Origin of the sequence: Azospirillum sp. TSH100 (assembly GCF_004923295.1) — a bacterium.
GTDB lineage: Bacteria > Pseudomonadota > Alphaproteobacteria > Azospirillales > Azospirillaceae > Azospirillum.
The window spans coordinates 216,087-329,912 of the sequence record NZ_CP039636.1 but is presented as its reverse complement, the minus strand read 5'-3'; the positions used below and the strand labels follow the sequence as shown (position 1 = coordinate 329,912).

99 protein-coding genes (2 of these 99 running past the window's edge) are annotated in these 113,826 nt (G+C 68.9%); 56 read left to right on the top strand and 43 right to left on the bottom strand.

All coding sequences use genetic code 11. The features are described from left to right. A protein-coding gene (locus tag E6C72_RS19260; protein ID WP_109443068.1) for a sorbosone dehydrogenase family protein crosses the window boundary here: on the bottom strand, positions 1-983 show its 5' portion. Its footprint begins 379 nt before the window's first position; only the first 983 of its 1,362 coding nucleotides appear in the window; its start codon is at positions 981-983; the stop codon falls past the left edge of the window. A gap of 97 nt (positions 984-1,080) precedes the next feature. Beyond that, positions 1,081-3,243, bottom strand: coding sequence for a glycosyltransferase family 41 protein (locus tag E6C72_RS19255; protein ID WP_247875948.1), 2,163 nt, complete (start codon positions 3,241-3,243; stop codon positions 1,081-1,083). A 152-nt stretch (positions 3,244-3,395) separates the two neighbouring features. On the opposite strand from E6C72_RS19255, the gene lptF reads away from it, so the two are divergent. The 6 genes from lptF to E6C72_RS19225 all read left to right on the top strand — a co-directional run bounded on the left by lptF (position 3,396) and on the right by E6C72_RS19225 (position 9,270). Beyond that, a complete protein-coding gene (gene lptF / locus E6C72_RS19250) occupies positions 3,396-4,559 on the top strand; it encodes an LPS export ABC transporter permease LptF (RefSeq protein ID WP_247875947.1) in 1,164 nt (387 codons plus the stop codon). Further along, on the top strand, positions 4,556-5,566 hold the full coding sequence (locus E6C72_RS19245) for a glycosyltransferase family 9 protein (RefSeq protein WP_109443066.1): 1,011 nt from the start codon (positions 4,556-4,558) through the stop codon (positions 5,564-5,566). The genes lptF and E6C72_RS19245 overlap by 4 nt, the downstream gene beginning before the upstream one ends. Positions 5,567-5,653: 87 nt before the next feature. Beyond that, positions 5,654-6,205, top strand: coding sequence for a flagellar biosynthesis regulator FlaF (locus E6C72_RS19240; RefSeq protein WP_109443065.1), 552 nt, complete (start codon positions 5,654-5,656; stop codon positions 6,203-6,205). A gap of 354 nt (positions 6,206-6,559) precedes the next feature. Next, entirely contained in the window at positions 6,560-7,453 is an 894-nt protein-coding gene (locus E6C72_RS19235; RefSeq protein ID WP_109443064.1) for a MarR family winged helix-turn-helix transcriptional regulator, read from the top strand. 284 nt (positions 7,454-7,737) lie between these two features. Continuing rightward, positions 7,738-8,712 carry a c-type cytochrome gene (locus tag E6C72_RS19230; RefSeq protein WP_109443063.1) on the top strand — a complete coding sequence of 325 codons (975 nt, stop codon included), beginning with the start codon at positions 7,738-7,740 and terminating at the stop codon, positions 8,710-8,712. 69 nt (positions 8,713-8,781) lie between these two features. Further along, the gene (locus E6C72_RS19225; protein ID WP_109443062.1) at positions 8,782-9,270 is read left to right on the top strand and encodes a lipocalin-like domain-containing protein; all 489 of its coding nucleotides are present in this window, start codon (positions 8,782-8,784) and stop codon (positions 9,268-9,270) included. Between the two features lie 36 nt (positions 9,271-9,306). Here E6C72_RS19225 and E6C72_RS19220 read toward each other — a convergent pair whose 3' ends face one another. Then, a complete protein-coding gene (locus E6C72_RS19220) occupies positions 9,307-11,352 on the bottom strand; it encodes an NAD(+) synthase (protein WP_109443061.1) in 2,046 nt (681 codons plus the stop codon). Positions 11,353-11,710: 358 nt separating this feature from the next. Between E6C72_RS19220 and E6C72_RS19215 the strand changes: the two genes are divergently transcribed. The 4 genes from E6C72_RS19215 (at position 11,711) to E6C72_RS19200 (ending at position 19,288) form a co-directional block, all read left to right on the top strand. Then, the gene (locus tag E6C72_RS19215; RefSeq protein WP_247875946.1) at positions 11,711-14,746 is read left to right on the top strand and encodes a chemotaxis protein CheB; all 3,036 of its coding nucleotides are present in this window, start codon (positions 11,711-11,713) and stop codon (positions 14,744-14,746) included. Further along, positions 14,743-17,391, top strand: a complete 2,649-nt coding sequence (locus E6C72_RS19210; RefSeq protein WP_109443060.1) for a PAS domain S-box protein — start codon at positions 14,743-14,745, stop codon at positions 17,389-17,391. The genes E6C72_RS19215 and E6C72_RS19210 overlap by 4 nt, the downstream gene beginning before the upstream one ends. Positions 17,392-17,532: 141 nt before the next feature. Beyond that, positions 17,533-18,852, top strand: coding sequence for a sensor histidine kinase (locus E6C72_RS19205; RefSeq protein ID WP_109443059.1), 1,320 nt, complete (start codon positions 17,533-17,535; stop codon positions 18,850-18,852). A 37-nt stretch (positions 18,853-18,889) separates the two neighbouring features. Beyond that, positions 18,890-19,288 (top strand): response regulator, encoded by a 399-nt coding sequence (locus E6C72_RS19200; protein ID WP_109443058.1) that lies wholly within the window; start codon positions 18,890-18,892, stop codon positions 19,286-19,288. A 10-nt stretch (positions 19,289-19,298) separates the two neighbouring features. Here E6C72_RS19200 and E6C72_RS19195 read toward each other — a convergent pair whose 3' ends face one another. The 3 genes from E6C72_RS19195 to E6C72_RS19185 are packed head-to-tail and all read right to left on the bottom strand — an operon-like array spanning position 19,299 to position 21,407. Then, complete coding sequence (locus E6C72_RS19195) at positions 19,299-20,012, bottom strand: nitroreductase (RefSeq protein ID WP_247875945.1); 714 nt, start codon at positions 20,010-20,012, stop codon at positions 19,299-19,301. Then, positions 20,002-20,499, bottom strand: a complete 498-nt coding sequence (locus E6C72_RS19190; protein WP_109443057.1) for an OsmC family protein — start codon at positions 20,497-20,499, stop codon at positions 20,002-20,004. The genes E6C72_RS19195 and E6C72_RS19190 overlap by 11 nt, the downstream gene beginning before the upstream one ends. 14 nt (positions 20,500-20,513) lie before the next feature. Beyond that, positions 20,514-21,407 carry an AEC family transporter gene (locus tag E6C72_RS19185; RefSeq protein WP_109443056.1) on the bottom strand — a complete coding sequence of 298 codons (894 nt, stop codon included), beginning with the start codon at positions 21,405-21,407 and terminating at the stop codon, positions 20,514-20,516. Between the two features lie 382 nt (positions 21,408-21,789). Here E6C72_RS19185 and bcsA point away from each other — a divergent pair, with 382 nt between their 5' ends. From bcsA to bcsN, 5 genes are read left to right on the top strand one after another with little or no spacing between them, the layout of a single operon-like run. Further along, positions 21,790-24,075, top strand: coding sequence for a UDP-forming cellulose synthase catalytic subunit (bcsA, locus tag E6C72_RS19180; protein WP_109443055.1), 2,286 nt, complete (start codon positions 21,790-21,792; stop codon positions 24,073-24,075). A 5-nt stretch (positions 24,076-24,080) separates the two neighbouring features. Then, positions 24,081-26,657: a cellulose biosynthesis cyclic di-GMP-binding regulatory protein BcsB gene (locus E6C72_RS19175; protein ID WP_109443077.1), complete on the top strand. Its 2,577-nt coding sequence runs from the start codon at positions 24,081-24,083 to the stop codon at positions 26,655-26,657. Next, a complete protein-coding gene (locus E6C72_RS19170; protein ID WP_109443054.1) occupies positions 26,654-27,712 on the top strand; it encodes a glycosyl hydrolase family 8 in 1,059 nt (352 codons plus the stop codon). Before E6C72_RS19175 ends, E6C72_RS19170 begins: the two co-directional genes overlap by 4 nt. Further along, the gene (locus E6C72_RS19165; protein ID WP_109443053.1) at positions 27,709-29,559 is read left to right on the top strand and encodes a hypothetical protein; all 1,851 of its coding nucleotides are present in this window, start codon (positions 27,709-27,711) and stop codon (positions 29,557-29,559) included. Before E6C72_RS19170 ends, E6C72_RS19165 begins: the two co-directional genes overlap by 4 nt. Before the next feature lie 10 nt (positions 29,560-29,569). Next, positions 29,570-30,238: a cellulose biosynthesis protein BcsN gene (gene bcsN / locus E6C72_RS19160; RefSeq protein WP_247875944.1), complete on the top strand. Its 669-nt coding sequence runs from the start codon at positions 29,570-29,572 to the stop codon at positions 30,236-30,238. Between the two features lie 15 nt (positions 30,239-30,253). Here bcsN and E6C72_RS19155 read toward each other — a convergent pair whose 3' ends face one another. The 3 genes from E6C72_RS19155 to E6C72_RS19145 all read right to left on the bottom strand — a co-directional run bounded on the left by E6C72_RS19155 (position 30,254) and on the right by E6C72_RS19145 (position 36,581). Further along, positions 30,254-33,730: an indolepyruvate ferredoxin oxidoreductase family protein gene (locus E6C72_RS19155; protein WP_247875943.1), complete on the bottom strand. Its 3,477-nt coding sequence runs from the start codon at positions 33,728-33,730 to the stop codon at positions 30,254-30,256. A 173-nt stretch (positions 33,731-33,903) separates the two neighbouring features. Further along, positions 33,904-35,541 (bottom strand): GMC family oxidoreductase, encoded by a 1,638-nt coding sequence (locus tag E6C72_RS19150; protein WP_109443050.1) that lies wholly within the window; start codon positions 35,539-35,541, stop codon positions 33,904-33,906. A 122-nt stretch (positions 35,542-35,663) separates the two neighbouring features. Beyond that, on the bottom strand, positions 35,664-36,581 hold the full coding sequence (locus tag E6C72_RS19145; protein ID WP_109443049.1) for a LysR family transcriptional regulator: 918 nt from the start codon (positions 36,579-36,581) through the stop codon (positions 35,664-35,666). A gap of 137 nt (positions 36,582-36,718) precedes the next feature. Here E6C72_RS19145 and E6C72_RS19140 point away from each other — a divergent pair, with 137 nt between their 5' ends. Both E6C72_RS19140 and E6C72_RS19135 read left to right on the top strand, forming a co-directional pair. Continuing rightward, on the top strand, positions 36,719-37,363 hold the full coding sequence (locus E6C72_RS19140; RefSeq protein WP_109443048.1) for a DsbA family protein: 645 nt from the start codon (positions 36,719-36,721) through the stop codon (positions 37,361-37,363). A gap of 41 nt (positions 37,364-37,404) precedes the next feature. Then, positions 37,405-38,319: an MBL fold metallo-hydrolase gene (locus E6C72_RS19135; protein WP_247875942.1), complete on the top strand. Its 915-nt coding sequence runs from the start codon at positions 37,405-37,407 to the stop codon at positions 38,317-38,319. A 19-nt stretch (positions 38,320-38,338) separates the two neighbouring features. On the opposite strand, the gene E6C72_RS19130 is transcribed toward E6C72_RS19135, so the two are convergent. From E6C72_RS19130 to E6C72_RS19120, 3 genes are all read right to left on the bottom strand, one after another. After that, a complete protein-coding gene (locus E6C72_RS19130; RefSeq protein ID WP_109443047.1) occupies positions 38,339-39,220 on the bottom strand; it encodes a DMT family transporter in 882 nt (293 codons plus the stop codon). Positions 39,221-39,244: 24 nt separating this feature from the next. Continuing rightward, positions 39,245-41,761 (bottom strand): cation:proton antiporter, encoded by a 2,517-nt coding sequence (locus E6C72_RS19125; RefSeq protein WP_109443046.1) that lies wholly within the window; start codon positions 41,759-41,761, stop codon positions 39,245-39,247. Between the two features lie 183 nt (positions 41,762-41,944). Continuing rightward, a complete protein-coding gene (locus tag E6C72_RS19120) occupies positions 41,945-42,859 on the bottom strand; it encodes a LysR substrate-binding domain-containing protein (protein ID WP_109443045.1) in 915 nt (304 codons plus the stop codon). 223 nt (positions 42,860-43,082) lie between these two features. Here E6C72_RS19120 and E6C72_RS19115 point away from each other — a divergent pair, with 223 nt between their 5' ends. Further along, positions 43,083-44,018 (top strand): hypothetical protein, encoded by a 936-nt coding sequence (locus tag E6C72_RS19115; protein ID WP_109443044.1) that lies wholly within the window; start codon positions 43,083-43,085, stop codon positions 44,016-44,018. Here the strand turns inward: E6C72_RS19115 and E6C72_RS19110 are convergent. After that, positions 43,982-44,713 carry a carbonic anhydrase gene (locus E6C72_RS19110; protein WP_109443043.1) on the bottom strand — a complete coding sequence of 244 codons (732 nt, stop codon included), beginning with the start codon at positions 44,711-44,713 and terminating at the stop codon, positions 43,982-43,984. The two genes, E6C72_RS19115 and E6C72_RS19110, sit on opposite strands and share 37 nt — an antisense overlap. Before the next feature lie 329 nt (positions 44,714-45,042). Between E6C72_RS19110 and clpB the strand changes: the two genes are divergently transcribed. From clpB to E6C72_RS19080, 6 genes are all read left to right on the top strand, one after another. After that, complete coding sequence (gene clpB, locus E6C72_RS19105) at positions 45,043-47,727, top strand: ATP-dependent chaperone ClpB (RefSeq protein WP_109443042.1); 2,685 nt, start codon at positions 45,043-45,045, stop codon at positions 47,725-47,727. Between the two features lie 125 nt (positions 47,728-47,852). Then, a complete protein-coding gene (locus E6C72_RS19100; protein ID WP_109443041.1) occupies positions 47,853-48,647 on the top strand; it encodes an SDR family oxidoreductase in 795 nt (264 codons plus the stop codon). Between the two features lie 23 nt (positions 48,648-48,670). Then, positions 48,671-50,035 (top strand): aminodeoxychorismate synthase component I, encoded by a 1,365-nt coding sequence (pabB, locus tag E6C72_RS19095; RefSeq protein WP_109443040.1) that lies wholly within the window; start codon positions 48,671-48,673, stop codon positions 50,033-50,035. Continuing rightward, complete coding sequence (locus tag E6C72_RS19090) at positions 50,032-50,838, top strand: aminotransferase class IV (RefSeq protein ID WP_109443039.1); 807 nt, start codon at positions 50,032-50,034, stop codon at positions 50,836-50,838. Before pabB ends, E6C72_RS19090 begins: the two co-directional genes overlap by 4 nt. A 21-nt stretch (positions 50,839-50,859) precedes the next feature. Then, a complete protein-coding gene (locus E6C72_RS19085; protein ID WP_109443038.1) occupies positions 50,860-51,303 on the top strand; it encodes an effector binding domain-containing protein in 444 nt (147 codons plus the stop codon). A gap of 147 nt (positions 51,304-51,450) precedes the next feature. Further along, complete coding sequence (locus E6C72_RS19080; protein WP_109443037.1) at positions 51,451-51,843, top strand: hypothetical protein; 393 nt, start codon at positions 51,451-51,453, stop codon at positions 51,841-51,843. Between the two features lie 41 nt (positions 51,844-51,884). Here the strand turns inward: E6C72_RS19080 and E6C72_RS19075 are convergent, their stop codons facing one another. Further along, positions 51,885-52,829: a LysR family transcriptional regulator gene (locus tag E6C72_RS19075; RefSeq protein WP_109443075.1), complete on the bottom strand. Its 945-nt coding sequence runs from the start codon at positions 52,827-52,829 to the stop codon at positions 51,885-51,887. A gap of 157 nt (positions 52,830-52,986) precedes the next feature. On the opposite strand from E6C72_RS19075, the gene wrbA reads away from it, so the two are divergent. The 3 genes from wrbA (at position 52,987) to E6C72_RS19060 (ending at position 55,006) form a co-directional block, all read left to right on the top strand. Beyond that, complete coding sequence (wrbA, locus tag E6C72_RS19070) at positions 52,987-53,589, top strand: NAD(P)H:quinone oxidoreductase (RefSeq protein ID WP_109443036.1); 603 nt, start codon at positions 52,987-52,989, stop codon at positions 53,587-53,589. A gap of 33 nt (positions 53,590-53,622) precedes the next feature. Beyond that, positions 53,623-54,582, top strand: coding sequence for a glutathione S-transferase family protein (locus E6C72_RS19065; protein ID WP_109443035.1), 960 nt, complete (start codon positions 53,623-53,625; stop codon positions 54,580-54,582). A 67-nt stretch (positions 54,583-54,649) separates the two neighbouring features. Beyond that, the gene (locus tag E6C72_RS19060; protein ID WP_109443034.1) at positions 54,650-55,006 is read left to right on the top strand and encodes a hypothetical protein; all 357 of its coding nucleotides are present in this window, start codon (positions 54,650-54,652) and stop codon (positions 55,004-55,006) included. Positions 55,007-55,019: 13 nt separating this feature from the next. Here E6C72_RS19060 and E6C72_RS19055 read toward each other — a convergent pair whose 3' ends face one another. Continuing rightward, the gene (locus E6C72_RS19055) at positions 55,020-55,394 is read right to left on the bottom strand and encodes a hypothetical protein (protein ID WP_109443033.1); all 375 of its coding nucleotides are present in this window, start codon (positions 55,392-55,394) and stop codon (positions 55,020-55,022) included. A gap of 265 nt (positions 55,395-55,659) precedes the next feature. Between E6C72_RS19055 and E6C72_RS19050 the strand changes: the two genes are divergently transcribed. Continuing rightward, complete coding sequence (locus E6C72_RS19050) at positions 55,660-57,654, top strand: PP2C family protein-serine/threonine phosphatase (RefSeq protein ID WP_109443032.1); 1,995 nt, start codon at positions 55,660-55,662, stop codon at positions 57,652-57,654. Between the two features lie 24 nt (positions 57,655-57,678). Here E6C72_RS19050 and E6C72_RS19045 read toward each other — a convergent pair whose 3' ends face one another. Beyond that, a complete protein-coding gene (locus E6C72_RS19045; protein ID WP_109443031.1) occupies positions 57,679-58,809 on the bottom strand; it encodes a DNA topoisomerase IB in 1,131 nt (376 codons plus the stop codon). 128 nt (positions 58,810-58,937) lie between these two features. Between E6C72_RS19045 and E6C72_RS19040 the strand changes: the two genes are divergently transcribed. After that, complete coding sequence (locus E6C72_RS19040) at positions 58,938-59,288, top strand: hypothetical protein (protein WP_109443030.1); 351 nt, start codon at positions 58,938-58,940, stop codon at positions 59,286-59,288. Positions 59,289-59,302: 14 nt separating this feature from the next. Here E6C72_RS19040 and hemF read toward each other — a convergent pair whose 3' ends face one another. Both hemF and E6C72_RS19030 read right to left on the bottom strand, forming a co-directional pair. After that, the gene (hemF, locus tag E6C72_RS19035) at positions 59,303-60,181 is read right to left on the bottom strand and encodes an oxygen-dependent coproporphyrinogen oxidase (protein ID WP_109443029.1); all 879 of its coding nucleotides are present in this window, start codon (positions 60,179-60,181) and stop codon (positions 59,303-59,305) included. Between the two features lie 24 nt (positions 60,182-60,205). Then, positions 60,206-60,652: a tRNA (cytidine(34)-2'-O)-methyltransferase gene (locus E6C72_RS19030; protein ID WP_199228867.1), complete on the bottom strand. Its 447-nt coding sequence runs from the start codon at positions 60,650-60,652 to the stop codon at positions 60,206-60,208. A gap of 271 nt (positions 60,653-60,923) precedes the next feature. Here E6C72_RS19030 and petA point away from each other — a divergent pair, with 271 nt between their 5' ends. The 4 genes from petA (at position 60,924) to E6C72_RS19010 (ending at position 64,218) form a co-directional block, all read left to right on the top strand. After that, positions 60,924-61,493 (top strand): ubiquinol-cytochrome c reductase iron-sulfur subunit, encoded by a 570-nt coding sequence (gene petA, locus E6C72_RS19025; protein ID WP_109443027.1) that lies wholly within the window; start codon positions 60,924-60,926, stop codon positions 61,491-61,493. Between the two features lie 30 nt (positions 61,494-61,523). After that, the gene (locus E6C72_RS19020) at positions 61,524-62,792 is read left to right on the top strand and encodes a cytochrome b N-terminal domain-containing protein (RefSeq protein ID WP_109443026.1); all 1,269 of its coding nucleotides are present in this window, start codon (positions 61,524-61,526) and stop codon (positions 62,790-62,792) included. Continuing rightward, entirely contained in the window at positions 62,792-63,553 is a 762-nt protein-coding gene (locus tag E6C72_RS19015; RefSeq protein WP_109443025.1) for a cytochrome c1, read from the top strand. The genes E6C72_RS19020 and E6C72_RS19015 overlap by 1 nt, the downstream gene beginning before the upstream one ends. A gap of 113 nt (positions 63,554-63,666) precedes the next feature. Next, on the top strand, positions 63,667-64,218 hold the full coding sequence (locus tag E6C72_RS19010) for a DUF924 family protein (RefSeq protein ID WP_109443024.1): 552 nt from the start codon (positions 63,667-63,669) through the stop codon (positions 64,216-64,218). Positions 64,219-64,222: 4 nt separating this feature from the next. Here E6C72_RS19010 and E6C72_RS19005 read toward each other — a convergent pair whose 3' ends face one another. Next, positions 64,223-65,101, bottom strand: coding sequence for a response regulator (locus tag E6C72_RS19005; protein ID WP_109443023.1), 879 nt, complete (start codon positions 65,099-65,101; stop codon positions 64,223-64,225). Positions 65,102-65,235: 134 nt separating this feature from the next. Beyond that, entirely contained in the window at positions 65,236-66,684 is a 1,449-nt protein-coding gene (locus E6C72_RS19000) for a short-chain fatty acyl-CoA regulator family protein (RefSeq protein WP_109443022.1), read from the bottom strand. 231 nt (positions 66,685-66,915) lie between these two features. Between E6C72_RS19000 and E6C72_RS18995 the strand changes: the two genes are divergently transcribed. From E6C72_RS18995 to xdhC, 12 genes are all read left to right on the top strand, one after another. Continuing rightward, positions 66,916-68,448, top strand: a complete 1,533-nt coding sequence (locus E6C72_RS18995) for an acyl-CoA carboxylase subunit beta (protein ID WP_109443021.1) — start codon at positions 66,916-66,918, stop codon at positions 68,446-68,448. A gap of 11 nt (positions 68,449-68,459) precedes the next feature. Next, positions 68,460-70,460 carry an acetyl/propionyl/methylcrotonyl-CoA carboxylase subunit alpha gene (locus tag E6C72_RS18990; RefSeq protein ID WP_109443020.1) on the top strand — a complete coding sequence of 667 codons (2,001 nt, stop codon included), beginning with the start codon at positions 68,460-68,462 and terminating at the stop codon, positions 70,458-70,460. A 156-nt stretch (positions 70,461-70,616) separates the two neighbouring features. Beyond that, complete coding sequence (gene scpA, locus E6C72_RS18985) at positions 70,617-72,770, top strand: methylmalonyl-CoA mutase (RefSeq protein WP_109443019.1); 2,154 nt, start codon at positions 70,617-70,619, stop codon at positions 72,768-72,770. A 65-nt stretch (positions 72,771-72,835) separates the two neighbouring features. Then, a complete protein-coding gene (locus E6C72_RS18980; RefSeq protein WP_109443018.1) occupies positions 72,836-72,949 on the top strand; it encodes a type II toxin-antitoxin system CcdA family antitoxin in 114 nt (37 codons plus the stop codon). Positions 72,950-73,088: 139 nt separating this feature from the next. After that, entirely contained in the window at positions 73,089-73,781 is a 693-nt protein-coding gene (locus E6C72_RS18975) for a DUF2161 domain-containing phosphodiesterase (RefSeq protein WP_109443017.1), read from the top strand. Positions 73,782-73,847: 66 nt separating this feature from the next. Further along, a complete protein-coding gene (locus E6C72_RS18970; protein WP_169055243.1) occupies positions 73,848-74,474 on the top strand; it encodes a MarC family protein in 627 nt (208 codons plus the stop codon). A gap of 180 nt (positions 74,475-74,654) precedes the next feature. Then, the gene (locus E6C72_RS18965; protein ID WP_109443015.1) at positions 74,655-76,052 is read left to right on the top strand and encodes a cytochrome ubiquinol oxidase subunit I; all 1,398 of its coding nucleotides are present in this window, start codon (positions 74,655-74,657) and stop codon (positions 76,050-76,052) included. Between the two features lie 5 nt (positions 76,053-76,057). Then, on the top strand, positions 76,058-77,077 hold the full coding sequence (gene cydB, locus E6C72_RS18960) for a cytochrome d ubiquinol oxidase subunit II (protein ID WP_109443014.1): 1,020 nt from the start codon (positions 76,058-76,060) through the stop codon (positions 77,075-77,077). A 56-nt stretch (positions 77,078-77,133) separates the two neighbouring features. Beyond that, on the top strand, positions 77,134-77,805 hold the full coding sequence (locus E6C72_RS18955) for a hypothetical protein (RefSeq protein ID WP_109443013.1): 672 nt from the start codon (positions 77,134-77,136) through the stop codon (positions 77,803-77,805). Between the two features lie 583 nt (positions 77,806-78,388). Next, complete coding sequence (gene xdhA / locus E6C72_RS18950) at positions 78,389-79,873, top strand: xanthine dehydrogenase small subunit (protein ID WP_109443012.1); 1,485 nt, start codon at positions 78,389-78,391, stop codon at positions 79,871-79,873. Further along, complete coding sequence (xdhB, locus tag E6C72_RS18945; protein WP_371298447.1) at positions 79,866-82,244, top strand: xanthine dehydrogenase molybdopterin binding subunit; 2,379 nt, start codon at positions 79,866-79,868, stop codon at positions 82,242-82,244. The genes xdhA and xdhB overlap by 8 nt, the downstream gene beginning before the upstream one ends. Continuing rightward, positions 82,241-83,098, top strand: a complete 858-nt coding sequence (gene xdhC, locus E6C72_RS18940; RefSeq protein WP_109443010.1) for a xanthine dehydrogenase accessory protein XdhC — start codon at positions 82,241-82,243, stop codon at positions 83,096-83,098. The genes xdhB and xdhC overlap by 4 nt, the downstream gene beginning before the upstream one ends. Here xdhC and E6C72_RS18935 read toward each other — a convergent pair. The 11 genes from E6C72_RS18935 to E6C72_RS18885 form a co-directional block, all read right to left on the bottom strand. Further along, positions 83,049-83,888, bottom strand: a complete 840-nt coding sequence (locus E6C72_RS18935) for a FoF1 ATP synthase subunit gamma (RefSeq protein WP_109443009.1) — start codon at positions 83,886-83,888, stop codon at positions 83,049-83,051. The genes xdhC and E6C72_RS18935 overlap by 50 nt on opposite strands. Further along, positions 83,885-85,429, bottom strand: a complete 1,545-nt coding sequence (locus E6C72_RS18930) for a F0F1 ATP synthase subunit alpha (RefSeq protein WP_109443008.1) — start codon at positions 85,427-85,429, stop codon at positions 83,885-83,887. Before E6C72_RS18930 ends, E6C72_RS18935 begins: the two co-directional genes overlap by 4 nt. Continuing rightward, complete coding sequence (locus E6C72_RS18925; RefSeq protein WP_109443007.1) at positions 85,377-86,165, bottom strand: hypothetical protein; 789 nt, start codon at positions 86,163-86,165, stop codon at positions 85,377-85,379. Before E6C72_RS18925 ends, E6C72_RS18930 begins: the two co-directional genes overlap by 53 nt. A 23-nt stretch (positions 86,166-86,188) precedes the next feature. Then, positions 86,189-86,428, bottom strand: coding sequence for a F0F1 ATP synthase subunit C (locus E6C72_RS18920; protein WP_012977203.1), 240 nt, complete (start codon positions 86,426-86,428; stop codon positions 86,189-86,191). Between the two features lie 5 nt (positions 86,429-86,433). Further along, positions 86,434-87,108 carry a F0F1 ATP synthase subunit A gene (locus tag E6C72_RS18915; RefSeq protein ID WP_109443006.1) on the bottom strand — a complete coding sequence of 225 codons (675 nt, stop codon included), beginning with the start codon at positions 87,106-87,108 and terminating at the stop codon, positions 86,434-86,436. Beyond that, on the bottom strand, positions 87,105-87,404 hold the full coding sequence (locus tag E6C72_RS18910; protein ID WP_109443005.1) for an ATP synthase subunit I: 300 nt from the start codon (positions 87,402-87,404) through the stop codon (positions 87,105-87,107). Before E6C72_RS18910 ends, E6C72_RS18915 begins: the two co-directional genes overlap by 4 nt. 1 nt (position 87,405) lies before the next feature. After that, positions 87,406-87,684 (bottom strand): AtpZ/AtpI family protein, encoded by a 279-nt coding sequence (locus E6C72_RS18905; RefSeq protein WP_109443004.1) that lies wholly within the window; start codon positions 87,682-87,684, stop codon positions 87,406-87,408. Further along, a complete protein-coding gene (locus E6C72_RS18900) occupies positions 87,681-88,139 on the bottom strand; it encodes a F0F1 ATP synthase subunit epsilon (RefSeq protein ID WP_109443003.1) in 459 nt (152 codons plus the stop codon). The genes E6C72_RS18905 and E6C72_RS18900 overlap by 4 nt, the downstream gene beginning before the upstream one ends. After that, positions 88,136-89,593, bottom strand: coding sequence for a F0F1 ATP synthase subunit beta (gene atpD / locus E6C72_RS18895; protein ID WP_371298446.1), 1,458 nt, complete (start codon positions 89,591-89,593; stop codon positions 88,136-88,138). Before atpD ends, E6C72_RS18900 begins: the two co-directional genes overlap by 4 nt. Before the next feature lie 245 nt (positions 89,594-89,838). After that, a complete protein-coding gene (locus E6C72_RS18890) occupies positions 89,839-90,411 on the bottom strand; it encodes an isoprenylcysteine carboxyl methyltransferase family protein (protein ID WP_109443001.1) in 573 nt (190 codons plus the stop codon). Then, positions 90,408-91,529, bottom strand: coding sequence for a type III polyketide synthase (locus E6C72_RS18885; RefSeq protein ID WP_247875940.1), 1,122 nt, complete (start codon positions 91,527-91,529; stop codon positions 90,408-90,410). The genes E6C72_RS18890 and E6C72_RS18885 overlap by 4 nt, the downstream gene beginning before the upstream one ends. Positions 91,530-91,668: 139 nt before the next feature. Here E6C72_RS18885 and E6C72_RS18880 point away from each other — a divergent pair, with 139 nt between their 5' ends. The 3 genes from E6C72_RS18880 to E6C72_RS18870 all read left to right on the top strand — a co-directional run bounded on the left by E6C72_RS18880 (position 91,669) and on the right by E6C72_RS18870 (position 93,742). After that, positions 91,669-92,214, top strand: coding sequence for a tetratricopeptide repeat protein (locus tag E6C72_RS18880; RefSeq protein WP_109443000.1), 546 nt, complete (start codon positions 91,669-91,671; stop codon positions 92,212-92,214). Between the two features lie 176 nt (positions 92,215-92,390). Continuing rightward, on the top strand, positions 92,391-92,912 hold the full coding sequence (locus tag E6C72_RS18875) for an RNA polymerase sigma factor (RefSeq protein ID WP_109443073.1): 522 nt from the start codon (positions 92,391-92,393) through the stop codon (positions 92,910-92,912). Continuing rightward, positions 92,909-93,742 carry an anti-sigma factor gene (locus E6C72_RS18870; protein ID WP_109442999.1) on the top strand — a complete coding sequence of 278 codons (834 nt, stop codon included), beginning with the start codon at positions 92,909-92,911 and terminating at the stop codon, positions 93,740-93,742. Before E6C72_RS18875 ends, E6C72_RS18870 begins: the two co-directional genes overlap by 4 nt. A 76-nt stretch (positions 93,743-93,818) precedes the next feature. Here E6C72_RS18870 and E6C72_RS18865 read toward each other — a convergent pair whose 3' ends face one another. Together E6C72_RS18865 and E6C72_RS18860 are read right to left on the bottom strand one after the other, a co-directional pair. Then, a complete protein-coding gene (locus E6C72_RS18865; protein WP_109442998.1) occupies positions 93,819-95,315 on the bottom strand; it encodes an aldehyde dehydrogenase family protein in 1,497 nt (498 codons plus the stop codon). A 38-nt stretch (positions 95,316-95,353) separates the two neighbouring features. Then, positions 95,354-97,012 carry a thiamine pyrophosphate-binding protein gene (locus E6C72_RS18860; RefSeq protein WP_109442997.1) on the bottom strand — a complete coding sequence of 553 codons (1,659 nt, stop codon included), beginning with the start codon at positions 97,010-97,012 and terminating at the stop codon, positions 95,354-95,356. Positions 97,013-97,126: 114 nt separating this feature from the next. Here E6C72_RS18860 and gcvA point away from each other — a divergent pair, with 114 nt between their 5' ends. Continuing rightward, on the top strand, positions 97,127-98,032 hold the full coding sequence (gene gcvA / locus E6C72_RS18855) for a transcriptional regulator GcvA (protein ID WP_109442996.1): 906 nt from the start codon (positions 97,127-97,129) through the stop codon (positions 98,030-98,032). A gap of 1 nt (position 98,033) precedes the next feature. Here gcvA and E6C72_RS18850 read toward each other — a convergent pair whose 3' ends face one another. From E6C72_RS18850 to E6C72_RS18805, 9 genes are all read right to left on the bottom strand, one after another. Beyond that, positions 98,034-99,806 (bottom strand): ABC transporter ATP-binding protein/permease, encoded by a 1,773-nt coding sequence (locus E6C72_RS18850; RefSeq protein WP_109442995.1) that lies wholly within the window; start codon positions 99,804-99,806, stop codon positions 98,034-98,036. A gap of 78 nt (positions 99,807-99,884) precedes the next feature. Beyond that, entirely contained in the window at positions 99,885-100,856 is a 972-nt protein-coding gene (locus tag E6C72_RS18845) for a DMT family transporter (protein WP_109443072.1), read from the bottom strand. 174 nt (positions 100,857-101,030) lie between these two features. Beyond that, a complete protein-coding gene (locus tag E6C72_RS18840) occupies positions 101,031-101,282 on the bottom strand; it encodes an amidase family protein (protein ID WP_158280211.1) in 252 nt (83 codons plus the stop codon). 326 nt (positions 101,283-101,608) lie between these two features. Then, on the bottom strand, positions 101,609-102,382 hold the full coding sequence (locus E6C72_RS18835; RefSeq protein WP_109442993.1) for an HNH endonuclease family protein: 774 nt from the start codon (positions 102,380-102,382) through the stop codon (positions 101,609-101,611). A gap of 90 nt (positions 102,383-102,472) precedes the next feature. Next, positions 102,473-103,417, bottom strand: a complete 945-nt coding sequence (locus tag E6C72_RS18830; protein WP_109442992.1) for an SDR family NAD(P)-dependent oxidoreductase — start codon at positions 103,415-103,417, stop codon at positions 102,473-102,475. A gap of 497 nt (positions 103,418-103,914) precedes the next feature. After that, a complete protein-coding gene (locus E6C72_RS18825) occupies positions 103,915-105,102 on the bottom strand; it encodes a phosphoserine transaminase (protein WP_109442991.1) in 1,188 nt (395 codons plus the stop codon). A gap of 113 nt (positions 105,103-105,215) precedes the next feature. Continuing rightward, positions 105,216-105,683 (bottom strand): hypothetical protein, encoded by a 468-nt coding sequence (locus tag E6C72_RS18820; RefSeq protein WP_247875939.1) that lies wholly within the window; start codon positions 105,681-105,683, stop codon positions 105,216-105,218. Positions 105,684-105,817: 134 nt separating this feature from the next. Next, positions 105,818-106,162, bottom strand: coding sequence for a hypothetical protein (locus E6C72_RS18815; RefSeq protein ID WP_247875938.1), 345 nt, complete (start codon positions 106,160-106,162; stop codon positions 105,818-105,820). 437 nt (positions 106,163-106,599) lie between these two features. Beyond that, on the bottom strand, positions 106,600-107,367 hold the full coding sequence (locus E6C72_RS18805; RefSeq protein WP_109442988.1) for a glycosyltransferase family 2 protein: 768 nt from the start codon (positions 107,365-107,367) through the stop codon (positions 106,600-106,602). Between the two features lie 113 nt (positions 107,368-107,480). Between E6C72_RS18805 and E6C72_RS18800 the strand changes: the two genes are divergently transcribed. Continuing rightward, positions 107,481-107,852: a DUF423 domain-containing protein gene (locus E6C72_RS18800; RefSeq protein ID WP_247875937.1), complete on the top strand. Its 372-nt coding sequence runs from the start codon at positions 107,481-107,483 to the stop codon at positions 107,850-107,852. Between the two features lie 26 nt (positions 107,853-107,878). On the opposite strand, the gene E6C72_RS18795 is transcribed toward E6C72_RS18800, so the two are convergent. Next, positions 107,879-108,268, bottom strand: a complete 390-nt coding sequence (locus tag E6C72_RS18795) for a helix-turn-helix transcriptional regulator (RefSeq protein WP_109442986.1) — start codon at positions 108,266-108,268, stop codon at positions 107,879-107,881. Positions 108,269-108,603: 335 nt separating this feature from the next. Between E6C72_RS18795 and E6C72_RS18785 the strand changes: the two genes are divergently transcribed. The 6 genes from E6C72_RS18785 to E6C72_RS18760 form a co-directional block, all read left to right on the top strand. Next, a complete protein-coding gene (locus tag E6C72_RS18785) occupies positions 108,604-108,831 on the top strand; it encodes a sulfurtransferase TusA family protein (RefSeq protein WP_109442985.1) in 228 nt (75 codons plus the stop codon). Between the two features lie 200 nt (positions 108,832-109,031). Next, positions 109,032-109,961: a histone deacetylase family protein gene (locus E6C72_RS18780; protein WP_042688856.1), complete on the top strand. Its 930-nt coding sequence runs from the start codon at positions 109,032-109,034 to the stop codon at positions 109,959-109,961. A 175-nt stretch (positions 109,962-110,136) separates the two neighbouring features. Beyond that, a complete protein-coding gene (locus E6C72_RS18775) occupies positions 110,137-110,430 on the top strand; it encodes an exodeoxyribonuclease VII small subunit (protein ID WP_247882161.1) in 294 nt (97 codons plus the stop codon). Between the two features lies 1 nt (position 110,431). Further along, complete coding sequence (locus E6C72_RS18770; RefSeq protein ID WP_109442984.1) at positions 110,432-111,334, top strand: polyprenyl synthetase family protein; 903 nt, start codon at positions 110,432-110,434, stop codon at positions 111,332-111,334. Positions 111,335-111,359: 25 nt separating this feature from the next. Next, positions 111,360-113,273, top strand: coding sequence for a 1-deoxy-D-xylulose-5-phosphate synthase (dxs, locus tag E6C72_RS18765; RefSeq protein ID WP_109442983.1), 1,914 nt, complete (start codon positions 111,360-111,362; stop codon positions 113,271-113,273). Between the two features lie 187 nt (positions 113,274-113,460). Next, positions 113,461-113,826 carry the start of a sensor histidine kinase gene (locus tag E6C72_RS18760; RefSeq protein WP_247875936.1) on the top strand. It continues 666 nt past the right edge of the window, so only the first 366 of its 1,032 coding nucleotides appear in the window; it begins with the start codon at positions 113,461-113,463; its stop codon lies beyond the right edge, outside the window.

Here is a 113,826-nt window from a genome sequence, read left to right as displayed (position 1 = left end):
ACGAGGTCGGGGCGCTGCGGCTCCACCCGCTGGTCGACATGCTGGCCGTAATAGCTGTAGGGCCAGCCGTAGAAGCCGCCATCCTTCACCGAGGTCATGTAGTCGGGGACGAGGTCGCTGCCGATCTCGTCCCGCTCGTTGACGGCGGTCCACAGGGCGCCGGTGGTGGGTGCCCAATCCATGCCGTTCGGGTTGCGCAGGCCCGACGCGAAGACGCGGTGGGCGCCGGTCTTCAGGTCGATCTCCCAGATGGCGGCGCGGTCCTGCTCCGCCTCGATCCCGTTCTCGCCGACATTGCTGTTGGAGCCGACGGTGGCGTAGAGCTTGGAGCTGTCGCGGCTGGCGATGATGTTCTTGGTCCAATGGTGGTTGATCGGCCCGCCCGGCAGGTCGACGACCTTTTCCGGCTTGGCGGCGATCCGGGTGTCGCCCGGCTTGTAGGGGACCTTCACCACCGCGTCGGTGTCGGCGATGTAGAGATCGCCGCCGACCAGCGCCATGCCGAAGGGGGAGTTCAGCCCCTCGAGAAACGGCTCGCGGACGTCGGCCTTGCCGTCGCCGTCGCTGTCGCGCAGCAGGGTGATGCGGTTTGCGCTGGGCGTCTTGGCGCCGGCCTTGCCCATCACCAGCCCCATGACCCAGCCCTTGATTCCCTTGCCGTCCTCCGGCTTGGGGGGGGCGTTGGTCTCCGCCACCAGGATGTCGCCGTTCGGCAGGGCCAGCATCCAGCGCGGATGGTCCAGGCCGGTGGCGAAGGCGGTGACGCTCAATCCTTGCGCGGCGGTAGGCTGCGCGCCCTGCGGCCAGCCGATGGCGTCGGCGATGTTGACCGTCGGGATCAGCGAGGATTTCGGCGCCGGCAGGGTCGGGTTGGGGCCGGTGCCGGCCGACACCGGCAGGGACGCCTGATCGCCGCAGCCGGCGAGCGACAGGACGGCGACAGTCGCCGAAAGCATGAGGGCGAACCGTGTGGTGCTGTGCATGCGCCGAAATCCCGCGTCTGTGGGCGTGGAGGGAGTACCCACGCTCAACGCCGGCACGTTCCGGTTGGTTCCGTTGCGGGAGTTTCCGTTGATGGGGTCAGGGCGTGGGCAGCAGCGTCCGCAGTTCCGCCGCCAGGGCCCCAGCCAGCGTCTCGCCATCGCACAGCGGCCCGGCGGCCATGCGGGGCCGCAGGGTCCGGCGCAGCTCCGCCAGCCGTTGCGGGTCGGCGGCCCAGCCGACCGCGCGCTCGACATAATCCGCCGGATCGGCGGCGATGCAGCCCTCCACCCCCGCCACGGTCAGGAAGGCCAGCGAATGGCGGCTGGAGAAGGTCTCCCCCGGCAGGGTGACGACCGGCACCCCCATCCACAGCGTCTCCAGCGTCGTCGTGCTGCCGGAGAAGGGGAAGGGGTCGAGCGCCACATCGACCGAGGCGCACCAGCGCATATGGTCCAGGCTGCTTGTCGCACCGACCATGGTCACCCGGTCCGGTGCGATGCCGGCGGCGGCCAGCCGGCCGCGCCACAGGGCGGCGGTGGCCGGGCAGGACAGCGCCTTGGTCTTCATCAGCAGGCGTGACCCCGGCACCCGGCCCAGGATCGCCGCCCAGGCCGCCAGCACCCCGTCGTTCAGCTTGGTCAGGATGTTGAAGCTGCCGAAGGTCACCGGCTTGCCCGACAGCGAGGGCGGCGGCGTCAGCGGCAGTTCCTCGACGTCCGGCGGATCGTAGGCGATGAAGGCGTCGGGCATGCGCAGCACCCGTTCGGAATAGAAGCGTTCCATTCCGTCCGGCACATGGTGGCGGTCGGCGACCAGCGCATCCATCGCCGCCAGCCCGGTGGTGGCCATATAGCCCGACCATGCCACCTGCACCGGCGCCGGCTTGCGCGCGAAGACGCCGGGACGGCCGCGGGCATTGTGGCCGGCAAGGTCGATCAGGATGTCCGGCCGGTCCTGGCGGATCCGGGAGGCGACCTCCGCATCCGTCAGGCCGGCGACCGGGATCCAGTGTGCCGCCGCCTTGCGGAAGCGGTCGGTCACGTCGTCGGCTTCGGTCTGGTTGGCGTAGAGCAGCAGGCGGATGTCCTGTCCCGGCAGCGACTCCACCGTGCGGATGGCGAACAGGCCGGCGGGATGGCGGCGGAAATCGCCGGACAGGATGGCGACGGTCAGCGGTCCCTTCCTTGACCCGGCCTTTCCGGGCTTCACCCAGCGCCCGCGGTGCGGCGTGCCGTGGACGCGGTCCCAGTCGCGATGGGCCTCCAGCACCGCTTCCGCCGTCCCCCCCGGCCGGAACAGCAGCAGATAGGCGAGGTTGGAGCGCACGTCGGCCAGCGACGGGTCAAGCGCCAGCGCTCGCCGGTCCCCGGTCTCCGCCGCGTCGAGCAGTCCCTGGCCCTGCCGCACCAGAGCGAGGTTCGCGTGCGCCTCCGCCAGTGCCGGGTTCCAGGCCAGCGCCGCCCCGTAGGCGTCGGCGGCGGCCCCCAGCCGGTCGGCGCGCTGGCGCACCTCGCCCAGCCGCAGCAGACAGTCGGCCAGATCCGGCCGGGCGGTGACGGCATGGCGGGCCGCAAGCTCCGCGCTGTCGCGGTCGCCCAGCGCCAGCCGGGCCGCCGCGAGGTTGGACAGTGCCGGGGCGTGGTCAGGGCGCAGCGCCAGCGCGCGGGCCAGATCCGCCGCCGCCTCGCGCGGGCGGTCCAGCGCCAGCAGCAGGGCGCCGCGGTTGGCATGCGCCTCGACGAAGGTCGCATCGTCGGCCACGGCGGCGCGATAGGCGTCGTCGGCCTCCGCCCTCCGGCCGAGTGCCGCCAGCACGTTGCCCAGGTTGAAGCGGGCGCGGGCATAGCCGGGGCGCCGTGCCGCCGCCTGCCGGAAGGCGGTCGCCGCCTCTTCCAGCCGGCCGAGCGCCTCCAGCGCGTTGCCCAGATTGTAGAGCGCCTGGGCGAAGTCCGGCCGCAGCCGCACCGCCTGCCGGTGGGAGGCGACGGCCTCCTCCAGTTTTCCCAGCGCTTTCAGCGCGCTGCCGAGATTGTCGTGATAATCGGCGACCCGGTGGTTGTGCTGGATGGCGCCGCGGATCAGGCTGACGGCGCGGTCGGGCTGGCCGGATTGCAGATGGACGACCCCCAGCAGATGGGCGGCGTCGGCATGGCCGGGCAGGGCGTCCAGCACGGCATGGTAGAGCGCCGCCGCCTCGCCGAGCCGGCCGGCCTGATGATGCGCCACCGCGGCAGCCATCGCTTCCTGGATCGTCGCCATGACGACCGTCATACCGGCTGGCGGGTGCGGGCGCCAGCGCTTTCCCCTGCCGATAAGGCACCCCTTGTCCGCGCCGAGCGGTTTTCAACACTTGACCCGGCGGGCCGGGGCGGTCAGCTTGCCGGCCTTATACAGCCTTCGGCCGATCCCCCATGAACCGACTGCAACGGTACCTGTTCCGCAACCTGCTGATCGCCACGCTCTATTCGACGGCCGGACTGACGCTGACCATCTGGCTCAGCCAGTCGCTGCGCCTGATCGAGATCGTGGTCAGCGCCGGCGCGCCGATGGGCATGTTCCTGTGGCTGCTGCTGCTGACCGTGCCGACCTTCCTCGGCATCGTGCTGCCGCTGGCGCTGGTCGGGGCCATCCTGTTCACCTACAACAAGATGGCGACCGACAGCGAACTGGTGGTGATGCGCGCGGCGGGGGTCGGGCCCTTCTCGCTGTCGACGCCGGCGCTGGTTATGGCGGTGGGGGTGATGGCCGTCGTCTTCGTCCTGAACGTCTGGATCACCCCGGCGGCCCACCGCGAACTGGTGCGGATGGAATACACCGTGCGCAGCGACTATTCGCAGCTGTTCCTGCGCGAGGGCGTGTTCAACGAGGTCGGCGACCGTTTCAGCGTCTTCCTGCGCGACCGCGACGCCGACGGCAACCTGCACAAGGTGCTGATCCATGACGGCCGCCAGCCGGACAAGCCGGTGACGATCATGGGCGACCGCGCGGTGATGCAGACCGGGCCGGATGGCACCCGCTTCGTCGTCTATGACGGCAACCGGCAGGAGCTGGACCGCAAGACCAACCGGCTGTCGCAGCTCTTCTTCGAGCGCTATGCCGTCGACCTGAAGGCGGTGGCGCCCCAGGCGGCCGACCGCTGGCCCGATGCCCGCGAACGGACGACGGCGGAACTGATGGACGGCAACGTCCCGGCCCAGGACGACCGCATGCGCCGTGGCCTGATCGCCGAGCTGCACCACCGCTTCTCCTCGCCGCTGCTGGCCCTGACCTATGCGCTGGTGGCGCTGTCGGCCCTGCTGTCGGGCGAGTTCAACCGGCGCGGCCAGTCCTCCCGCGTCACCATCGCCGTGCTTCTGGTGATGGGGTTGCAGGCGGGGGCGCTGGGGCTGACCAGCCTCGCCGGCAAGGCCACGATGTTCGTGCCGCTGATGTACGCCATGCCCCTGCTGGCACTGCTGCCGCCGCTGTGGGTGATGTCGCGCGGCCTCAGCCTGCGGCCGGGACGCCGGCAGGGCACGCCCGATGTCGACCCGGCTGTTGGCCCCGGTGCCGGCCCGGCCGGGTCGGTGTCATGAGCCGCATCCTCTTCATCACCTCCAACCGCCTGGGCGACGCGGTGCTGTCGACCGGGCTGCTCGGCCACCTGACCGAAGCCTATCCGGGGGCGCGGCTGACCATCGCCTGCGGGCCGCTGCCGGCGCCGCTGTTCCGTGCCGTTCCGGGGCTGGAGCGGCTGATCCCGCTGGCGAAGCGCTCCTATGCCCGGCACTGGCTGCGGCTGTGGCTGGACTGCGTCGGCACGCGCTGGGACCTGGTGGTGGATCTGCGCAACTCGGCGGTCGGGCGGCTGGTTCCCGCCCGGCACCGCGTCTTCCACGCCAAGGCCGCCCGCCCGATGCACAAGGTGGAGGAGAATGCCGCCGTGCTCGCCCTGTCGCCGCCGCCGGCCCCACGGCTGTGGATCGACGCGGAGGCGAAACGGCAGGCCGACGCGCTGATCCCCGCCGGAACCGGCGTCTTCCTCGCCATCGGCCCCACGGCAAACTGGCTGGGCAAGGAATGGCCGGCGGAGCGTTTCGCCCGGCTGGCCCTGCGCCTGACCGGAGACGGCGGGCCGCTGGCCGGCGCCCGGGTGGCGGTGCTGGCCGCCGGGCCGGAGCGGGAGCGGGCGCGGCCTGTGTTGGAGGCGCTGGGGACACGCGCCATCGACCTGACCGGCCGGACCGACCCGATGGCCGCCGCCGCCTGCCTGGAGCGGGCGGCGCTCTATGTCGGCAACGACAGCGGGCTGATGCACATCGCGGCGGCGGCGGGCGTGCCGACGGTGGGGCTGTTCGGTCCGGGCTATCCCGGCATCTATGGCCCCTGGGGGCCGCGTGGGCGTGTGGTGACGAGCCGGGTCCCCCAGCCGGAGCTGCTGGCCCGCGTCGCCGCCGACCCGAACGCCCGCGATCTGATGGACGGCATCGACGAGGAGCGGGTGGCGGAGGTGGCCATGGATGTCCTGTCCGAAGCGCATAGGACTTGTGACCAGTTTGCGTCAGGGTCTTCCGCAACTGCCGAACTACCCCCGTTGCGTTGACAAAGCCTGTCGGATAACCGACACTTCCGCGACGAAGAAAAGGGGCAGGTCCGCCCCGACGGATGGGTTTTCCCCCGAGGGTTTGGAATGAAGCCGACTCCCACCTACGCCAACAAGCCGACCTCGGACAATCCGCGCGACGTCGAGGCTTGGGCCCTGGCGGAAGCGGCGCGTCGTATGATCGCCGCCGGCCATGCCAAGGATGAAAAGGCCTTCCGCGAGGCTCTTCAGTTGAACCAACGCCTGTGGACGATCTTTCAGGCGGCGATCACCGAAGAGGATTGCGGCCACCCGCCGGAAGTCCGGACGAACATCGCCGCCCTGTCGCTGCTGGTCGACCGCGAGACGACCAACCGTCTGATCGACCTGGATTTCGACAAGATCGACACGCTGGTCAACATCAACCGCAACGTCGCCAGCGGCCTGACCGCACAGGGCCAGTTCATCGCCGCCCAGCAGGCGACCCAGCCGCATCCGGGCACGCCGCAGACGGCCGCTCCCCAGGCCCAGGCTGCTCCGGCCGCCGCCCCGGCGCCGGGTCAGCCGCCGGCCGGCATGCGTCCGGCCGCGCCGCCACGCCCGATGACCAGCCCGGACGCCGCTCCGGTCAACCGCGAGTCCCTGCGCATTTCGATCTGAGCCGTATTGGGACCGACAGAAGAGAGGCCGGCGCTCCGATGGGGCGCCGGCTTTTTTTTGACGGCGGCATACCGGTGACCGGTCTCGATCCTTCCCGGCCGAGCTGGAAGGCCGTGTAGAACCAAAGACGCGTCCTAACGGAAAAGCATCCGTCCATTTTGGTGTTGGGGAAGTTTTCAGTACCACCAGAATGCGTCAATCAAATTCTGCTGCAAGAGCGGTGATTGCAATTCCTTTCCATGACTTGGCCTGACAGGCGATATCCGTTCGTTTGGCGATGCGGATCTGTCATCTTGATCCGCCTGGACAGGCCACGACAAAGCGGTGCGCTGTCGTAATCTGGAGGGAGGGGCCATGCCGCACGATGCCGATTTTGCTTCGTTGCCGCGTTTGCCTGTTTCGGTTGAGGAGATCGCCGGCCATCCTCGCTATCTTCAGGCACGGAAACTGTATTCGGAGAGCTTTCTCGCGTTGTTCGACCGCAACCCGTTTCTCATACGGTTGTTGACTGACACAAGCCGGTACCTTCTGTTTACGGTCTCGGTCATCCTTGACGCCAACCACGATATCGAACGGCGGGAGACGTGGTTCACGGTGGGCCGTCTCAAGGAGCGGATGGCGGTGTTCGGAATGACCAGCCCCCGCCATGTCGATCATCTCATCGAGCGCATGTGTGCCGTTGGATTTGTCGAGACCGCCCATCCGCCGGGCGATCGCCGCGTGACTCTGCTGCGGCTCACCGACAGGATGCTGGCCCATGATCGCGAGTGGCTGGCCACTGACTACGTCATCCTCGATGCACTGCGTCCCGAGAACGGCTATGGCCGGGTCAGAAACCGCGACCCGTTCCTTCATGCCGCGATCCGGCGCCAGTCGCTCGCCCTGCTGCCCGAGGGAGCGCGCCTGCTTTCCGCTCAGACGGATTTCCTGCTGTTCTTCAGCCGGCCGGGTGGCCTGATGGTCCTCGAGGCCCTGTTCGAGGCGGCGCTGTCGTCAGCCGACGGCTGGCAAAGCCCCTTTGCCTTTGGGGATGTCGCCGACCGGTTCGGTCTGTCCCGCTCCCATGTCCGCAGTGTGGTGCAGGCCGCCGAAGCCGCCGGTTTCATCAAGCTTCATGGCCGCGGCGGCCGGTTGGTGGAGATCCTGCCACCCCTGTGGCGCAGCGATGCCGTCGGTCACGGTGTGGGCGCCAGACTTCGCGACATCGCCTTTCTCCGTGCATCGGTCGAGCTTGCCCCTGCTGAGTGACGGCCTCCGGCGGTCACGACCCCTCCGGCTGCTCCGGTTCCCTCATCCCGTCCCGTCGAATAGACGCAAACTTCGACAAATGCCGGCGTCGGCCCCCGGCTATGATTCGTCCGCTGCGGTCTGACAACGGCGGTCGCGTTCCCTGAAAGGGGAGCGGCTGACCGGGCGTGCAACCGCCGCCGATCGATGTGAGCGGAGACCTGTGGCGGACATCCGGGGGCGGTCCCGAACCTCCGATCCGGAACAGGGGAGACCGGTCCGTCCCACGTTAGAGTTTGGAGCCAATGATGCAGTCTCCCATCCGCGCGGCTCGCACCGTGATGTTCGCCGCCCTTTGCCTTGCCGCGACGGCTGCCGGAGCCGACGAGGCTCCTCCGGTTTGGGCCTATCCGATCGCCCCGCAGGATTATGTGCCTCCCAAGGACGATGGCACGGTTCGCCAGGTGCCGGGCAGCATCCGCGGCTATACCCTGACCGAGATCCGCGATCTTTTCGTTGCCCGTGACTGGTTCCCGCAGGCTCACCCCCCGATGCCGCCGGTGGTTGCCGAAGGGCGTAAGCCGAATCTGCGGCCCTGTGGCGTCTGTCATCGGCCCGAGGGGGTCGGCGGGCCGGAGAATGCGAGCCTCGCCGGCCTGCCGGCGGCCTATATGCTGCGCCAGATCGACGACTTCCGCAGTGGGGCGCGCTCCACCGGAGTGAAGGAGCGTGCGCACGTGTTCCGCATGATCACCGGTCTGAAGGAATTGACCGACGACGAGATCAGGCAGGCGGTGGCGTATTATGCGTCGCAGCCGCTTCCGGCCCGCATCAGGGTCGTCGAAACCGACAGCGTTCCCGCCAGCTATGTCCCATCCTGGTATTACACGCCCAGGAAGGGTGGTGGTTCGGAGCCGCTGGCCGGCCGCATCATCGAGATGCCCGATGACGAGGAGAATTTCATCAATCGGGACTCCCGCGTGACGTTCACCGCCTATGTGCCGGTCGGCAGCCTCGCACTCGGCGGGACGATCGCCAGGGAGGGGAGCCCCGACCGCATCGTCGCCTGTATCGCCTGCCACGGGGAACGCCTTGAAGGCGTCGCCGACATCCCGCCGCTGGCCGGCCGCTCGCCCTCCTACATCGTCCGCCAGCTCTACGAGTTCAAGCACGGCCTGAGGGGTGGATCGATGGCGGAGCCGATGAAGGAGAACGCCGCGCGGATGACCGTCCCGGAGATGGTCGCGCTGGCCGCATATGCGGCATCGCTGACGCCGTGAACTTCAGGCCGGGCGCGCTCCGCGCCCGCCTCCCGAAAGACCCGCCTCCCGAAAGAAAGGTCCCTTTCCATGAAGAAGAAGCTTGCCGCCGCCATCGTCGGGCTCGTCACCTGCGCCAGCTGCATTGCCTGGGCCGGCGAGACGATCCGTGCCGGACTTGTCGGCACCTGGAAGCTTGTGGTCGTCTACGACCAGTTCACCGACGGGACGAAGCGGGAGACCTGGGGGCCCGCGCCGCAGGGGCTCCTGGTCTTCACGCCGGAAGGCATGTTCAGCGCCATCATCGTCGCCGGGGATCGCGCCGCCAGACCGAACACCGTACCGACGGATCCCGTCGGTCCGGCGATCGCCTATTTCGGATCCTTCAGCGTAGACGAGGCCGCGGGCACCTTCGCCACCAAGGTGTCGCAATCCACCTTTCCCCCCTGGCAGGGGGTGACCCAGATGCGCAAGGTCGAAGAACTGGGGGCCGACCGTCTGAAGGTCGTTGCATCGCCGATCACCGACCCGAGCGGCCGCCAGTATGTGCCGCATCTGGAGTTCGAGCGCGTGAGGTGAGAAGGCCCGGATGCATCCGTCACCGGGCCGCTGTCCTCACTCCGCCGGCACCTCGCGCTCCAGCTCCTCCAGCCAGATGCGGGCGTTGCCGTCGGACGGCGCCCGCCAGTCGCCGCGGGGCGACAGCGAGCCGCCGGCGGTCACCTTCGGGCCGTTCGGCATGGCGGAGCGCTTGAACTGGCTGAAGCCGAAGAATCGGCGCAGGAACACGCGCAGCCAGTCGCGGATCTCGGCCGGGCTGTAGGCGCGGCGCTTCTCCAGCGGATAGCCTTCCGGCCAGTCGCCCTTGGCGGCATCGGCCCAGGCATGGCGGGCCAGAAAGGCGATCTTCGACGGGCGGAAGCCGTAGCGCAGCACGTAGAACAGGGTGAAGTCCTGCAAGTCGTAGGGTCCGACCACGGATTCGGAGCTTTGCAGCGCCTTGTCGGAACCGGCCGGCACCAGTTCCGGCGAGATCTCCGTCTTCAGGATGGCGTCCAGCGTCTCCGACACCTCCTGCTGGAACTGGCCGGTGCGGCCGACCCAGCGGATCAGATGCTGGATCAGCGTCTTCGGCACGCCGGCATTGACGTTGTAATGGGACATCTGGTCGCCGACGCCATAGGTGCACCAGCCCAGCGCCAGTTCCGACAGGTCGCCGGTGCCGAGAACGATGCCGTTGTGATGGTTGGCAAGGCGGAACAGGTAATCGGTGCGCAGGCCGGCCTGCACATTCTCGAAGGTGATGTCATACACCGCCTCGCCGCTGGCGTAGGGATGCTCCATGTCCTTCAGCATCTGGTTTGCAGCCGGCCGGATGTCGAGTTCCTTGGCCGTCACCCCCAGCGCCGTCATCAGCCGCCAGGCGTTGGACTTGGTGCCCTCGCTGGTGCCGAAGCCGGGCATGGTGTAGCCGAGGATGCCGGTGCGCGGCAGGCCGAGCCGGTCCATGGCGCGGGCGGCGACGATCAGGGCATGGGTGCTGTCCAGACCACCCGAAACGCCGATCACCACCGTCCTGATCCCGGTGGCGCGCAGCCGCTGCACCAGTCCCGCGACCTGGATGTTGTAGGCCTCGTAGCAGTCCTGCTCCAGCCGTTCGGCGGCGGCCGGGACGAAGGGCAGGCGCGGCACCACGCGCAGCAGACCGACATCCTCCTCCGGCGCGTCGAGCCGGAAGGCGACGGTGCGGAACCTGGCCGTCGCCTCGCCGAACAGGCGGCGGTTGTCGTCGAAGGTGCCCTGGCGCAGCCGTTCCTGGCGCAGCAGGTCGAGATCGACGTCGGCGACCGCCATCTGGGCGCCGTCGGGGAAGCGGTCGGTCTCCGCCAGCTTCTCGCCATTCTCGAAGATCGAGGTCTGGCCGTCCCAGGCGAGGTCGGTGGTCGATTCCCCGGCCCCGGCCGATGAATAGAGATAGGCGGCGAGGCAGCGCGCCGACTGCGATTTCGCCAGCAGCCGGCGGGTGTCGGACTTGCCGATGGTGATGTTGCTGGCCGACAGGTTGGCGAGAATGGTGGCGCCGGCCAGTGCCGCCATCGTGCTGGGCGGGGCCGGAACCCACAGATCCTCGCAGATCTCGGCATGGACGACCAGACCGGGCTGGTCCTCGGCCGAGAACAGCAGGTCGGGGCCGAAGGGGGTGGTCAGGTCGCCGATGCGGATCGTCCCGCCTTCGGTGCCGGCGCCCGACGCGAACTGGCGCCGCTCGTAGAATTCCCGGTAGTTCGGCAGATGCTGCTTCGGCACCACGCCCAGCAGCTCGCCCCGGTGGATCGCCACCGCCGTGTTGTAGAGCCGCCCGTCATGCAGCAGCGGCGCGCCGACCAGCAGCAGCGGCATCAGCCCGGTCGAGGCCTGGACCAGATCGAGGATCGCCTGTTCCACCGCGTCGATCAGCGGATCCTGCATCAGCAGATCGTCGATGGCATAGGCGGACAGCGCCAGTTCGGGGAACAGCGCCACCGCCACCGATTTGTCGTGGCAGGCCCGTGCCGCCTCCAGCACCGCCGCGGCGTTGGCCGCCGGATCGGCGGGGGTGCTGCGCGTGGTGCAGGCGGCCACCCGCGCGAAGCCGTGGCGATAGATCGAGGTGAAGCTCATGACCCGTTCCCGCTGCCTTGCATGCCCTGGGGCGCTCCAGGATGTGGCGCCTGGGGGAAGCAAACATAGCAGGATTTTCGCGCGCGTCAGGTCTCCCGTCCCGATGACGGCCGGCATTCGGGCCTTTCGGATGGGCCGGTGCCGGTGAGAAGACGCAAAATGATTAAGACACGATACATTCGTTATAAAACCAAAGTCAAATCGATGCGGAGATACGGGCATTCCAGTTAAAATGAGGATGTTGCAGGATGATCTCCTGCGATAGTCAAGTTGACCAAACCAAGTGCGTTGGATATAGCCAGGAGCTCGCTTGCACCGAGAACCGGCAGGCCGACGCCAGAAGGACTCGTTTATCATCGTGCCAACCGATACGCCGGTCACGCAGCCCGCCCCGAGCAACAGCGCATCGCCCGATGCGGAAAGCGCGGCCGTGGCGGTCGAAGAGGCCGCGGCGGCGGAACAGGCCTGCTGCATCGTCGGCATCGGCGCCTCGGCCGGGGGGCTGGAGGCGTTGCAGCGTTTCTTCGACGCGGTGCCGGGCGATAGCGACCTCGCCTATGTCGTGGTCCAGCACCTGTCGCCGGTGCACAAGAGCCTGATGGTCGATCTGCTGGCGAAGCACACGGCCATGGAGGTGGTGCAGGCGACCGAAGGCGTCCCGGTCCTGCGCAACACCGTCTATCTGCTGCCGCCGGGTAAGCATCTGAGCATCGAGGACGGCCGCCTGCGGCTGACCGCCAAGGATGTCGGCGGCGGGATGAGCCTGCCGATCGACATCTTCCTGACGGCGCTGGCCCGCGACCAGGGCCCGCTGGCCATCGGCCTGATCCTGTCGGGGACCGGGTCGGACGGCACGCGCGGCCTGATGGCGATCAAGTCGGCCGGCGGATTCGCCGCGGTCCAGCAGCCGGAGACGGCCCAGTTCGACGGCATGCCGCGCAGCGCGCTCGCCACCGGGCAGATCGACGCCACCCTGCCGCCCGAGGAATTGCCGGCCCGGCTGATCGAGCATGCGCGCAAGGCGCTGGCCCGTGCCCGCCCGATGCCGGCCAGGCAGCGGCGCGAGGATGGCGACGACCCGCTGGCCCAGATCATCGCGGTGATCCGCTCTGTCACCGGCGTCGATTTCCAGCATTACAAGTTGGCGACGCTGTTGCGGCGGATCGAGCGGCGCATGCAGGGGGCCGGGCTGGAGTCGATGGAGGAGTATGCCGCGCTTCTGCGGCGGAACAGTGCGGAGGCGGTCAATCTCTACAAGGAGATGCTGATCGGCGTGACCCGCTTCTTCCGCGACGAGGCGGCGTTCCGTGTTCTGGCCGAGCGGGTGATCCCCAGCCTGCTCGCCAACCGCAGCCCGACCGACATGATCCGTGTCTGGGTCTGCGGCTGCGCCAGCGGCGAAGAGGCCTATTCCCTCGCCATCCTGTTCGCCGAGGCGCAGGAGCGGCTGGGCCGCAGCGTCGACGTCAAGATCTTCGCCACCGACATCGACCAGGACAGCATCGAGGTGGCGAGCCTTGGCGAGTACCCGCGCGCGATCGCCGATGACGTGTCGCAGGAACGGCTGGCCCGCTTCTTCACCGCGCGGGGCGACAGCTATGTGGTGTCGCGCGACATCCGCCGGATGGTGGTGTTCGCCGCCCACAACATCATGCGCGACCCGCCCTTCACCAAGATCGACCTGCTGAGCTGCCGCAACCTGCTGATCTATATGGACCAGCCGCTGCAGCGCAAGGTGCTGAGCCTGTTCCAGTACGCGCTGCGCCAGAGCGGCTTCCTGTTCCTCGGCACCAGCGAGACGCTGGGCGACCTCCAGTCCGACTTCCACACCGTCGACAGCCGCAACAAGGTCTTCCAGAGCCTGCGAGCCGGGTCCTTCCGGCTATCGCGGCTGCTGGTTCCGACGGTCGCGGCGCCGCTGGCCCGCCATGGCGACGAGGGGCCGTCCCAGGCGATGGAGGAGGGCGCGGCCATCGACGAGGCGATGGCGACGCTGATGAAGGCCTATGTGCCGCCCTGCCTGCTGGTCAACGAACAGATGACCATCATGCATGTGTTCGGCGATGCCTCGTCCCTGCTGAAGGTGCCGCCGGGCGAGGCGACGCTGAACGTGCTGAAGCTGCTGCCGTCGTCGGTCGCCATGGTGACGGGCACCGCGCTGAACCGGGCCTTCCGCTCCGGCGAGGAGTTCGCACTGTCCAACATTCCGGTGAAGGACTGCGAAGGCGTGGCGGCGCTCAGCCTGCGGGTCAAGCCCTATGTCGCGCGCAAGACCGGGCGTCGCTTCGCCCTGGTCGTGCTGGACCGCGCCAACATGCTGCCGCTGTCGGTGCCGGATTCGGAGTTCGACCTGAACGCCGACGCCGCCGAGCGCATCCGCGGGCTGGAGCAGGAGCTGCTGTCGCGCGGCGAGAATCTCCAGGCGACCATCGAGGAGCTGGAGACCGCCAACGAGGAACTCCAGGCGACCAACGAGGAACTGCTGGCCTCGAACGAGGAGTTGCAGAGCACCAACGAGGAACTGCAATCGGTCAATGAGGAGCTGTACTCCGTCAACGCCGAATATCAGGCGAAGGTGGAGGAGCTGACCGAGATCACCAACGATCTGGACAATCTGCTGCGCTCGACCGAGATCGGCACAGTGTTTCTCGACGGCGATTTCGTCATCCGCCGCTTCACCCCGGCGGCGGCCGGCTTCATCAACATCATCCCGCGCGACATCGGCCGGTCCATCGCGCATCTGTCGACCAACATCGACTATCCCGACTTTCTCGGCGACATCCGCAAGGTGTTCGACGGGCAGGAGGCGGTGGAACGCCATGTCCGCGTCCAAGACGGCCGCTGGGACGGCCGCTGGGTGCTGACCCGCATCCTGCCCTATCTGACCGACAAGAATCAGACCGCCGGCGTGGTGGTGACCTTCGTCGACGTGACGGACACCAAGCAGGCGCAGGAGCGGCTGCAAAAGGTGCTGGACAGCCTGCCGGAGCATATCGCCGTCACCGACGGGGAAGGCCGGATCGTCATGGTGAACGCCGCCTGGCGCGGCTTCGCCCGGCGCAACGGCGCCCCAGCGATCGAGCGCTGCGGTGTCGGCACCAACTATCTGGAGGTCTGCCTGGCGCCGGAGGCGGCTTCGACGGACAGCGTCGCCCGCGCGGTGCATGACGGGCTGCGCCGCATCCTGGACGGCGAGGCCGACGGTTTTTCCATCGAATATCCCTGCCATTCGCCCGACGAGCAGCGCTGGTTCCTGATGCACGCCACCCGCCTGAAAGACCATGACGGCGGCATCGTCGTCAGCCACATCAACATCACCAACCGCAAGCTGATGGAGTTGCAACTGGACGGAACCGGTGAAGCCGACGCCAGGGGCGATGGAGGAGAGGAATGAGCGAGGATTCCTCCGGCCGACTGCGGCGCCGTGCCGAAACCATCCTCAGCGGCGGGCATTTCGAGGCGTCGGACATCACCGCCACCTCGATGAAGGAACTGCTGCACGAGCTGTATGTCCATCAGGCCGAGCTGGAGATCCAGAACGAGGAACTGCGCGGCGCCCAGCAGGCGCTGGAGGCGTCGCGGCTGCAATATCTCCAGCTGTTCCAGTCGGTGCCGCTGGCCTGCCTGGCGGTCAATGCCGCCGGCATCGTCGGCGAGGCGAACGCCGCGGCCGAACGGCAGTTCGGCCTGCCGATGCTGCGGCTGAAGGGCCGGCCGCTGACCCTGCTGGTCGACGGCGTCGACCATGGCCGGCTGTTCACCGCGCTCGGCCGGCTGCGCGACCATGGTGAGTGGGTCCGGCAGGAGTTCCGTTTCCTCGGCCCGCAGGGCACGGTCATCGACGGGCTGACCGACGCCCGCCGGGTGACGCTGGACGACAGCGACCGTGGCGACGTGCTGCTGACCATCACCGACCTGACCGAACGCAACGCCTGGCTGCGCGAGGTGCAGCAGTCCCGCGACGACGCCGAACGGGCGCGCGCCGACTATCACCACATCCTGCAATCGGTCGGCGACGGCATCCTGGGGGTGGACGCCGACGGCCGCATCCGCTTCGTCAATGCCGCCGCGACGGCGATGACCGGCCATCTCGACCTCGACCTGATCGGCCGCCCGCCGTCGGACCTGCTGGCCGGTCCGGCCGGGGAGGCGGAGCGGGTGCCGGGTGACGAAACGCCCCCGATTTCCGCTGGCGCGGCCCGCGCGCTGGCCCTGTCGCTGACCGACGGCCGGCCGCGCAGCGTCGCCTGCGAAAAGCTGAGGCGCGAGGATGGCGGGACGCTGCTGGTGGAGGTGACCATCTCCCCCATGCTGTCGTCCGGCATGCGGCTCGCCCCGATGGCGGAGCGCATCCAGGGCGCCGTCGTCGCCTTCCGCGACGTCACCGCGCGGCGGACGGCGGAAGCGGCGCTGAACCTCAGCGAACGGCGGCACCGGGTGCTGGTCCAGTCGCTGCACGACGCGCTGGCGATGACCGCCGTCGACGGCCGCAGCCTGCTGGCGAACGCCATGGCGGAGCGGCTGCTGGGCGGGCCGGCCCGCGCGCTGCTCGATCCCACCGCGGCGGCCCTGGAGGGAGAAGGCCGGGGAGAGCGTGGGGCGGACGGGCAACTGGCGCCGGCCACCGCCCCGGCGACGATGGTCCCGACCACCGCCGGCCGCCGCTTCATCGACGCCAACGGCAACCGGCTGCACGGGCTTCCCCCGGCGGCGGAGGCGGCGCGCAGCGGCAAGCCGGTGGCCGAACGCATCATCGGCGTGGTCGAGGGGGAGGAGGCGACCGCCCCCACCCGCTGGCTGCGGGTGTCGAGTCACCCGGTCGCCGATCCGGCCGGCGGGGTGGAGGCCGTGGTGTCCAGCGTCGCCGACATCACCGCGGTGAAAGCGCTCGAACGCGATCTGAACGTGGCGCTCGATGCCCGCGAACGCTTCCTGGCGGCGGCGAGCCACGATCTGCGCCAGCCGGTTCAGGCGCTGCTGCTGCTGTCCGACCTGCTGATGAAGGAAAAGCTCTCGGCCGGCGCGCGGCGGATGGCGGAGCAGATCCAGTCCTCGCTCGGCGGGCTGGGCGGCATGCTGGACCGGATGCTCGACATCTCCAAGCTGGAAGCCGGGTTGGTCGCCGCCAGCCCGGAGGCCGTCGATCTCGCCGCCCTGCTGGGCCGCCTGCACGGGGAATTCGCTCCCCAGGCCGAGAAGGCCGGCCAGAGCCTGCGTCTGGTGGCGCCGCGGATGACGACGCGCACCGACCCGCGCCTGCTGGAGCGGGTGCTGCGCAACCTGCTGTCCAATGCGCTGCGTTTCGCGCCTGGCGGGCGGGTTCTGCTTGGCGCGCGCCGACGCGGCGACCAGGTGCAGATCGAGGTGTGGGACAGCGGCATCGGCATCGCCGACCAGCACATCGACCGCATCTTCCAGGACTTCTTCCAGGTCGGCAACGCCGCCCGCGACCGGCGGGAGGGGCTTGGGCTTGGGCTGAGCATCGCCCGGCGGCTGGTCGCCATGCTGGGCGGCACCATCGACGTGACCTCCTCGCTCGGCCGTGGCAGCCGCTTCACCGTCAGCCTGCCGCTGAGCGAGGCGAAATCCGACGCCCTCGAACAGGCGGGCGGCGTTGGCGCCGCCGACAGCGGCGGGGCCGCCGACGATGGCGGGCGGCTGGTCATGCTGGTGGAGGACGATGCCGTCATCCGCATGGCGCTGGTGCTGATGCTGGAGGATTGGGGCTATCGCGTGGCGGAGGCCGGCAGCGGAGCCGAGGCGGAGGAGCTTCTGGGCAGCCTGATCGACAGCGGGGAAAAGCCCGACGTGATCCTGGCCGATTACCGCCTGCCGGAAGGCACCACCGGGCTGATGGTGATGGACATGGTCCGCAGCCGCCTGTCGCGCGACGTTCCCGGCGTGCTGCTGACCGGCGACACCTCGGCCGACCGGCTGCGCGAGGCGGCGGGCGCCCAGTGCGCGCTGCTGCACAAGCCGATCCAGCCCAGCCGCCTGCAGGATACGCTGGCGTCGGCGCTGAATCTGCAAGGCGGGTGAGGAAAATCCTGCGTTGGTAGCTATATTGGTTGTTCATCAACTTAACTTGTTTTGACTCACGTCAATGCCCCCGATGCGGGAAGATCCAGACTGTGCGGGCTGTTCCGAGAGGTCAGTGACGGCGCGAAACGGGGACGGTCCATGCCCACCAACACCGACGCCAGCCTTGCGCGCCGCACCGTGCGCGCCCGAGCCGCCAGAGTATCGGCGATGCTGCTCGGCGGCCTGTTCGTCGGTTTCCTGCTGCTCGTCGCCGTCTTCCTCGAATATCGCCGCGCCATCGACTGGGTCGACCACACCCACGAGGTCATCTCCACCGTCGAATCCCTGCAATCCACCCTGTCCGACACCGAATCCGGCCAGCGCGGATACCTGCTGTTGTCGGATCCCGCTCATCTCGCCGCCTATGAGGAGGGGAGGGAGCGCAGCCGCCGGCTGCTGGACAGCATCGGGTCGCTGACCGCCGACAATCCGGTTCAGCAGGATACCCTGAAGGCCCTGCGCTCTCTGACCGCCGACAGGCTGGACCAGATCGCCGAGGTTTTGCGCCAGGCCACCGAAGACGGGCTGGAGCGGGCACTGGTGACCATCCGCGAGGGGAAGGGCGCCAGCACGATGGCCGGGATCCGGCGCCTGACCGCCACCATGCGGGCGGAGGAGGACATGCTGCTCGCCCGGCGCAGCCGGCACGCCACCATTCTCGAATTGCTGATGATCGCCTATGGGATCGTCTTCGTCACGGTCATCGGCTGGCTCGGCTTCTCCACCGTCCGGCGGCTGGAGCGGGATTACCAGGCCGAGCGGGCGGAGGGGGCGGCGCTGGCCACGGCGTTGCAGGAGAACCGGATCCTGCTCGACGAGGTCAACCACCGGGTCAAGAACTCCCTGCAGATCGTCGCCAACCTGCTGCGGACCCAGGCGATGCGGCATCGCAGCCAGGAGGTGCGGGAGGAACTGCTGGACAGCAGCAGCCGCGTGCTGGCGATCGCCGAGGTTCATCGCCGCCTCTATGGCGAAGGGACGGTGTACGACACGGTGGAGCTGTCGGACCTGATCCGCAGCATCGCCGAGAACGCGATCCCGCCCACCGGCGGCGGCGAGCCGGCGATGACCATGGCGGTCCGGGCGCCATTGCCCGCCCCGGTCGACACCGCGGTGCCGGTGGCGCTGATCGTCAACGAACTGCTGACCAACAGCTACAAGCACGCCTTTCCCGATGGGCGGCGCGGCACGGTCAAGCTGGACATGGAGGTGGCGGGGAACGAGGTCCGCATCGACGTCGCCGACGACGGGATTGGCCTGCCGGACGAGGTTGCAAGCAACGGCGGCGGCTTCGGTCTGAACACGGTCCGCAATCTTACGCGGCAACTGAAAGGGCGTCTGGAGATCGAACGTTTGACTCCGGGGACGCGCTTCCTTTTAACTTTCCCGATGAAGCCAAGAACGCCAACCCGGGCGTGACCCTTCCGGCCGTCCTGCAAAATTTACAAGAAAAACAATGAAGATATTGATCATAGAGGACGAATTTCTGATCGCCGAGGGCGTGTCGCTGACCCTTCAGTCAGCCGGCCACGAGGTGACGGGAATCGCCGAGGATCTGCCGACCGCGCTGGCCCTGGCCGGGCAGGAGAAGCCCGACATGGCCTTCGTCGACATCAAGCTGGCCAACGGGTCGAACGGACTCGACGTCGCCCGCGCCTTGAAGGCGATGGGGATCGCCTGCGTCTTCGCCACCGGGAACCCGCCCAACAAGGCGCAGGCCGGCGGGGCCGGGCTGGGCTATATCGCCAAGCCCTTCTCGCCGCGCGTGCTGGTCCAGACCGCCGCCTTCGTCGCCGGGCTGCTGTCGCCCTGTGCGCCGTCGGCGGTGGCGCCGAACGGGTTCATCACCCTGTAGGACGCCGTTTTCAGAACCCGGTGAAACGGGTGAATCCCTCGGCCGGTTCGCGGTCGGTCGGGAAGTTGTTTTCCGGTGCCGACCAGTCGGCGAAGCCCAGCGCCATGCCGCTGGCGATGATCTCCGTATCGGGCAGGCCCAGATGCCGTGCGGTGATGGCGTGGCGGTAGCAGAAGGCGGCCTGCGGGCAGGTCTCCAGCCCGAAGCCGCGGGCGACGATCATGACGTTCTGCATGAACATGCCGAGGTCGAGCCAGGCGCCCTTGCCCATGTCGCGGTCGATGGTGAAGAACAGCCCGACCGGCGCGCCGAAGAACAGCCAGTTGCGGCCATGCTGGCGCGCCATCCGCTCGCGGTCGCCCTTGCCGATGCCGATGGAGCCGTAGAGCGCCCAGCCGACCGCCCGCCGGCGGCCGAGATAGGGTTCGCGCCAGCTTTCCGGGTAATAGGGATATTCCGGCACTTCCGGCTCCCCCGCCTCATGGGCGGCCAGCAGCTCGGCCGACAGGGCGGCGCGCGCCTCCCCGGCGATGGCATGGACCTTCCAGGGCTGGATGTTGGAGCCGCTCGGCGCGCGGGCGGCGAGATCGAGGATGCGCAGAACCGTCTCCCGCTCCACCGGCCTGGCCAAAAAGGCACGGACGCTGCGCCGGCCGGCGACGGCGTCCAGGACGGACAGGGCGGGGGCACCTTCCATCGGCATGCTCATGGGGTCAGCGGCCATTGTCGGCCGCCTCTGCTTCGACCTCGACCTCCGGTTCATGCCGGACCGGGAAATTGACGGACCGGGCGATGAAGCATTTCTCCGCCGCCTCGTGGTGCAGGGCCAACGCCTTGCCGGCGTCCGATCCCGGCGCCAGGGTCACCCGCGGCCGCAGGACCACGGCGGTGAACTGGCCGCCGCCGTCGGCCTCCTCCTCCATCACCCCGTCCGCGTCGTCGCTGTAGCCGGTGACGACGATCCCGGCGGCCGAACAGAGATGCAGGTACCAGAGCTGGTGGCAGGAGGACAGGGAACCGACCAGCATCTCCTCCGGGTTCCAGCGTGCCGGATCGCCGCGGAAGGCCGCGTCCGAGGTGGCGGGGATTGCCGGCTTGGTCCCGGCGCTCAGCGTGTGGTCGCGACTGTAGGCCCGGTAGGACGAGGTGCCGGTGCCGAGATTGCCGGTCCAGTCGAGCCGGACGGCGTAGCGGTGTTCCCTGTGCGCCATGAGACCCCTCCCTTCTATTGCATCACGAACATCAATAGCGCCGGCAGGCCGATGAAGGCCATGGCGGTGGACCCCAGGACCATGCCGGCCACATCCTCCGGCGAATTGCCGTAGCGCAGCGCCCAGAGATAGTTGAAGACCGCCACCGGCATGGAGCTCTGCACCAGCACCACGCCGCGCGCCGCCCCGGTCAGCCCCATCGCCCAGGCCACCAGCAGTCCCATGGCGAAGCCGACGGCCAGACGGAAGGCCGACATCGACAGCGCCCGCACCGCTCCGGACAGGCGCAGCTTCGACAGCGCCACCCCCAGCGAGAACAGCATCAGCGGCACGGCGCAGTTGCCCAGCAGCGTGGTGGTGTTGCCGATCCACACCGGCAGCGGCCACCCGGCCAGCTGGATCGCCACAGCCAGCGCCACCGCGTAGATCGTCGGGGTGCGCGCCATCTGCCCCAGGTCGAACCGTCCGGCGGCCAGCGCCGGCCCCAGGGTGAACTGGCCGACCGACATCACTGCATAGAACAGCACGGCGAGGCTGAGGCCGTTTTCCCCGAAGGCGAACAGGCAGACCGGCAGGCCCAGGTTGCCGGCGTTGGGGAAGGCCATCGCCGGCACATAGACCCGCAGCGACAGACCCGACGCCAGCAGCACCGGGATGGAGGCCAGCGCCGTCAGCCCCATGCACAGGGTGGCGGCCAACGCGATCTCCCCCATGACGTCGGCGGACAGGTGCAGCCGGGTCAGGGCGGAGAAGACCAGGCAGGGCGACGACACGTTGATCGCGAAGGTGGTGATGAAGGCGCTGTCGTAAGGCAGCTTCCCCCGAGTCCAGCCATAGCCGAGCGCGGCCACCACGAAAACCGGGGCCAGCACGGCGAAGGCGTCGGACAGAAGGGTGGACATCGGCATGGAGGCTGGCATGAAGACTGGCGGAACCCTTGCGCTGCAACCGGTGGATGGACGAATAGTCAGCCACCATGGCGGCATTCCCGCCCGCCGTCATCCCCCCAAGCCCAAGCCGTGGCGCAGGGCAGCCGCGCACGGGAATCGGATTGCGGCTGCGTTTCCAGCCCCTTGGGCGATCGGTAGGCAATTTTTTCCCCGAGTCGCAGCCAGTAGTATGCCGCGCTGCCGGGACGCGGCGGCGGAATGACCGTTATCGGAACGACACAGGCCTAACGAAACAAGGTTTTTGAGCAGGCTTTGTCTCAAGTCAGTAACGATTTGTAACGAAGCTTGAGCCATAAGAGGTCACCCACTAGGGTGCAATGGCATCATTCTGCGGACCCGCATGACAACCTCGCCCGGCGCCAAGACCGTTGTTCGGCCCCTGAACAATAAGGCGCAGCAATCCAAACGACAGCCGAATCCGAACAGTCGCCGATTCTCGCTGCGTGCGGTTCTGCTCTGGATTCTATTGTTGCTGTCGGCGGGTTTGTTTCTTGCGCTGGCTGCCCTTCCCGTTGGAAGATTTGCAAGTGCCGCCATATCGGCCGGCGTGGTGGCTGCCGCCTTCGTGCTGGGGCGTTTCGCCCAGCGCTTCTGGCATGCCCGCACGCTGACGGTCCTGCTGCTGGCCTTCGTCACCTTCCGCTATTTCTTCTGGCGGCTGACCGGCACGCTGCCGCCGGTGGACGATCCGGTGAACTTCATTCCCGGCGTGACGCTGTTCGCGGCCGAAGCGCTGTCCTTCGTCCTGTTCCTGACCTCGCTGTTCGTCATCATCGACCCGCTCGCCCGTGAACCGTCGGAGCCGACGGGCGATCCCGCCTTCTGGCCCAGCGTCGACGTCTACATCCCCTCCTACAACGAGGAGCCGGAGCTGCTGGAGACGACGCTGGCCGCCGCGGTCTGCATCGATTACCCGCGCGACAAGCTGCGCGTCTATCTGCTGGACGATGGCGGCACCGACCAGAAGCTGGCCCACAGCGACCCCCGGCAGGCCGCCGCGGCTTCGGCCCGGCGCGAGACGCTGACCGCGCTGTGCGAACGGCTTCAGGTCACCTACATGACCCGGCCGCGCAACGAGCATGCCAAGGCCGGCAACATCAACCACGCCTTCCAGAAGACGTCGGGCGATCTGGTGCTGATCCTGGATGCCGACCATGTGCCGACGGTGGGCATCCTCCAGGCGACGGCCGGCTTCTTCCAGCAGGATCCCGGCCTGTTCCTGGTCCAGACGCCGCATTTCTTCGTCAATCCCGACCCGGTCGAATACAATCTCGGCACCTTCGAGCGGATGCCCAGCGAGAACGAGATGTTCTATTACTCGATCCAGCCCGGGCTGGATCGCTGGAACGGCTCCTTCTTCTGCGGATCGGCCGCCATCCTCCGCCGCGCGGCGCTGGAGGAGGTCGGCGGCTTCAGCGGCGACACGGTGACGGAGGATTGCGAGACGGCGCTCGAACTGCATTCGCGCGGCTGGCGCAGCGTCTATCTGCCGCGTCCGCTGATCGCCGGGCTTCAGCCGGAAACCTTCGACAGCTTCATCGCCCAGCGGTCGCGCTGGACCCAGGGCATGATCCAGCTGTTCCTCTTGAAGAATCCGCTGTTCAAGAGCGGCCTGACCATCTCGCAGCGGCTGTGCTACCTCAGCACCATGATGTACTGGTTCTTCTGGTTCTGGCGGCCGATCTTCCTGCTGTCGCCGCTGTGCTATGCCCTGTTCGGGCTGGAGATCTACCGCATCAACCTGCCGGACTTCGCCTGCTTCGTCATCCCGCACGTCTTCGCCGCGGCCTTCCTGTCGCAGTTCCTGCATGGGCGGATGCGCTGGCCGCTGTTCTCGGAGCTGTACGAGTATCTCCAGTCCTTCCACGTTTCCCGCGCCGCGCTCGCGACGCTGCTGCGGCCGCGCGACCCGGTGTTCAAGGTCACCGCCAAGGGGCAGTCGGTGGAGGAGGACGGTTTCTCTCCGCTCGCCACGCCCTTCATCATCACCACGCTGCTGCTTGCCGCCGGGCTGGCGGCCTGCGCGTGGCGTTATTCGATCTTCCCGGAACACCGCGCCGCCATCGTGCCGGTGGCGGTGTGGTGCTCGCTCAGCTTCCTGCTGGCCCTCGGCGGGCTTGCCGTCGTCTACGAGCGCAAGCGCGTCCGCCGGCAGGAGCGTTTCACCGTCGACCGCCCGGCGCTGCTCAAGTTCGCTGACGGCACCACCATCGACCTGATGGTCGCGGACGTGTCGGCCGGCGGCGTCGGGCTGCTGGTCGATCCGGCATGGCGCGACCTGCTGAACCGGCCCGACCAGACCCCGGTACTGACCATCTCCGCGACGGACACGGAGGCCGCGACCACCACCGGCGTCCGCATCTTCCGGATCGAGATGCGCAATGGCGAGTTGGCGGTCGGCGCCGGTTTCGCCCCGCGCGACCGCCAGGACATCGTCGAGATGGCGCGCTTCGTCTTCGGCAACAGCGTCGGCTGGGACAGTTTCCTCGACCGCAAGCGGGTGGCCGCCCCGACCTTCTTCGGCGGGCTGCTGTTCTTCGCCACACGGGTGGTTCCGCGGCTGGGCCATGTGCTGCTGGCCCTGCCCGGCGCGCTGCGCCGCATCCTGACCTTCCAGGCCCCGTAATGGCGATGGTGGGGATTGGCAACCATACCGGCGCCGGCCGGCTGTTGTGGGCGGTGCTGGCCCTGCTGGCGCTGCTGGCCCAGTGGATCGCCGGTGCGGCGCCGTCGCTGGCCGCCGACCGCCGGGTGATTCCGCTGTCGAACCTGCGCGACGGCCAGCCGGAGGTGACCCTGCATGGCGAGACCGAGACGGTGGCGCTGCGGGCCGTGCTGCCGCCGGTGATCGGGCTGACCAGCGCCATGCTGACGCTGACCTACGAGAACGGCATCGACATCCTGCCCGAAAAGGGGGCGATGTCGGTCTTCATCAACGGCTCTCCGGTGGCCGACCTGCCGCTGGCCGCCTTCCGCGGGCCGGTCAACGCCTCCATCACGCTGCCGAGCAGCCTGATCCGGCCCGGCGAGAACCAGATCGTCTTCCAGACTGCCGCCCAGCACCGCGCCATCTGCACGGTCCGTGGCACCTACGATCTGTGGGCGCGGGTCAACCTCGCCGCCTCGTCGCTGACGCTGCTGTCGGACGGCGGGGTGCCGGAACCGGATCTGGCGATGATGCGCCAGCTTCTGGCCTCCGCCGACCGTGCGCGGGAGCCGCTGGCGATCATCCATCCCGGCGGCGAGATCGACGCCGACGCTCTCGGCTGGGGGTCCATGGTGGCGCAGTCCTACGGCCTGCTGCTGGGCGACCAGACGCCACGGGTGGTGGCGGTGCCGGTGAAGCCTGCCGGCACCGCGCCCGGCAGCGGGGGGCCGACGCTGGAAAGCCTGCCCCTGCCTGGCGGCAAGAACATCCTGATCGGAACCCGCGACCGCATCGCTCCCCTGCTGGGTGAAGCGCGCGCCGCCGCCATCACCGGGCCGTTCCTGGCCGTCTATCCGCTTCCCGCCGGCAAAGCCGGTCCGGAGGGAAGCGGCACCGGCAGCACCGCCGGCGGCGGCTTCGTCGCCGTGGCGTCGGGCCGCACGCAGCAGGAGGTGGACCAGGCGGTGATGCGGCTGTCCGACGTGACGCGGCCGTTGCCGACCCAGAGTGCGACCATCGTCACCGACGCGGCGCTTCCCGGCGCCCCGCCGGCCCCGCCGGTGCAGGTGGAGGGGCGCTACCACCTGTCGGAGCTGGGGTTCCAGACGGTGCAGCACAGCGGCTACCGCTATACCGGCCGCTTCGGCCTGACCCTGCCGGCCGGTTTCGCCCCGGTCAGCGATCGCTCCATCCTGTTCCACGTCAACGCCGCGTTCGAGGGCAATCTCGGGCCCGGCGCCATCCTGAATGTCCAGGTGAACGGCAAGTCGGCCGGCGCCATGGAAATCGACAAGCGGTCCAGCGGCATCATCGACAATGGCGAGATGCCGCTGCCGATGGCGCTGTTCCGTCCCGGCCCCAATGTGATCGAGGTGGAGGCGGAGCTACCGCCGGCCGGCGGCACCGACTGTGTCTTCGCCGTGCGGCGCCCGACCTTCACCCTGTCGGATACGTCGAGCATCGAGATCCCCGGCTTCGCCCGTCTGGTCACGTTGCCGAATCTGGGCGGCTTCGCCAACACCGCCTTTCCCTATGGCGGCACCGCCGGGGGAGAGCAGGCGCCCCCCTTCGACCTCGTCGTCGTCGGGCGCGATCCGGCCTGGTTCGGTGCCGCCTGGAGCCTGACCGCCCGGCTGGCGCAGCGGGCGGGCGACCTGTTGGCCGTCGTGCCCTATACCGGCTGGGACGGCGCACCGAACGACAATGCGCTGATCGTCGGTCCGGTGGCGGCGCTGCCGCAGGCGGTCTTCACCGCCGCCCCGCTGCCGGCCGACCGTCTGGCCGGTCTTCTGGAGGCGGGCGCCCTGATCGCGCAGGCCAAGGCCCGCGGCGAGCCGATGGCGGCATCCGACCGCCGCGCCCTGGCCGACCGGCTGCGGCTGGGCTGGTCGGGCAACGCCGCCCGTCCGGGGCCGGCGCGGTCGGGGGCCATGCCGCAGGGCATGGGCCAGGGGATCGGGCAACCGATGGGCATCGCGGGAGCCGCCCTGGCGGCGGATGGCGGTGCCGCCAACCGCTGGCAGCGGATGGCCGGCGATGCCAAGGACCCGGCCGCCGCCGGCCGTGGCTGGGTGCCCGATTGGGCGCGTCGGGTGATGGGCGCGGCGGCGCGCTACATCAACCACTGGACGGTGGAGGATGCGCCGGTCGACGTGGTCGCGCTGACCGAGAATGCAGAGACCCTGCCCGAGGCGGCCCTGCTGCAATACCGCGCGCCGGGGGCCGATCCGCTGACCTGGACGCTGCTGACCGCCGCCGACCCGCGCGCCGTCGACCGCGCCATGCGCAGCCTGGGCGAGGCCGGCCTGTGGGACAAGCTGCGCGGCGGCGGGGCGCTGTGGAGCAGTGCCGCGCCGGCCATCACCACGCTGGAAACCTCGCGTCCCTACCAGATCATTCTCAATCCCTTTGACATCGGCAACCTGATCCTGATTCTGGCCCGCAATCTGTCGCAGCGGATCGAGCTTCTGTTCGCCCTGCTGCTGGGAACGGCGGTGGTGCTGACGGTCAGCATGCGCCTGCTGCTGAAGAGCGGGCATCGGGAACGGAGCGGGTCATGACGCCACCTGCCGGAACATCGCGGCGCGACATGCTGATCGGCACGGCCTCCCTGGGCTTGGCCGCGGCATTGCCGGGGGCCGTGCGCGCCGCCCCCTACGACGGGGCGGCATGGCGCCGCTACGCCGAACGGTTTCTGCTGCCGGAAGGCCGCATCGTCGATACCGGCAACAAGGGCATCAGCCATTCGGAAGGACAGGGGTACGGCATGCTGCTGGCGGTGGCGGGGGGCGACCGTGCCGCCTTCGACCGGCTTTGGAGCTGGACCCAGCGCGTGCTTATGGTGCGCGGCGACGGGCTGGTGGCGTGGCGCTGGACGCCCGACGGCGGGGTCGCCGACCGAAACAATGCGTCGGATGGCGACATGCTGATCGCCTGGGCGCTGCTGCGCGCCGCGGAAACCTGGCAGGCGGAGGCCTACCGCACCGCCGCCGTCGCCATCGTCAAGGCGCTGGCCTCCGGGCTGCTGGTCGAGCAGGCCGGGCTGACGGTGGTGCTGCCGGGACGCGACGGCTTCCGCAAGGGCGACACGCTGGTCCTCAACCCCAGCTATTGGATTTTTCCGGCCATCCGCGCCTTCGCCGCTCTGCCGGGGGGCGAGCGCTGGGGCAAGCTGTCCGATTCCGGGCTGGTCCTGCTGTCGAAGGCGCGCTTCGGCGGCTTCCAGCTGCCGCCGGACTGGATGACGCTCGAGGCATCCGGAACGGTGGGCATCGCCGACGGCTTCAAGAAGCAGTACGGCTACGACGCCGTGCGGGTGCCGCTCTATCTGGCGCTGGACGGCTACCGCGACCCCTATTATTTCCGCCCCTTCGCCACGCTGGCGACGAAATATGGCGGCACGGCGGTTCCCGCTACCGTTTCGTTGCCCGGCGGCACCACCACCCAGGTGGCGGCGTCGGTCGGCATGCTCGCGGTCTACCGGCTGGCCTGCCGTCTCGCCGGGGCCGGCGATGCGGTGACGGTGCCGCCGCTGGCGCCGGACGAAGACTATTACTCCACCACCTTGGCCCATTTTTCCGCGCTCGCGGCGCAAAGCCTGGGGATCGATCCGTGACCCGTCCTGTCCATCTTCCGGCCCTTCTTCTCGCCGGCATCGCCGCGATCGGCGGCGGGGCCGGCGTCTGGTCCAGCGCCTGGGCCCAGTCGACCGGCGGTGCCCGCGCGCTCGCTCCCGGCGTGAAGGTGGAGGTGGCTCCCGCCCCCGGCAGCGGCTCCGCCCCCGCCGCCGGCAAGGTGGACGAGACGGCGCTGCGCTATTACGCCCGCATCGGCGACGGCGAGCGGCTGGAGGCGGAGATCGCCCGCCTGCGGGCGCTCGACCCCGGCTGGGAACCGCCCAAGGATCTGTTCGCGCCGCAGCCGGCCACCGCCGGCGTCGACGAAAGCCCGTTCTGGTCCCTGCTGTCCGCCGGCAAGGTGGCGGAGGCGCGGGCCGCCATCGCCGAACAGCGCCGAAAGTCGCCGTCCTGGCAGCCGTCCGACAAGCTTCTCCAGGAACTCGACCTCGCCGAGAGCGCCGGCCGCATCCGCTCGGCCAGCGACACCAAGCGCTGGCAGGAGGTGGTCGATGCCGCCGCCGCCCAACCGCAGGCGGTGGCCTGCAACCGGCTGGACAATGCCTGGCGGCTGGCGGAAGCCTATGCCGAGCTGAAGCAGGCCGATCGCGCCTTCGACACCTACAAGACCATCGTCACCACCTGCCCCAAGGCCAAGGAGCGGCGCGACACCATCTTCAAGGCGTCCCGCTATCTCAGCCCGGAGCAGCTGCGCGAGCTGACCGCGCTCGGTGCCACCAGCAACCCGGCGACCGGAGAGGACTATTCCAGCGTCCGCACCGCCGAAGCGGAGCTGGAGACCGGCCGTCTGCTGGAGCGGCTCGGCAACGCCAGGCCCGGCGCCCTGTCGGCGGCCGACCTGTCGCGCGTCCAGGGCATCATCCGCGACAAGCAGGACGCCGACGGCGCCATCGCGCTCGGCTGGTACTTCCAGAAGCAGAAGAACTATGCCGAGGCGCAAAGCTGGTTCTCCCAGGCCAATGGCTGGACGCCGTCCGACAAGGCGGCGGAAGGGCTGGTGCTGGCCTACAACGGGCTGGGCGAGAAGGCCCAGGCCCGCGCCGCGGCAGCTCCCTGGAAGGGCAAGTCGAGCCGCATCGATCAGGCGCTGAAGGCGGTGGATCCGCCGCGCGGTCCCTCCGGCTCCGGTGGGAGCGCCGCGCCGCAGGGCCCGAGCGAGCTTGACCGCGCGCTGGCCCGGCACGATTTCGCCGGCTGCCTCGGCATCATCCGCGCCACCATCGCCAGAAGCGGCCCGACCGCCGCCCTGTTGCAGCAGCGCGGCTGGTGCCTGCTGGAGCTGAAGCGCCCGTCGGAGGCCGAGGCCGCCTTCGCCGAGGCGCAGACCCTGGCGGCGCGCGAGCCGGCTCCGAAGGCCGCGCCAAAACCGGCGAAGGGCGGGGCATCCGCTGCCGGCAAGGGGGGCGACGGCATCCAGTCCGGATCGGGCGCGCAGCAGACCCCGACGCCGGCGCAGGAGAACGCCTATGGTCAGGCCATCGCGCGGCTGGAGACCGGGGACGTCACCGGCCTGATCCGCGACCTGCCGCGCGCCAACCTGACTCCGAAGCAGAAGGCGGAAATCCGCGCCTCGCTGATGGCGACGGAGGCCGGCCGCGCATTGGAGGACAAGCGCTACAACGACGTGCTGCGCCTGCTCGACGCCCGCCGGGAACTGGAGCCCGAGCCGCGGAACCTCGGCATCCTGCGCGGCTGGGCGCTTTACAACCTGATGCGCTTTGACGAGGCCTACGCCCAGTTCAAGTCGATCGACGACAGGCTGAGCACCGAGGAGTCGCGCGAAGGCCTCACCACAGCCTGGAAGACGATCTACCATGACTGGTAAGGGAGCCCCGATGCCCGTGGCTTTGAAACGCGCCGCGCTGTGGGCGGCGCTGGCGGCGGTGACGCTGCTGACCTCCGGCTGCGCCGGCTGGGTTCGCGACAACCTGACCCAGTCGGCCACCCCCTGGCGCCGCATCCAGCCGGCGGCGCTGCCGGTGACCTTGCCGGAAAGCCGCGATTTCCCCATCGTCGCCGCCCGCATGCGCGACACCGGCGCCGTGTACAAGACCTACAACGCGGTGCTGGGCAACCCGACCTCCCTGGCTGGGGAAAACCGTCTGACCGTGGACGTGCAGACCCTGCCCGACAGCCTCTTCGGCGCGCTGGTCCAGCCACCGCGCGTCTTCCCGGTGCCGCTCTACACGATGGAAACGCTGACGGCGACGACCCGGCGCGAATTTCCGGAGATGAAGGTGAAGGTCGCCGACACCTCCCGCCGCAACCGCTACGGCGACTATGACTATGTCACCGCCCAGGACCAGGAGAACACCTGCGTCCTGGCCTGGCAGCTGATCAACGACCACAAGCGGGTGCTGCCGGAACGGATCGAGGCGGTGCGGATCGAATACCGGGTCTGCGGCGTCGGTTCCAACATCCGCGCCCTGCTCGCTCCCTTCGACGGCATGACCCTGACCCTGCCGGAAACCATCCTGGAGGCGCAGGACCTGGGCGGGATGTAGGGTCTTGCGGGCGGCTCACGCCGCCCGCGCCGGCCTTTCCCGCAGCCGCTGCTCCAGCGCCCGCCAGCGCGGCTCGACCGCGTCCATCGCACGCTGCTTCACCGGGCCGAAGCCGCGGATCTCCTGCGGCAAGCCGGCTAGCTCCACCGCGGTGGCGAGGCGGTCGGACGACAGGCGCTCGGCGATCTCCGCCACCGTGGCCTCGTAGCGGGCGATCAGGGCGCGTTCCATCTTCCGTTCCGCCGTATGGCCGAACGGGTCGAGCGCCGTGCCGCGCAGCCGTTTCATCGCCGCCAGACTGCGGAACACCGGCAGGATCCAGGCGCCCAGCGCCATCTTGCGCGGCTCGCCATGGCCGTTGGTGTCGCGCGCCAGCAGCGGCGGGGCGAGGTGGAAGACCGGCTTCCAGTCGCCCTCGAAGCGGTCCTCCAGGCTTTTGCGGAAGCTGGGGTCGCTGTGCAGGCGGGCGACCTCATACTCGTCCTTGTAGGCCATCAGTTTGAAGGCGCTGCGCGCCACCGCCTCGGCCAGCGCGCCCGATCCTGGGGCGACGCGGACCTCCGCCTGCCGCGCCCGCTCGACCAGGGCGCGGTAGCGGTCGGCATAGGCACGGTCCTGATAGTCGGCCAGGAACGCCGCGCGCCGCTCGACGATGGCGGCCAGATCGGTGGCCGGCGCCTCCTCCTCCGCACCCAGCGTCGCCAGCAGCTCCGGCCGGTGCGCGGCGAGGCGGCCGAAGGCGAAGGCGCGCAGGTTGGCGGCGACACCGGTGCCGTTCAGTTCGATGGCGCGGGTCAGCGCCTCCAGCCCGACCGGCAGCAACCCCTTCTGGAAGGCGACGCCCATCAGGAACACGTTGGCGAGGATGCTGTCGCCGAACAGGGCGGTGACCACCCGGTTGGCGTCGACCACCTCCACCCGGTCGGGCCCGGCGGCGCGGCGCAGGCTCCGCAGGAGGGCGCCGGCGTCGGGCAGCTTGGCTCCGTCGCGGGTGAAGGCGCCGGTGGGGGCGACATGGGCGTTCGCCACCACCCGCGTCCGGCCCAGCCGCACCGTCTTCAGCGCGTCCGGCGAGGCGGCGACCACCGTGTCGCAGGCCAGCACCAGCTGTGCCTGCTTGGGGTCGATCCGCGCCTGGTTGAGCCGCGCCGCGTCGCCCGCCACCCGCAGGTAGCTGTAAACGGCGCCACCCTTCTGCGCGAAACCCATGAAGTCCAGCACCGACGACGCCTTGCCCTCCAGATGCGCCGCCATCGCCAGCACCGCCCCGATTGTGACGACGCCGGTGCCGCCGACCCCGACGATCAGGATTTCCGCCGGGTCGTCCACCGCGCCGTACTGCGGCAGCGGCAGCGCCGCCAGATCGTCGGCGAAGCGGGCGGCGACCGCGTCGGGGTTCGGCTTGCGCAAGGTTCCGCCGATCACCGAGACGAAGCTGGGGCAGAAACCGTCGGCGCAGGAATAATCCTTGTTGCAGCTGGACTGGTCGATCTGCCGCTTCACGCCGAACTCGGTCTGCTTGGGCTGCACCGACAGGCAGTTCGACTTCCTGCCGCAGTCGCCGCAGCCTTCGCAGACCAGATCGTTGATGACCATCCGCCGCGCCGGGTCGGCTATGGTGCCGCGCTTGCGCCGCCGGCGTTTCTCGGCCGCACAGGTCTGTTCATAGACGATGGCGGTGACGCCGGGAATCTCGCGCATCTCGCGCTGCACGGCGTCCAGCTCCTTGCGGTGATGCACCGTGGTGAAAGGGGCAAGTCCGCTGCGGCTGTCGTATTTCTCCGGCGTGTCGCTGACCACGGCGATGCGGGTGATGCCCTCCGCCGCCAGCTGGCGGGTGATGGCGTCGACGGAGATCGGGCCGTCCACCGGCTGGCCGCCGGTCATGGCGACGGCGTCGTTGAACAGGATCTTGTAGGTGATGGTGATCTTGGCGGCCACCGCCTGCCGGATCGCCAGCAGGCCGGAATGGAAATAGGTGCCCTCGCCCAGATTCTGGAAAATGTGCGGGCGCTTGCTGAAGGGCGCCTGCCCGATCCAGCTGACGCCCTCGCCGCCCATCTGGCTGAGGCCGACCGTGTCGCGGTCCATCCACGATGCCATGAAATGGCAGCCGATGCCGGCCATCGCCTTGCTGCCCTCCGGCACCCTGGTCGAGCTGTTGTGCGGACAGCCGGAGCAGAAATAGGGCGTGCGCGGCAGGGCAGGTGCGGCGACCGCTTCGCCCGGCAGCAGATCGGCCAGACGACTGGTGAAGTCATGGTCCGGGAAACGATGGCGGATGCGCTCCACCAGCGCCTTGGCGACGATCCAGGGGCGCAGCTCGCCGGTGGGTGGCAGCAGCGGGGCGCCGAACTCGTCGGTCTTGCCGATGACGGCGCGCGGGCGCTCGCCGGCCGGCAGGTGGAACAGCAGGTCCTTCAGCTGGCCTTCGACGACCGGCGCCTTCTCCTCGACCACGAGGATTTCCTCCGCCCCCCGTGCGGCGGTCAGGGCGAAGTCGGGCTCCAGCGGCCAGGACAGGCCGATCTTGTGGACCGACAGGCCAATTTCGGCGGCCTCCGCCGGGCCGATGCCCAGCAGGCGCAGCGCCTCCATCAGGTCGAGATGCGCCTTGCCGGTAGTGACGACGCGCAGCCAGCCACCCGTCCCCAACACCGTCCGGTCGATCCGGTTGACGCGGGCGAAGGCCTTCACCGCCGCGACCTTGGCGGCCAGACGCTCCTCGATGGCGAGGCTGGGCAGGTCGGGCCAGCGGTAATGCAAGCCCCCCGGCGGTGGATCGAACGCCACCGGCAGAAAGCCGCGCTCCAGCGCCGGCAGCCGGACGGTGGCCGAGCTTTCCACCGATTCCGAGATCGCCTTGAACCCGACCCAGGCGCCGGAAAAGCGCGACAGGGCGTAGCCGTAGAGGCCGAAATCCAGATACTCGCGCACGCCAGCCGGATTCAGCACCGGCATCGACCATGCGATCATCGCAAGGTCGCTCTGGTGCGGCATGCTGGAGGACACGCAGCCATGGTCGTCGCCGGCCACCGCCAGCACCCCGCCGCGCGGCGAGCTGCCATAGGCGTTGGCGTGCTTCAGCACGTCGCCGGAGCGGTCCACCCCCGGCCCCTTGCCGTACCACATTCCGAACACGCCATCGACGGTGCCCTCGCCCGAGGATTCGACCTGCTGGGTGCCCATGACGGCGGTGGCGCCCAGATCCTCGTTCACGCCCGGGACGAAGCGGATGGCGTGGGCGTCCAGATGCTTGCGCGCCTGCCAAAGCGCCTGATCCAGCCCGCCGAGCGGCGAGCCGCGATAGCCGCTGACGAAGCCGGCGGTGTTCAGACCCGCCCGCCGGTCGCTCTCCGCCTGGAGCAGCAGCAGCCGGACCAGCGCCTGGGTGCCGGACAGATAGACCTGTCCCTCCGTTCGGGCATAGCGGTCGTCCAGGCGATAGCTGTCGTCGATTGCCGCCTGTTCCGGCCGCAGGCCTTTCGGCATGCCGTCCATCTCTCGTCCCCTCGGATTTCTATCGTTGGAGACAAGTCTGCGCCTTTCGCAGGCAAATGATTTTGCGGGTTGGCCGGGGATCGGCGGTGTTCGGAAAATCCTGTTGCGGATTGTTGATGCGTGCAGCGAAATTTTTGCGCAGGCTGCGGCGTCTTCCGGCGGACTTACCCCCTCAGGGCGGCATGGCGGTCGGCCCGCATCAGGGCGGCGCCGCGTTCGGCGATCATCACCGTCGGTGTGTTGGTGTTGCCGGAGGTCAGCGTCGGCATCACCGAGGCGTCGATCACCCGCAAGCCACGCACCCCGCGCACCCGCATCTCCGCGTCGGTGACGGCGGTCGGGTCGTCCTTGCCGCCCATCCGGCAGGTGCCGACGGGGTGGAAGATGGTGGTGCCGATGTCGCCGGCGGCGCGCGCCAACTCCTCCTCGGTCTGGAAGCTGGGGCCGGGCTTGTATTCCTGCGGGTGGTAGGGGGCGAGCGCCGGCTGCGCGACGATGCGGCGGGTCAGCGCCAGCGCCTTTGCCGCCTTCGCCCGGTCGGCCGGATCGGACAGGTAGCAGGGGGCGATGGCCGGATTGGCGCGGTGATCGGCGGTGGTGATGCGGGTCCAGCCGCGCGAGGCCGGGCGCAGGTCGCAGACGCTGGCGGTGAACGCCGGGAAGCCGTGCAGCGGGTCACCGAACTTCTCCAGCGACAGCGGCTGCACATGATATTCCAGGTCGGCGCTCGCGACCTCGGGCGAGGATTTGGCGAAGACGCCGAGCTGACTCGGCGCCATGGTCAGCGGTCCCTTGCGGAACAGCGCATATTCCAGCCCCATCATCGCCTTGCCGAACAGGCTGCCGGCCCGCTTGTTCAGCGTCACGATGCCATCGACCTTGTAGATCATCCGCAGTTGCAGATGGTCCTGCAAATTGGCGCCGACGTCCGGCGCGTCCAGCACCACCGGAATCCCGAGTTTCCTCAGATGCTCCGCCGGGCCGATGCCGGAGCGCTGGAGGATCGCCGGGCTGCCGATTGCCCCGGCGGCCAGCACCGTCTCGATCTTCGAGGCCGCCCGCGCCGGCTCGCCCTTCACGGTGAAGCGGATGCCGGTGGCGCGGCCGTCGGCGACCTCCACCGTGTCGATCGCGGCGTCGATGACGAGCTTCAGGTTGGGACGGTCGAGCGCCGGGCGCAGGAAGGCCTTGGCCGCGCTCCAGCGGATGCCGCCCTTCTGGTTCACCTCGAAGCTGCCGACACCCAGATTGTCGCCGCGGTTGAAATCGTCGCTGCGGGGAATGCCGACCTGCTGCGCCGCTTCGGCGAAGCGGTCGAGCAGGTCCCAGCGCAGCCGCTGCCGCTCCACCCGCCATTCCCCGCCCGTGCCATGCATGTCGTCGGCGCCGCGCCAGTAATCCTCCGTGCCCTTGAAGACCGGCAGCACCTCCCTCCAGCTCCAGCGGCTGTCGCCGGTGATGGCGGCCCATTCGTCGTAATCGCGCGCCTGCCCGCGCATGGCGATCATGCCGTTGATCGAGGAGCAGCCGCCCAGCACCTTGCCGCGGGCGTAATGGATGCTGCGGCCGTTCAGGCCCGGCTCGGCCTCCGTCTTGAAGCACCAGTCGGTGCGCGGGTTGCCGATGCAGAACAGATAGCCGGCGGGGATGTGCAGCCACACCCAATTGTCCTTGCCGCCGGCCTCCAGCAGCAGGACCGAGACGTCCGGATCGGCCGACAGCCGGTTGGCCAGCACGCAGCCGGCGGTGCCGCCGCCCGCGATGATGTAATCGAAGCTGCCGAAGTCCAACACGTCCGCCATCGCTTCCTTCCCCCCAGGGATTTATCGATTTGTCAGACATATTAAATTGCTGACCGCGCGAACGATCCAGCGAAATTTTGCCGCGGTGGTGCCGGCGTATGCAGAATTTGAAAAGCGCGCTTTCAAACCGCCGTCCGCTGCCGTTCGCGCTCGGTCAGCAGATCGACGAAGGCGCGGACCTTGGTCGGGCGGAAGCGGGCGGCGGGGAAGACGGCATGGATGCCGCCCGACGGCAGGGTCCAGTCCGGCAAGAGTTGGATGAGGCGGCCGGATGCCAGATCGTCGGCCACGCAATAATCCGGCAGCACCGACAGCCCAGCCCCCTGGCGGACCGCCTCCCGCACGGCGAAGGTGGCGTCCAGCGCGATGGCCGCCCGGAGCGTCACCATGCGCGCCTCGCCGGTTTCGGCGGTGAACTGCCAGGTCAGCGGATTGCGCAGCGCCGTGTTGGCGACGAAGGGCAGGGTGGTGATGTCTTCTGGTGCGGCCGGCCCGGCCCGTTCGCCGATCCCGGCGGCCAGGGCCGGAATACCGACCAGAAGCTGGCGGAAGCTGCCGAACTGGCGGGCCTGGAGGCTGGTGTCGGCCAGCCAGCCGACGCGGATGGCGAGGTCGAAGGTGCCGCCGACGAGGTCGAGCGACTGGTCGGACAGGGCCATGTCGGCCTTGCAGGTGGGGTAAGCGGCGACGAAGGCGGCAATGGCGGGAACGACGACCGACACCCCGTAATCGAAGGGCGCTGTCAGCCGCAGCAGGCCGGAGGGGGCCGCCGCATTTTCCGCCAGTTCGCCGAAGGCATCCTCCGCCTCGCGCAGGATCACGACGCAGCGGCGGTGAAAGGCCATGCCGGCTTCGGTCGGCCGGACCTTGCGGGTGGTGCGGACCAGCAGGCTGGCGCCGACCTCCTCCTCCAGCTTTGCCACCTGCTGGCTGACCACGGCCTTGGTGATCCCCAGCCGCGCCGCCGCCGCGGTGAAGGAGCCGGTTTCGACCACTGCCGCGAAATAGGCGATGCGGTTCAGGTGCCTGGGATCGCTCATGACTGCCGTTCCTGGCGAGGGAATGCGCTGATTGTTTGTCAATGGCATACGATATGTCGGTTTTATGCCTGCTACACAGCACAATCGGCAGCGGTTAAGGTCGCAGCATCACGCCATCGCCAGCCACGGATGCGATCATGAGCCGGACCAGGACCGTCACCTATCTGTTCGACCCGCTCTGCGGCTGGTGTTATGGCGCCTCCCCGGCGATCGCCACGCTGCGGGAGATCGGGGATCTCGCGCTGGAGCTGCTGCCCACCGGCCTGTTCTCCGGTGCCGGCGCCCGGCCGCTGGACGAGGGCTTCGCCGCGCATGCCTGGGCGGCCGATCAGCGCATCCATGCCCTGACCGGGCAGGTCTTCAGCGAGCGGTATCGCACCGGCGTTCTCGCCGACCGGCGCCAGAGGCTCGACAGCGGTCCGGCGACGCTGGCGCTGACCGCGGTGGCGCTGACCGCGCCGGAGCGGGAGTTCGCCGCGCTCGCCGCCATCCAGTCGGCGCGCTATGCCGACGGGCGCGACATCACGGCGCCGGCGGTGCTGGCCCATGTGCTGGCCGGCCTGGGGCTCGACGTCGCCGCGTCGCTGCTTGCCGAGGGGGCGGAGGAACTGACCGTCGCCGATGCCGGGCGGGTGGAGCGTGGACGGCAGCTGATGGCCGCCTACCGCGCCAACGGCGTGCCCACCCTGCTGTTCGACGACGGTTCGCACCGGCGCAAGCTCAACTCCGAAATCCTCTTTGCCAAACCCGGCAGGCTGGCGGCGGTTCTAAGCGCCGCCTGACCGCGAACCCACACGACCGCCAAACCAGACGAAGGGCATCGATGATGATGACGCGCAGGGATCTCCTTGCCACCGCTTTGCACGCCTCCATGATGGCGGGCGCCGCGACACTCCTGACCCCGGCCGGCGCGCTTGCCGCCGCGGCTGCTCCGCTGAGCTGGCGGGCCTTTCCGGCCGGCGAGGGCGGCTTCTTCCGGGCACCGGTCCTGCTGTCCGGCAGCCGCGAGGCGATCCTGATCGACGGCGGCTTCACCCTGTCCGACGGCAAGGCGCTCGCCGAGGCCATCAGGGCCACCGGCAAGACGCTGACCACCATCTATGTCAGCCAGAGCGATCCCGATTACTATTTCGGCCTGGGTCCGGTGAAGGCTGCCTTCCCCAAGGCCCGCGTTATCGCCGCCTCCGCCACCGTCGCGGCGATCAAGGACAATGTCGGCAAGAAGCTGGCGGTCTGGGGGCCGAAGCTGAAGGAGAACGGTCCGCAGACCCTGGCCGAGGTGGTGATGCCGCAGCCGTTCGACGGCGCCGCCCTGACGCTGGAGGGCCGGACCATCGAGATCGTCGACGCCCAGGGGCTGCCGAACCGCCGCCACCTGTGGGTGCCGTCGCTGCAGGCCGTCTTCGGCGGGGTGCTGGTGTTCTCCGGCCTGCATGTCTGGACCGCCGACACCCCGACGGCGGAGGCACGGGCCGCCTGGGTGAAGGCGCTCGACGCCATGGCCGTCCGCAATCCGGCGGTGGTGGTCGCCGGTCACGCCGCGCCAGGCGCCACGCCCGATGCCGCCGCGATCGCCCACACCAGGGCCTATCTGCTGGCCTTCGAGGAGGAGCTTGCCAAGGCGAAGACCAGCGCCGAGCTGATCGCCGCGATGACGCGGCGCTATCCCGACGCCGGGATGGGCATCGCGCTCGACATCGGCGCCAAGGTGGCGCTGGGCGAGATGACGTGGGGCTGACGCCCCACGTTCTCCGGCCTCACTTCCGGTTGACCAGCGCCACGCCGCAGACCGCCACCGCCATGCCGGCCAGTGCGGCGATGCCCAGCTTCTCGCCGAACAGCATCCAGGCGACCAGGGCCGTCACCGGCGGGGTCAGGTAGAACAGGCTGGCGACCTTGGCCGCCGCACCGCGGCGGATCAGGGCGAACAGCAGGAAGATGGCGCCGACCGACAGCACGAAGCAGAGCCACAGCAGGGCGAAGACGAACTCTCCCGTCCATTGCACCTGCATCGTCTCTGTCAGCGGAGCGGCGATCCCCAGGGCGACCGCGGTGGCGGCATATTGGATGGCGGTGCCGCTGCGCAGATCCATGCCACCGCCATGGCGCTTCTGGTACAGCGTGCCCAGCGTGATGCCGACCAGCGCCGCGACGGCATAGCCGATGCCGATCAGGTGCTCGGCGTCGACCGACAGCTTCTCGCGCACCACCAGCCCGACGCCGGCAAGGCCCAGCAGCAGCCCCACCCATTGCCGGCCGGTCACCCGTTCGCCCAGCAGCGGGCCGGACAGGGCGGCGGTCAGCAGCGGCTGGATGCCGACGATCAGCGCGGTGACGCCGGCCGGCAGCCCATGGGCGATGGCGAGGAAGACGCCGCTGAGATAGACGCCGTGCACCAGCAGCCCGGCCAGCGCGATCCGCCCGGCGGTCGCCCAGTCCCGGGGCCAGGGAGCCCGGCTCGCCAGCGCCACCAGCGCGAGCACCACGGCGACCAGCCCCAGCCGGATCAGCAGGAATGTCAGCGGCTCCACATAGGGCAGGCCGTATTTCGCGCCGATGAAGCCGGTGCTCCACAGCAGCACGAAAAGGCCCGGCATCAGGCGCAGCCAGGGCTGGCCGCCCGTCGCGGTCCCGCTCATTTTTTAAGTCCCTTCCCCGTCCGGTCAGCTCACCGCCGGAACGGCCGGAGACGACTTGGTCGGCTGGCGGCGCGCTTCGGCGACCGCCTGGATGTGGGACTGCAAATCCGCGTCCTTCTGCACCAGCCGGCGGAAATCCTTCTCATCCAACACCAGCAATTGGCAATAGCCCAGCGCCCGCACGTCTGCATTGCGCCGCTGGCGGGACAGGAGCGCCATCTCGCCGAAGAAGTCGCCGGTGCCGAGCTTCACCGGCTCCGCCAGCATCGGCACCAGCACCTCGACCGCACCCGACGCGATGAAGAACATGGCGTCGCCGCGGTCGCCCTTGCGCACGATGGTCTCGCCCGGCAGCGCCAGCTGGGCGCGCAGCAGCGTGGCGATGGTCGCCACCCGCTCCGACGGCAGGCCGGCGAACAGCGGCACCCGGCGCACCAGCTCCGCCACGTCGAAGCGGACATCCAGCTTCGGCAGCCGTTCCAGTGCCCGGCGCCGCTGTTCCAGATCGCGTTCCAGGTCGGTCAGCACCTCCTGGCTGATGATCGATTCGGCGTGCATGGCGCGGTATTCGGCATGCTCCAGCCGCAGGGCGGCGCGGCCGACGTACCGGCTTTGCAGAACCACCGCATAGTCCGGATATTGCAGCTTCAGGGCGGACAGCGCCTGCTCGACGATGCCCAGCCGGCCGACCAGCATGCCCTCCAGCTCGAACGCCACCTCCTGGCCCAGCACGCGGGCCAGCCGGTCGCGGGTGAAGGCCAGCAGCTCGCGCAGCACGGTGCGCACCGCCACCAGCACCTCGAACCGCATCGACAGGCGCCGGGCCAGCGGCCGGTGGATGCCGAAACGGCGCTGGAGCCAGCTGGCCGCCCGCATCCAGGGGGAGAAGGCGATGAACGGCTCCTCGAAGGCGCGATAGCCGTTGCGGCCCTGGCTCTTGACCGCGTCGAGCAGGCGCCCGCTGCGGCCGGACAGCATCTCCATCACCGCGCGCGACACCACCCCTTCGGAGAAATGCGCGTAATAGAGTTCTTCCTCGCGGTTCACCAGGATGACGAGGCCGATGGTGACGCGGTCCTCGCCGCTCAGCTGGGCCTCCTCCTGGCTGTCGCGGTCGATCTTCTTCAGCCGTTCCTCGTAGCGGGCGATCATCACGTCCTTGACGGCGCCATCGACCTCATAGGTCTTGGCGACGGCGGAGACGCGGTCGCGGATGCTGTCGGTGGACAGGGCCAGCGCGCGGTTGCGCATGGCGCGTTCCACCGGCGTCAGCTCGTCCAGCCGCAACACGCGGATCAGCCAGCGCAGCGTGGTGCCGTTGACGAACAGGGTGACGAAGACGAAGCCGGTGACCATCACCGCGATGAAGCTCTGGAGCTTGTCGGGAACGCGGAAATTCTCGGTCACCGCCAGGGCCAGCGTCAGCGACACCGCCCCGCGCATGCCGCCCCACAGCATCACCGACTTGTAGGAGTTGCTGACCTTCTGCGCCAGCCCGGCCCAGGACAGCACCGGCAGCAGCCCGAACAGCACCACCGCCCGCGCGGCGAAGGCGGCGAGCACCACGACCAGCACCAGCCCGACCTCCGCCCAGCCGGCGTCGGCCATCAGGCGCGGCACCAGGATGGCGGTCAGCAGGAAGATCATGGAGTTGGCCCAGAAGCCCAACTGCTGCCAGACATGCTCCATGGCGCCCCAGGTGGCGGGGGAGATGCGGGTGCGCCCCACCGATCCGATGACCAGCGCCGAGGTCACCACCGCCACCACGCCCGATGCGCCGACATAATGGTCGGCCAGCACATAGGACAGATAGGCCAAAGCCACCGTCAGCGTGATCTCCGCCATCGGCTGGTTGCGCACCGGCTCCACCAGCATGCAGACGATGCGGCCGCAGACATAGCCGGTGACGACGCCGCCGGAGAAGTCGCGCAGGAAGTCCAGCGCCGCCGCACCCGCCCCGCCATGGGAGGTGCGCGTCAGCATGTCCAGCAGCAGGGTGAACAGCGCGATGGCGGCGGCGTCGTTCAGCAGGCTTTCGCCTTCGACCAGCGTGGTCAGGCGCCGCGGCGCGCCCAGGTCGCGGAAGATGCCGATCACCGCCGCCGGGTCGGTGGAGGCGACGATGGCGCCCAGCAGCAGGCAGGCGACCAGCGGCATCGGCGTGAACAGGTTGACCGCATAGCCGACGGCGAAGGTGCAGACGAACACCGCCACCACCGCCATCAGCAGGATCGGCCCGAGATCGTCGAACAGCCTCCGCACGTCGACCGCCAGCGCGGTTTCGAACAGCAGGATCGGCAGGAAGATGTGCAGCAGCACGTCGGACGAGACGTCCAGCTCCGCCAGCGATGCCAGGAAGTCGTGGAACGGTCCGGTGCCCGGCGTGCCGGCGAAGGTCTGGATCACCGCGCCCAGCGCCACGCCGACGCCGGCCAGCAGCACCGTGTAGGGCACCTGGAAGCGGGCGGCCAGCGGCGGCAGGAAACTGACGAGGGCGAGAAGCCCGGCAACGCCGAGGACTTGAATGACGATGTCGTGCATGTTTCCACGGGGACGGCTGCGGCGTGGGCTGCACGGTATCGCCGCACTGTGGCGGGAGCAAGACCGCGGACCGGACGGTCCTGCGGCAAAAATGGTCCGCAGCGATGCATGCTTCGCGAGCCGGGGACTATTCCGCTCCCCGTATCGCGGCCCCACCTGTTCTGGTCGCCCTCTGCCCGGCCGTCAGCGCCAGCCGCCGTCCTGGGTCAGGCCGGCCAGGATCTCCGACAGGATGGCATGGGTGGCGCGGGCGGCGGCCGACAGCGGCCGGCCGGCGGCATGGGCCAGCAGGATGGTCCGGTCGATCTGCGGATCGACGATCGGCAGGCCGGTCAGCCGCTCCGCCGCCACGCCATGGCGGGCCACCCGGTCGGACAGCACGGTGTAGCCGCAGCCTTCCGCCACCAGCGCCTTGATCTGTTCGAGCGCGTCGATCTCCAGCGCCACGCTGACGCCCGCCCGCGCCAGCAGGGCGGCATGCTCCACCTCCTCGCGCACGCCGTGCGGCCGGCCGGGCAGGACCAGAGGCAGGGCCAGCGCCTCGGCGAAGGGAATGGCGGTCCGGCCGCGCAGCAGCGGGTCGTTCGCCGGCCCGACAAGATGCAGCCTCTCCCGCGCCACCAGCTGGGTTTCCAGCCCGCCCATCTCCTTGGTGCCGAACACCAGCGCCAGGTCGAGCTGCCCCGACAGCACCCATTCCAGCATGTGGCCGGACAGTCCCTCCACCACCCGCAGCCGGATCTGCGGATGGGTGCGCCGCACCGCCAGCGCCAGCGGCACGGTCAGCACCGGCCCCAGCGAGGTCGGGATGCCGACAATGGCCGGACCGGCCGGCACCGCCTCAACCGCGCGCACGTCGTCGCGCAGCCCGTCCATCTGCTCGATCAGCGCCGCCGCCCGCTGCGCCAGCCGCCGGCCGCTTTCCGTCGGCACCACGCCGCGCGCCGTGCGCAGGACGAGCTGGCAGCCGAAATCCTCCTCCAGCCGCTTCAGATGCAGGCTGAGCGCCGGCTGCGCCACCCGCAGCGCATCCGCCGCGCGCGAGATCGAGCCATGCTCGACGATGCCCAGGAAATAGCGAAGCTGCCGCACATCCATCCTGCCGGACCTCCTGCTATCCATACCATGGCGCTATGAAGAAGTCGGCGGGGATCGTGTGTCAATATGGGCGTGTGCCTATGGTTGCCCATTCGATCGTACGCGAAATGGTTTAGACTGGCGGGAGGGAAGCGGTGGCGTCGGCTCGTCCAGCGGTGAGCCGGACCCCGGACGCGGAGGCCAGCCTATGGTTTTGGGGCCTGTTGTTTCGGAGCCGGCCCATATGCCGGCAGAGGGACCGGAATGGATGCGGCGCCATCCGGAATTTCCGGCCATGCTCGCCGGCTTCTGCGACGGGCTGGTCGCGCCGTTGCGCGGCCAGCGGCTGATGATCAAGCTGTTCGGCCAGCGGGCGCCGAGCGAGATCGCCGGCTGGATCGTTTTGATGCATGCGACCGCCCGGACGCCGGAGGAACGGCCGACGCTGACCCGTCTTCAGGAGCGTCTGCCCGGCACCAGGCAGACCGCCGCCTTCGTCGCCTTGCTGCGCGGCTTCGGCATCGTCCAGAGCGAACGCGATCCGCGCGACGGGCGCATCCGCTATCTGGTGCCCGGCCCGGTCATTCTGGATGGCTTGCGCGACTGGCTGGCCCTGCATCTCGCCTGCCATCACCGGCTGGCCGGCGGCGGGGACGCCGGGGAGAGGCTGCGCCGCGACCGCGGTTTCTACGACCGGGTGCTGTGCGAATGCGCGGTGCTTCTCGACCCGCGCAACCGGGCGCTGCTGCGATTTCCCGAACTGGCATGGCTCGACGAGCATGACAGCGGCCTTTATCTGGCCCTGACGCTGGTAGAGCGCAGCCTGACGCAAGACGTGACGGATGACGGGGCCGGTGATGGCTGGGTGGAGGCGTCGGCCAGCGAGCTTGCCGGGCTGCTCGGGGTGTCGCGGTCCCACATCCGCAACCTGATCAATGCGATGGAACTGCGCGGGCTGGTCCGCCAGGACGAACGCCGTCGCAGATTGCTGCCGACGCCGCACTTCATCGAGCTGCTGGAACGCTGGGTCTGCCATCAGATCGACGGCATCGCGGCGGCGGCGCGCCGGGCGGAACGGGCGGGCGACGGTGGGCATCCGCCGCCGCTTTCCCAGCCATCCGGCGCGCTTCCGGCCGCGGTGGCTCAGAGCAGCGCCACCTTGCCAGTGGCGATGTCGTAGAGGCCGCCGACGATCTTCACCCGGCCGTCGGCCGCCAGCGGTGCGATGAGGGGTTCGGCCGCGGCGAGGCGGCGGACATTGTGCCGGACATTCTCCGCCGTCGCTTCCGCCATCAGGTCGGCGGGCTTGCGGGCGATCGCGGCTTCGACGCCGGGCTTCAGCGCGTCGACCAGTTGCGGCAGATGGCCGGGAAGCTGTGTCCCGTCCTGGATAGCCTTGATGGTGGCGCCGATGGCGCCGCAATTGGTGTGGCCCAGCACCAGGATCAGCGGGATGTTCAGCGCCTTCACGCCATATTCCAGGCTGGCGAGCCCGTCGTCATTGACGAAATTGCCGGCCACGCGGACGACGAACAGCTCTCCCGGCCCCTGATCGAACAGGATTTCGGGAGCGACCCGGGAATCGGCGCAGCTGACGATGCTGGCGAAGGGGAACTGCGCTGCCGCCCGGGCCGCCCGGCCGACCGAATAATCCCGGTTGCGCGCGGTGTTTGCCGCATAACGCGCATTTCCGGCCGTCAGTTTCCGCAAGGCCTTGTCAGGTGACAGCGGGGATGGCGCCGCCGCCTTCTCCTTGGCCGCAACAGTGGCAGGAGTCATCGTCAGGGCGCCGGCCGTTCCGGCAAGCGCCGCGCCGGCCCTGAGCAGATGCCGGCGCGACAGCCCGAGGCCCGCCGTTTCGCACAACAGACACATTCCTAACCCTCCGCTTTGGGATCACCGGTCGTTGCGGACGATCGGCGGTGCCGGTTGATCCCGGCGGCCCATCCACGCTCCAGTGTTGCCATGGTGCCGGGGCTGGCGGTCGTCCAAAAACTGCAGGCATCGGGCAAGGCGCAAGCTTGTCACAGCCCAGCTTGGGCTGGTCGCATGCAGTGCTGGATTGGACGGTTCCCCCTCTTGATCGCCACAAATCCGTTAACCATTTACCCATCAGGCGCCGGGCGGTCGCGCATTTTGCGGACCGTGGACGCGCCGTCCCGCGCCGGATGGCTGGGCGGGAGACCATGGAAACGGAGTGCCGGATGGACTTCGGTCAATTCACCGATCGCGCGCGCAGCGTCATTCAGGCCGCGCAGATCGCCGCCCTTGCCGAGCGGCACCAACAGCTTCTCCCCGAACATCTGCTGAAGGCCCTGATCGACGAGGGCAGCGGCGTGGCGGCGCGTCTGGTGCGCGACACCGGCGGCGACCCCGATCTGCTGAAATCCGCGACCGAGGAACAGCTCTCGCGCGCTCCGGTCCAGGCCGGCGCCGGCGAAGGCCCGCAACCCCTCTACATGTCGCCGGCGCTGGCTGCCGTGCTGCAAGGCGCCGTTGCGTCGGCGCGCACCGGTGGCGACCGCTTCGTCACCGCCGAACGGCTGCTGGAGAGCCTTGCCCGCCAGAGCGGTCCGCTGCGCGCGCTGTTCCGCCGGGCCGGCGTCGATGCCGACGCGCTGGCCGCCGCCGCCGATGCCCAGCGCAAGGACCATCCCGCCGACGCGGAGACCGAGACGACGGCCGGCGAGGCGCTGGCCCGCTACACCCGCGACCTGACGGAAGAGGCGCGGCAGGGCCGGCTCGACCCCGTCATCGGCCGTGACGACGAGATCCGCCGCACCATCCAGGTGCTGGCCCGCCGGACCAAGAACAACCCCGTCCTGATCGGCGACCCCGGCGTCGGCAAGACCGCCGTGGTCGAGGGGCTGGCCCAGCGTCTGGCCTCCGGCGACGTACCGGAAGGGCTGAAGGACCGCCGCGTCCTGGCGCTCGACCTCACCGCGCTCTTGGCCGGCGCCAAGTTCCGCGGCGAGTTCGAGGAACGGCTGAAGTCGGTCCTGTCGGAAGTCCAGGAGGCCAACGGCCGCATCATCCTGTTCATCGACGAGCTGCACACCCTGATCGGCGCCGGCCGCACCGACGGGGCGATGGACGCCGCCAACATGCTGAAGCCGGCGCTGGCGCGCGGCGAGCTGCGCTGCGTCGGCGCCACCACGCCCGACGAATACCGCAAATACATCGAGAAGGACGCCGCGCTGGCCCGCCGCTTCCAGCCGGTGACGGTGGACGAGCCGTCGGCCGACGACGCGGTGTCGATCCTGCGCGGCATCAAGAGCAAGTACGAGGTGCACCACGGCGTGCGCATCGCCGACGCGGCGGTGGTCGCGGCGGTCAGCCTGTCGGCGCGCTACATCGGCGACCGCCGGCTGCCCGACAAGGCCATCGACCTCGTCGACGAGGCGGCGAGCCGCCTGCGTATGGCCATCGACAGCAAGCCGGAGGCGCTCGACGCCGTCGACCGCCGCGTCGCCCAGCTGAAGATCGAGCGCGAGGCGCTGAAGGCCGAGCCGGATGCCGCCTCTCAGGAACGGCTGCACGTGCTGGAGGGCGAGTTGGCCGAGGCGGAAGCCCGCCAGTCCTCGATGGAGGAGGAGTGGCGCGCCTCGCAGTCCCGCCGCACCGAAGGCCGCCGCCTGAAGGAGGAGCTGGACCAGGCCCGCACGAAGCTGGAGCGCGCCCAGCGCGACGGCGACTGGGCCAAGGCCGGCGAGCTGGCCTATGGCGTGGTGCCCGACCTGGAGAAGCGTCTGGCCGAGGCCGAATCGCGCGCCAGCGCCGAGCGGGACGAGGTGACGGCCAAGGACATCGGCGCCGTCGTCACCCGCTGGACCGGCATTCCGGTCGAACGGATGCTGGAGGGCGAACGCCAGCGGTTGAAGGGCATGGAAGACAAGCTGGCCGAGCGCGTCGTCGGCCAGAAGGAGGCGGTGCGCGCGGTGTCCAAGGCGGTGCGGCGTGCCCGTGCCGGCCTGAAGGATCCCAGCCGCCCGACCGGCTCCTTCCTGTTCCTGGGGCCGACCGGCGTCGGCAAGACCGAGCTGGCCAAGGCGCTGGCCGCCTTCCTGTTCGACGACGAGACGGCGATCACCCGCCTCGACATGTCGGAGTATATGGAGAAGCATGCGGTCAGCCGGATGATCGGCTCGCCGCCGGGCTATGTCGGCTATGACGACGGCGGCTCGCTGGCCGAACGCATCCGGCGCCGGCCCTATCAGGTCGTGCTGCTGGACGAGGTGGAGAAGGCGCATCCCGACGTGCTGAACGTCCTGTTGCAGGCGCTCGACGACGGGCGGCTGACCGACGGGCAGGGCCGCACCGCCGACTTCCGCCACGCCATTCTCATCATGACCTCCAACCTGGGGGCCGAGGCGCTGAGCGCCCTGGGCGACGACGAGGATATGGCCGGCGTGACGGTCGAGGTGATGGACGCGGTCCGCAAGGCCTTCCGGCCCGAGTTCCTCAACCGGCTGGACGATGTCCTGATCTTCCGCCGGCTGGGCCGGGACCAGATGTCGCGGATCGTCGACATCCAGCTGGCCCGCGTCAACGAGCGGCTTGCCGAGCGTGGCGTCACCCTGGCGGCGGATGCGGCGGCCAAGCGGCGGTTGGGCGATCTGGGCTGGGATCCGGCCTTCGGCGCCCGTCCGCTGAAGCGGGCCATCCAGGGCCTCGTCGAGGACCCGATCGCCGAGCGTCTGCTCGATGAGGAGGTCGAGGGCAAGACCACAATGGCCCTGTCGGTGGTCGATGGCCGGCTGGCGCTGGACGGCGTGGTGGTCGAGGAGGACCGGGCGCACGGCTTCAAGGCGCCGGAACGTCCGCCCTTGGGCTTCGCCCTGCCGCCGGTGGCGGGTTCCGCCGCCAGCCGCGAGGCATCGGTCCACTGACCGGGTGACGGATGAGAGGGAAGGGGGCGCGGGCTTTGCGCTCCCTTTTCCATTTCCGGGGCTGCCCTTCACCCGCCGCGTCTGCTAAATGACCGCTGCAACGCCGCAATCGACAGGGGGCAGAGATGGCCGTGACGAGTCCTTCCCACTTGGGCTACCTGTCGACTTTCTCGCTGGCCGGGCAGGTGGCGCTCGTCACCGGGTCGGGACGCGGGCTGGGGCTGGAGATCGCGCGGGCGCTGGCCGGATCGGGGGCGCATGTTCTGCTGAACGGCCGCGACGCCGCGACGCTGGAACCGCGCGTGGCGGAAATCGAGGCGGCCGGCGGCAGCGCGTCGGCGCTGGCCTTCGATGTGTCGGACCGGGCGGCGGTGCGCGATGCCTTCGCCCGGATCGACCGCGAGCATGGACGGCTCGACGTGCTGGTCCAGAATGTCGGGCAGCGCAACCGCAAGCCGCTGGCCGATCTGACCGATGACGAGATCACCGGCCTTCTCGACGTCGATCTGGCTTCCGGCCTGATCCTGGCGCGGGAGGCCGCGCGGCTGATGCTGCCGCGCGGGCGTGGCCGGCTGATCGCCGTCACCTCCGTCGCCGGGCAGATCTCGCGGGCCAACGACAGCGTCTATGCCGCGGCGAAGGCCGGGCTGAACGGCATGGTGCGGGCGCTGGCCGCCGAATACGGCCCGTTGGGGCTGACCAGCAACGCCATCGCGCCCGGTTTTTTCGCGACCGAAACGAACGCGGCGATTGTGAACGATCCTGAGCGGGGGGCCTATTTCGCCAACCGCACGCCGATGCGCCGCTGGGGCCGGCCGGAGGAGATCGCCGGGGCGGCGGTGTTTCTGGCGTCGGCCGCGGCGTCCTATGTCAACGGTCACGTCTTGGTCGTCGATGGCGGCGCCACCATCTTGATGTGAGCCGCCGGCCGATTGCCAATGCCATGCTGACGATTCCGATCTCCTGCGGCGATCCCGCCGCGCTGTTCCGTTCCTGGAGCGCCGAGCCCTGGGCGATGCTGCTCGACAGCGCGGCGGCCCATCCGCGGAATGGTCGCTATTCCTATATCGTTGCCGAACCGTTCCAAACGGTTGAGCGGATCGGCGGGCAAACCCTCGTCGACGGCCGCCCGGCCGGCGGCAGCCCCTTCGACGCGCTGGAGCGGGCGCTGTCCGCCCATTCCCTGTCCTCCGACGGGCCGGTCCCCTTCACCGGAGGGGCGGTGGGCTTCGTTGGTTATGAGGCCGGAACGGCTTTGGAGGGCCTGATCTCCCGTCATGGCAATCCTGGCGGCCAGCCGGACTTCGCCTTCGGCCTCTATGATGTCGTCGCCGCCTTCGACCGGCAGGAGGGCAGGGCCTGGGTCATCGCCGCCCGGCCGGAGGTGGCGGACCGTGCCCGCCGCATGGCGGCGCGGCTGTCCGTTCCGCCTCCGGAACAAGCAGCCGGGCCGGCGCCGGTGCGCTGGCGGTCGGAACTGGCGCGCCCCGACTATCTCGACCGGGTCGGCCGGGTTCTGGATTATATCCGGGCCGGCGACATCTATCAGGCCAACTTCACCCAGCGTTTCCTGGCCGACGCCGATGAGGGCATGGACGCCTACGCGCTGTACGAGCGGCTGCGCCGCTTCAGCCCGGCGCCCTTCGCCGCCTTCCTGAATTGCGGCCCCAGGCTGAGGCTGGCCGGGGCGTCGCCGGAGCGCTTCATCCGGCTGGGCGCCGACCGGACCATCGAAACCCGGCCGATCAAGGGCACCCGCCCGCGTCACGCCGATCCGGTGGCCGATGCCCAAGCGGCGGCGGCGCTGTCGGCCAGCATCAAGGACCGGGCGGAAAACCTGATGATCACCGACCTGCTGCGCAACGATCTGGCGCGCGTGTCGGAGGTCGGCAGCGTCAGGGTGCCGGTGCTGTTCGGGCTGGAGAGCTTCGCCACCGTCCATCACCTCGTTTCCGTCGTCACCGCGCGCCTGCTGCCGGGACTGGGGCCGGTCGATCTGCTGCGGGCGGCCTGCCCCGGCGGCTCGATCACCGGGGCGCCGAAGATCCGCGCCATGCAGATCATCGACGAGCTGGAGGTGGCCCGCCGCGGCGCCTATTGCGGCTCGGTCGCCTGGATCGGCTTCGACGGCGCCATGGACAGCAACATCGTCATCCGCACCCTGTCGGTGACGCCCGACGCGGTGATCGCCCAGGCTGGCGGCGGCATCGTCGCCGATTCCGATCCGGCCGAGGAGCATGAGGAAATGCTGGTCAAGGCCCGCGCCCAGCTGCGCGCGGCCGGCGAACTGGCGGGGGGAATCGAATGACGATCTGGCTGAACGGGCGGCTGATGTCGCCGGCGGAGGCGCGGATCGATCCGGCCGACCGCGGTTTCACCCTCGGCGACGGGCTGTTCGAGACGATCCGCATCAAGGACGGCAAGCCGTGCCACCTGCCGCGCCATCTCGACCGGCTGACGGCCGGGGTGGCGTTGCTGCGCCTGCCGCTGCCCTATGGTGCCGTGGAATTGGCCGGGGCGATGGCGGCGCTGATCGGGGCGACCGGCGTGGCCGATGGCGTCCTGCGCCTGACCCTGTCGCGCGGCACCGGCGCCCGTGGCGTGTTGCCGCCGGCCGATGCCCGGCCGACCGTGCTGATGACGGCGGCCCCCGCCGCCCACATGACGTCGCCGGTGGCGGCCGTCATCGCCCGCAGCACCCGCCGCAACGAACACTCGCCGCTGTCGCGCCTGAAGTCGCTGAATTACCTCGATTCCATCCTGGCCCGGCAGGAGGCGGCGGAGCGCGGCGCCGACGAGGCGCTGCTGCTGAACACTGCCGGCCGGCTGGCGGAAACGAGCGTCGCCACCCTGTTCCTGTCCCTCGGCGGCCGGCTGCTGACCCCGCCGGTTGCCGACGGCGCCCTTCCCGGCGTCCGCCGCGCCCTGATCCTGGAGCGCCATGGCGCCGAGGAGGCGCCGCTCACCCCCGACGATCTCGCCCGCGCCGACGAGGCCATCCTGACCAACAGCCTGGGCCTGCGCCCCCTGGTGGCGGTGGATGGCCAGCCTGTCGGCAACGGCTCCGCCGGTCCGGTTCTGGCCCGCCTGCTCGCCGATCCGGACCTGTAATTCGCCATCCGAGGGACCGTGATGATCGAAACAGTGACTTTTCCCGAACTGACCGTCATCGGCTGCATGGTCGAGGCGAGCCGGGAGGATTTGCCCGCCACGGTCGCCGCGGCGTGGGAGCGCGTGTTCGCCGCCGATGTCGGGACCGCCGCCTTCGCGGCGGTGTCGCTGCCGGAGGAAAACGGGCTGCACCGCCAACTCGTCGGCTTCATGGCGGCGAAGGCGAGCGAGATCCCCGACGGCATGGTCCGCGTCGACCTCGACGCCGGCCGCTATCTGCGCACCGTGCAGGACGGCCCGCAGACGGCGATCGCCGATGGCTTCGCCCGGCTTCATGCCCATGCCGGGGCCAATGGTCTGACGCTGTCGGGCGTGGCACTCGATTTCGGTTACCGGCCGGGGCAGCGGGAGGGGCGCCACGAGTTGCATCTGGCGCTCGCTCCGCAATTGCCGGCTCCGGTGTGACGGAACAATCGCGGTCTTGACGATTCCGCTGCCGTCGCATACCGGCGTCCATTGCCAGATGCCGGCGCAAACACTATGATTCATCTGCTGCACCTGGGTATCCGCAGGGGCGAGACCCGTACCGCTTGAGACGATCGGAAGACCCGTATGGACGCTCACGACCTTTCGCTGGACGACAACCGCACGCTCCAGGCCATCGGCATCCTGGCCGACGTGCTGGATGGGGTCGAGGGGCCGGGCGGTCTCGACACGGTGCTGGTGTCCAAGGCGCTGCGTCAGGTGATCGCCACCAAATCGCAGCCGGCCTTCGAGTTCGCCTCGCGCGCCTTCAACACGCTGGAACCGTCGGTCCGCCGCCAGGTGGCGGAGACCGCGGACGAGGCGGCGCATCATTCGGTCGAGCTGCGCAGCCGGGTCGGCGGCTTCCTGTCGACCGCTCCGAAGAAGCCGGTTCCCCAGGGCCCGGTGGTCGGCCAGCAGCCGAACTTCATCACCGCGCTGAATCTGCGCTCCCGCCGCCGGCCGAACTCGCCGACCTGAGGCCGCCGGCCTGGGAAGGCTCGCCCGTCCCGCCGGGGGCTCTATTCCTGGGGGCCATACTCATGCGGCAGGGCGTCGAGCAGCGCGCAGTCCCAATAGGGGCGCGGGCCGAAGCGCTGCACCAGGAAATCGACGAACACCCGCACCTTCGGCGACAGGTGTCGGTTCTGCGGATAGACGGCGTTGACGCTGACCTCCGACGGAACATGGCGGTGCAGCACGCTGACCAGCTCGCCGCGCGTCAGCGCCTGCCCGCACAGGAAGGTCGGCGACATGATGAAGCCGACGCCGGCTGTCGCCGCTTCGCGCAGCAGGTCGCCGTTGTTGCTGCGGATCGGGCCTGAGACCCGGACGCTGCGCGTCTCCCCATCGACGATGAAGGGCCACAGGTCGGGCGTCGGCAGGTTGGTGTAGATCAGGCAATTGTGGTTGCTCAGATCCTCCGGCGTCTGTGGCACACCGTGCTTTTGCAGATAGGCCGGGCTGGCGCAGCAGGCCATCCGCGCCGGGGCCAGCCGCCGGGCGATCAGCGAACTGTCGCGCAGCCGGCCGATGCGCACCGCCAGATCATAGCCCTCGTCGACCAGATCGACCGTGCGGTCATTCAGGTCCATGTCGATCTCGATGGCCGGATAGCGCTCCAGGAACTCCGCCACCGCCGGGGCCAGATGCAGGATGCCGAAGCTGACCGGCGCGTTCAGCCGCAGCCGGCCGCGCGGGGCGGCATGCAGGTCGGCGACCGCCTGTTCCGCCTCCTCCAGATCGGCGAGGATGCGGGTGCAGCGCTCGTAATAGGCTTGGCCCACCTCGGTCAGGCTGAGCTTGCGGGTGGTGCGGTTCAGCAGCCGCGCGCCGAGCCTGTTCTCCAGCTCGCCGATGCGGCGGGAGACCACCGACTTCGACAGGTTGAGCCGGTCGGCGGCGGCGGTGAAGCTCTTGGTGTCCACCACCTTGATGAAGGCGAGCATGTCGTCGAGGCGATCCATGGCATTGTTGTACACCCGGAAACAATGAGGTGCCAAGATCCGGGATTACCGGAAGCGCCGCCGCGCCCTATTTCTGGTGTCACCGCCGGGCCGGCACCGGCCGCGGCGACGTGATCGTTCAACCGAACATCGTTCAACCGAACAGGGAGTGACGACGATGGCGAAGGTTCTGGTCCTCTATTACAGCAGCTGGGGTCACGTGTCGGAGATGGCGCAGGCGGTGGCCGAGGGCGCCCGCTCCGTCGCCGGGACCGAGGTGGCGGTGAAGCGCGTGCCCGAACTGGTGCCGGAGGCCGTCCGCCAGTCCGCCCATTACAAGGACGAGAGCAACATCCCCGTCGCCACCGTCGATGAGCTGGCCCAGTATGACGCGATCATCATCGGCACGCCGACCCGCTACGGCAACATGGCGTCGCAGATGAAGAACTTCCTCGACCAGACCGGCGGGCTGTGGGCCAAAGGGGCGCTGAACGGCAAGGTCGGCAGCGTCTTCACCTCCACCGCCACCCAGCATGGCGGTCAGGAAAGCACCATTCTCAGCACCCACACCGTGCTTCTGCACCTGGGCCTGGTGATCGTCGGCCTTCCCTATTCCTTCCAGGGCCAGATGGGCGTTTCGGAAGTGATGGGCAACTCGCCCTATGGCGCCAGCACCATCGCCGGCGGCGACGGTTCGCGCCGTCCGAGCGCGGTCGAACTCGACGGTGCCCGCTTCCAGGGCCGCCATGTCGCCGAGATCACCGCCAAGCTGCACGGTTGATGCCGGTTAGACAGTAGAGAAGAGGAGGGAGCCGTGGGCCTGCTGATCGATGGACAGTGGCGCGACCAGTGGTACGACACCAGGAAGACAGGCGGCGCGTTCGTCCGGACGGAGGCGCAGTTCCGCGACCGGGTGTCGGCCGACGGCTCCACCCCCTATCCGGCGGAGGCCGGGCGTTATCACCTGATGGTGTCGCTGGCCTGCCCCTGGGCGCACCGCACGCTGATCTTCCGCAAGCTGAAGCGGCTGGACGGGGTGATCGGCGTCAGCGTGGTCGAACCGCTGATGCTGTCGGAGGGCTGGACCTTCGCCGAAGCGGAGCCGGTCACCGGCGCCGGGCGGCTGTACGAGGTCTATCTGAAGGCGAAGCCCGGCTACAGCGGCCGGGTGACCGTCCCGGTCCTGTGGGACAGGAAGACCGGCGGCATCGTGAACAACGAGTCGGCGGAGATCATCCGCATGCTCAACCGCGAATTCGACGCCTTCACCGACGTGCGCGCCGATTTCTACCCGGCGGAACTGGCGGAGGAGATCGACCGCGTCAACGCCTTCGTCTATGACGCCGTCAACAACGGCGTCTATAAGGCCGGCTTCGCGACCTCCCAGGACAAGTACGAGGCCGCCTTCGACGCGCTGTTCGCGGCGCTGGACGACCTCGACGCCAGGCTGGCGAGCCGGCGCTGGTTGGTCGGCAACCGGCTGACCGAGGCGGACTGGCGGCTGTTCACCACGCTGGTGCGCTTCGACGCCGTCTATGTCGGGCATTTCAAGTGCAACCAGCGGCGGATCGCCGACTATCCGCACCTGTCCGGCTATCTGCGCGACCTCTATCAGGTGCCGGGCGTGGCCGGGACGGTGAATTTCGACCACATCAAGCGCCATTACTACGGCAGCCACGCCACCATCAACCCGACCGGCATCGTGCCGAAGGGGCCGGAGCTGGATCTCGACGCGCCGCATGGACGCGGCAACCTGGGCCCCGACCCCGTGTGAGGCGTGACGGATCGGTTCCCCGGCGGTTGTCAGAAGGAAACGACAACCGCATGAGGGGATATGTCCAATGCGTAGGATCATCCTGGCTGCCGTGGCCGTCCTGGCCGTCTCGTCACCGGTGCTGGCCCAGACCGGGCAATCCCAGAATGTTTGGGGCGGGGCCCTGGACCAGCTGAACCGCGCCGTCAACCCCAACGCCTATCCGCAGGACCGCAACGACCGGGCGGCGGACGACCGCGACCTGAACCGCGACGGGCGCCGCTATGAAGGATCGTCCGGCAACCGCCGCGGCAACGCCTACAGCGACTATTCCGACCGCGACCTGCGCAGCCAGTATGACCGGCTGGGCGAGGAGCAGCGCCAGATCCGGCAGAACCGCCGCGCCATCGAGGACGAGATGGAGCGACGCGGCATCAATCGTTGAAGAACGCCAGCCGTCAGGGCTTGTAGCAGCGGGCCATGTCTTCCGGGTTGCCCATCGCCTCGCACTGGAAGCCGTTAGAGAATTTGAAGCGCAGCGGGCCGGTCTTGCGGACGCTGACCACCGGCTTCTTTCCCGCATCCTGGAACTCCACCCAGGCGGAGCTGTCGAAGCGGGTTTGCAGCCCGTTGCTCAGCTGCACGCGGCCCTGACGGTCCTTCATCACCTGGACGCCGGTGTTGAACAGCAGGTTCGGGCCATCGGGCTTGGCCGACAGGCCGTTGGTGCAGTTCACCCCCTCCGGCTTCACCGCGACGCATTCGTAGGGGTGCGGCTGGCTGGCGGTGAGGACCATGGCATAGACGGCGATTTCCAGGACATTCATCGGCATCGGCGTGCACCAGCAGGAAGGCGGCCAGCGGAAAGGCGGCAGGTCTTTCCGTCTTACGGACCATCTGGTTACGAAAGAGATAATGTCGCGCCTGCGGTCGAATCTTGCGTGGACCGCCTCCAGGCCGGGCGCAAGGGCCGCTGCGTCCATCCGTCGCCGTGACATGATCGGTGTGACGCCCCGGCGCCTGGACTTGCGCGTCCCGGACCGGTAGAAGCGGTGGCAACAGCCATCTACTTCCGCGACAGGGGGCGGGCGCAATCCCATGACGTTCCAACAGCGTTTGATCCTGCTGGTCACCGGTCTGGTGCTGCTGGCGGTGGTGGCGGTCACCACGGCGATGGCCTTCACCACGCGCGCCGCCCTGACCGAGCGGATCGGGACCGAGGCGCGGCTGGCCGCCGGCCTTCTCGCCCGCGGTGCCGCCCAGGCCCGCGACATCCCGCAGGAGGCCGACGCGCTGCTGTCTGAACGGCTTTTGTCGGAAGCGACGCTGACCGCCCATCTGGTGGCGCTGGCGGAAACGGCGAAGCTGGCGCCGCGCGCCATCAACGACCGGCTGAAGCAGATCGCCGAGGCCGGCGGTCCGGACGAGATGTGGATCACCGACAACCGCGGCCGGGCCTATCTGCACAATCTGCCCGGCCCCGACCCGCTGTTCGGCCAGGATGCCAAGGGCGGTCCGCGCCACGGCGCCTATAACGGTTTGCTGAACCGTTCTCCCGCTTCGGTGGTTTCCGAACCGGCGATGGAAAACGGCAAGCTGATGAAGTTCGCCGGGGTGGCCGGCGTCGACAAGCCGCGCATCGTCCAGGTCGGCGCCGATGTGCGGCGGCTGGGCGAGCTGCTGCGCAAGTCGGGGACCGATGGGCTGATCGACGGTCTGCTCGCCACCCGTGCGGTCGAGGCGGCATGGCTGCTCGACCGCGACGGCCGGGTGCTGGCCCGTGGCGCCGTGATGGCCGATGGCGCCGGCAACCCGCTGTCCGAGGCCGACACCGCCGCGGCCAAGGCGGTGCTGCCCGGTTCCGACGTGACCGTCCGCCTGTCGGGCGGCAGCCTGCTGGCGCTGGCGCCGATCAGATATGCCGGCCCCGCCGTCGCCCCTGCTTCCGCGGCCGGCGTGCCGACGGTGGCGGTGGTCCGCGTTCCTTATACCGAGCCGGGCGCGATGCTGAGCCGCCAGCTGAAGATCGGCGGGCTCGTCGGCATCTTCGTGCTGGCGCTCGGCGTCTATGCCTGCCTGCGTTTCGCCCGCGACCAGATGGCGCCGGTGGAGCGGCTGAGCGAGGCGGTCAAGGCGGTGGAGGCCGGGCGCTTCAACCCCCTCACCCTGAACGAGGCCGCCGACCGCGATGACGAGTTCGGCCGCCTGTCCCGCGTCTTCCGCCGCATGGCGATGGAGGCGAGCGCGCGAGAGGAGACCCTCGACGCCCAGCTGGTGATGCGCGGGGCGGAGCTGGAAACCAAGAGCGAGAAGCTGGCCGCTGCCGAACAGCTGATCGAGGAGGAGCAGCGCGCCGCCCGCGACGTGCAGTCCGGCCTGCTGCCGCGCCAGTTGCCGGTCGGCCGCGACAGCCAGTTCTACGGCATCCTGGTGCCCGGCCATGCGGTCAGCGGCGATTTCTACGACGTGATCGAGCTGGACGAGCGCCACAGCCTGCTGGTCGCCGCCGGCGTGTCGGGCGGCGGCGTGCCGGCGGCCTTCCTGATGCTGATGGTGCGTGGCGCCATCCGCGAGGCGGCGCGTCCCGGCGTCGGCCCGGCGGCGATCCTGACCCATGCCAACGAACGGCTGTGCGGCGAAAGTCCCTTCAACGGCTTCGCCACCGCCTTCGTCGCCGTTTACGACCGCGTCACCGGCGCCCTGGTGCATGCCTCCGCCGGCCATCGCGGCGCCGCGCGCATCGCGGTCGACGGCACGGTGCAGTTCCTGTCGGAGATCGGCGGCCCCGCCCTGGGCGTGCGCCGCGGCGCCCCCTACCTCGAGGCGACCGTGGTGCTGAACCAGGACGAGACGCTGTTCCTGTGCACGGGCGGTGTTCTGCACTCCGTCGATGCCCAGCGCGCCCCCTTCGGCGAGGAGCGCCTCGCCGCCGCCCTGGCCCAAAGCCGCGGCATGTCGGTTCGCGACCGCACGGAGACGGTTCTGCGCGCGGTGCAGGGGCATGTCGGTGCGGACGGCGCGATCGCCGGCGATCTGGTGTGTCTGGTCATGCGCCGCCTGCTGCCGGTGACGGAGACGGCCGAGGCGGTTTGAGAGGGACGTCCCCAAGGGACGCCCCTAATTCTTCCGCCGCGCTCCTTCCCGCGTCCGGGCCGCCGTCTCGCGCTCCAGCCTTTCGCGCAGGAAGGCCAGCACCGCGGCTTCCTCGCCGCTCAGGCCGGCCAGTTCGTCGCGCAGCTCCGCCTCGACCTCGCGCTTCAGCGAATCCAGCAGGCCGCCCTCCAGATAGGCGTCCAGCACTTCGGGGTGGACGTAGCTCTTGCGGCAGACGCTGGGGGTGTTGCCCAGCCGGGTGGCGACCTGCTCGATGGCGCGGGTGACGTTGCGCTTGGCGGCGCTGGCGCTGTCGAAGCTCTCGAACTCCCGCAAAGCCATGGCGGCCAGCACCGTGCCGGCCCAGGTGCGGAAGTCCTTGGCGGTGAAATCGGCGCCGGTCGCCTCGCGCAGATAGGCGTTGACGTCGCCGGAGGTCACGGCGTGACGCTGGCCGTCGCGGTCGAGATACTGGAACAGCTCGTCGCCGGGCACGTCGCGGCAGGCGGCGACGACGCGGGCCAGCCGCCGGTCCTTCAGCGCGACGTTCCATTCCTTGCCGGACTTGCCTTTGAAGGAGAAGCGGACCTCCGTTCCTTCGATCTCCGCATGGTCGTCGCGCAGGGTGGTCAGGCCGTAGCTCTGATTCTCGCGGGCGTAGGTCTCGTTGCCGACGCGGATCAGCGTGGTCTCCAGCAGCCGCACCACCGCCGCCAGCACCTTCTCGCGCGGCAGGCCGCGATGGCCGAGGTCGGCGTTCACCCGCTCGCGCAGAGGGGGCAGGGCGCGGCAGAAATCCAGCATGCGGCCGAACTTGGTGCCCTCGCGCAGCTCGGTCCAGCGCCGGTGGTAGCGGTACTGCTTGCGCCCCTTGGCGTCGCGGCCGGTCGCCTGGAGATGGCCGTCGGGATCGGGGCAGATCCAGACGTCGCGGTAAGCTGGCGGGATCGCCAGCTTCCTGATGCGGTCCAGCGTCTCCTCCTCCATCACCTGCCTCCCGTCTGGCCAGAGGAAGCGGAAGCCCTTGCCGTAGCGCCGCCGCCGGATGCCCGGCATCTCGTCGGAACTGTAGGTCAGCCCGGCGCAGGCGGCTTCCTGTTCGGGCGACGGAGCTTCGGGCGAGGGGGCGTCGGGGGAGGGAAGGGGGCTGTCCATATGGCCATCAACGGCCGGCACGGGGATTGGTTGCCGTTACGCCTTACGGGGAGGGTTTCTTCGCAGTTGCGAAAACCCTATCCTCGCTCGGGCAAATCCCGCCCCGTTTCCGATTGGAGCGCCTGACCATGGACCGCAAGCCGGACGAGACGATTCTGACCGCCCATCTGCCGAACCTGGAAATCCAGATCCGCCACCGCGAGGCCGGTGACGACGGTGCGGAGGTGATCGCCATCCAGTTCCGCGCCACCCCGTCCTTCGACGCCGTCGCCAAGCTGTTCGCCCCCACCGTGATGAACCCGCTGCTGCTGGCCGGCCCCGGCTTCGCGGGGCTCGGGAAGCCGGCTGCCGACCAGATGGCGTCCGCCGCCGGGATGGCCGAGCTGTGGATGGCGCCGATGCGGCTGTGGGGCGAGATGATGCGGCAGGCCTGGGCGCCCTGGCTGCAGGTGGGGGCACAGATGGGGCAGCGCCGTTAGGTCGGGCCGCTAGGTCACGGCCACTTCACCTCGGGCGGCAGGCTCATCAGGATCGCCTCGGTGTTGCCGCCGGTCTTCAGGCCGAAGGTGGTGCCGCGGTCGTAGAGCAGGTTGAACTCCACGTACCGGCCACGGCGGATCAGCTGGTGCTCGCGCTGCTCGGCGGTCCAGGGGCGGTTCATGTGCCGGCGGACCAGGGCGGCGTAGGTGTCGAGGAAGGCGGTGCCGACGTCGCGGGTGAAGGCGAAATCCGCCTCCCAGTCGCCCGAATCGAGCTGGTCGTAGAAGATGCCGCCGACGCCGCGCGCCTCGCCGCGGTGGGGCAGGTGGAAGTAGCGGTCGCACCATTCCTTGTAGCGCGGGTAATAGTCCGGGTCGTGGCGGTCGCAGGCGGCGCGCAGGCCGGCGTGGAAATCGGCGGTGTCCTGCTCGTCCGGCACCATTGGCGTCAGGTCGGCGCCGCCGCCGAACCAGCCCTGGGTCGTCACGATGTGGCGGGTGTTCATGTGCGTCGCCGGCACCAGCGGCGAGCGCATGTGCGCCACCAGACTGATCCCCGCCGCCCAGAACGCGCCGGTTTCCGCCGCACCGGGGATGTTGCCGCGGAATTCCGGGCTGAAGGTGCCATGGACCGTCGAGATGTTGACCCCGACCTTCTCGAACACCCGGCCCTTCATCACCGACATGGTGCCGCCGCCGCCCTCGCCGCCGTCATGGTCGGGGCGGGTCCAGCCCTTGCGCTCGAACCGGCCGGGGGGCAGATCGGCATGGGTGCCGGTCAGCTCGTCCTCCAGCGCCTCGAAGGCGGCGCAGATGCGGTCGCGCAGCTCCCGGAACCAGGCGGCGGCGCGGGCCTTGCGGTCTTCGATGGCGTCGGGAGTTGCGGCAGTCATGGCGTTTCCGGCTGTGCGCAAGAATTAGGACGCGGCTGTCTGCCGCAGGGCCTCACCCAACACCATCGCCGCGCTGATCGCAACGTTCAAGGAGCGGGCGGGCGGCACCATCGGGATCACCAGCCGGGCGTCGGCGGCCTCATGCACCTCGTCCGGCACGCCGGCGCTTTCCCTGCCGACCAGGATGCGGTCGTCGGGCGCGAAGCGGAAGCCGGTGTAGGGGATGGCCGCCCGCGTGGTCAGCAGCACCAGCCGCCCCCTCTGGGGTATCGCGCGGTAGGCGGACCAGGAGCTGTGCCGGGTCCAGTCGAGATGGTCGAGATAGTCCATGCCGGCGCGCCGGAGTCGGCGGTCGTCGAGCAGGAAGCCGCAAGGTTCGATCAGGTCGAGAGCCACGCCCAGCCCTGCCGCGAGTCGCATCAGGGTGCCGGTGTTCTGCGGAATATCGGGTTCGAACAGGACGAGACGCAATGCGGGCCTTGCCTCAAAGTGTTTGTTTTGCATACAAATAGTGTGCCCCGGCACACGCGACAAATTGTCTCCCGGCCAAGGACTGTTCAAGATGTCGACGCGACGGTATACCGCAGGTTCAAAGCTGGAGATACCCACTCCGGATGGATGCGGCGTGCCTGAGGGTTTTCCTTCCGGCGGGCAGGTTCGCCGTGTCATGCAGTAATTACGGTCCATCGGTCGTCCGGCGCGGGCAAAGGGCGTCGGGCATGCCTTGAGGAGAAACAGGCTTATGGCTCAGACCACGCATCCGCCCGGGACGGGTGGCCACGCGGCCTCCGGCGGCGAGGGGGGTTCCCGCCGCGATTTTCTGTATCTTGCCACCGGTGCGGTCGGCGTCGTCGGGGCGGCCTCGGCGGCCTGGCCCTTCATCGACAGCCTGAACCCGGCGGCCGACACCCTGGCGCTTGCCTCCATCGACGTCGATCTGGCCCCCGTGGCCGAAGGTCAGGCGATCACGGTCACCTGGCGCGGAAAGCCTGTCTTTGTCCGCCACCGCACCGCCGAGGAGATCGAGTCCGCCAAGAAGGTCAATCTGGGCGACCTGCGCGATCCGGTTGCCGACGATGCCCGCGTCAAGAAGCCTGAATGGCTGATCGTCATCGGCATCTGCACGCATCTGGGCTGCGTTCCGCTCGGGCAGAAGGTCACCGATCCGCGCGGCGACTACGGCGGGTGGTTCTGCCCCTGCCACGGCTCGCACTACGACACCGCTGGGCGCATCCGCAAGGGCCCGGCCCCCGCCAACCTTGTCCTTCCGACGTACGCCTTCACCGGCGATACCAAGATCCGGCTCGGTTAACGCGGCCCAACGGTTCTGGAGACCCCCGAGATGGCTCAGGCTCAAGCCACCAAGTTCAAGAATCCGGTCGTGAACTGGATCGACAGCCGCCTGCCGATCTTCACGATGCTGGATCACGAGTACAACCATTACCCGATGCCGCGGAACGTCAACTATCTGTGGGCGTTCGGCGCGATTGCCGGCATCGTGCTGGTCATCATGATCGCCACCGGCCTGTTCCTGGCGATGCAGTACTCGTCCCACACCTCGCTGGCCTTCGATTCGGTCGAGCGCATCATGCGCGACGTGAATTACGGCTGGCTGATCCGCTACATCCACGCCAACGGCGCGTCGATGTTCTTCATCGCCGTCTATATCCACATGTTCCGCGCGCTCTATTACGGCTCCTACAAGGCCCCGCGTGAAATCCTGTGGATCCTCGGCGTCATCATCTTCCTCGTCATGATGGGCACCGCCTTCATGGGCTACGTGCTGCCCTGGGGCCAGATGAGCTTCTGGGGCGCCACCGTCATCACCAACCTGTTCTCGGCCTTCCCGATCGTCGGCGACCCGATCGTCACCCTGCTGTGGGGCGGCTTCTCGGTCGACAACCCGACGCTGAACCGCTTCTTCGCGCTGCACTTCCTGCTGCCCTTCGTCCTGCTGGGTCTGGTGATCCTGCACACGGCGGCGCTGCATGTCTGCGGCTCGAACAACCCGCTCGGCATCGACGCCAAGGGTCCGCAGGACACCGTCCCGTTCAACCCCTACGTCACGGTCAAGGACGGCTTCGCCGTGGTGATCTTCCTGATCATCTTCGCGGTGTTCGTGTTCTTCATGCCGAACTACATGGGCCATCCGGACAACTACATCCCGGCCAACCCGCTGGTGACCCCGGCGCACATCGTGCCGGAATGGTACTTCCTGCCCTTCTACGCCATGCTGCGCGCGATCCCGGACAAGCTGGGCGGCGTGCTGGCGATGTTCGGCTCGATCGCGCTGCTGGCCTTCCTGCCGTGGCTCGACCGCTCCAAGGTCCGCAGCTGCAAGTTCCGCCCGGTCTACCGCCAGTTCTTCTGGATCCTGGCGATCGACGCCCTGATCCTGGGCTATGCCGGCGCCATGCCGGCCGAGGGCTCCTGGCTGCTGATCGCGCGCATCGGCACCTTCTACTACTTCTTCCACTTCCTGGTCCTGCTGCCGGTGCTGGGCAAGCTGGAGCGTCCGCGTCCGCTTCCCAACAGCATCTCCGAGTCCGTTCTGAAGGGCGGGGGTGGCATCGCCGCCGGCGCCCATGCCAAGCCGATGGAGAAGGCCTGATGCGCGCGTTGAAGACTGCAATCCTTTCGGCGGCGCTGGCTCTCGGCATCGCCGGAGCCGCGCAGGCCTCCGAAGCTGTGCACATCCCCAAGCAGAACTGGGCGCATGCCGGCATCTTCGGCACCATCGACAAGGCGGCGGCGCAGCGCGGCTTCCAGATCTACAAGGAGGTCTGCTCGGCCTGCCATTCCATGCGTCTGGTGCCGATCCGCACGCTGGCGGGCATCGGCTTCAAGGAAGACGAGCTGAAGGGGATCGCTGCCGGCTATGAGGTGCAGGCCGGTCCGAACGACGCGGGCGAGATGTTCATGCGTCCGGGTCTTCCGGCCGACCGCTTCCCGTCGCCGTTCGCCAACGACCAGGCGGCCCGCGCGTCGAACAACGGCGCCCTGCCGCCGGACCTGTCGCTGATGGCGAAGGCCCGCGTCGGCGGCGAGGATTACATCTACGCCTTCCTGACCGGTTTCGAGGAGGCGCCGGCCGGCGTCAACCTGATGCCGGGCATGAACTACAACAAGGTGTTCCCCGGCCATCAGGTCGGCATGCCGAACATCCTGCAGCCCGACGGCGTCACCTTCGCCGACGGCACCAAGGCGACGGTGGAGCAGCAGGCGCATGACGTTGCGACCTTCCTGACCTTCGTCGCGGAACCGCACCTCGATGCCCGCAAGCAGATGGGCGTCAAGGTCATCCTGTTCCTGCTGGTGCTGGCCGGGCTGATGTACGCCACCAAGCGCAAGCTGTGGAGCACGCTGCACTGAGCCTGACGGTTCGGTGAGGTGATTTAGGACATGAACAGGGCGCCCCACCGGGCGCCCTGTTCTTGTTTGGGGGGCAGGTTCGTCGGGTGTCGGAAACGGGTGTGGAGAAGACAATGGTGGACAGTCTGATCGACGAGATCGTCGATTTCTGGTTCGACGAGGCGATGAAGCCCTACTGGTTCCGCAGATCGGCCAGCTTCGACCGGGCGGTCGCCGACACGCTGGGCCCGCATCACCGGGCGGCGGCCCGCGGCGACTACGATCATTGGATGGAGGACGTCGACGGCTGCATCGCGCTGTGCGTCCTGTTGGATCAGGTGCCGCGCAACATGTTCCGCGACGACGCGCGCGCCTTCGCCACCGACGACAAGGCGCGGACGGTCAGCGACCATGCCGTCGCCAACGGCTTCGACCTGGAATGCACCACCGACGAGCGGATCTTCCTCTATCTGCCCTTCGAGCATCATGAGGACAGGGAGAGCCAGGAGCGCTCGGTCGCCCTGTTCACCGAGCGGGTGGGCGACGAGGAGACGCTGCGCTATGCCCGGCGCCACCGCGAGATCATTGAGCGCTTCGGCCGCTTCCCCCACCGCAACGCGCTCCTCGGCCGTCCCAGCACGGCGGAGGAAGAGGCGTTCCTGAGGGAGCCGGACTCGTCCTTCTGAATCGTCAGGCCGGTTGCGGCGCCAGCCAGCGTTCCAGGGCGCCCAGCAGGTCGGCACGGCGGACCGGCTTGGTGAGGTAATCGTTCATGCCCGCGGCCAGACAGCGGATGCGGTCCTCCGGCTGGGCGTTTGCGGTGACGGCGATGATCGGGATTCGCGCCCGCTCGTCGCCCATCCGGCGGATGGTGGCGGTGGCCGTGACCCCGTCCATGTCGGGCATGGCCACATCCATCAGCACCGCTTCGGGCGGCACCGGCGCCTGGGCGACGGCTTCGACCGCCTCCGCCCCGCCATTGGCGGTCTCGACCGAGAAGCCGGCCTTGGCGAGCAGCCCAGCGACCACCATGCGGTTGGTGGCGCTGTCGTCCACCACCAGCAGCCGGCCGCCGCGTGAGCGCGCCCAGCTCATCAGCCGCTCGGCATCGGTGGTGCGCGACGGCAGGGCGACCGGCATGTCGAGGATCGCCCGGTGCATCCCGTCCGCCCCATGATCCACGGTCATCTGGGCACCCAGCGCCGCCAGCAGCCGGCGGGCGAGTTCCTGACAAAAGCCGTTTCCGCCATTGATCTCGAAGCGGCCGGTCAGTTCGGCCCGCAGGGTCACCCGCTCCTCCCCCGCCGGCAGGGCCGACAGGCGGATAGCGAGGCGGCCGGGGCCGGCGCTGGTGATGGCGCTGGCGGTCAGCGCATTGCACAGCGCGCCGGCGGTCTCCGCATCGCCCACCAGCCGCGGCGGCGTGCCGGTCAGCACGCTCACGTCCAGCGCGACGCCCCGTCCCTGAGCGAGGGCCGCGGTCGACACCGACAGCATGCGGGCCAGCGCCTCGGGAGCGAAGGCCGTGCCCCGCCGGTCGGGGGCGTGATGCAGAATGTCTCCGTCCATGGCCCGCCATTGGCAAAATGCGAAGCAGCTTGCAGCGACCGGTCCCGAAAATGCCCGAAGGCACAGCCTTTCCGGTCTTGCGACCGGTTCTCAGCAAGTCGCGGGCCAACCCGTCGCTCGCATGGCGGGTGCAGTCAGCGGGGCGGCATGTCCGGCGGGTTGAACAGGTAGGGGACGAAGCTCCGGTGATGTTCGTTGACCCGCAATTCGCTGCCGATCGGCGGGAAGGCGCGCTGCTGGCAGTCGGTGCGCTCGCACAGGCGGCAATTGACGCCGATCGGCACGGCGGCCTTCATGTCGGTGATGTCGATGCCGGCGGCATAGACCAGCTCCGGCGCGTGGCTGGCCTCGCAGCCGAGCCCGACCGCGAACTGCCGTGACGGCTTCAGATAGGCGCCGCCGCGCTTGGTCACCGTGCGGGCGATGCTGATATAGGCGGTGCGGTCGGGCATCTGGGCGAACTGCACCAGGATCTTGCCGGGCTGGGCGAAGGCCTCATGCACGTTCCACAAGGGGCAGGCGCCGCCGAAGCGGGCGAAATGGAAACGGGTGGCCGAATGGCGCTTGGTGATGTTGCCCGCCATGTCGACCCGCACGAAATAGAAGGGCAGGCCGCGCGCGCCCGGCCGTTGCAGGGTGGACAGCCGGTGGCAGACCTGCTCGAAGCTGGCGGAGAATCGGCTTTGCAGCTGCTCCACGTCGTGGCGCAGGGCGCGGGCCTGCGCCGCGAAGGCGCGGTAGGGCAGGACCAGCGCGCCGGCGAAATAATTGGCGAGCCCGACCCGGCAGATCGACCGGGCATCCTCGCTGGAGAATTTCGCCTGATCGACCAGCTCGTCGATCTGGTCGCCGAACTCCAGCAGCGCGATCTGGTTCGCCATGTGGAAGGCGCGGCTGGAGCTGGTCAGCAAGGCCGACAGCCGCAGCGTGCCGGTGGAGGCGTCGTAGCTGCGCATGGCGGTGTCGCCCGCCTCGTCGGCGACGATCTTCACCCGCACGTCATGGCGGCGTTTCAGATAGGCGGCGAGTTCGTTCAGCAGCGATCCGGAATGGATCTTCTCGGTATCCCACAGCCGTTCCGCCGCCTCGTCGAGCGGACCGATGTAATTGTTGCAATAGTGGAAATAGTCCCGCACCTCCTCATAGGGGAATTGCGGCCCGGCGAAACTATCGCCCTGTTCGCGGTTGGACAGGCTGTCGGCCAGCGACTGCACCCGCTCATGCAGCTTCTGATAAGCCTGATGCAGGCTGAGCACCCGGCGGGCCAGTTCGGGGCTGGACCCGACCACGCTGCGCAGTTCGCCGGCGGTCAGGGGGGCTCCGGCGAACAGCGGGTCGGCCAATGCCTCGCGCAGGTCGGAGACCAGCCGGCTGTCCTCGTCCTCCAGGAAGGCCGACAGTTCCAGCTCGAAGGTGGCGGCGATCCGCATCAGCACCGGCAGGGTCAGCGGGCGCTGGTTGTTCTCCAACTGGTTGAGATAACTGGGGGAAAGCTCCAGGGTCTTGGCCAGCGACGACTGGGTCAGGCCGCGCTGTTCGCGCAGGCGGCGCAGCTTGTATCCAAGGAATAGCTTCTTTTGCATGCGTATAAAATCCCGCCCGCCGGACGGCCTTGGAAATCAGCCGTTCTTCGCAATCTTAGCAATCGCCAAGCCGCAATTGCAAAAGGCTTCGCAACTTCGCACCTTTTTGCGAAGAGGCTGTTTGAAGCGCTGCGAAGTTTGTGAATAATCCGCGGCGTTCCGGTGAATGATTGCGTCGCTTGCCGCCGGAGCGGGGACCGTCACTGCGACGCCAAGGAATGGGAACGCCCGATGCAAGACATTCTGGCCAAGTTGGAGTCCAAGCGCGCCGCGGCGCGGCTGGGCGGCGGTGAGAAGCGCATCGCCGGCCAGCACGCCAAAGGCAAGCTGACCGCGCGCGAGCGGATCGAGCTGTTCCTCGACGAAGGGTCGTTCGAGGAGTTCGACATGTTCGTCGAACATCGCTGCATCGACTTCGGCATGGAAAACCAGAAGGTTCCGGGCGACGGCGTCGTGACCGGCCACGGCACCGTCAACGGCCGCCTCGTCTTCGTCTTCAGCCAGGACTTCACGGTCTTCGGCGGTGCGCTGTCGGAAGCGCATGCCGAGAAGATCTGCAAGATCATGGACCAGGCGCTGAAGGTCGGCGCCCCGGTCATCGGCCTGAACGACAGCGGCGGCGCCCGCATCCAGGAGGGTGTGGCCTCGCTGGGCGGCTATGCCGAGGTGTTCCAGCGCAACGTCGACGCGTCGGGCGTCATCCCGCAGATTTCCCTCATCATGGGGCCGTGCGCCGGCGGTGCTGTGTACTCGCCGGCGATGACCGACTTCATCTTCATGGTGAAGGACAGCTCCTACATGTTCGTCACCGGTCCCGACGTGGTGAAGACCGTCACCCACGAGGTCGTGACCGCCGAGGAGCTGGGCGGCGCCGTCACCCACTCCACCAAGTCGGGCGTGGCCGATCTGGCCTTCGAGAACGATGTCGAGGCGCTGCTGCAACTGCGCCGCTTCATCGATTTCCTGCCCTCCTCCAACCGGGAGAAGGCGCCGGCCCGCCCCTGCGCCGATCCGCTCGACCGCGAGGACTTCTCGCTCGACACGCTGGTTCCGGAGAACCCGAACAAGCCCTACGACATGAAGGAGCTGATCCTCAAGATCGTCGACGAGGGCGACTTCTTCGAGCTCCAGCCGGAATACGCCAAGAACATCATCATCGGCTTCGCCCGGATGAACGGCTCCACGGTCGGCATCGTCGCCAACCAGCCGATGGTCCTGGCCGGTTGCCTGGACATCGACAGCTCGAAGAAGGCGGCGCGCTTCGTCCGCTTCTGCGACGCCTTTGAAATCCCGATCCTGACCCTGGTCGACGTCCCCGGCTTCATGCCCGGCACCAGCCAGGAATATGGCGGCATCATCAAGCACGGCGCCAAGCTGCTGTACGCGTACGCCGAGGCCACCGTGCCGAAGGTGACGGTCATCACCCGCAAGGCGTACGGTGGCGCGTACGACGTGATGTCGTCCAAGCATCTGCGCGGCGACGTCAACTATGCCTGGCCGTCGGCTGAAATCGCGGTGATGGGCGCCAAGGGTGCCGTGGAGATCATCTTCCGCGGCGACATCGGCGACGCCGAGAAGATCGAGGCGCGTACGGAAGAGTACAAGCAGAAATTCGCCAATCCCTTCGTCGCCGCGTCGCGCGGTTACATCGACGACGTCATCATGCCGCACGGAACCCGCCGCCGCATCACGAAGGCGCTGTCCATGCTGAAGAACAAGCAGCTCCAGAACCCCTGGCGCAAGCACGACAACATTCCGCTGTGAGGGCCGGCAGCATGTTCGAGAAGATCCTCATCGCCAACCGTGGCGAGATCGCCTGCCGCGTCATCCGCACGGCACGCCGCATGGGCATCAAGACCGTCGCGGTCTATTCCGACGCCGACAAGAACGCGCTCCATGTCGAGATGGCCGACGAGGCCATCCATATCGGTGCCGCCCCGTCGGCCCAGAGCTATCTGCTGGTCGACCGCATCGTCGACGCCTGCAAGCGGACCGGCGCCCAGGCGGTTCATCCCGGCTACGGCTTCCTGTCGGAAAAGCGCGAGTTCCAGGAGGCGCTCGCCGCCGCCGGCATCGCCTTCATCGGCCCGGACGCCCACGCCATCCAGGCGATGGGCGACAAGATCGAGTCCAAGAAGCTGGCGAAGGCCGCCGGCGTGTCGACCGTCCCCGGCTATCTCGGCGTCATCGCCGACGACAGCGAGGCGGTGACCATCGCCCGCGACATCGGCTATCCGGTGATGATCAAGGCGTCGGCCGGCGGCGGCGGCAAGGGTATGCGCGTGGCCTGGAACGACGAGGAGGCCCGCGAGGGCTTCCGCTCGGCCCAGAACGAGGCGCGCTCCAGCTTCGCCGACGACCGCGTCTTCGTCGAGAAGTACATCCAGCAGCCGCGCCACATCGAAATCCAGGTTCTGGCCGACGGGCAGGGCACCTGCCTGTATCTGGGCGAGCGTGAATGCTCGATCCAGCGCCGCCACCAGAAGGTCATCGAAGAGGCGCCGAGCCCGTTCCTCGACGCCGCCACCCGCAAGGCGATGGGCGAGCAGGCCGTCGCGCTTGCCAACGCGGTGCAATACAAGTCGGCCGGCACGGTCGAGTTCATCGTCGATGCCGACCGCAACTTCTACTTCCTGGAGATGAACACCCGTCTCCAGGTCGAACATCCGGTCACCGAGCTCATCACCGGCCTCGACCTCGTCGAGCAGATGATCCGCGTCGCCTACGGCGAGAAGCTGTCGATCACCCAGGACGATGTGAAGCTGACCGGCTGGGCCGTCGAGGCGCGCGTCTATGCGGAGGATCCCTTCCGCAATTTCCTGCCCTCCACCGGCCGCCTGACCCATTACCGGCCGCCGGCCGCCGATCCGCATGTCCGCGTCGACACCGGCGTCTATGAGGGCGGCGAGATCTCGATGTATTACGATCCGATGATCGCCAAGCTCTGCACCTGGGGATCGACGCGCGACGCGGCGATCGCCGGCATGCGCGAGGCGCTGGACCAGTATTACATCCGCGGCGTCAGCCACAACATCCCGTTCCTGGCCTCGCTGATGGCGAACCAGCGCTTCGTCGACGGGCGGCTGACCACCAACTTCATCGCCGAGGAATATCCGACCGGTTTCCACGCCTCGGACCTGCCGCCGGAAGACCCGGCGGTGCTGATCGCGGTGGCGGCGGTGATCCACCGCAGCCTGAACGACCGCGACATCCAGATCTCCGGCAAGATGGCCGGCAACAAGGTGACGGTGCGCGACGATTGGGTGGTGGTGCTTGACGGCACCCAGCATCCGGTGCACCTGCAACCGGCGGAGGGCGGCCCGCAGCGCATCGGCTACACCGTCGACATCGGCGGCAAGCACCACACGGTGTGGAGCGACTGGCGGATCGGCGAGCCGCTGTTCCGCGGCACGGTCAACGGCACGCCTGTCTGCGTCCAGATCGACCGCGTCGGCGTCGGCTACCGCCTGCACCACAGCGGCTCGCAGGCGGTCGTCAAGGTGCTGACGCCGAAGGCGGCGAAGCTGGACGCGCTGATGCCGGTCAAGGCGCCGCCGGACATGTCGAAGTTCCTGCTGTCGCCGATGCCGGGCCTGCTGGTGTCGCTGGCGGTGTCGGAAGGCCAGGAGGTCAAGGCCGGCGAGGTGCTGGCCGTGGTCGAGGCGATGAAGATGGAGAACATCCTGCGCGCTGCGCAGGACGGAACGGTCGCGAAAATCCACGCAGCCCCGGGCAGCAGCCTGGCGGTCGATCAGAAGATCGTGGAATTCGCGTAACCGTATAAGAAGAAGAAATGTAACGAGAGGAAGCGTACCCCCAGCCCCCCTCCGCCCGCCGGTTGGATCGCGGTCCACCGGGGGTGGAGGGGGGTGTCGGGAGCAAACGCACTGCCACCATTGCCTGCGCCCATAAGAAGCCATCAGGAGGCGTCGATGACCGAGTTCCCGAAGAAGACCCTTGCCGATTGGGACAAGCTGGCCGCCAAGGATCTCGGCGCCGACGGCGACATCTCCAAGCTGGTCTGGAAGACCCCGGAAGGGCTGGACGTCAAGGCGCTCTACACCGCCGCCGATCTGGAAGGGCTGGAGCTGGACACGCTGCCCGGCTTCCCGCCCTTCACCCGCGGCCCGCGCGCCACGATGTACGCGGTGAAGCCCTGGACCATCCGGCAATATGCCGGCTTCTCCACCGCCGAGGAATCGAACGCCTTCTACAAGGCCAACCTGAAGGCCGGCCAGATGGGCCTGTCGGTGGCCTTCGACCTCGCCACCCACCGCGGCTACGACAGCGACCATCCCCGCGTCGTCGGCGACGTCGGCAAGGCCGGCGTGGCCATCGATAGCGTCGAGGACATGAAGATCCTGTTCCAGGACATCCCGCTCGACAAGATGTCGGTGTCGATGACGATGAACGGCGCCGTGCTGCCGATCCTCGCCGGCTACATCGTCGCGGCGGAGGAGCAGGGTGTTTCCCAGGACAAGCTGAGCGGCACCATCCAGAACGACATCCTCAAGGAGTTCATGGTCCGCAACACCTACATCTACCCGCCCGAACCCTCGATGCGGATCATCGCCGACATCATCGAGTACACCTCCCAGCACATGCCGAAGTTCAACTCGATCTCGATCTCCGGCTACCACATGCAAGAGGCGGGCGCCACGGCGGTGCAGGAACTGGCCTTCACCATCGCCGACGGCCTCGAATATGTCCGCGCCGCGATGTCCAAGGGTCTGCCGGTCGACAAGTTCGCGCCGCGCCTGTCCTTCTTCTTCTCCATCGGCATGAATTTCTTCATGGAGATCGCCAAGCTGCGCGCCGCGCGCCTGCTGTGGTCGTCCCTGATGCAGGAGAAGTTCCAGCCCAAGGACGCGCGCTCGCTGGCGCTGCGCACCCATTGCCAGACCTCGGGCGTCAGCCTGACCGAGCAGGACCCCTACAACAACGTCATCCGCACCACCGTCGAGGCGATGGCGGCGGTGCTGGGCGGCACCCAGTCGCTGCACACCAACGCCTTCGACGAGGCGCTCGGCCTGCCGACCAAGTTCTCCGCCCGCATCGCCCGCAACACCCAGCTGATCGTCGCCGAGGAGACCGGCGTCACCAAGGTGGTCGATCCGCTCGGCGGCTCCTACTACATCGAGCATCTGACCCACAGCCTCGCCAACGCCGCCCTTGAGCTGATCGGCCGCGTCGAGGAGATGGGCGGCATGACCAAGGCGGTCGAGAGCGGCATGCCCAAGCTGCTGATCGAGGAGGCCGCCGCCCGCCGCCAGGCCGCCATCGACCGTGGCGAGGAGGTGATTGTCGGCGTCAACAAGTACCGTCCGGAGAACCCCGAGGGGGTGGACGTGCTGGACATCGACAACACCGCCGTCCGCGAGGCGCAGATCGCCCGGCTGAAGCAGATCCGCGCCAGCCGCGACGAGGCGAAATGCCAGGAGGCGTTGGCGGCGCTGACCAAGGCCGCGACCGAGAAGACCGGCAACCTGCTGGCCCTGGCGGTCGAGGCCACCCGCGCCCGCGCCACTGTCGGCGAGATCTCCGACGCGCTGGAGAAGGCCTTCACCCGGCATGTCGCGGTCATCCGCTCGGTCTCGGGCGTCTACGGCTCGGCCTATGAAGGTGACGAGGGCTTCAAGCGCATTCAGGAGGAGGTGGCGTCCTTCGCCGCCGAGGAAGGCCGCCGGCCGCGCATCCTGGTGGTGAAGATGGGCCAGGACGGCCACGACCGCGGCGCCAAGGTGATCGCCACCAGCTTCGCCGACATCGGCTTCGACGTCGACATCGGCCCGCTGTTCCAGACCCCGGACGAGGCGGCGCGGCAGGCGGTGGAGAATGACGTCCACGTCATCGGCGTGTCGTCCCAGGCCGCCGGCCACAAGACGCTGGTGCCGCAGCTGATCGAGGAGCTGCGCAAGCAGGGCGCCGGCGACATCCTGGTGGTGTGCGGCGGCGTGATCCCGCCGCAGGATTACGACTTCCTCTACAAGGCGGGGGCCGCGGCCATCTACGGTCCGGGCACCAACATCCCGAAGGCGGCGTCCGACATCCTGGGCATCCTGCGCAAGCAGAAGACGGCGGCGTGACGGCGCCCGATGATCGGCGCTACTCTTCGGCGTCGGAAGCTTGCGCGCACCGCAAGAGAGCGCGTATGACCGAAGCCGAGAAGCAACGCTGGACTGAGGAAAACCGTGAAGCCTTCAAGGCTTACGATGAGTTGGTCGACAAATGCGGCCTCTTCGGTAACGGTAAGCGCCTGTTCTAAAAGCCATCTCCCTCTCCCCCCCGGGGAGAGGGGCGGGGTGAGGGGGAACCGCTTCGAGGATTCTTCAAGCAACGCACGGCCCCTCATCCTGCCGGCGGTGTCGGCCGACCTCTTCCCGCTTTCGGCGGACTTTTGACGCATGACCGTCGCCGCCGAAACCGACCTCTACGCGCCCGTGAAGTCCTTCCTCGAAGCCCAGGGCTATGACGTGAAGGCGGAGATCCATGGCTGCGATCTCGTCGCCACGCGCGGGGCCGAGCCGCCGGTGATCGTCGAGCTGAAAAAGCGCTTCACCCTCGACCTCGTGCTCCAGGGGGTGGACCGGCTGGCGGTCAGCGACAGCGTCTATCTCGCCGTGCCGCAGCCGGGGCGCAAGGCGACCGGGCCGTCTCCCCTCGACAGCGATGTGAAGAAGCTCTGCCGGCGGCTCGGGCTCGGCCTGCTGATGGTCGATCCGGGGCTGGCCGAGGGACGGCAGGTCACGGTGCTGCTCGACCCCGTCCCCTACACCCCGCGCAAGGACAGGAAGCGCACGCAACGGCTGCTGGGCGAGCATGCCCGCCGGGTCGGTGATCCCAACCGCGGCGGCTCCACCCGCGTCGCCATCGTCACCGCCTATCGCCAGGATGCGCTGCGCATCGCCCGCCTGCTGCGCGGTGGGCCGCTGACCGTCGCCGCCCTGCGCAAGGCGGGGGCGCCGAAGGATGTCGGGGCGATGCTGCTGCGCAACGTCTATGGCTGGTTCGAGCGGGTCGGGCGCGGCACCTACGCGCTGACCCCGGCGGGGGTGCAGGGGGTCGAGGAGTTCGCCCATGCCCTGGCGGAGGCGTGACACTCCGCGCCGCCAAGCCTATGATTGGTGCTCCCCATCCACGAACACGTCAGGCTGGAGCCCGCTTTGTCGGACTACATCAGCAATCTCGTCGTCTTTTTCGTCGTCGTCGATCCGCCGGGGCTGGTGCCGCTGTTCATCGCGCTGACCCGCGGCTTCGATGACCGGCACAAGCGGATCATCGCGCTGCGCGGCACCGCCATCGCCTTCGTGGTGCTGGTCTTCTTCGCCTATTTCGGCAAGGTCGTGCTGCAGACCCTGTCGATCGAGATGCCGGCCTTCCGCATCGCCGGCGGGGCTCTGCTGTTCTGGATCGCCTTCGAGATGCTGTTCGCCAAGCGCTCCGAACGCAAGGAGCGCGCGACCGGCGAGGCGATGACCGACGAGGATGCCCACGACGTCGCCGTCTTCCCGCTGGCGGTGCCGCTGATCGCCGGGCCGGGCGCCATCACCTCCATCCTGCTGCTGATGGACCGTGTCGGCACCACGGCTGCCGGACAGGTCAGCGTCCTGGGTGCTGCGGCGACGGTGATCGGCGGGGTGACGCTGATCCTGCTGGGCGCCGACCGGGTCGGGCGGCTGCTCGGCCGCACGGTGATCCATACGGTCAGCCGGGTGCTCGGCATCGTGCTGGCGGCGCTGGCGGCGCAGACGGTGATTTCGGGCATCACCGCCGTCTATCCGCCCCACTGACCGCCGGCCTCCAATCACTCCGTATACCCATGCAATAGCTTGTGCGGTCTGGTTTAAGACTGAAAGACTAGTCCCCCTTTCCGTGGCAGTCGCCCACTCTACATCGCCTCCTGCCAGGCCGGCGCCGGCTATTGTTCCGGTGCCGGCGTGTCATCGCGCCCAACAAAAGAGGCGGCGGCCATGGAGCTCGATCCCCTGATTCTGTCGCGAATTCAGTTCGCGTTCACGATCTCCTTCCACATCCTTTTTCCCAGCTTCACGGTTGGACTTGCCTGCTGGATCGCGCTGCTCGAGGCGCTGTGGGTGGGCACCGGCAAGGGCATCTACCGCAGCCTGTCGGAATTCTGGACGCGCATCTTCGCGCTGTCCTTCGGGCTGGGCGTCGTCTCCGGCATCGTCATGTCCTACCAGTTCGGCACCAACTGGAGCCGCTGGTCCGACACCGTGGGCAATGTGCTGGGGCCGCTGATCCAGTACGAGGTGGTGACCGCCTTCTTCCTGGAGGCGGCCTTTCTCGGCATCCTGCTGTTCGGGCGCGACCGGGTGCCGCGCGGCATCCACCTGATGGCGGCCTGTCTGGTGGCGCTGGGCACGCTGCTGTCGTCCTTCTGGATCCTGTCGGCCAACAGCTGGATGCACACCCCGGCCGGCTTCGAGATCAAGGACGGCCGCTATTTCGTCACCGACTGGTGGCAGGTGGTGTTCAACCCGTCCTTCCCCTATCGCCTGACCCACATGGTGACGGCGATGTTCCTGACCACCAGCTTCGTCGTCGCCGGCATCAGCGCCTTCTACCTGCTGAAGCGCCGGCATGCCGACCATGCCAAGCTGGGGTTGAGCATGGCGCTTGGCCTCATCACCGTGCTGGCGCCCTTGCAGATCTTCCTCGGCGACCAGCATGGCCTGAACACGCTGGAGCACCAGCCGGCCAAGATCGCCGCCATGGAGGGGAATTGGGAGGGCGGCCCGCGCGCCCCGCTGGTGCTGTTCGCCATCCCCGACGTGAAGGCGGAGACCAACCATCTGGAGATCGGCATCCCCGCCCTCTCCAGCCTGATCCTGACCCACGACCTCGATGGCACGGTGCCCGGCCTGAAGCAGTTCCCGGCCGACGAGCGCCCCGACCCGCGCATCATCTTCTGGACCTTCCGCCTGATGGTCGGCATCGGCCTGCTCATGCTGACGGTCGCTGCGGTGCATCTGGTGCTGCGCTTCCGCGGCCGGCTCTACAACAGCGACTGGTTCCACCGCATCCTGGTCGGCTGCATGCCGATCGGCTTCGTCGCCATCCTGGCCGGCTGGTTCACCACCGAGATCGGGCGCCAGCCCTATGTGGTCTACGGCCATCTCCGCACCGCCGACGCGGTGACCCCGTCGCTGACGGTGGAGGCGGCGCTGATCTCGCTGCTCTCCTTCATCGTCGCCTACGCCATCATCTACGGTGCCGGGACCTATTACCTGATCCGCCTGCTGCGCACCGGCCCGACGCACCACCATGACGCCCAGCAGCCGCCGGAGGCGCAGAGGGCCAAACGGCCGCTGTCGGCCGCCGATCCTTCCATCGAATCCGCGGAGTAAGCCCCATGCAGGAAATTGCGGAAGGAAGCCTGCTGACCCTGATCTGGGTCGGGATCGTCGGCTTCGCGGTGTTCATGTATGTGCTGATGGACGGCTTCGACCTCGGCATCGGCATCCTCTATCCCTTCGCCCCGACGGAGGAGGACCGCGACACCATGATGAACACGGTGGCGCCGGTCTGGGACTTCAACGAGACCTGGCTGGTGCTGGGCGGAGCGGGGCTGTTCGCCGCCTTTCCCATCGCCTATGCCGTGGTGCTGCCGGCGATGTATCTGCCGCTGCTGGTCATGCTGATCGCCCTGATCTTCCGCGGCGTGGCCTTCGAGTTCCGCTTCAAGGCGCGGGCTGGCCGGCATTGGTGGAACCGCTCCTTCTTCCTCGGCTCGCTGCTGGCGACCTTCGCGCAGGGTGTCGTGCTCGGCTCCTTCATCCAGGGCATTCCGGTGTACGAGCGGCAGTTCGTCGGCGGCATGCTGCACTGGCTGTCGCCCTTCAGCCTGTTCTGCGGGGCGGCTCTGGTGGTCGGCTATGCACTCCTGGGTGCGACCTGGCTGATCTGGCGGACCATCGGGCCGTTGCAGGACTGGTGCTTCCGCATGGCGCGGCGGCTGATGCTGGTGGTGCTGGCCGGCGTGGCGGTGGTCAGCCTGTGGACGCCGTTCCTGCTGCCGCAGATCGCCGAGCGCTGGTTCTCCCTGCCCAATCTGTTCTTCCTGTCGCCGGTGCCGATCGTCACGGCGGTGCTGGCCGTCGCCCTGTGGCGTGCCATCGACAACGGCCGGGAGGTGGCGCCCTTCGTGCTGTCGATGGCACTGTTCGCCCTCTCCTACCTCGGCCTCGCCATCAGCCTGTGGCCCCACCTGATCCCGCCCGGCGTCACTGTGTGGGAGGCGGCGGCCCCGCCCAAGACCCAGGTCTTCCTGCTGGTCGGCATGGCCTTCCTGATCCCGGCGATCTTGGGCTACACCGCCTATTCCTACTGGATCTTCCGCGGAAAGGTGACGGGCGCCTTCGGTTACCATTGAGCGGAGGAGACGCCCCGGCCTAAAAAGGGCGCCTTCGGACGGGAAAGGGATCCGCCATGGACAATGACATCAGCTTCGCCGAGGCCATGCTGCGCCGTGGCGCCGGCCTGCTGGGGGAAGAAGCGGACGCGGCCGAAAGCGACCCCTTCGCCGTGCTGGCCCGTCTGCTGGCCGCCGCCGCCGCGACCGACGCGCCGCTGGTGGTGCTGAGCGAGGGCGGCAACCACCCCGCCCTGTTCGACGAGGCCAACCGCCGGGCGGCGGAGCCGCTGACCGCCCGCCTTGCCGGGCTCGCCGCCACCCGCCAGGGCGAGCGCGCCACCATGTACGAGTTCGACGGCACCGGCCCGCTGACCGGCAACCGCATCGTCGCCGCCCTGCTGCGGCCGGAGGAGCGGGCCGACCTGCTGCATGTCTACATCGCCGTCGGCCGCCTGCGCGGCGGCGAGGCGCAGATCACCGTGCCGCCGGCCCTGCTGCGCTTCGACGCCGCCGCGCTGGGCCAGACGCTGGGGCTGCTGGGCGATGCCGTCTCGCGCAGCCCCAACGCCGCCACCGCGGCTCTTGCCCATGCCGCCGCCATCCTGCCGATGGAGGGCCATGAGCAGGGCGGCATGCCGGCGGCCCTGCTGGACCTCTACTGGCATGCGCTGACGCTGGCGTCTGTGCGCGCCGCCGGTGGGGCCGGCGAAGGACTGGCTGGGATGATGCCGGAGGGGAATGCGTGAGTGCGCTGAAAGCGCCGCGCTCCCGTTTTGCACAAAATCCACCAGGCAAGGAACAAAGCCCCATAACCTCTCCGCAAATGTCTCATCGGCCTGCGGAGCCACGCCATGCCCCTCGACAGCCGTACCTTCCAGAACGACCACTTCCCCCTCTGGGCCGAAGAGCCGCCGGTGCCCTGCGGGAACGCACTGAGGATTGCCCTCTCTCCCCCGGGGAGAGGGAGGGGACCCGCGCCGGAGGCGTGGGGAGGGTGAGGGGGCCGGCGCGCGATCCGCGCGCCGCCAAGGGGCATGCTGCCCCTTGGCAATCCCCTGGCGCGGTCGTTCCGTCCGCGCTGCCCCCCTCACCCAACCCTCTCCCAGGGGGGCGAGGGCTTAGAAGCTGTCGCCTTACCCAGCGGCTCTGCCGCGCCACGGGTAGGTGGAGACAGAATGGACCAGCCGCCGAAAAGCGTTCCACGCTGTTCCACCCCCCGCCGCTCTTTTGCAAATCGTTTGAAACTCTTTCCCCTGCTGCCGATCTGGTGACAGAGTCAACGTCAGTGAAATACTGCGTCATATCGTCCCCAGTTCATCGGGAGCAGCCATGCGCCAGCGCCTCCGCTTCTATCTCGGCGACGAGCTTCGGGAGATCGACGCGGTCGATCCGACCCTGACGGTGCTCGACTGGCTGCGGCTGTCGGAACGGCGGGTCGGCACCAAGGAAGGCTGTGCGGAGGGCGATTGCGGCGCCTGCACCGTGGTGGTCGGCCGGCTGGACGGCGACACCCTGCGCTACGAGGCGGTGAACGCCTGCATCCGTTTCCTCGCCACGCTGGACGGCTGCCGGCTGCTGACGGTGGAGCATCTGAAGGGGCCGGACGGCGCTCTGCACCCGGTGCAGCAGGCGATGGTCGATTGCCACGGCTCGCAATGCGGCTTCTGCACGCCCGGCTTCGTCATGTCGCTGCTGGCGCTCTACCTGAACGAGGAGCGGCCGGACGGCCAGCGGATCGACGATGCGCTGGCCGGCAACCTGTGCCGCTGCACCGGCTACGAGCCCATCGTCCGCGCCGCCCATGCCATGTACGAGATCGGCGGCCAGGGCGGCGACCGGTCCTCGGACAGGTTCGCCGACCGCGCGGCGATGGCGGAAAAACTGAAAGCCCTGCGCGACGAGGAGATCCTCAGCGTCGGCGCCGGCGGACGCCGCTTCCTGGCGCCTGCCACCGTGCCGCAGCTGGCCCAACTCCTGTTCGACAACCCAGGCGCCACCATCGTGGCCGGGGCGACCGACGTCGGGCTGTGGGTGACCAAGTTCCAGCGCGTGCTGGCGACGGTGATCTACACCGGCCGGGTCCGGGACCTGCGGCGGATCGAGGATCGCGGCGACGCGCTGGTGATCGGCGCCGGCGTCACCTACAGCGACGCGGCGGAGCGGATCGCCGCGCTCTATCCCGATTTCGGCGAGCTGATCCGCCGCATCGGGGCGGAGCAGGTGCGCAACATGGGCACCATCGGCGGCAACGTCGCCAACGGTTCTCCCATCGGCGATACCCCGCCGGCCCTGATCGCCTGCGGCGCCACCCTGCGGCTGCGGCGCGGCGAGGAGACGCGCGAGCTGCCGCTGGAGGACTTCTTCATCGAATACGGCAAGCAGGACCGTCGCGAGGGCGAGTTCGTCGAGGCGGTGATCCTGCCCAAACCGGCGGCGGGTGAACGCTTCCGTGCCTACAAGATCGCCAAGCGCTTCGACCAGGACATCTCCGCCGTCTGCGGCGCCTTCCGCCTGACGCTGGACGGCGACGGCCGCGTCGCCGACATCCGCATCGCCTTTGGCGGCATGGCCGGCACGCCGAAACGCGCCGCCGGGGCCGAAGCGGTGCTGCTGGGCCGTCCCTGGACCGAGGAGAGCGTCCGCCACGGCATGGCGGCGCTGGCGGGAGACTACACGCCGCTGTCCGACTGGCGGGCCAGCGCGGCCTACCGCTCCACGGTGGCCGCGAATTTGCTGATGAAGCTGTATGTCGAGACCAGCGACCCGGCGGCGGAGACCCGTCTGGTCGGCGACCGGAGGCTTGCTCATGCCTGATGCAATGGCGCCTGACGTCACGACCCCCATCGCCCCTGACCGCATCGAGGGCGCCGTCCACGACTCCCGCCGGCACGAGAGCGCCCACAAGCATGTCAGCGGCGAGGCGGTCTATGTCGACGACATCGCCGAGCCGGCCGGTCTGCTGCATGTCTATCTGGGCTTGAGCAGCCGTGCGCATGCGCGCATCCGCTCCATCGACCTGTCGCCGGTCCGTCAGGCGCCCGGCGTGGTGGCGGTCTTCACCGCCGACGATGTGCCGGGTGTGAACGACATCGGCTGCATGGGCAAGCATGACGAGCCGCTGTTCGCCTCGACCCTGGTCGAGCATGTCGGCCAGCCGATCTTCGCCGTCGCCGCCGAAACCCGCGATCAGGCCCGCCGCGCCGCCAAATTGGCAGTGATCGGGTATGAGGATCTGCCGGCAATCCTGACCATCGCCGCCGCCCGCGATGGTGAGCGGACCCTGGTCACCGCGCCGATGACGCTGCAGGTCGGCGATGCCGGCGCGGCGCTGGCCGCCGCTCCGCGCCGTTTGGAGGGCCGGCTCGCCATCGGCGGGCAGGAGCATTTCTACCTGGAAAGCCAGATCGCCATGGCGGTGCCGGGCGAGGATGGCGAGCTGCTGATCCATGTCTCCACCCAGCATCCGACGGAGGTGCAGCACATCGTCGCCCATGTGCTGGATGTGCCCGGCGCCGCGGTGACGGTGGAGGTTCGGCGCATGGGCGGCGGCTTCGGCGGCAAGGAGACGCAATCGAACCTGTTCGCTGCCTGCACCGCGCTGGTCGCCAGACGCACCGGCCGCGCCGCAAAGCTGCGCCCCGACCGCGACGACGATTTCCAGATCACCGGCAAGCGCCATGATTTCGAGATCGATTATCGCATCGGCTTCGACGACAGCGGCCTGATCCAGGGCGTCGACATGCTGTTCGCCGCCCGCGCCGGCTATGCCGCCGACCTGTCCGGCCCGGTGACCGACCGCGCGCTCTTCCATGCCGACAACGGCTATTTCTACCCGGCGGCGCGGCTGGCCTCCCTGCCGCTGAAGACCAACACTGTGTCCAACACCGCCTTCCGCGGCTTCGGCGGCCCGCAGGGCATGGTGGCGGCGGAGCGGGTGATCGACGAAATCGCCTATGCGCTCGGCAAGGACCCGCTGGAGATCCGCAAGCGGAACTTCTACGGCACCGATCCCGAGGCGGACGGCCGCAGCCTGACGCCCTACCACCAGACCGTCACCGACAACATCCTGCCGGATCTGGTGGCGCAGCTGGAGGAGACGTCCGCCTATTGGCAGCGCCGGGAGGAGATCCGCGCCTTCAATGCCGGCAGCCGCATCCTGCGCAAGGGGTTGGCGCTGACGCCGGTGAAGTTCGGCATCTCCTTCACCGCCACCCATTACAACCAGGCCGGCGCCCTGGTCCATGTCTACACCGACGGCAGCATCCAGCTGAACCATGGCGGCACCGAGATGGGGCAGGGGCTCCACACCAAGGTCGCCCAGGTGGTGGCGGAGGAATTCCAGGTCGACATCTCCACCATCCGCCCGACCGCCACCAACACCGGCAAGGTGCCCAACACCTCCGCCACCGCGGCCTCGTCGGGTGCCGACCTGAACGGCAAGGCGGCGCAGGCGGCGGCCCGCACAATCAAGGAACGGCTGGTCGCCTTCGCGGCGGAAAACTGGGGCGTCGCGCCCGAAGCGGTGCGGTTCGAGCGCAACCGGGTGTGGGTCGGCGACCGCGAGATGAGCTTCGCCGATCTGGTGCGCGCCGCCTACATGGCGCGTGTGCAGCTGTCGGCCACCGGCTTCTACAAGACGCCTAAGATCCATTGGGACCGCGCGGCCGGGCGCGGCACGCCCTTCTATTATTTCGCTTATGGCGCGGCCTGCGCCGAGGTGACGGTGGACACGCTGACTGGCGAATATGTCGTCGACCGGGTGGACATCCTGCATGATTGCGGCCGGTCGCTGAACCCGGCCATCGACAAGGGGCAGATCGAGGGCGGCTTCGTCCAGGGCATGGGTTGGCTGACCATGGAGGAGCTGTGGTGGGACGGGCAGGGGCGGCTGCGCACCCACGCCCCCAGCACCTACAAGATCCCGGCCTGTTCGGATCGCCCGCGCATCTTCAACGTGGCGCTTCTGGAAAACGCGCCGAACCGCGAGGACAGCATCTTCCGCTCCAAGGCGGTGGGCGAGCCGCCCTTCATGCTCGGCATGTCGGTCTTCCACGCCCTGTCCGATGCGGTGGCGAGCGTCGCCGGGCATCGGTTCTGTCCAAGGCTGGACGCGCCCGCCACGCCGGAGCGGGTGCTGGCCTGCATCGCGGCCCTGCGGGAGCGGGCTGCGTCTTCCCAACCATGACGCCACTCTCCGCCATCCTCTCGCACTGGCTCACCCGTGATGATCCCGCCGTGCTGGTGACCGTTGCCGAGGCGCGCGGTTCCACCCCGCGCGAGGAAGGGGCCGGCATGCTGGTCGGACGGAAAGCCTGCGCCGGCACCGTCGGCGGCGGCCGGCTGGAATGGACCGCCATCGCCACCGCGCGGCGGATGCTGGAGGACGGTTCCGCAGCCGAAACGCTCGACTTGCCCTTGGGACCGGCGACCGGGCAATGCTGCGGTGGGCATGTCGTGCTGCGGCTGGAGCGCGCCGATGCCGGCACCCTTGCCGTTTTGCAGGAGCGGGAGCGTCGGGCGCTGGCGACACGGCCGACCCTGCTGCTGTTCGGCGCCGGCCATGTCGGGCGGGCGATGGCGGCCGCCTTCGCGCCGCTGCCGCTGCGCCTGCTGTGGATCGACGGGCGGGTGCAGGAGTTCCCCGAAACCATCCCGGCCGGGGTGGAGCGCATCCTGACCGACAGCCCGCTCGACCCGCTGGCGGGCGCACCGGCCGGCGCCGGCTATCTGGTGCTGACCCACAGCCATGCGCTGGACTTCGAGATCGCCGAAGCGGCCCTGCGCCGGGGCGACGCCGCCTATGTCGGGATGATCGGTTCGGCGACGAAACGGGCGAAGTTCGAGCGCTGGTTCCGGGCGCGCGGACGGGAGGTGGATGCGCTGGCGGGGTTGACCTGCCCCATCGGCGCCGCGTTGACCGGCGACAAGCGGCCGGAGGTGATCGCGGCTGTGGTTGCGGCGGAACTGCTCGTGGCGTTCGCGTCCCCTGTTACCCCATCGCCTCCGCCCCCGACACCAGCTCGATCAACTCATTCGTGACCTGTTCCTGGCGCAGGTTCCGTGCCGTGGCGGTCAAATCGTCCAGCGTGGTTTCGATGTTGTGGCGGGCCGTCATCATGGTGGTGAGGCGCGCGGCATTCTCCGCGGCGAAGCTCTCCATCGCCGCGTCGGCCAGCAGGGCGAAGACATACTCGTCGACCAGCCGGGCGATCAGGTCGCGCGGCGGCATGTTGATCAGCGGCGGCACCGGCCGGGTCCCAGCCTTTGGCAGGCCGAGCGGCAGCAGCGGTCGACGCACAAGCTCCGGCGGTGCCCCCGCCTCGGTCCGGCCATAGAGCAGATCCACCCGGCCCAATCGCCCGTCCGCCGCCGCGCGATAGAGCGCGTCGGCGATGCGCCGGGCGGTGGCAGTCACGGCGTCGGTGTTGGTCGCCATCGCCGTGCTCCAGGCCGGCGGCCGTCCGCGCTCCTCCAGCAGGGCGGCGCCGCGCAGGCCCGCCACCCACAGGGCGCAGCCGGGCGGGGCCATCAGTGCGGCATAGACCAGCTTTTCGGCGAAGGCGCCGACGAAGCCATGCTCCGGCGCGAACAGCACCAGTGCCGAAGGACCATGCCCGTTGGCCGGCCACTGCACCGGGGCGTCGTCCAGCAGCGCCGCCGCCTGGGCCAACGCCCCGGCGATCACCTCGGCATAGGCGCGGGTGCCGGCCAGCGTGCCGAGCGCCTGTTGCAGCCGCATCGCGGCGAGGGAGCGCATGACGTCGGTCACCGCCTCCAGATCCCGCACGCTGGCCCGCCGGGCCTCGACCTCGGTCAGCCGTTCGGTCATGGTGCCGCTCCGCCAAGACCGGCCACCGCCTGTGCGATCAGGTCGCGCAGCGCCGTTCTGGTGGCATCGTCCAGTGTCCCGGCGATCCGGGGCGGACGGGCGGCGACCAGACCGGCCAGTGCCGCCTGGAAGCGTGGGATCGCCTCCAACGGCAGGCCGTCCAGCGTCCCGTCGGCGAGCGCCAGCAGCTGCGCCGCCTGGACCGCCAGCGGGCGGGGCGACAGGTGGCGCTGGGCCAGCAGGGCCCGCATGCGTTGGCCGTGCGCCACCGCCTTGCGCGTCCGCTCGTCCACCAGCCCGCCGAAGCGGGTGAAGACCTCCAGCTCCAGGAACTGGGCATAGTCGAGCCGCAGCGGCTCGGCCAAGGTGCGCAGTACCGGCGGCTGCGCCTTGCCGCCGACGCGCGACACGCTGCGGCCGATGTCCACCGCCGGCTTCTGCCCCTCGTAGAACAGCTTGGCGTCCAGGCAGACCTGCCCGTCGGTGATCGAGATCAGGTTGGTCGGGATGTAGGCCGACAGGTTGCCGCCCTGCGTCTCGGCGATGGGCAGCGCCGTCAGCGATCCGCCGCCCTTCGCCGGACTCAACTTGGCCGCCCGCTCCAGCAGCCGGCTGTGCAGGTAGAAGACGTCGCCCGGATAGGCCTCGCGCCCCGGCGGGCGGCGCAGCAGAAGCGACAACTGGCGGTGGACCGCCGCATGCTTGCTCAGATCGTCGATGATGACCAGGGCATGCCGGCCGCTGTCGCGGAAATGCTCGGCCATGGTGAAGCCGGCATAGGGGGCCAGCCATTGCAGGCCGGGGGCGGCATCGGCGGCGGCGATGACGAACAGGGTGCGCCCCGCTGCCCCGCCCTGGCGCACCGCCTCGATCGCCGCCCGCACGCCGGACGCCTTCTGGCCGACGGCGACATAGACGCAGAACACGTCGCCGTCCGTCTGGTTGAGGATGGCATCCACCGCGATGGCGGTCTTGCCGGTGGCGCGGTCGCCGATCAGCAGCTCGCGCTGGCCGCGGCCGAGCGGGAACATGGCGTCGATCACGGCGGTGCCGGTCAGCAACGGTTCGGACACCGCCGCCCGTTCGGCGATGGTCGGGGCGGGGCGCTCCACCGGCTCCCAGCGTTCGGCCTCGACGGGAGGGCCGTCGTCCAACGGGTTGCCGAGCGGATCGACCACCCGGCCCATCAGCCGGTCGCCGACCGGCACCCGCAGGACGGTCCCGGTGCCATGGACGGTGCCGCCGGCGGTGACCGTCGCGGCATCGCCGAGCAGGACGCAGCCGATCCGGTCGTCCAGATCCGCCGCCAGCCCGGCGACGCCGCCAGGGAACAGCAGAAGCTCGTCGACCCGCACATCGGGCAGGCCGGAGACATGGGCAATGCCGTCGCCCACCGACTCCACCCGCCCCACCGATTCCAGCCGCGTACCGGTGTCCAGACCGTCCAGCCGGCGCAGCGCGCCCGGCATCCAGGCGTCGAGCGCGTCCTCAAGCGACGGCGTCGGCAGCGTGTCGTTCGGCATCGTTTCTAGCGGAGTCATGACGGGTCATCTCCTCCTTCGCCTCGGCCAGCGCCTGCTTCCAGTTGCGGCGGACGACGCTGTGGGCAAAATGCAGCTCCACCCCGGCGATCAGCGACGGGTCCTCGACCGGCTCCAAAGCCACCGGACGGCCGAACGCCGTCGCCAGCCGCTCGCGCGTCCGAACGGTGTCCCTTTCCACCAGCGGGGCAGCCAGGACAAGCCGCACCGGCACCGGGTCGATCCCGTCCACCAGGGCGTGGCGCTGGTCGCCGTTCAACGCCTCCACCGCCGTGCAGGCCTCGTCGAGCAGGGAGCGGGTCAGGGCGCCGGCCGGGGCGTCGCGCAGAAGCCGGACCGCCAGCTGGGTGCCGAGATCGGCGGCATGGCGCTGCAACGCCTCCAGCGCCTGCGCCCGCTCGTCGCTCAGCCGCTTGCGCGTCTCGTCCAGCGCATGGTCGGCTTCGACCCGCGCCTTTTCCAGCAGGGCGGCGCGCTCGGCCTCCGCCTCGGCGCGGGCGGCGGTGATCAGGCGGTCGCGTTCGGCGGGCAGGGCGGTGCGCTGGTCCTCCAGGCTCCGGCGCGCGGCTTCGGCGGTCTGCCGCGCCGCCTCGGCTTCGCTGCGGACACGCTCGGTGGCGGCCTGCCGCTCGGCGATCACCGCCAGGACCGGGCGGTAGAGGAAGCGGCGCAGCAGCCAGACCAGGATCAGGAAGTTGATCGCCTGGAGCAGAAGCGTCCAACCGTCGATGTGCATGACGGACCTCGGGGTTGCGGCGCTCAGGCGAACGGGTTGGCGAACAGCAGAAGCAGCGCGACGACGAGGCAGTAGATCGCCATCGTCTCGATCATCGCCAGACCGACGAACAGGGTGCGCGACAGGGTGTTGGCGGCTTCCGGCTGGCGGGCGATGGCCTCCATCGCGGCGGCGACGGCGCGGCCCTCGGCCAGCGCCGGGCCGATGGCGCCGACCGACACCGCCAGTGCCGCACCCAGGATGCTGATGGCATGGACGTCCATGGTTGCTACCCCTTCTCGATGGTTCCGACAGCGCCGCCGATGAAGACCGCGGCGAGGATGGTGAAGATGTACGCCTGGACGAGGCCCAGCAGCAGCTCCAGCGCCATCAGCGGCACCGGCACGAACAGACCGGCCAGCGACAGCACGATGGCGATGACGAACTCCCCGCTCATCACGTTGCCGAACAGGCGGATCGACAGCGAGAAGGCCCGCGTCAGCTCTGACAGGATGTTCAGCGGCAGCAGCAGCGGGGTGGGGTGGGCGAAGCCCTTCAGATAGGGCCACAGGCCGCGGCGGTGGATGCCCAGCGCCTGCGACGCCACCAGCACCACCAGCGCCAGCGCCGCCGCCGTCTCCAGGAAGGCGGTCGGCGCCTTCAGGCCCGGCACCAGCCCCGACAGGTTGGCGACCGCCAGATAGAGGAACAGTGTGCCGAGCAGCGGCAGGAAGGGGGTGGCGTCGGTCTGCATCGTCTCGGCGATCTGCCGGCGCAGCGTCTCCACCACCAGCTCCAGCACGGTCTGCACCGCACCGGGCCGCTCCACCCGCAGCCGCCGGGTCGCCAGGGCGGACCCCAGCGTCATCGCCGCCATCAGTCCCCAGGTGACGACGACCGGCAGGGTGACCGGGACCGGACCCAGCAGGAAAACCACCGGCGTCGTCAGCGGGGACTCGGTCATGGCGTCCCCTCCTGCATCGCCACGTGCGCCCGCTTCTCGCGCCGGACCACGACGCTGCGCGCCAGCTGGAAGCCGGCCAGCATCGCCAGCAGCGGCGCGGCACCACCCCAGACCGTGGCCATGGTGAAGCCGGCAGTGGCACCCGCCAGCCGCATCAGATAGAGCGGCATCGCCCGCCGCACCCCGCCCACCGCATAGAGCCGCGCCGTCGCCGCCAGCCCGCGGAAGAACAGGGTGCCGAGCGCCAGACCGGCCAAGGCCCCGGCAAGGATGGGAAGGAGGAAGGGGGCCGTCATGTCAGCGTTCCTGTTCGATGCGGTTCCAGGCGAGCCATCCGCCGAGCACCACGCCCGCGAACAGCAGCGCCGCCGTCCAGAAGAGTCCGCCGCCGGCCCGCTCGTCCAGCCAGCGCCCGGCGAACAGGCCGGCCAGGGTCGGCACGATCACCAGCCAGCCCAGCACCCCGATCAGGGCGAGATTGCGGCCCATCGGCCGTTCGCCCTCGCGCTGCCATCGCTCCCGCCGCTCGCGCCGGCGGCGGACGCTGCCTTGAAGCGGGTCGTGGTCGTTGCTCATGGTCTGTCCTCCCGGCCTTCGGGAGTGGACGCGAAATAACCGGCTGGGCCGCGGTCCGGGCGCAGATAGGCCAGGATGTGGCGGATGGCGGCCAGATGCATGCGGCGGGCGCCCGACCGGGCTTCCCCCTCCTCCTCCACGTTGCGGTGGAAGCGGGTCAGCACGTCGCGTTCCAGCGCATGCAGATCGTCGCCGGTCACCGCCTCGCGCGTTGCCACCGCGATCTGCGCGCCGTCGCGGATGGTCAGCACCCCGCCGCGCACAGCGCAATGGCCCTCGCGGCCGTCGGCGGTGCGCCAGCTGATGACGGAGATCGCCAGTGCCGTCAGCAGGTCGGCATGGCCGGGCCAGATGCCGAAGGCGCCGCTGGAATCCTCCGCCCGCAGGTGACGGATGCCGCTGAGCTTCGCGGCGACGGACGTCGGGGTGGTGATCAGGAGGCTCAGGTCGCTCATGCTTCCCTCCCGGCGCGGTCGCGCTCGCGGATCTGGTCCAGGGTGCCGGTCATGAAGAAGGCGCTTTCGGCCCAGTCGTCGCAATCCCCGTCCAGGATGGCGCGGCAGCCCTTCAGCGTCTCAGCCAGCGGCACGCTGACGCCGCCATGGCCGGTGAAGGCCTCCGTCACCAGGAAGGGCTGGGTCAGGAAGCGCTGCAACCGGCGGGCGCGGCGGACGGCCAGCCGGTCGGCGGCGCTCAGCTCCTCCATGCCCAGGAGAGCGATGACGTCCTGAAGTTCGCGGTAATGGGCGATGGTCCTGCGCACGTCCTCCGCCAGCCGGTAATGCGCCTCCCCCACCACCAGCGGGTCGAGCAGGCTGGAGGTGGAGGCCAGCGGGTCGACCGCCGGATACAAGCCCTCCGCCGCCATGGCGCGCGACAGCACGATGGAACTGTCGAGATGGCTGAACAGCTCCGCCACCGCCGGGTCGGTGAAGTCGTCGGCCGGGACATAGACCGCCTGGATCGCCGTCACCACCGCGCCGGGCGTGGAGGCCACCCGCTCCTCCAACTCGGCGATCTCGCTGGCGAGCGTGGGCTGGTAGCCGACGCGCGACGGCAGGCGGCCCAGCAGGCCCGAGACCTCTGCGCCTGCCTGGACGAAGCGGAAGACATTGTCCATCAGCAGAAGCACGTCGCGCCGTTCCTCGTCGCGGAAATGCTCGGCGATGGTGAGCGCGGTCAGGCCGACGCGCCAGCGCGCTCCCGGCGGCTCGTTCATCTGGCCGAAGACCAGGGCTGTGCGGTCGAGCACGCCGGAGCGCTTCATCTCCTCCCACAGTTCCTGCCCCTCACGGGAGCGTTCGCCGATGCCGGCGAAGACGGAGATGCCGGTGTGGCGCTCCACCATCTTGCGGATCAGCTCCATCACCAGCACGGTCTTGCCGACCCCGGCGCCGCCGAACATCGCCGCCTTGCCGCCGCGGGCCATGGGAGCCAGAAGGTCGATCACCTTGATGCCGGTCTCCATCAGGTCGCGGCGCGGGCTGCGGCGGGCGAGCGGCGGCGGGGCGCGGTGGATCGGCGCCCGCGGCGTGTCGGGCGGCAGCTCCGGCCCGTCGTCGCGCGCCAGACCCATGACGTCGAGCAGCCGGCCCAGCACCGCCTCGCCCACCGGGGCGGTCAGCGGCCCGCCGGTGGGGCGGGCCGGCGTGCCGCGCCGCAGGCCGGAGGTGCCCTGCAACGCGATGGCGCGGGCTGTGCGGGCGTCGAGGTGGCTCTGCACCTCCGCCACCAGCCGCTCGGGGCCGTCCCACAGGATCTCCACCGCCTCGAACAGCGGCGGCACGGACGCTTCGGCAAAGCGGAGGTCGATGACGGAACCCCGGACAGCGACCACCCGCCCATCGCCGGCCATGGCCGGGGCGGGAGAGGGGGACGGCGAATGAGGGACGGGCGATGGCGCGGACATGCTCACTCCAGCCGGTTGGCAACCGTGCAGGGCGGTGGGCCTGCAGGGCGGTGGGCTTCGCCGCATCGCCAGGACTGGAAGCGCCTCCGGCCCTTCCCCGCTGGGTGGGGAAGGGGGCGCCGGGATGCCTTCTCGGATGTCTCCGATCAAGGCGGCGCCATCGGGGGTGGAGGGCAACACGTCAACCAGTTCGACCACCGGTTCCGACGATAGACCCGATCCCCCCTTCGCTGCATTGCGTCAAATCAAACCCTGTCCCCAGGAATTGTCTTGACCGGAGCGGGGGACGACCCCTGGCTTCGGCCGAGCGCCCGGTCTTCCGCCCGGATGCGCACGGCGAGCATCGCCGCGTTGAGGATCGAAAAGACGATGGCGTAGCCGGTCATGCCGAAGGCGAGCGGAAGAGCGGCGATCTCCACCGCGACCGCTAGATAGTTGGGATGGTTGGTGCAGCGGTAAGGGCCGGTGCGGACCGGCGGCACGCCGTCGAGCACGACGATCCGGGTGGTCCAGCGTCGTCCCAGCGTCGCCTGCACCCACAGGCGGATCGCCTGCATGGTGAGCAGGACCGCCAGCCAGACCGGCTCGACGGGCACGATCCCCGGAGGCCCCAGCGCGCCCCCCACTACGCCCCCCAGGGCGGTGCCCCAGAGGCCGCCCAGCCAACCGACATGCAGCAGCACCATCCACGGGTAATGGCCGCGCCCATGCTCCCGGGCGCCTTGGGTCAGCAGCATGGCGCGGTTGCGCCGGTCGATGACCAGTTCGCTGAGGCGCTGCGCCGTCACCAGCATCATGACAATGATCGGGGCCGTCACCGCACCCCCCGCCGCATCGTGATCAGGTTGGCGGCAAAGCCGGGGCCGAGCGCCAGCAGCGCCGCCCGATCCGGCAACCCCGCCCGGCGCGCCCGATCCAGCACGAACAGCACGGTGGGGGCGGACATGTTGCCGTGGTCGGCCAGCACCGCCCGTTCATGGTCGAGGCTGCCGGTCTCCAGCCGCAGCACCTCCTCCAAGGCCGCCAGCACGCGGGTGCCGCCGGGATGGCAGATGAAGCGGCCGATCCGCTCCTCCTCCGCGCCGCATTGGACGAGCAGCCGGGACAGGGCGGTGCGGAGATGGGTCTGCAGGAATTGCGGCAGCGCCGCCGACAGGACGATGCCGAAGCCGCCGTCGTCGATGCGCCAGCCCATGATGTCCTGCGACCGCGGAAACAGATGCTGACCGGCGCCGTCGATGATGGCGAAGGCGCGCTCCTCCGCACCGCCGCGCAGGACGCAGGCGGCGGCGCCATCGCCGAACAGGGCGGTCGCCACCAGATTGGCGCGGCTGCCGTCATCCTGCCGGAAGGCGAGGCTGCACAGCTCCATGGTCACGAACAGCACGGTGCGGCCGGGGATCGCCGCCGCCAGCCGCGCGGCGGTCGCCAGCCCCGCCACGCCGCCGGCACAGCCGAGACCGAACAGCGGCAGCCGCTCGATGTCTGGCCGGAAGCCCATGGTTTCGGCGAGTTGCGCCTCCAGGCTCGGCACCGCGAAGCCGGAGGAGGAGGAGACGACCACGCAATCGACCTCCGCTGGATCGACGCCGGCATCCGCCAGGGCCGCGGTCGCCGCCTGGACGAACAGGGCCTCGGCCGCCTGCCGGTAGGCGGCCATGCGGTCGCTCCAGCCATGGAGGGTGGCGTACCAGTCCGCTGGCCGGGCGCAGTGACGCCGGGCGATGCCGGTGTTGGCGAAGACCCGTTCGAATTGGGGGAAGCCGGCAAGCCGCTCGCCGAAGATGCGGGTGGTGAGGAGGGCGGCCTCCTCCTGGGACAGGACATGGGGCGGCAGGCCGAGGCCCAAGCCAAGCAAAGCCACGGGTGGGAACAAGGGGCGGCTCCATTCGGGGGCCGCAAGCGGGATGCTGGCGGCGCGGTGGGTGGGGAACACGCCGGGGCGGTCCTCTATTCGGTGCCGCGAAGGGGCAAAAAAATCGGTCCGCGGCCGAATAGCCGCCGGGGGTGGGGTGTTGTCCGCCAGCGCCGCGATATGGCCGAACCCTCATCCGTCGATTCCAGGAGAAGTCATCATGAGCATTCGTTCCAAGGCAGGAAGCAGCACCCTGGCCGGTCTGCTGTGCGCCGCCGTGCTCGCCACCGGCCTGCTGGCCCCTGTCTCCGCCAGCGCCATGGGCGACGACACCACCCCGGCCTGCAAGCCGGGAGAGGTCTATGACAAGAAGACCAAGCAATGCGTGAAGCAGAGCGGCGCCAACCTTGCCGACGACAACATCGCCGATTACGCCTATTCGCTGGCGAAGGCGGAGCGCTATCAGGAGGCGCTGGACATCCTCGCGACGGCGCGCAACCAGGACAGCCCGGTCGTGCTGAACTACCGCGGCTACGCCACCCGCAAGCTGGGCCGTGTTGACGAGGGCATCGGCTATTACCTGAAGTCGGTGGCGGCCGACCCGTCCTACGCCAAGGTCCGGGAATATCTCGGGGAAGCCTACATGCTCAAGGGACGGTCCGATCTGGCGCGGGAGCAGTTGGCGGCGATCCGTGCGATCTGCGGCACCGGATGCGAGGAATACCGCGACTTGGAAGAGGCCATCGCCGCGCCGGCCAGGGGCTGACGCCACCGGCGGGAGCGCCTGCCACCCCCTGCGGGAGGCGCTCCCGCCGCTTTGTTCGGTCACCGGAAAGGCGGATGATGGCTATCGTCGAGAGCGGCCGTGAGGCATATGGTTGGGCGGGGCCGACGGGGCGCCGACGGGATCGGATCGGTCCGGACCGGATCGGCCGGGATGCCATGCGAGGGAGCGGTGAGATCGCCAGCGAAGCGGAAGTCAGGCAGGGCTTGTCCGTCACCTTGCCGCGCCTGTGGCGATATGGCTTCGTCCTGTCGCGCCAGCGCGACTGGGCGGACGATCTGGTGCAGCAGACCTGCCTGCGGGCTTTGGAGCGGCACGGCCAGTTCCAGCCTGGGTCCCGCATCGATCATTGGCTGTTCGCCATCCTGAATTCGGTCTGGCTGAACGAGGTCCGGGCGCGGCGGGTCCGCTTCGGCCAGGGAACCGTCGAGGCGGAGGCGAGCCTGGAAGTGGACGGCGCCCGCGAGGCCGAGGCGAAGGTTCTGGCCGGGCAGGTGATGCGGCTGGTCGGCGACCTGCCGGAAGCCCAGCGGGCGGCGGTGTTCCTCGCCTATGTGGAGGGCCTGACCTACCGCGAGGTCGCGGCGGTTCTCGACGTGCCGGTCGGAACGGTGATGAGCCGTCTGGCGGCGGCGCGGGCAAAGCTGGCGGACAGGATGAGCGACGGAGCGGCGAAATGACCGGAGAGAGCGACCAGTCCCCGATTACCTCCGACGAGGACCTGACCGCCTTCATCGACGGCGAACTGGAGGAGGAGCATCGCGCCCGCCTGCTCGACCTGATGGAGCGCGATCCGGCGGTCGCCGCGCGGGTGGAGCATCTCTCCCGCGCCAGCCTGCCCTTCGGCGAGGCCTTCCAGCCCCTGCTGGACGCCGCCCCGACGGCGGATCTGCAACGCAGGCTCGACGGGATGTCCGTGCCGCCGGTTGCCGCCAATGCGGACGTTCCGCTGACCCGCCGCCGCCTGTTCGGTGCCATCGCCGCGTCTGTGGCGGCGGGGGTGCTGGGGGACCGGATGCTGGTCCGGCTGCTTGGAGCCGGCGATGGCGACGACCTGGCCGACGATGACGGCGGACCGGACCGGGAGCGCCACTGGCATGGCGTGGTCGCGCAATATATGGGGTTGTACACGCGGGAGACGCTGGGCAGCTCCACGCCCGGCCGCGACGCCCAGTCGGCGCAGCTTGCCGCCCTGAACCGGCCTCTCAACCTGTCCCTGACGCCGGAGGCGGTCGAGGTCGCCGGGGCGGAATTCCGCCGGGCGCAGATTCTGTCCTACGACGACATGCCGCTGGCCCAGATCACCTATCTCGATCCGCGCAGCGGTCCGCTGGCGCTCTGCATCCTGCGCCGTCCCGGCACGGTGCGCGGGGTGGAACAGGAAGTGCGCGGCGGACTGTCCATCGCCTATTGGACCGGGCCGGACCATGCCGCCCTGCTGATCGGCCGGTTGCCGCCCCAGGAGCTGACGGCCAAGGCCGAAGCTGTCCGCGGGCGGCTGGCGATCTGAAACGCTTGCCGGTCCGGCCGGGACAGGTCGCCGATGGCAACCCGTCCCGGCTGGAAACATCTCAGCCCATGAGTCCTCAGCCCATGATCTCGAACTTGATACCCTGGGCGAGCGGCAGCGCGGAGGAGTAGTTCACCGTCGCGGTCTGGCGGCGCATGTAGGCCTTCCAAGAGTCGGACCCGGACTCGCGGCCGCCACCGGTCTCCTTCTCGCCGCCGAAGGCGCCGCCGATTTCCGCACCGCTGGGGCCGATGTTGACGTTGGCGATGCCGCAGTCGGACCCGGCGGCTGACAGGAACCGCTCCGTCTCACGGACGTCGGTGGAGAAGATGCAGGAGGACAGGCCCTGCGGCACCGCGTTCTGCAGCGCGATGGCCTCGTCCAGCGTGTCGTAGGTCAGGACATAGAGGATCGGCGCGAAGGTCTCGTGCCGGACCACCTCGGTCTGGGCCGGCATCTCGACGATGGCCGGAGTGACGTAATAGGCGTTGGGGAAGCGGTCGGTCAACGTGCGCTCGCCGCCCGTCACCGTGCCGCCCTCGGCCTTGGCGGAGTCCAACGCCCGCTGCATAGCCTTGAAGGCGTCTGCGTCGACCAACGGCCCCATCAGCACGCCCGTCTCCAACGGGCTGCCGATCGATACGGAAGCGTAGGCTGCCTTCAGGCGCGGCAGCAGCTGATCCTTGACCGAGCGGTGGACGATCAGTCGGCGCAGCGTGGTGCAGCGCTGGCCGCAGGTGCCGACGGCGGAGAACAGGATGGCGCGCAGCGCCATGTCAAGGTCGGCCGATGGCGCGACGATCATGGCATTGTTGCCCCCCAGCTCAAGGATCGAGCGGCCGAAGCGCTCCGCCACCACCTTGGAGACCTCGCGGCCCATGCGGGTCGAGCCGGTGGCCGAGACGATGGGGAAGCCGGGGTGGGCGACCAGCGCCTCGCCGACCTCACGACCGCCTTGGACAACCTGGGACAGGTTGGCCGGTGCATCGCCGAAGCGGGCTACGGCGCGGTCGAAGATCACTTGGCAGGCGGCGGCGGTCAGCGGGGTCTTTTCCGACGGCTTCCAAACGACCGGGTCGCCGCAGACCAGCGCCAGCGCCGCGTTCCAAGCCCACACCGCCACCGGGAAGTTGAAGGCGGAGATGACGAGGCAGGGGCCGGCCGGGTGCCAGGTCTCGCGCATCGAGTGGCCCGGGCGCTCCGAGGCGATGGTCAGGCCGTAGAGCTGGCGCGACAGGCCGACGGCGAAGTCGCAGATGTCGATCATCTCCTGCACTTCGCCCAGGCCTTCCTGGTAGATCTTGCCGGCTTCCAGCGAAACCAGACGGCCGAGATCCTCCTTGGCGGCGCGCAGTTCCTCGCCCAGCAGGCGGACCAGCTCGCCGCGGCGCGGGGCCGGGACCGAGCGCCAGGCCTCGAAGGCGCGGGCGGCGTTGGCGACGATGTCCGACACCTGCGACGGCGCGGTCTCCGCCACCGTGGCGAGCGTGGCGCCGTCGACCGGCGACCGGGCGGTCAGCCCGGCTCCGCTGGAGGTCAGGCCGAAACGGGAGAGGATGTCGCTGTGCTGCACCGGGGTGGCTCCTTGGGTCAAAAAGCGAAGCGTAGAACTCATTTCCCCATCGCCGCCGCCCGGATTTCGGACAGCGTGCGGGTCGGGGTCAGGGCTTCGGGGTCGAGCTTGATGTGGATGATCGCCGGCAGGCCCGACGCGCGGGCGCGCTCGAAGGCCGGGGTGAACTGGTCGGTGGTCTCCACCGTTTCGCCATGGCCGCCATAGGCGCGGGCGAAGGCGGCGAAATCGGGATTCTGCAGGCGGGTGCCGGACACGCGGCCGGGATACTCGCGCTCCTGATGCATGCGGATGGTGCCGTACATGCCGTTGTCGACGACCAGCACCAGCACGGCAGCCCCCTCCTGCACGGCGGTGCCGAACTCCACTCCCGTCATCTGGAAGCAGCCGTCGCCGGCGAAGCACAGGACGTCGCGGGTGCGGTGCTGAAGCTTTGCGGCGATGGCGGCGGGCAGGCCGTAGCCCATCGATCCGCAGACCGGCGCCGCCTGTGTGCCGAAGCGACGGAAGCGGTGGAAACGGTGGATCCAGGTGGCGTAATTGCCGGCGCCGTTGGTGAAGATGGCGTCATGCTCCAGCCGCTCGTCCAGCCACGCCATGATGCGGCCCATCTGCACGTCGCCGGGGATGGCGTCGGGCGGGGTGCTCCAGGCCTCATACGCGGCGTGCGCGGCTTCGGCGCGGGCGGCCCATTCGGGTTTGGCGGTCACGCTCAACCCCGCCACCGCCTCCAGGAAGGCGGCCGGGGTGGCGACCATCCCAAGCGTCGGGCGATAGACTCGGCCGATCTCCTCGGCACCAGGGTGGATGTGGACCACCGCCTTTCCGGGATCGGGGATGCCGAGCAGGCCATAGCTCTGCGACGGCACTTCGGAGAAGCGGTCGCCCAGCAGGATCAGCAGGTCGCTCTCCCTGACCAGGGACGCGAGCTTCGGGTTGATGCCCAGCCCGATGTCGCCGGCATAGAGCGGGTGGCAATGGTCGAACAGCATCTGGCGGCGGAAGGTCACCGCCACCGGCAGGGACAGCTTTTCGGCGAAGCCTTGCAGCGCGGCGACCGACTCCGCCGTCCAGCGGGAGCCGCCGGCGACCAGCAGCGGCCGTTCCGCCTTGGCCAGCAGCGCGCCGAAGGCGGCGACCTGCGCCGGCGCCGGGGCGCTGTCCACCGGCTCGGCCAGCGGAGCGGCCTCGACCTCGGCCGTCTCGGTCAGCGTGTCTTCCGGCAGGGCCAGCACCACCGGGCCGGGACGGCCGGCCATCGCGGTGTGGAAGGCGCGGGAGATCATTTCCGGCACGCGGTCGGCGCTGTCGATCTCGGCGACCCACTTGCACATGCCGCCGAACAGCTTGCCGTAATCGACCTCCTGGAAGGCATCACGGCCGCGCATGCCGCGCTCGATCTGGCCGACCAGAACGACCAGCGGGGTTTCGTCCTGCTGGGCGACATGGATGCCCGCCGCGGCGTTGGTGGCGCCGGGACCGCGGGTGACGAGGCAGACGCCGGGGCGGCCGGTCAGCTTGGCCTGCGCCTCCGCCATCATCGCGGCACCGCCCTCGTGGCGGGCGACGACCATCTCGATCGGGCTGTCGTGCAGGGCGTCCAGCACGGCGAGATAGCTCTCGCCCGGCACGCCGAACACCCGCCGCACGCCCTGCGCCTCCAGCGCTTCGACGATCAACTGACCACCGGTCTTCATCGCGATCCCGCCCCGCCTGTTCCGGATCTCCACGATATCGAGCGTGCCGTGCCGCGCGCCAGGGTGCAAACGACTTTCTTTCCACCGGTCATGAGCTTTGGTAATGAGGGTGTCATGGATTTGCAGCGCCGCCTTCTTCCGTCCATGAGCATGCTGACCGCCTTCGAGGCGGCGGCCCGCACCGGCAGCTTCACCGCTGCGGCGGCCGAGCTGTCGCTGACGCAAGGGGCGGTCAGCCGGCAGATTAAGGCTCTGGAGGACCAGATCGGCACCGCGCTCTTCATTCGCAAGGGCCAGCGCGTGACGCTGACCCCGACCGGCGCGCTCTATGCCGATCCGATCCGCGACGCGCTGCGCCAGATCGCGGCGGCAACCGTGCGGACCATCGCAGCCCCCAAGGGCGGCGTGCTGAATCTCGCCATCCTGCCGACCTTCGGCACGCGCTGGCTGGTGCCGCGGCTGCCGGCCTTCCAGGCGGCGCATCCGCAGGTGACGATCCACTTCACCACCAAGCTGGCGCCCTTCGATTTCCGCCTGCACGATCTGGATGCGGCGATCCATTACGGCTTCGGCGACTGGCCCGACGCCGTCTGCGACCATCTGCTGGACGAGGAGGTGCTGCCGGTCTGCTCCCCTGCCTTCCTCAAGGCGCATCCGGTGGCGGAGCCGGGAGATCTGCTGTCCCTGCCGCTGCTGCACACCAGCACCCGCGCCGATGCCTGGAACGAGTGGCTTTCGGCCCAGGGGTTGGCGCCGCGTCCCGGCGCCGGCATGGTTTTCGAACAGTTCGCCACCACCGCCCAGGCGGCGGAGGCCGGTCTTGGCGTCGCCCTGCTGCCGACCCTGCTGGTCCGCGCCGAACTGGACGACGGCACCCTGGTTCCGGCCATCGACCGGCCGCACCGCAGCGCACGGGCCTATTACCTCGTCCACCCCCGCGGCAAGGCCAACCACCCGCCCTTCGCCGCCTTCCGCCAGTGGCTGCTGGCCGAGGCGCGGGGGGAACCGTCCCCCGCGTAGCTCACACCGCCGCCAGTTCCCCGATCCCGTCGCCGTTGCGCCGCACCGTCAGGCGCCGCTCGTGGAAGGCGGCGAGGCTGGGGCGGTGGCCGATGCTGACCAGGGTGGTGCCGGGCAGGCGAGTGCGCAGCAGGCCATAGAGCCGCTCCTCCGTCTCCGGGTCGCAGGCCGAGGTCGCCTCGTCCAGATAGAGCCAGTCGGGCTTGTGCAGCAGGGCGCGGGCGATGGCGACCCGCTGCTGCTCTCCGCCGGACAGCCGTTGCGACCAGTGGTCCTCCTCCGCCAAGCGGTCGGCGAAGCCGGCCATGCCGACGGCATCCAGCACCTCGCGCACCGCCTCGTCAGGGAAGGCGTCGGCTGATGCGGGGTAGGTGACGGCGGCGCGCAAGGTTCCGATGGGTAGGTAGGGCTTCTGCGGCAGGACCATGCTGCCGTTGGCAGCGGCGGCGCCCGGCAGGGCGATCCGGCCACGGCCGAAGGGCCAGATGCCGGCGATGGCGCGCAGGATCGTGCTCTTGCCCGACCCCGAAGGGCCGGTGATCAGCAGCGTTTCGCCCGGTTGTACCGTCAGGTCGGCGCGGACCAGCGGCGTGCCACCCTTCGGCAGGGTCAGGGCCAGCCCGGCCAGCGTCAGGGCACCGTCGGTCGCTGCCGCGCGCTCCACCTCGGCATGGTCGCGGGCATCGGCCCGCACGGCTTCCACCGCATGGTGGAAGCCGGTCAGGCGGCTGGTGGTGGCATGCCAGTCGGCGAGGTTCACATAGGCGTCGATGAACCAGGACATCGCCCCCTGCACCTGCCCGAACGCCTGCGATGTCTGCATCAGCGAACCCAGCGGCAGGGCGCCGCTGAAATAGCGCGGGGCGGCGACCAGCAGCGGGAAGATGACGGCGACCTGTCCATAGGCGGAGGTGAACCAGACCAGCCGCTTCTGCGTGCGCATCAGCGACCACCAGTTGGCGACGACGCGGGCGAAGCGGTCGCCGAAGCCCCGCGCCTCCTGTGCCTCGCCCTGTTGCAGGGCAACACTCTCGGCATTCTCGCGCAGGCGGACCAGGGCGAAGCGGAAGTCGGCCTCATACCGCTGCTGGTCGAAGCTGAGGCGGGCCAGCGGCTTGCCGATCCTGTGGGTGATCCAAGTGCCGGCGACGGCATAGACCAGCGCCACCCACACCATGTAGCCGGGCAGGTCGATGCCGAGCCAGGGGATGGTGACCGATCCCGACAGGCTCCACAGGATGGCGAGGAACGAGACCAGCGAGACCAGATTGGTCATGAAGCCCAGCGACAGGCTCAGCGTCAGCTGGACGAAGCTGCGCAGATCCTCGGCGATGCGCTGGTCCGGGTTGTCGGTGCCGGTGTCGGCGAATTGCAGGCGGTAATAGGTCTGCTTCTCCAGCCAGTCGCCGAGATAGCGCTCGGTCAGCCAACGGCGCCAGCGGATTTGCAGCATCTGGTTCAGGTAAAGGCGGTACACCGCCACGGCGATGAATACCAGCGCCAGACCGCCGAACACCAGCAGGGCCTGGATGAATCCATTCTGATCCTTGTCCTGAAGCGCGTTGAAGATGTCGGCGTTGATCTGGGTGAACCAGACCTCCATGAACACCGCCGCCAGATTGAGCACGACGATCGCGGCCAGCAGGCCGCGCGCCGCCCATTTCTCTTCCGACGACCAATAGGGCTTCGTGAGGCGCCAGACATCGGTCAGGAACTGGCGGGCGGCGGACAGGCGTCCGCTGGAGGAAGGCGGAGTATACGCACGCGCGGGCATCGGTCGGGCACTCGCAAGCGGTCGGGAACAGACTTGCCGATTACCACCCTTTGCCACGGCCGCGGAGTGAATTCGCTGTCACTTGCCGCGGATCATGTCCCAACTCGCCATCAGCGCCCCACCGGCGATCAGCGCGCAGGCAGCCCAGACGGTCCAGCCGCCGCCGGCCTGCCCGAACAGGATCAGCAGCAGGGTGGAGACCGGCGGCACCGCATAGGACAGCACGCCCAGCGCCCGGATGTCGCCGCGCTTCATGCCATGATCCCAGACGAAGAAGGCCAGCCCGTCCGGCCCGATGCCGAGCGCCAGCAGAACCACCCAGCCCAGCGCCTCCTGCGGCCAGACGGCGGCATCCTCGAACAGCAGGTGTCCGGCGAGGCCGAGCATTGCGGTGACCAGGCAGAAGCCGCTGACCGCCTCGGTCGGGACGGAGCCGAAGCGGCGGGACGTCACCGAATAGGCGCCCCAGATCAGCGCTGCCGCCAGCGCCGCCCCAAATGCCGGCAGGTCGTCCCCCAGTGTGCCGGCGTCCAGATGCAGCCCGCCGCGCCCCGACACGATCAGCGCCGTGCCGGCCAGCCCGCACAGCGCGCCGGTCACATGGGCGGCCTTCAGCCGCTCCCCCGGCAGCAGGGCGGAGAGCAGGACGATGCACAGCGGCCAGAGATAGTTGATGAGATTGACCTCCACCGCCGCCGCCGGCGCCAGATGGAAGGCCAGGAATAGGCAGGCGTGATAGCCGAACAGCCCGCCGACGCCGACCAGCCAGACCGGCAGCGGCTGGTGCAGGGCGCCGACCACGCTGCGCCCGCGCAGTGCCGCGACGGTGTTGCCGGTGAGGAAGGCCAGACCGAAGGTTACCGCCACCAGTTGCAGCGGCGGCATGGCGCTGGACATCGAGGTCAGCAGCGCCGCCGTCGACCAAAGCAGGATGGCGATGGCGCCGACGCCGGTGGCGCGCCGCACCTCCGCGATCGGAGGCGGAACGGCGGACGACCGGGACAGGATGGGAAGGGAATTGGCGGAGTCGGGAAGGGCGTCGGCACTCATGCGCGGGTGCATAGCCCACGGTGCGGCCGCCCGCAATGGGTGTCGGGAGCGGCGTCTTGTCACCCGCTGCCGGTCAGGTTGCCCAACCGGCAGGCCAGCCGTGGACGAAGCCTGCCTTCCGCTCCAGCATCAGGCCCAGACGGATCAGGCGCCGTTCCTCACCCGGCCGGGCGATCAGCTGGATGACGAAGGGCAGTCCGTCTCCACCGGCCGCCCGTCGATCACCGTCACTTCGCCGTCCCTGTTCGGCCAGGGCAGCACGCCGCAGGCCGGGACTGTCAGCACGTCGATCTCCTTGAACAGGGTGACGAAGCGGCGGTAGAGCGCGGTGCGGCCAGCCTGCGCCGCCAGATAGGCGTTGGCGGTGATGCCGGCTCCCGCCTCGATGTTCCAGCGGATGGTGTCGGTCAGATCCTTCACCGCCACCGGCAGGCCATGCAGCGGCGCCGGGCAGCGCCGGCCGGGCGTCCAACGCGTCGGCGCGGGGGAGGGCTTCGTCGGCGGCGACGGTGAGGAAGGCGGACAGCGCCGGCTCGGCCGCCGCGATGCGTGCCAGATGCGCCTCGACCGCCTCGCGGGCCGACAGGTCGCGCTTTGCCAGCCTTGCGGCGAGGGTGGCTGCGCTTTCCCGCCACAGTGGGGGCTGTTCCTCGGTCATGCGTTCTCCCGACTCCGGCGTCATTTTTTCGGGAGGAGAGTGACGCGAAGCACGTTGGTGTGCCCAACAATGCCCCGGACAAGGCAGGGCTGCGTCAGCGCTGCTGCCCGGCCGAGGCGCGGCAGTCGTTCAGGATGTTGCCAATCGTCACCCGCTCGCGCTCGTCCATGCTGAGGCTCCAGCGCGCTTTCACCAATATCCAGTCGGCGACATAAAGGCAGATACCGTCGCGCTTGGGCGGCAGCCAGTCCTCCGGCCCCTTGGAGCCCTTGGCGCGGTTGGCTTCACGGCTGGAAACCAGCAGGGTCAGCGGATCGCTGGTGTCGTTGGCGTATGCGGCGCGCTTCTCCCGGCTCCAGTCGTAGCCGCCGCTGGCATAGGTCTCCTCCAGCGGCACGCGGTGGTCGATGTCAACCATCTGGGGATCGACGAAACGCTCGCCGGTGTAGGGATCGATCCAGTCTCCGGACTTCACGCCGCAGCCCTTGGCGTCGAGCATCGTCGGGCGGCGGGAATCGCGAATCAGGACCTTCTCTCGCGCGTTCAGACAGCCGCCGTCGAGTGCCAGCCAATGCGGCCACTCCTCCCGCTGGTAGCCGCGGCGTTTTTCGGGCTCCACCCGGATGGCGTCGAGTTGACGGGATACCTCGGCATAATCGATTCCATCGGCAGGGCGGGCAACGACCGGCGGTGGCGGTTCCGCCTGCTCCTGCTTGCGCTGCTGGTGCGGGCGGCGGGTTTCCTGGCCCAAAAGGCGGTCGAGCGTGCCGGAGGGGATGATGTGCAGCCGCTCTCCCACCGCGACAGCGGCGAGGATCGCAAGGATGACGAACAGCGCCCGCAGGGGCAGGGAGCGGCGGGGGGGCATGTTTCGCTCACCTCGATAAAAGCCCCTTCTCCCGCCCCGGGAGATGGCACTTGATGCGATGTCCCCTCATACCCGCCTATGGTGCGGACCTCAAGGCATGCGGCCGGTCAGGGTCGCGCTCAGCCCCTGGAGCAGGCCGACTTGGCACACTGTGTCAAAGGTGGAGCGCATCAGCGACGGGTCGCCGATCGAGACGCGGATGTCACCGGCGCGCGGCTCGGTGTGGCGACGGCGGACCTTGCTGCCGCACAACTCCTGCAACACCTCCAGCAGCATCACCAGAGAAGTCGCACGGCCGGTACAGAGATTGTAGACCTGCGCCCCGGCGAAGTGCCGCTCCATCGCCAGCGCCAGGATGCGCACCACGTCGCCGACGAAGACAAAATCGCGCACCTGTTGGCCATCGCCGTGAATCTCCACATCCTCGCCGCGGGCGACCCGGCGGGCGAAGATGGAGATCACGCCGGAATAAGGCGACATCGGGTCCTGGCGTGGGCCGTAGACGTTGAAGAAGCGGAAGCCCATTGTTGGCACACCCTGGATTGCCCAGGCGACACGCGCGTGCATTTCGCAGCCCAGCTTGTCGACGCCATAGGCGGACAGCGGGCGCGGCAGCTCGTCCTCCTTCAGCGGGGTGTTGGTGTTGTCGCCATAGACGGCGGCGGATGAGGCATAGACCACCGGGACCGGACCGCCGTGCTTGGCATCGCGCGCCGCCTCGAACACGGTGACGGTACCCAGCAGGTTGGTGCGGTGTGTCTCGGCCCACAGCTCCCGCGACTTCTGCACCGAGGCCACGGCGGCAAGGTGGAAGACGCCGTCCACCCCCTCGCCGGCATTGCCGGCCATCGCCTCGCGCACCGCGTCGGGATCGGCGACGTCGCCGATCACCAGTGTCGCCGCCGCCGGCTTGTTCTCCAGTCGACCGCTCGACAGGTTATCGAGGATTGTCACGCGATGTCCGTCGGCCAGCAGCCGGTCGGCCAGATGCGAGCCGATGAAACCGCAGCCGCCGGTGATGAGGTAGTGCGCCATGGTCCGTCCAAGCCCTTCCTTGGTTGCACCGGCTTTGCCGCATCGCAGCGGGGCCACCGGAAATCCCTTCCAAGAGTCGGGACACAACCGGCCGCTTGCCAGACCATCTTCGGGATAGGGCTGCGCCTCAACCGGGGAAGCAATGCCGACCGTCCGGCCATGGCGGGAGCGAATCGATCCCGCTTCCTTCATGACGGTTTTCGGACAGGCGGATCCACTGGTTCAACAGGGTTATCCACCAGCTTGTCCACGGTTCTGTGGATAACCATGGTCAAGCGCGCGGGTCCTCCACACGCGTCGGGCCGGACACACTGGTGCAGAAATGCTGCTGTGTACGAACGGTTGCTTGACCGGATCCTTTGCTGCAAAGCACAAAAGCGGCCCATGTGAAAGGCCCCGCTGTGGCGGTTCTGCCACGGCGGGGCCTTTTGCGGTCTTTGGACAGGCCTGTGGATTGCGGCCCGGCTTGCGCTTGGCGACCTGCGTTCAGGCCGGGGTCAGTCCTGCTTGGACCCGAGCGTCTCGGCCTTGACGGTGGCGAAGGCCCAGTCGAGCCAGGGCAGCACCGCCTCCATATCCTCGTTCTCCACCGTGGCGCCGCCCCACAGGCGCAGGCCGGGTGGCGCGTCGCGGTAGGAGCCGGCGTCGAAGGCGGCCTCCTCCTTCTCCAGCAGGGCGGACAGCTTCTTGGCGAAGGCGGCCTGGGCCTCCTCCGACAGGGCGGTCACCTCCGGATCGGTGAACCGCAGGCAGATCGAGGTGCAGGAGCGATTGGCCGGGTCCTTGGCGAGGAAGCCGGCCCACGGGCTGGTCTCCACCCATTCGGCGACGATGCGCAGGTTCTGCTCCGACCGGCGGATCAACTGGGTCAGGCCGCCCAACGACAGGGACCAGCGCAGGCCGTCGATGGCGTCCTCGACGCAGAGCATCGACGGCGTGTTGATGGTATCGCCCTCGAAGATGCCTTCGATCAGCTTGCCGTTCTTCGTCATGCGGAAGATCTTCGGCAGCGGCCGGTCGGGCTGGAAGCTTTCCAGCCGTTCGACGGCGCGTGGGCTCAGCACCAGCATGCCGTGCGCCGCCTCGCCGCCCAGCACCTTCTGCCAGGACCAGGTGGCGACGTCGATCTTGTGCCAGGGCAGAGCCATGGCGAAGGCGGCGGAGGTGGCGTCGCAGATGGTCAGGCCTTCGCGGTCGTCGGCGATCCAGTCGCCGTCGGCCACCCGCACGCCGGCGGTGGTGCCGTTCCAGGTGAAGACGACGTCACGGCTGAAATCGACCGCCGACAGATCCGGCAACTCGCCATAGGGGGCGATCAGGTTGCGGACGTCGGGCAGCTTGAGCTGCTTGGCGACGTCGGTCACCCATTCCTTGCCGAAGCTTTCCCAGGCCAGCATGTCGACGCCGCGCACACCCAGCAGCGACCACAGCGCCATCTCCACCGCACCGGTGTCGGAAGCGGGGACGATGCCGATGCGGTAGTCGCCGGGGATGCCCAGCACCGCGCGGGTGAGGTCGATGACCTCCTTCAGCTTGGCCTTGCCCGGCTTTGAGCGGTGGGAGCGGCCGAGCAGCGCGCCGTCCAGCGCGTCGAGCGACCAGCCCGGACGCTTTGCACAGGGACCCGAGGAGAAGAGCGGAGTGTTGGGCCGGCGGCTGGGCCGGCTGGCGCTGCTGGCAGTCATGGGGCGAACTTCCTGTCCCGGAACGGGAATGTGCGGAGGTCCGGACCTTAAAAGCTGCGCCTGCTGCCGTCAATCAAGGGCGTCGCCCGCCATGTGGGACCCAGCCGTGCCGGTTACTTGTTACGGCCGATCTTGCCGTTGCGGTAGGTCCAGGCAGCATCGCCGCCGCCGCCCGGCTGGGGCATGGAAATGGTCAGGGTGTCGTTGTCGATCGTAACCTGTGCAGCGTCGCTGCACGAGCCGAAGGGATAGGAGATCGTCGGCTGTGGACCGCCCACTTCCAGGATGCGGAAGCGGGTCGGACAATCCTTGGCGCCGGTGTCGGACTGGAACAGGGCAATCCAGCGGTCCTTCAGCGAATAAGCGCCGACGAAGGACAGCAGGTCGCTTTCCTTGTCGTCGAATACCGGCTTGTCGTCCACCGCCACCTGGGTGTGCTTCGGACCGACGTCCGTCATCGTCAGCACGGTGTTGCCGAGCGCCGCCATCAGTCGCGGCTCTGCCGCATGGGCGGAGGTCACGATTTCGGAGGCGATCAAAAGGCTGCCCACCACCGCGGCGTACACATTAAGAACCCGCAAAGCCCGTCTCCCTGGCTGCTGCGCCCCGGCGGGGCGGCTTTACCGAACGGGGCGCACAATAATGCGGTGGGCGCTCCGCCGGAAGCCGTCCTTTTCGACGGTGGTCAAGGCAGGGCTGGCTCGGCAAGGGTGGATCAGCGGATGTTCACGCTGAGACCGAAGCCGGGAACGACCGGCTGCGGCGCGTAGACGACGGGCGGCGGCGCATAGATCACCCGCGGCGGCGGAGGAGGCGCGTAAACCACCGGAGGCGGGGCGTAGATCACCGGCGGCGGAGCGTAATAGCTGCCCTCGCGCCAGTGGCGGTGATGCGGCCGGTCCCAACCGCGCCATTCCGGGCCGCCACGCCATTCGCGGCCGTAATCTCCACGCCAGCCATCATGGGCGGCGGCGGTGCCGGCGCTGGCACCCAGCATCGATCCGGCGACCAGAGCGCCCAGAACCACGGCTTTCAATCCAGAACCAAAGCGGCCAGTCATTCCGGCGTCCTCCTGGTGTCGGGGGTGTCTTGCCCCTCATGATCTGATGAACGTCGACGCTCCTGTATTCATTCCACCCGTTCCGAAAAGATTTCGTCTTATGTCTTTAGTAATAGTAAGTGCATGGTTTACGGCGGGGAACGCCGCGGCGGGCGGGAAGGCGATTGTTACGGCGGCCCCCTCTTCCCGGATTCGGGCATTTATGGTAAATGATCCGGCATGGTAGAGACACGACGCACCGGTGACCGTTCAAACGAGCCGATCCGCCCAGACGCCGGCGGCGGAAGGGTTCCCGCGTCCGGCGCCCGGGCCCGGGCGGAAGGCGTCGTCCAGCAAGGGCGCCAGCGCGTTCCGACCCTGCGTGAACTGGCTGCCTTGGTGGTCAATGGGGTGCTGACATTGCCGCGAAACTACCGTCGCGGCATGTTCCTCGACGTTCAGGTATAGGCGGCCACATCAGGGCCGAACAACCGCTCCAGCAGCAGCGATGGCAACTCGTATTGCGGCAAGCACAGGCTGGTGCTGCGTGCGTGCAGCGTGTGCAGGCACAGGCCCTCGGCATCCGGGAAAGCGCCGACGCGGAAGCGCTCGCGGGCGGCTTTTACGAAGGGCGCGTCCTCGCAGGTATTCACCGCCGGAAAACGTACCGCCTCCCACACCGACCGCCGGTAGGCATAGGAGAAGCCGTAGCCGTCGAGGTTGTCGGGGGAGAATGGGGCGTCCGGCGCCTCGACGTGGCTGCAAGCCTGCCGGCCCCAGCGATGGTGCGACCCGCCGCGCGCGGTGTCCCAATAGCCGAAGCGCCGGTGCGGCACGCTGTAGAGAAACCAGCCCGACAGCTTCACAAGGTCATGCCCCTGGTTCAGCCAGCCCAGCATGCGTTCGACATAATTTGGCGCATAGAAATCGTCGTCGTCCATGTGGACGATCACCGATCCCTTGGCGTGTTCGGCCAGAATGTTGCGCTTCTCGCCGATGGCGTAGCGGCTTGGCGAATAGAAATACTTCAGTCGCGGGTTCGCCAGCGGCTTCAGGTAGGCCGATGGGCGTGGGCTGTCGTCGAACACCAGCCACTCGATCTCGCCATGGGTCTGCGCCCGGATGCAGGCATGCAGACGGGGCAGGAACTCTTCCCGTTCCCAGGTGGGGGTGACGATGCTGACCAAGGGGCTGACCAGTTGAATGGCGCGGTCGATTGACGTCATGGTGCTTTCTTGCTCGCGCGCAGGGCCTGCGTGTAGACAGACGGCAGGATAGCACCGCTCCCCCGGCCCTGCACACGGGCCGGCAGGGCATTGAGAAAGGACGTTCCTTGGGATTGATCGACCGCATCTGGATCGTCTTCGCAGCGCTGAACGGCGCCATGGCGGTCGGCACCGGTGCCTATGCCAGCCACGCGCTGGCCGCGCAACCGCAGGCGCAGGAATGGTTTCGCCTCGCCGGGCAATATCAGATGGCGCACGCGCTGGCACTGGTGCTGCTCGTGGCGCTGGGCGGGCGGATGGGCAGAGTCGCTCTGCGGATCGCGGGCTGGCTGTTCGTCGCCGGGATCCTGCTGTTCTGCGGCACCCTCTATGCGCTGGCGACCGTAGGGCCACTGCCGGTGCCGATGACGGCGCCGGCCGGAGGATGGAGCTTCATGCTGGGTTGGGTGGCGCTGGCGGCCGCTGCGCTGCAGGCGCGCGGCTGAGGCTTGCGCCGGTCGATGTGGCGAAATCAGCCGGCTGCGGCGGCGCGCAGGCCGGTGCGGCCGGTGGTTTGGTCGCTGCCGCGCTCCTCACCATCCATATCCTCGGCCATTTCCTCGGCAGCCGGCGTGCAGTAGAGGCCGTGCAGCGTGGCCATGATGGTCTGCGCCTCATGCCCGTTCAGCGAGTAGTAGATGTTCTGGGCGCTGCGACGCGTGCGGACGAGATTGTCGTTGCGCAGGCGGGCCAGATGCTGCGACAGCGCCGATTGGCTGAGGCCTACCAGATCCTCCAGTTCGCCTACCGACCGCTCGCCCTGGCTCAGATGGCACAGGATGAGCAGGCGCCGCTCGTTGCACATCGCCTTCAACAGTGCACTCGCCCGGCGGGCGTTGGCCTGCAAATCCTCGATCTTCATCGCTTTACCGTCGCCCTGTCCGTTCCGATTCGTTTTGCACCCGGGCCGTCGTTGCGCAGCCCGGCAAAGAAAAATGCTCGTATCCTAGTATATTCGTACATTGCGGGAATTGTCCACCTGTGGGAATCCGCCATTCGATCCATGCCGCTGCTTGGTCCAAGCGCAGGCTCAAGCGTTCCCATCATCGTCTTGCGCCGCTTTTTCTCGCGATACGAAGCAACGTTGCCACAGATATATCAGCTTTCGGTTGTGACCAATAATCATCCGCAACAGGTCGGGATGCCGCATTCACCGTTCGCCGTGACAGCCGTTTGCCGGTCGGGTAGCATTTCCCCATGACCGACCATCCATTGAATACCAAGGGCTTGCAGTGCCCGCTTCCCGTTCTGCGTGCGCGCAAGGCGATCAAGGCGATCGCGATCGGCGATACCTTGACCGTGGAAGCGACCGACCCCGGTGCCCGCAAGGATTTTCCCGCCTTCTGCGAGGCGACGGGCAACCGCCTGCTGTCCGTTGCCGAGGAGGACGGGGTGCTGCGCTTCGTCATCGAGCGGGTGACCTGAGTCGGGCCTGGATTGACTTCTGCCCGTAGCACTCGTTCGTATATCAATCCTGTCGTGTCACGGATTGCCCCGGCTCCCGAAAGTGCACTGTGACGAATCGTCCTGGATTCAGCCTGTACTTTCATTAGCGATGCGGGAAGAATGGTTTTCGGAAACGCCGTCGATACCGCCCGAAAACCAACGATAACGACCGAAAATCGATGTTCACCACCCTGTTCACCCACCCGGCGTGCCTGGAGCACGACACGGGTCTCGGTCATCCCGAATGCTCCGACCGCCTGCGCGCCGTGCTCGCCGCACTGGAGACGGAAGAGTTCCACATGCTGGAACGGCAGGAGGCGCCACGCGCCACGGTTGAACAGCTTCTGCGGGCGCATCCGCAGTCGCACATCGACCGCGTGCTGTCCCTGATCCCCGAGGTCGAGCATGCGGGCGTCGATGCCGACACCGTCGTCTCGCCTGGATCGGGGGAGGCCGCGCTGCGCGCGGCCGGTGCGGTCTGCGCCGCGGTCGATGCGGTGGCGACCGGCCAGTCGCGCAATGCCTTCTGTGCTGTCCGCCCGCCTGGCCACCATGCGGAACGGGAGAAGGCTATGGGTTTCTGCCTGTTCAACAACGCCGCCGTCGGCGCCTTCCATGCCCGGGCCGCCCACGGGTTGCAACGGGTGGCCGTGATGGATTTCGACGTCCATCACGGCAATGGCACGCAGGACATCCTGCAATTCGACCCTGATATGCTCTATTGCTCCACCCACCAGTCGCCGCTTTATCCCGGCACCGGCGACGCGGGGGAGAAGGGCGAATACGGCAACTGTGTCAACGCGCCGCTGCCGGCCATGGCCGGATCGCCGGAATTCCGCCACGCGATGACACATGTCATCCTGCCGGCCATTGACCATTTCAAGCCGGACCTGTTGATCATTTCCGCCGGGTTCGACGCCCATTCGCGCGATCCGCTGGCCGGTCTGCACCTGATCGACGATGATTTCGTCTGGGCCACACGCAAGCTGGGCGAACTGGCCCGCACCCATTGCGGCGCGCGGATCGTCTCGGTTCTGGAGGGCGGCTACAACCTTCGCGCCCTGGCGTCGGCGAGTGCCGCTCATGTGCGTGAACTGATGTACTGCTGACCGGGGCCGTCCCGTCGCGATTGCGGTTCCCTTCTCCCGAAAGGGGGAGGGGCTGCCCGAACGCATAGGCCGCACAGCGGCGGCACATAGTCCGCAAGGGCCGGGGTAATGGAATGCCTCGGGTCTTGCGCCGGACGAGGGCGGGGCATACCTTCGCGGGCTTGAGGTTCCATCGATGGTTCTCCCCGACATGCACCCTTCCACCGCTTCCATGCCGAATCCTGGCGTTCCCATTCCGCCCGACATCGCCGCCCTCAGCTTCGAGGATGCGCTCGCTGAACTGGAGCGGATCGTCCGCCAGCTTGAGGAAGGCCGCGGCAAGCTCGACGATGCCATCTCCTCCTACGAGCGGGGCACGGCGCTGAAACGCCATTGCGAGATGAAGCTGCGCGAAGCGCAGGCCAAGATCGATCGCATCACCGTGAGCGCCGACGGCTCCCTCGCCACCGAACCCGCCCGGATCGACTGACGTGCAGACCATTTCCCAGACCGAGTTCAAAGCCGCGCTGGCCGACGTCGCCCAGGCGGTCGAGGTCAAGATAAACGCCCTGCTGCCGACCACCGACCTGCCGGAAGCGCGGGTGTTCGAGGCCATGCGCTATGGCTGCCTGAACGGCGGCAAGCGGCTGCGCCCCTTCCTGGTGATGCAGTCTGCCGCCCTGTTCGGCGTCAACCCGGACTGCGCCATCCGCGTCGCCGCGGCGGTGGAGATGGTCCACAGCTATTCGCTGGTCCACGACGATCTGCCGGCGATGGATGACGGCGAGCTGCGGCGCGGCCGGCCGACCTGCCACCGGCAGTTCGACGAGGCGACCGCCATCCTGGCCGGCGACGGGCTGCTGACCCTCGCTTTCGAGGTGCTGGCCGATCCGGCGACGCATGAGGATCCCAACATCCGCTGTCAGCTGGTGACGGCTCTGGCCAAGGCGGCCGGCGGCCACGGCATGGTCGGCGGCCAGATGCTGGACCTGATCGCCGAACATGAGACCTTCGACCTCGGCACCACCACCCGGCTGCAACGCATGAAGACCGGCGAGATGATCGCCTTCTCGTGCGAGGCCGGCGGTATCCTGGGCAAGGCCAACCCGCCGCAGCGCACCGCGCTGCGCGCCTATGCGCATGACCTGGGTCTCGCCTTCCAGATCGTCGACGATCTGCTGGACGTGGAAGGCACGGCGGAGGAGACCGGCAAGACCGTCGGCCGCGACGCACAGGCCGGAAAGGCGACCTTCGTGTCGATCCTGGGGCGGGACCGCGCCCGCGCCCAGGCGGAAATGCTCGCCAATCAGGCGGCACAGCACTTGGACATTTTCGATGGGCGTGCCGATATGTTGAAGGCTGTCGCCGACTTCGTCGTCGCGCGCCGCGCCTGACCAGAGCTTTGAGGACCATCACGACGTGACCGCCACCAAGACCCCGCTGCTCGACCATTGTCCGACGCCAGCCAAGCTGCGGGCCCTGAAGCCCGAGCAGCTCCGCCAGTTCGCAGACGAGTTGCGCACCGAGACGGTGGACGCCGTCTCGGTGACCGGCGGCCATCTCGGCGCCGGGCTGGGGGTGGTCGAGCTGACGGTGGCGCTGCATTATGTGTTCGACACGCCCTATGACCGGCTGGTCTGGGACGTCGGTCACCAGTGCTATCCGCACAAGATCCTGACCGGGCGGCGCGACCGCATCCGGACGCTGCGCATGGGTGGTGGCCTCAGCGGCTTCACCAAGCGGTCGGAAAGCGAGTATGATCCGTTCGGCGCCGGCCACAGCTCCACCTCCATCTCGGCCGGCCTCGGCATGGCGGTCGCCAGCAAGATGAAGGGGGAGCGGCGCAACGTCATCGCTGTCATCGGCGACGGGTCGATGAGCGCCGGCATGGCGTATGAGGCGATGAACAACGCCGCCTCGACCAAGTCGCGGCTGATCGTCATCCTCAACGACAACGACATGTCGATCGCTCCGCCGGTCGGCGCGATGAGCGCGTACCTGTCGCGGTTGATCTCCTCCAAGCCCTACCTGTCGCTGCGCCATCTGGCGAAGGAGATCGCCGACCAACTGCCGCGCCCGCTGCGCAACGCCGCCCGCCGGGCGGAGGAATATGCCCGCGGCATGGTTACCGGCGGCACTCTGTTCGAGGAGTTGGGCTTCTACTACATCGGCCCGATCGACGGGCACAACCTGGACCACCTGTTGCCGGTGTTGCAGAACGTCCGCGACGCCGACGACGACAAGCCGGTGCTCATCCATGTCGTCACCAAGAAGGGCAAGGGCTACGGCCCGGCGGAGGAATCGGCCGACAAGCTGCACGCCGTCGCCAAGTTCGACGTGGTGACCGGCACCCAATCCAAGCCGAAGTCGAACGCCCCAACCTACACCCGCGTCTTCGCCCAGAGCCTGATCGCCGAGGCAGCGGCCGACCCGACCATCGTCGGCATCACCGCAGCCATGCCGTCGGGCACCGGTCTGGACCTGTTCGGCGAGCGCTTCCCCGACCGCTGTTTCGATGTCGGCATCGCCGAACAGCATGCGGTGACCTTCGCCGCCGGCATGGCGACGGAGGGGTTCAAGCCGTTCTGCGCCATCTACTCCACTTTCCTGCAGCGTGCCTACGATCAGGTCATCCACGACGTGGTGCTGCAGCATCTGCCGGTTCGCTTCGCGCTCGACCGTGCCGGTCTGGTGGGGGCGGACGGGGCGACCCATGCCGGGTCGTTCGATACCGCCTATCTCGGCTGCCTGCCCGACATCGTGCTGATGGCGGCCAGCGACGAGCTGGAACTGATGCACATGGTGGCGACCCAGGCCGCCATCGACGACCGCGCCTCGGCCCTGCGCTATCCGCGCGGTGAGGGGGTGGGGCTGGAACTGCCCGACCGCGGCAGCATCCTGCCGCTGGGCAAGGGCCGCATCCTGCAGGAAGGCACCAAGATCGCCCTTCTCAGCTATGGCACCCGGCTGGGCGAGGCCCGGCGCGCTGCGGCGGAACTGGCGGCGCGCGGCCTGTCGACGACACTGGCCGACGCCCGCTTCGCCAAGCCGCTGGACGAGGATCTGGTTCGCCGCCTCGCGCTGGAGCATGAGGTGCTGATCACCATCGAGGAAGGGTCGGTCGGCGGGTTCGGCAGCTTCGTGCTGCAATTCCTGGCGACGGCCGGACTGCTCGACGGCGGACTGAAGATTCGGCCGATGGTTCTGCCGGACGCCTATCTCGACCACGACTCGCCGGTCAAGCAGTATGAGACCGCCGGTCTGACCGCCCAGCACATCGTCCACACGGCCCTCCAGGCCCTGGCGATCGAGAGCGCTGCGGCCCGTGCGTGACTGCTGATCGGATTACGCCTTCCAAACGTCGTAATGCCATTTGTCTAGCAAGGTTTCAGGTTGTTGGACTGGTGCGGAACGCGAGCGACGCCTTACACTGTCCAGGCTGAAATGGTAGCCCGCCGGTAACGGAGGGAAGAGCCGGCGGCGGGGGACGGCGACGGGGTCAGGGGCGATGGCGCACATCATGGCGGTCACGGCATACCGGAACGCGGAGTTCGGTACCGATCCCGGAGCGGATCGGCCTGCCGCTACCGATGTTGCGCCCGGTGGCGGTGGCATCGACGACCCGGCGATGCTGCGCTGCCTGCTGGACCAGACGCCGACACCGACCGCCCTGGTGCAGGGGGAGGGCGACCGTTGTGCCTTCGCCAATGCCGCTTTCCGGGCGATGGGCGTTGTAGCGGGGGCAGGCCTGACCGAATGCTTCCCGGCCCTGTCGCTTCCCATGCTGGTCGAGGCGCGGCGGACCGGCCAGCCGCAGCGTAACCGCGCCGCCGGTGACGGCTCGGCCGATGGGCAGCGGTTCTGGGATTTGCGCGTCACCCCGATG

What these genes read in the sequence shown, in the direction of transcription:
- bcsA (WP_109443055.1), top strand. Translation starts at nt 21,790, where the DNA reads ATGACAACCTCGCCCGGCGCCAAGACCGTTGTTCGGCCCCTGAACAAT.
- E6C72_RS19075 (WP_109443075.1), bottom strand. Translation starts at nt 52,829, where the DNA reads ATGGATCGCCTCGACGACATGCTCGCCTTCATCAAGGTGGTGGACACC.
- E6C72_RS19045 (WP_109443031.1), bottom strand. Translation starts at nt 58,809, where the DNA reads ATGGACAGCCCCCTTCCCTCCCCCGACGCCCCCTCGCCCGAAGCTCCG.
- xdhA (WP_109443012.1), top strand. Translation starts at nt 78,389, where the DNA reads ATGCGCCAGCGCCTCCGCTTCTATCTCGGCGACGAGCTTCGGGAGATC.
- E6C72_RS19205 (WP_109443059.1), top strand. Translation starts at nt 17,533, where the DNA reads ATGCCCACCAACACCGACGCCAGCCTTGCGCGCCGCACCGTGCGCGCC.
- E6C72_RS19195 (WP_247875945.1), bottom strand. Translation starts at nt 20,012, where the DNA reads ATGGCCGCTGACCCCATGAGCATGCCGATGGAAGGTGCCCCCGCCCTG.
- pabB (WP_109443040.1), top strand. Translation starts at nt 48,671, where the DNA reads ATGCTGACGATTCCGATCTCCTGCGGCGATCCCGCCGCGCTGTTCCGT.
- E6C72_RS18915 (WP_109443006.1), bottom strand. Translation starts at nt 87,108, where the DNA reads ATGACCGAGTCCCCGCTGACGACGCCGGTGGTTTTCCTGCTGGGTCCG.
- E6C72_RS19010 (WP_109443024.1), top strand. Translation starts at nt 63,667, where the DNA reads ATGGTGGACAGTCTGATCGACGAGATCGTCGATTTCTGGTTCGACGAG.
- E6C72_RS18965 (WP_109443015.1), top strand. Translation starts at nt 74,655, where the DNA reads ATGGAGCTCGATCCCCTGATTCTGTCGCGAATTCAGTTCGCGTTCACG.
- E6C72_RS18815 (WP_247875938.1), bottom strand. Translation starts at nt 106,162, where the DNA reads ATGACTGGCCGCTTTGGTTCTGGATTGAAAGCCGTGGTTCTGGGCGCT.
- E6C72_RS18910 (WP_109443005.1), bottom strand. Translation starts at nt 87,404, where the DNA reads ATGACGGCCCCCTTCCTCCTTCCCATCCTTGCCGGGGCCTTGGCCGGT.
- E6C72_RS18850 (WP_109442995.1), bottom strand. Translation starts at nt 99,806, where the DNA reads ATGCCCGCGCGTGCGTATACTCCGCCTTCCTCCAGCGGACGCCTGTCC.
- E6C72_RS18925 (WP_109443007.1), bottom strand. Translation starts at nt 86,165, where the DNA reads ATGCACATCGACGGTTGGACGCTTCTGCTCCAGGCGATCAACTTCCTG.
- E6C72_RS19120 (WP_109443045.1), bottom strand. Translation starts at nt 42,859, where the DNA reads ATGGATGTGCGGCAGCTTCGCTATTTCCTGGGCATCGTCGAGCATGGC.
- E6C72_RS19110 (WP_109443043.1), bottom strand. Translation starts at nt 44,713, where the DNA reads ATGTGTCTGTTGTGCGAAACGGCGGGCCTCGGGCTGTCGCGCCGGCAT.
- E6C72_RS19225 (WP_109443062.1), top strand. Translation starts at nt 8,782, where the DNA reads ATGAAGAAGAAGCTTGCCGCCGCCATCGTCGGGCTCGTCACCTGCGCC.
- E6C72_RS19040 (WP_109443030.1), top strand. Translation starts at nt 58,938, where the DNA reads ATGGACCGCAAGCCGGACGAGACGATTCTGACCGCCCATCTGCCGAAC.
- petA (WP_109443027.1), top strand. Translation starts at nt 60,924, where the DNA reads ATGGCTCAGACCACGCATCCGCCCGGGACGGGTGGCCACGCGGCCTCC.
- E6C72_RS18860 (WP_109442997.1), bottom strand. Translation starts at nt 97,012, where the DNA reads ATGAAGACCGGTGGTCAGTTGATCGTCGAAGCGCTGGAGGCGCAGGGC.
- E6C72_RS18980 (WP_109443018.1), top strand. Translation starts at nt 72,836, where the DNA reads ATGACCGAAGCCGAGAAGCAACGCTGGACTGAGGAAAACCGTGAAGCC.
- xdhB (WP_371298447.1), top strand. Translation starts at nt 79,866, where the DNA reads ATGCCTGATGCAATGGCGCCTGACGTCACGACCCCCATCGCCCCTGAC.
- cydB (WP_109443014.1), top strand. Translation starts at nt 76,058, where the DNA reads ATGCAGGAAATTGCGGAAGGAAGCCTGCTGACCCTGATCTGGGTCGGG.
- E6C72_RS18875 (WP_109443073.1), top strand. Translation starts at nt 92,391, where the DNA reads ATGCGAGGGAGCGGTGAGATCGCCAGCGAAGCGGAAGTCAGGCAGGGC.
- E6C72_RS19100 (WP_109443041.1), top strand. Translation starts at nt 47,853, where the DNA reads ATGGCCGTGACGAGTCCTTCCCACTTGGGCTACCTGTCGACTTTCTCG.
- E6C72_RS19145 (WP_109443049.1), bottom strand. Translation starts at nt 36,581, where the DNA reads ATGAGCGATCCCAGGCACCTGAACCGCATCGCCTATTTCGCGGCAGTG.
- wrbA (WP_109443036.1), top strand. Translation starts at nt 52,987, where the DNA reads ATGGCGAAGGTTCTGGTCCTCTATTACAGCAGCTGGGGTCACGTGTCG.
- E6C72_RS19060 (WP_109443034.1), top strand. Translation starts at nt 54,650, where the DNA reads ATGCGTAGGATCATCCTGGCTGCCGTGGCCGTCCTGGCCGTCTCGTCA.
- E6C72_RS19235 (WP_109443064.1), top strand. Translation starts at nt 6,560, where the DNA reads ATGCCGCACGATGCCGATTTTGCTTCGTTGCCGCGTTTGCCTGTTTCG.
- E6C72_RS19230 (WP_109443063.1), top strand. Translation starts at nt 7,738, where the DNA reads ATGATGCAGTCTCCCATCCGCGCGGCTCGCACCGTGATGTTCGCCGCC.
- E6C72_RS18805 (WP_109442988.1), bottom strand. Translation starts at nt 107,367, where the DNA reads ATGACGTCAATCGACCGCGCCATTCAACTGGTCAGCCCCTTGGTCAGC.
- E6C72_RS18795 (WP_109442986.1), bottom strand. Translation starts at nt 108,268, where the DNA reads ATGAAGATCGAGGATTTGCAGGCCAACGCCCGCCGGGCGAGTGCACTG.
- E6C72_RS19140 (WP_109443048.1), top strand. Translation starts at nt 36,719, where the DNA reads ATGAGCCGGACCAGGACCGTCACCTATCTGTTCGACCCGCTCTGCGGC.
- E6C72_RS18990 (WP_109443020.1), top strand. Translation starts at nt 68,460, where the DNA reads ATGTTCGAGAAGATCCTCATCGCCAACCGTGGCGAGATCGCCTGCCGC.
- E6C72_RS19130 (WP_109443047.1), bottom strand. Translation starts at nt 39,220, where the DNA reads ATGAGCGGGACCGCGACGGGCGGCCAGCCCTGGCTGCGCCTGATGCCG.
- E6C72_RS19085 (WP_109443038.1), top strand. Translation starts at nt 50,860, where the DNA reads ATGATCGAAACAGTGACTTTTCCCGAACTGACCGTCATCGGCTGCATG.
- E6C72_RS19175 (WP_109443077.1), top strand. Translation starts at nt 24,081, where the DNA reads ATGGTGGGGATTGGCAACCATACCGGCGCCGGCCGGCTGTTGTGGGCG.
- E6C72_RS19255 (WP_247875948.1), bottom strand. Translation starts at nt 3,243, where the DNA reads ATGGCGACGATCCAGGAAGCGATGGCTGCCGCGGTGGCGCATCATCAG.
- E6C72_RS18785 (WP_109442985.1), top strand. Translation starts at nt 108,604, where the DNA reads ATGACCGACCATCCATTGAATACCAAGGGCTTGCAGTGCCCGCTTCCC.
- E6C72_RS18835 (WP_109442993.1), bottom strand. Translation starts at nt 102,382, where the DNA reads ATGCCCCCCCGCCGCTCCCTGCCCCTGCGGGCGCTGTTCGTCATCCTT.
- bcsN (WP_247875944.1), top strand. Translation starts at nt 29,570, where the DNA reads ATGCCCGTGGCTTTGAAACGCGCCGCGCTGTGGGCGGCGCTGGCGGCG.
- E6C72_RS19055 (WP_109443033.1), bottom strand. Translation starts at nt 55,394, where the DNA reads ATGCCGATGAATGTCCTGGAAATCGCCGTCTATGCCATGGTCCTCACC.
- E6C72_RS18930 (WP_109443008.1), bottom strand. Translation starts at nt 85,429, where the DNA reads ATGACTCCGCTAGAAACGATGCCGAACGACACGCTGCCGACGCCGTCG.
- E6C72_RS19080 (WP_109443037.1), top strand. Translation starts at nt 51,451, where the DNA reads ATGGACGCTCACGACCTTTCGCTGGACGACAACCGCACGCTCCAGGCC.
- E6C72_RS19170 (WP_109443054.1), top strand. Translation starts at nt 26,654, where the DNA reads ATGACGCCACCTGCCGGAACATCGCGGCGCGACATGCTGATCGGCACG.
- E6C72_RS19220 (WP_109443061.1), bottom strand. Translation starts at nt 11,352, where the DNA reads ATGAGCTTCACCTCGATCTATCGCCACGGCTTCGCGCGGGTGGCCGCC.
- E6C72_RS19115 (WP_109443044.1), top strand. Translation starts at nt 43,083, where the DNA reads ATGCCGGCAGAGGGACCGGAATGGATGCGGCGCCATCCGGAATTTCCG.
- E6C72_RS19210 (WP_109443060.1), top strand. Translation starts at nt 14,743, where the DNA reads ATGAGCGAGGATTCCTCCGGCCGACTGCGGCGCCGTGCCGAAACCATC.
- E6C72_RS19155 (WP_247875943.1), bottom strand. Translation starts at nt 33,730, where the DNA reads ATGCCGAAAGGCCTGCGGCCGGAACAGGCGGCAATCGACGACAGCTAT.
- scpA (WP_109443019.1), top strand. Translation starts at nt 70,617, where the DNA reads ATGACCGAGTTCCCGAAGAAGACCCTTGCCGATTGGGACAAGCTGGCC.
- E6C72_RS19190 (WP_109443057.1), bottom strand. Translation starts at nt 20,499, where the DNA reads ATGGCGCACAGGGAACACCGCTACGCCGTCCGGCTCGACTGGACCGGC.
- E6C72_RS19015 (WP_109443025.1), top strand. Translation starts at nt 62,792, where the DNA reads ATGCGCGCGTTGAAGACTGCAATCCTTTCGGCGGCGCTGGCTCTCGGC.
- E6C72_RS18780 (WP_042688856.1), top strand. Translation starts at nt 109,032, where the DNA reads ATGTTCACCACCCTGTTCACCCACCCGGCGTGCCTGGAGCACGACACG.
- E6C72_RS19150 (WP_109443050.1), bottom strand. Translation starts at nt 35,541, where the DNA reads ATGGCGGACGTGTTGGACTTCGGCAGCTTCGATTACATCATCGCGGGC.
- E6C72_RS18975 (WP_109443017.1), top strand. Translation starts at nt 73,089, where the DNA reads ATGACCGTCGCCGCCGAAACCGACCTCTACGCGCCCGTGAAGTCCTTC.
- xdhC (WP_109443010.1), top strand. Translation starts at nt 82,241, where the DNA reads ATGACGCCACTCTCCGCCATCCTCTCGCACTGGCTCACCCGTGATGAT.
- E6C72_RS19125 (WP_109443046.1), bottom strand. Translation starts at nt 41,761, where the DNA reads ATGCACGACATCGTCATTCAAGTCCTCGGCGTTGCCGGGCTTCTCGCC.
- E6C72_RS18955 (WP_109443013.1), top strand. Translation starts at nt 77,134, where the DNA reads ATGGACAATGACATCAGCTTCGCCGAGGCCATGCTGCGCCGTGGCGCC.
- E6C72_RS18825 (WP_109442991.1), bottom strand. Translation starts at nt 105,102, where the DNA reads ATGACTGCCAGCAGCGCCAGCCGGCCCAGCCGCCGGCCCAACACTCCG.
- E6C72_RS18845 (WP_109443072.1), bottom strand. Translation starts at nt 100,856, where the DNA reads ATGAGTGCCGACGCCCTTCCCGACTCCGCCAATTCCCTTCCCATCCTG.
- E6C72_RS18900 (WP_109443003.1), bottom strand. Translation starts at nt 88,139, where the DNA reads ATGAGCGACCTGAGCCTCCTGATCACCACCCCGACGTCCGTCGCCGCG.
- gcvA (WP_109442996.1), top strand. Translation starts at nt 97,127, where the DNA reads ATGGATTTGCAGCGCCGCCTTCTTCCGTCCATGAGCATGCTGACCGCC.
- E6C72_RS18905 (WP_109443004.1), bottom strand. Translation starts at nt 87,684, where the DNA reads ATGAGCAACGACCACGACCCGCTTCAAGGCAGCGTCCGCCGCCGGCGC.
- atpD (WP_371298446.1), bottom strand. Translation starts at nt 89,593, where the DNA reads ATGTCCGCGCCATCGCCCGTCCCTCATTCGCCGTCCCCCTCTCCCGCC.
- hemF (WP_109443029.1), bottom strand. Translation starts at nt 60,181, where the DNA reads ATGACTGCCGCAACTCCCGACGCCATCGAAGACCGCAAGGCCCGCGCC.
- E6C72_RS19000 (WP_109443022.1), bottom strand. Translation starts at nt 66,684, where the DNA reads ATGCAAAAGAAGCTATTCCTTGGATACAAGCTGCGCCGCCTGCGCGAA.
- E6C72_RS19020 (WP_109443026.1), top strand. Translation starts at nt 61,524, where the DNA reads ATGGCTCAGGCTCAAGCCACCAAGTTCAAGAATCCGGTCGTGAACTGG.
- lptF (WP_247875947.1), top strand. Translation starts at nt 3,396, where the DNA reads ATGAACCGACTGCAACGGTACCTGTTCCGCAACCTGCTGATCGCCACG.
- E6C72_RS19005 (WP_109443023.1), bottom strand. Translation starts at nt 65,101, where the DNA reads ATGGACGGAGACATTCTGCATCACGCCCCCGACCGGCGGGGCACGGCC.
- E6C72_RS18920 (WP_012977203.1), bottom strand. Translation starts at nt 86,428, where the DNA reads ATGGACGTCCATGCCATCAGCATCCTGGGTGCGGCACTGGCGGTGTCG.
- E6C72_RS19245 (WP_109443066.1), top strand. Translation starts at nt 4,556, where the DNA reads ATGAGCCGCATCCTCTTCATCACCTCCAACCGCCTGGGCGACGCGGTG.
- E6C72_RS18935 (WP_109443009.1), bottom strand. Translation starts at nt 83,888, where the DNA reads ATGACCGAACGGCTGACCGAGGTCGAGGCCCGGCGGGCCAGCGTGCGG.
- E6C72_RS18995 (WP_109443021.1), top strand. Translation starts at nt 66,916, where the DNA reads ATGCAAGACATTCTGGCCAAGTTGGAGTCCAAGCGCGCCGCGGCGCGG.
- E6C72_RS19135 (WP_247875942.1), top strand. Translation starts at nt 37,405, where the DNA reads ATGATGATGACGCGCAGGGATCTCCTTGCCACCGCTTTGCACGCCTCC.
- E6C72_RS19200 (WP_109443058.1), top strand. Translation starts at nt 18,890, where the DNA reads ATGAAGATATTGATCATAGAGGACGAATTTCTGATCGCCGAGGGCGTG.
- E6C72_RS18880 (WP_109443000.1), top strand. Translation starts at nt 91,669, where the DNA reads ATGAGCATTCGTTCCAAGGCAGGAAGCAGCACCCTGGCCGGTCTGCTG.
- E6C72_RS19050 (WP_109443032.1), top strand. Translation starts at nt 55,660, where the DNA reads ATGACGTTCCAACAGCGTTTGATCCTGCTGGTCACCGGTCTGGTGCTG.
- E6C72_RS18830 (WP_109442992.1), bottom strand. Translation starts at nt 103,417, where the DNA reads ATGGCGCACTACCTCATCACCGGCGGCTGCGGTTTCATCGGCTCGCAT.
- E6C72_RS19185 (WP_109443056.1), bottom strand. Translation starts at nt 21,407, where the DNA reads ATGCCGATGTCCACCCTTCTGTCCGACGCCTTCGCCGTGCTGGCCCCG.
- E6C72_RS18775 (WP_247882161.1), top strand. Translation starts at nt 110,137, where the DNA reads ATGGTTCTCCCCGACATGCACCCTTCCACCGCTTCCATGCCGAATCCT.
- E6C72_RS19240 (WP_109443065.1), top strand. Translation starts at nt 5,654, where the DNA reads ATGAAGCCGACTCCCACCTACGCCAACAAGCCGACCTCGGACAATCCG.
- clpB (WP_109443042.1), top strand. Translation starts at nt 45,043, where the DNA reads ATGGACTTCGGTCAATTCACCGATCGCGCGCGCAGCGTCATTCAGGCC.
- E6C72_RS18870 (WP_109442999.1), top strand. Translation starts at nt 92,909, where the DNA reads ATGACCGGAGAGAGCGACCAGTCCCCGATTACCTCCGACGAGGACCTG.
- E6C72_RS19090 (WP_109443039.1), top strand. Translation starts at nt 50,032, where the DNA reads ATGACGATCTGGCTGAACGGGCGGCTGATGTCGCCGGCGGAGGCGCGG.